General features: G+C 65.1%; 114 protein-coding genes, 1 tRNA gene and 1 pseudogene (2 of these 116 running past the window's edge). 50 read left to right on the forward strand and 66 right to left on the reverse strand.

Translation table 11 applies throughout. The annotated features are described in order from the left end of the window. The 9 genes from N6H05_RS10790 to N6H05_RS10830 all read right to left on the reverse strand — a co-directional run. Positions 1 to 157, reverse strand: partial view of a hypothetical protein gene (locus N6H05_RS10790; RefSeq protein WP_284113844.1) — the 5' end (the start) only. The gene continues 1,013 nt to the left of window position 1, outside the view; the window shows 157 of its 1,170 coding nt (coding positions 1-157); the start codon lies at positions 155 to 157; the stop codon falls past the left edge of the window. Then, complete coding sequence (locus tag N6H05_RS10795; protein ID WP_284113845.1) at positions 157 to 2,265, reverse strand: hypothetical protein; 2,109 nt, start codon at positions 2,263 to 2,265, stop codon at positions 157 to 159. The genes N6H05_RS10790 and N6H05_RS10795 overlap by 1 nt, the downstream gene beginning before the upstream one ends. Further along, positions 2,255 to 2,569: a hypothetical protein gene (locus tag N6H05_RS10800; RefSeq protein WP_284113847.1), complete on the reverse strand. Its 315-nt coding sequence runs from the start codon at positions 2,567 to 2,569 to the stop codon at positions 2,255 to 2,257. The genes N6H05_RS10795 and N6H05_RS10800 overlap by 11 nt, the downstream gene beginning before the upstream one ends. Positions 2,570 to 2,587: 18 nt before the next feature. Further along, positions 2,588 to 3,115, reverse strand: a complete 528-nt coding sequence (locus N6H05_RS10805; RefSeq protein WP_284114207.1) for an HK97 family phage prohead protease — start codon at positions 3,113 to 3,115, stop codon at positions 2,588 to 2,590. Beyond that, positions 3,115 to 4,419, reverse strand: coding sequence for a phage portal protein (locus N6H05_RS10810; protein ID WP_284113848.1), 1,305 nt, complete (start codon positions 4,417 to 4,419; stop codon positions 3,115 to 3,117). Before N6H05_RS10810 ends, N6H05_RS10805 begins: the two co-directional genes overlap by 1 nt. Further along, the gene (locus tag N6H05_RS10815; protein ID WP_284113849.1) at positions 4,416 to 5,996 is read right to left on the reverse strand and encodes a terminase large subunit; all 1,581 of its coding nucleotides are present in this window, start codon (positions 5,994 to 5,996) and stop codon (positions 4,416 to 4,418) included. Before N6H05_RS10815 ends, N6H05_RS10810 begins: the two co-directional genes overlap by 4 nt. Next, entirely contained in the window at positions 5,993 to 6,463 is a 471-nt protein-coding gene (locus N6H05_RS10820; RefSeq protein WP_214863560.1) for a phage terminase small subunit, hendrixvirinae-type, read from the reverse strand. The genes N6H05_RS10815 and N6H05_RS10820 overlap by 4 nt, the downstream gene beginning before the upstream one ends. A gap of 99 nt (positions 6,464 to 6,562) precedes the next feature. Continuing rightward, positions 6,563 to 6,898 carry an HNH endonuclease gene (locus N6H05_RS10825; protein WP_284113850.1) on the reverse strand — a complete coding sequence of 112 codons (336 nt, stop codon included), beginning with the start codon at positions 6,896 to 6,898 and terminating at the stop codon, positions 6,563 to 6,565. A 4-nt stretch (positions 6,899 to 6,902) separates the two neighbouring features. Then, positions 6,903 to 7,058, reverse strand: a complete 156-nt coding sequence (locus tag N6H05_RS10830; RefSeq protein ID WP_284113851.1) for a hypothetical protein — start codon at positions 7,056 to 7,058, stop codon at positions 6,903 to 6,905. A gap of 229 nt (positions 7,059 to 7,287) precedes the next feature. Between N6H05_RS10830 and N6H05_RS10835 the strand changes: the two genes are divergently transcribed. Together N6H05_RS10835 and N6H05_RS10840 are read left to right on the forward strand one after the other, a co-directional pair. Further along, positions 7,288 to 8,262, forward strand: coding sequence for a GAF domain-containing protein (locus N6H05_RS10835; protein WP_284113852.1), 975 nt, complete (start codon positions 7,288 to 7,290; stop codon positions 8,260 to 8,262). Between the two features lie 33 nt (positions 8,263 to 8,295). Next, the gene (locus tag N6H05_RS10840; RefSeq protein ID WP_284113853.1) at positions 8,296 to 8,490 is read left to right on the forward strand and encodes a hypothetical protein; all 195 of its coding nucleotides are present in this window, start codon (positions 8,296 to 8,298) and stop codon (positions 8,488 to 8,490) included. On the opposite strand, the gene N6H05_RS10845 is transcribed toward N6H05_RS10840, so the two are convergent. Together N6H05_RS10845 and N6H05_RS10850 are read right to left on the reverse strand one after the other, a co-directional pair. Continuing rightward, a complete protein-coding gene (locus tag N6H05_RS10845; RefSeq protein WP_284113854.1) occupies positions 8,483 to 9,091 on the reverse strand; it encodes a hypothetical protein in 609 nt (202 codons plus the stop codon). The two genes, N6H05_RS10840 and N6H05_RS10845, sit on opposite strands and share 8 nt — an antisense overlap. Before the next feature lie 28 nt (positions 9,092 to 9,119). After that, entirely contained in the window at positions 9,120 to 9,563 is a 444-nt protein-coding gene (locus tag N6H05_RS10850; protein ID WP_284113855.1) for a DnaB-like helicase C-terminal domain-containing protein, read from the reverse strand. Between the two features lie 133 nt (positions 9,564 to 9,696). On the opposite strand from N6H05_RS10850, the gene N6H05_RS10855 reads away from it, so the two are divergent. From N6H05_RS10855 to N6H05_RS10875, 5 genes are all read left to right on the forward strand, one after another. Further along, complete coding sequence (locus tag N6H05_RS10855) at positions 9,697 to 9,900, forward strand: hypothetical protein (protein ID WP_284113856.1); 204 nt, start codon at positions 9,697 to 9,699, stop codon at positions 9,898 to 9,900. Beyond that, entirely contained in the window at positions 9,897 to 10,109 is a 213-nt protein-coding gene (locus N6H05_RS10860) for a hypothetical protein (protein ID WP_284113857.1), read from the forward strand. The genes N6H05_RS10855 and N6H05_RS10860 overlap by 4 nt, the downstream gene beginning before the upstream one ends. Further along, entirely contained in the window at positions 10,106 to 10,396 is a 291-nt protein-coding gene (locus tag N6H05_RS10865; RefSeq protein WP_284113859.1) for a hypothetical protein, read from the forward strand. The genes N6H05_RS10860 and N6H05_RS10865 overlap by 4 nt, the downstream gene beginning before the upstream one ends. Further along, positions 10,393 to 10,833 carry a hypothetical protein gene (locus N6H05_RS10870; RefSeq protein ID WP_284113860.1) on the forward strand — a complete coding sequence of 147 codons (441 nt, stop codon included), beginning with the start codon at positions 10,393 to 10,395 and terminating at the stop codon, positions 10,831 to 10,833. Before N6H05_RS10865 ends, N6H05_RS10870 begins: the two co-directional genes overlap by 4 nt. Positions 10,834 to 11,087: 254 nt before the next feature. Beyond that, positions 11,088 to 12,407: a site-specific integrase gene (locus N6H05_RS10875; RefSeq protein ID WP_284113861.1), complete on the forward strand. Its 1,320-nt coding sequence runs from the start codon at positions 11,088 to 11,090 to the stop codon at positions 12,405 to 12,407. Between the two features lie 39 nt (positions 12,408 to 12,446). Here the strand turns inward: N6H05_RS10875 and N6H05_RS10880 are convergent. Further along, positions 12,447 to 12,521: transfer RNA gene (locus tag N6H05_RS10880), tRNA-Val, on the reverse strand. Between the two features lie 143 nt (positions 12,522 to 12,664). Between N6H05_RS10880 and N6H05_RS10885 the strand changes: the two genes are divergently transcribed. Beyond that, positions 12,665 to 14,011: a dicarboxylate/amino acid:cation symporter gene (locus tag N6H05_RS10885; protein WP_284113862.1), complete on the forward strand. Its 1,347-nt coding sequence runs from the start codon at positions 12,665 to 12,667 to the stop codon at positions 14,009 to 14,011. Here N6H05_RS10885 and cpdR read toward each other — a convergent pair. Next, positions 14,004 to 14,381 (reverse strand): cell cycle two-component system response regulator CpdR, encoded by a 378-nt coding sequence (gene cpdR, locus N6H05_RS10890; RefSeq protein ID WP_004208143.1) that lies wholly within the window; start codon positions 14,379 to 14,381, stop codon positions 14,004 to 14,006. The genes N6H05_RS10885 and cpdR overlap by 8 nt on opposite strands. 140 nt (positions 14,382 to 14,521) lie before the next feature. Here cpdR and N6H05_RS10895 point away from each other — a divergent pair, with 140 nt between their 5' ends. Then, the gene (locus tag N6H05_RS10895; protein ID WP_502958968.1) at positions 14,522 to 15,412 is read left to right on the forward strand and encodes an N-formylglutamate amidohydrolase; all 891 of its coding nucleotides are present in this window, start codon (positions 14,522 to 14,524) and stop codon (positions 15,410 to 15,412) included. Positions 15,413 to 15,414: 2 nt separating this feature from the next. Here the strand turns inward: N6H05_RS10895 and N6H05_RS10900 are convergent, their stop codons facing one another. Next, positions 15,415 to 17,268: an acyltransferase family protein gene (locus tag N6H05_RS10900; RefSeq protein WP_284113864.1), complete on the reverse strand. Its 1,854-nt coding sequence runs from the start codon at positions 17,266 to 17,268 to the stop codon at positions 15,415 to 15,417. A 139-nt stretch (positions 17,269 to 17,407) separates the two neighbouring features. Here N6H05_RS10900 and N6H05_RS10905 point away from each other — a divergent pair, with 139 nt between their 5' ends. Beyond that, positions 17,408 to 18,736: a cytochrome P450 gene (locus N6H05_RS10905; protein WP_284113865.1), complete on the forward strand. Its 1,329-nt coding sequence runs from the start codon at positions 17,408 to 17,410 to the stop codon at positions 18,734 to 18,736. 65 nt (positions 18,737 to 18,801) lie between these two features. Here N6H05_RS10905 and N6H05_RS10910 read toward each other — a convergent pair whose 3' ends face one another. Together N6H05_RS10910 and N6H05_RS10915 are read right to left on the reverse strand one after the other, a co-directional pair. Further along, complete coding sequence (locus N6H05_RS10910) at positions 18,802 to 20,172, reverse strand: class II 3-deoxy-7-phosphoheptulonate synthase (protein ID WP_004208138.1); 1,371 nt, start codon at positions 20,170 to 20,172, stop codon at positions 18,802 to 18,804. A 127-nt stretch (positions 20,173 to 20,299) separates the two neighbouring features. Next, a complete protein-coding gene (locus N6H05_RS10915) occupies positions 20,300 to 20,665 on the reverse strand; it encodes a Rap1a/Tai family immunity protein (RefSeq protein WP_004208137.1) in 366 nt (121 codons plus the stop codon). Between the two features lie 153 nt (positions 20,666 to 20,818). Here N6H05_RS10915 and N6H05_RS10920 point away from each other — a divergent pair, with 153 nt between their 5' ends. Further along, positions 20,819 to 21,832, forward strand: coding sequence for a 2-hydroxyacid dehydrogenase (locus tag N6H05_RS10920; RefSeq protein WP_284113866.1), 1,014 nt, complete (start codon positions 20,819 to 20,821; stop codon positions 21,830 to 21,832). Here the strand turns inward: N6H05_RS10920 and N6H05_RS10925 are convergent. Beyond that, positions 21,813 to 24,701, reverse strand: coding sequence for a CHAT domain-containing protein (locus N6H05_RS10925; protein ID WP_284113867.1), 2,889 nt, complete (start codon positions 24,699 to 24,701; stop codon positions 21,813 to 21,815). The genes N6H05_RS10920 and N6H05_RS10925 overlap by 20 nt on opposite strands. A 63-nt stretch (positions 24,702 to 24,764) precedes the next feature. Further along, positions 24,765 to 26,267, reverse strand: a complete 1,503-nt coding sequence (gene cysS, locus N6H05_RS10930) for a cysteine--tRNA ligase (RefSeq protein WP_502958969.1) — start codon at positions 26,265 to 26,267, stop codon at positions 24,765 to 24,767. A 97-nt stretch (positions 26,268 to 26,364) separates the two neighbouring features. Here cysS and N6H05_RS10935 point away from each other — a divergent pair, with 97 nt between their 5' ends. The 3 genes from N6H05_RS10935 to N6H05_RS10945 all read left to right on the forward strand — a co-directional run bounded on the left by N6H05_RS10935 (position 26,365) and on the right by N6H05_RS10945 (position 28,354). Further along, positions 26,365 to 27,126 carry a MerR family transcriptional regulator gene (locus N6H05_RS10935; protein ID WP_284113868.1) on the forward strand — a complete coding sequence of 254 codons (762 nt, stop codon included), beginning with the start codon at positions 26,365 to 26,367 and terminating at the stop codon, positions 27,124 to 27,126. Positions 27,127 to 27,377: 251 nt separating this feature from the next. After that, positions 27,378 to 28,070 (forward strand): Bax inhibitor-1/YccA family protein, encoded by a 693-nt coding sequence (locus tag N6H05_RS10940; RefSeq protein ID WP_284114209.1) that lies wholly within the window; start codon positions 27,378 to 27,380, stop codon positions 28,068 to 28,070. A gap of 2 nt (positions 28,071 to 28,072) precedes the next feature. Beyond that, a complete protein-coding gene (locus N6H05_RS10945; RefSeq protein WP_284113869.1) occupies positions 28,073 to 28,354 on the forward strand; it encodes a TFIIB-type zinc ribbon-containing protein in 282 nt (93 codons plus the stop codon). Between the two features lie 78 nt (positions 28,355 to 28,432). Here the strand turns inward: N6H05_RS10945 and N6H05_RS10950 are convergent, their stop codons facing one another. From N6H05_RS10950 to N6H05_RS10960, 3 genes are read right to left on the reverse strand one after another with little or no spacing between them, the layout of a single operon-like run. Then, entirely contained in the window at positions 28,433 to 28,828 is a 396-nt protein-coding gene (locus N6H05_RS10950) for a hypothetical protein (protein ID WP_284113870.1), read from the reverse strand. A gap of 17 nt (positions 28,829 to 28,845) precedes the next feature. Next, a complete protein-coding gene (polA, locus tag N6H05_RS10955) occupies positions 28,846 to 31,644 on the reverse strand; it encodes a DNA polymerase I (protein WP_284113872.1) in 2,799 nt (932 codons plus the stop codon). Between the two features lie 47 nt (positions 31,645 to 31,691). Then, positions 31,692 to 32,783 carry an FUSC family protein gene (locus N6H05_RS10960; protein WP_284113873.1) on the reverse strand — a complete coding sequence of 364 codons (1,092 nt, stop codon included), beginning with the start codon at positions 32,781 to 32,783 and terminating at the stop codon, positions 31,692 to 31,694. A gap of 105 nt (positions 32,784 to 32,888) precedes the next feature. Here N6H05_RS10960 and N6H05_RS10965 point away from each other — a divergent pair, with 105 nt between their 5' ends. Next, entirely contained in the window at positions 32,889 to 33,692 is an 804-nt protein-coding gene (locus N6H05_RS10965) for a transporter (RefSeq protein ID WP_284114210.1), read from the forward strand. A gap of 2 nt (positions 33,693 to 33,694) precedes the next feature. Here the strand turns inward: N6H05_RS10965 and N6H05_RS10970 are convergent, their stop codons facing one another. Then, a complete protein-coding gene (locus N6H05_RS10970) occupies positions 33,695 to 34,843 on the reverse strand; it encodes a serine hydrolase (protein WP_284113875.1) in 1,149 nt (382 codons plus the stop codon). A gap of 155 nt (positions 34,844 to 34,998) precedes the next feature. Between N6H05_RS10970 and N6H05_RS10975 the strand changes: the two genes are divergently transcribed. Then, on the forward strand, positions 34,999 to 35,841 hold the full coding sequence (locus tag N6H05_RS10975) for an alpha/beta fold hydrolase (RefSeq protein WP_169860107.1): 843 nt from the start codon (positions 34,999 to 35,001) through the stop codon (positions 35,839 to 35,841). Between the two features lie 115 nt (positions 35,842 to 35,956). Here the strand turns inward: N6H05_RS10975 and nadB are convergent, their stop codons facing one another. From nadB to N6H05_RS11015, 8 genes are all read right to left on the reverse strand, one after another. Next, positions 35,957 to 37,576, reverse strand: coding sequence for an L-aspartate oxidase (gene nadB / locus N6H05_RS10980; RefSeq protein ID WP_284113876.1), 1,620 nt, complete (start codon positions 37,574 to 37,576; stop codon positions 35,957 to 35,959). Between the two features lie 134 nt (positions 37,577 to 37,710). Then, positions 37,711 to 38,640, reverse strand: coding sequence for an ABC transporter ATP-binding protein (locus N6H05_RS10985; protein WP_125997914.1), 930 nt, complete (start codon positions 38,638 to 38,640; stop codon positions 37,711 to 37,713). Between the two features lie 359 nt (positions 38,641 to 38,999). After that, on the reverse strand, positions 39,000 to 39,194 hold the full coding sequence (locus tag N6H05_RS10990; RefSeq protein WP_004210651.1) for a hypothetical protein: 195 nt from the start codon (positions 39,192 to 39,194) through the stop codon (positions 39,000 to 39,002). Between the two features lie 31 nt (positions 39,195 to 39,225). Beyond that, positions 39,226 to 40,164, reverse strand: coding sequence for a right-handed parallel beta-helix repeat-containing protein (locus N6H05_RS10995; protein ID WP_284114211.1), 939 nt, complete (start codon positions 40,162 to 40,164; stop codon positions 39,226 to 39,228). Between the two features lie 258 nt (positions 40,165 to 40,422). After that, positions 40,423 to 40,734: a terminase small subunit gene (locus N6H05_RS11000; protein WP_284113877.1), complete on the reverse strand. Its 312-nt coding sequence runs from the start codon at positions 40,732 to 40,734 to the stop codon at positions 40,423 to 40,425. A gap of 340 nt (positions 40,735 to 41,074) precedes the next feature. Continuing rightward, a complete protein-coding gene (locus tag N6H05_RS11005) occupies positions 41,075 to 41,413 on the reverse strand; it encodes a hypothetical protein (RefSeq protein WP_284113878.1) in 339 nt (112 codons plus the stop codon). After that, entirely contained in the window at positions 41,410 to 42,603 is a 1,194-nt protein-coding gene (locus N6H05_RS11010) for an aromatic ring-hydroxylating oxygenase subunit alpha (RefSeq protein WP_284113879.1), read from the reverse strand. Before N6H05_RS11010 ends, N6H05_RS11005 begins: the two co-directional genes overlap by 4 nt. Positions 42,604 to 42,711: 108 nt before the next feature. Beyond that, positions 42,712 to 43,302 (reverse strand): TetR/AcrR family transcriptional regulator, encoded by a 591-nt coding sequence (locus N6H05_RS11015; RefSeq protein ID WP_284113880.1) that lies wholly within the window; start codon positions 43,300 to 43,302, stop codon positions 42,712 to 42,714. Positions 43,303 to 43,401: 99 nt separating this feature from the next. On the opposite strand from N6H05_RS11015, the gene def reads away from it, so the two are divergent. Further along, a complete protein-coding gene (gene def, locus N6H05_RS11020) occupies positions 43,402 to 43,932 on the forward strand; it encodes a peptide deformylase (protein ID WP_004210855.1) in 531 nt (176 codons plus the stop codon). Between the two features lie 112 nt (positions 43,933 to 44,044). Further along, complete coding sequence (locus tag N6H05_RS11025; RefSeq protein WP_284113881.1) at positions 44,045 to 44,335, forward strand: DUF4214 domain-containing protein; 291 nt, start codon at positions 44,045 to 44,047, stop codon at positions 44,333 to 44,335. Between the two features lie 43 nt (positions 44,336 to 44,378). Here the strand turns inward: N6H05_RS11025 and phoB are convergent, their stop codons facing one another. The 7 genes from phoB to N6H05_RS11060 all read right to left on the reverse strand — a co-directional run bounded on the left by phoB (position 44,379) and on the right by N6H05_RS11060 (position 51,792). Then, on the reverse strand, positions 44,379 to 45,077 hold the full coding sequence (gene phoB / locus N6H05_RS11030) for a phosphate regulon transcriptional regulator PhoB (RefSeq protein WP_004210860.1): 699 nt from the start codon (positions 45,075 to 45,077) through the stop codon (positions 44,379 to 44,381). A gap of 3 nt (positions 45,078 to 45,080) precedes the next feature. Next, complete coding sequence (gene phoU / locus N6H05_RS11035; RefSeq protein WP_004210862.1) at positions 45,081 to 45,776, reverse strand: phosphate signaling complex protein PhoU; 696 nt, start codon at positions 45,774 to 45,776, stop codon at positions 45,081 to 45,083. Positions 45,777 to 45,884: 108 nt separating this feature from the next. Then, positions 45,885 to 46,673: a phosphate ABC transporter ATP-binding protein PstB gene (gene pstB / locus N6H05_RS11040; protein WP_004210863.1), complete on the reverse strand. Its 789-nt coding sequence runs from the start codon at positions 46,671 to 46,673 to the stop codon at positions 45,885 to 45,887. A gap of 8 nt (positions 46,674 to 46,681) precedes the next feature. Continuing rightward, positions 46,682 to 47,938, reverse strand: coding sequence for a phosphate ABC transporter permease PstA (gene pstA, locus N6H05_RS11045; RefSeq protein ID WP_284113883.1), 1,257 nt, complete (start codon positions 47,936 to 47,938; stop codon positions 46,682 to 46,684). After that, positions 47,938 to 49,332 carry a phosphate ABC transporter permease subunit PstC gene (pstC, locus tag N6H05_RS11050; RefSeq protein ID WP_004210867.1) on the reverse strand — a complete coding sequence of 465 codons (1,395 nt, stop codon included), beginning with the start codon at positions 49,330 to 49,332 and terminating at the stop codon, positions 47,938 to 47,940. The genes pstA and pstC overlap by 1 nt, the downstream gene beginning before the upstream one ends. A 7-nt stretch (positions 49,333 to 49,339) precedes the next feature. After that, positions 49,340 to 50,395 (reverse strand): substrate-binding domain-containing protein, encoded by a 1,056-nt coding sequence (locus N6H05_RS11055; RefSeq protein ID WP_284113884.1) that lies wholly within the window; start codon positions 50,393 to 50,395, stop codon positions 49,340 to 49,342. 143 nt (positions 50,396 to 50,538) lie between these two features. Further along, positions 50,539 to 51,792, reverse strand: coding sequence for an ATP-binding protein (locus N6H05_RS11060; protein ID WP_284113885.1), 1,254 nt, complete (start codon positions 51,790 to 51,792; stop codon positions 50,539 to 50,541). Positions 51,793 to 51,891: 99 nt separating this feature from the next. Here N6H05_RS11060 and N6H05_RS11065 point away from each other — a divergent pair, with 99 nt between their 5' ends. From N6H05_RS11065 to N6H05_RS11085, 5 genes are all read left to right on the forward strand, one after another. Then, positions 51,892 to 52,332 (forward strand): hypothetical protein, encoded by a 441-nt coding sequence (locus N6H05_RS11065; protein WP_284113886.1) that lies wholly within the window; start codon positions 51,892 to 51,894, stop codon positions 52,330 to 52,332. Between the two features lie 97 nt (positions 52,333 to 52,429). Next, the gene (locus N6H05_RS11070; RefSeq protein ID WP_284113887.1) at positions 52,430 to 53,608 is read left to right on the forward strand and encodes a glycosyltransferase; all 1,179 of its coding nucleotides are present in this window, start codon (positions 52,430 to 52,432) and stop codon (positions 53,606 to 53,608) included. A gap of 66 nt (positions 53,609 to 53,674) precedes the next feature. After that, positions 53,675 to 53,959, forward strand: coding sequence for an HPr-rel-A system PqqD family peptide chaperone (locus N6H05_RS11075; protein WP_284113888.1), 285 nt, complete (start codon positions 53,675 to 53,677; stop codon positions 53,957 to 53,959). Next, complete coding sequence (locus tag N6H05_RS11080; RefSeq protein WP_284113889.1) at positions 53,956 to 54,819, forward strand: HprK-related kinase A; 864 nt, start codon at positions 53,956 to 53,958, stop codon at positions 54,817 to 54,819. Before N6H05_RS11075 ends, N6H05_RS11080 begins: the two co-directional genes overlap by 4 nt. Then, positions 54,816 to 55,805, forward strand: a complete 990-nt coding sequence (locus N6H05_RS11085) for a nucleotidyltransferase domain-containing protein (RefSeq protein ID WP_284113890.1) — start codon at positions 54,816 to 54,818, stop codon at positions 55,803 to 55,805. Before N6H05_RS11080 ends, N6H05_RS11085 begins: the two co-directional genes overlap by 4 nt. A 1-nt stretch (position 55,806) precedes the next feature. Here the strand turns inward: N6H05_RS11085 and N6H05_RS11090 are convergent, their stop codons facing one another. Next, positions 55,807 to 56,400, reverse strand: coding sequence for a TetR/AcrR family transcriptional regulator (locus N6H05_RS11090; protein WP_284113891.1), 594 nt, complete (start codon positions 56,398 to 56,400; stop codon positions 55,807 to 55,809). Between the two features lie 72 nt (positions 56,401 to 56,472). On the opposite strand from N6H05_RS11090, the gene bdcA reads away from it, so the two are divergent. From bdcA to N6H05_RS11105, 3 genes are all read left to right on the forward strand, one after another. Then, the gene (gene bdcA / locus N6H05_RS11095; RefSeq protein ID WP_037510644.1) at positions 56,473 to 57,186 is read left to right on the forward strand and encodes an SDR family oxidoreductase; all 714 of its coding nucleotides are present in this window, start codon (positions 56,473 to 56,475) and stop codon (positions 57,184 to 57,186) included. A gap of 98 nt (positions 57,187 to 57,284) precedes the next feature. Next, on the forward strand, positions 57,285 to 58,550 hold the full coding sequence (chrA, locus tag N6H05_RS11100) for a chromate efflux transporter (RefSeq protein ID WP_284113892.1): 1,266 nt from the start codon (positions 57,285 to 57,287) through the stop codon (positions 58,548 to 58,550). An 87-nt stretch (positions 58,551 to 58,637) separates the two neighbouring features. Continuing rightward, positions 58,638 to 59,618 (forward strand): phosphatase PAP2 family protein, encoded by a 981-nt coding sequence (locus N6H05_RS11105; protein ID WP_284113893.1) that lies wholly within the window; start codon positions 58,638 to 58,640, stop codon positions 59,616 to 59,618. A gap of 2 nt (positions 59,619 to 59,620) precedes the next feature. Here the strand turns inward: N6H05_RS11105 and N6H05_RS11110 are convergent, their stop codons facing one another. From N6H05_RS11110 to N6H05_RS11125, 4 genes are all read right to left on the reverse strand, one after another. Beyond that, the gene (locus tag N6H05_RS11110) at positions 59,621 to 61,000 is read right to left on the reverse strand and encodes an amidohydrolase (protein WP_284113894.1); all 1,380 of its coding nucleotides are present in this window, start codon (positions 60,998 to 61,000) and stop codon (positions 59,621 to 59,623) included. A gap of 82 nt (positions 61,001 to 61,082) precedes the next feature. Then, a complete protein-coding gene (locus N6H05_RS11115) occupies positions 61,083 to 61,379 on the reverse strand; it encodes a type II toxin-antitoxin system RelE/ParE family toxin (protein ID WP_284113895.1) in 297 nt (98 codons plus the stop codon). Next, positions 61,376 to 61,621 (reverse strand): type II toxin-antitoxin system ParD family antitoxin, encoded by a 246-nt coding sequence (locus N6H05_RS11120; RefSeq protein WP_037517932.1) that lies wholly within the window; start codon positions 61,619 to 61,621, stop codon positions 61,376 to 61,378. The genes N6H05_RS11115 and N6H05_RS11120 overlap by 4 nt, the downstream gene beginning before the upstream one ends. A 68-nt stretch (positions 61,622 to 61,689) precedes the next feature. Then, a complete protein-coding gene (locus tag N6H05_RS11125) occupies positions 61,690 to 63,204 on the reverse strand; it encodes a S10 family peptidase (protein ID WP_284113896.1) in 1,515 nt (504 codons plus the stop codon). Positions 63,205 to 63,353: 149 nt separating this feature from the next. Between N6H05_RS11125 and N6H05_RS11130 the strand changes: the two genes are divergently transcribed. After that, complete coding sequence (locus N6H05_RS11130) at positions 63,354 to 63,599, forward strand: hypothetical protein (RefSeq protein WP_010337356.1); 246 nt, start codon at positions 63,354 to 63,356, stop codon at positions 63,597 to 63,599. A 1-nt stretch (position 63,600) separates the two neighbouring features. Here the strand turns inward: N6H05_RS11130 and N6H05_RS11135 are convergent, their stop codons facing one another. The 9 genes from N6H05_RS11135 to N6H05_RS11175 all read right to left on the reverse strand — a co-directional run bounded on the left by N6H05_RS11135 (position 63,601) and on the right by N6H05_RS11175 (position 72,679). Further along, positions 63,601 to 63,777, reverse strand: coding sequence for a hypothetical protein (locus tag N6H05_RS11135; RefSeq protein WP_284113897.1), 177 nt, complete (start codon positions 63,775 to 63,777; stop codon positions 63,601 to 63,603). A gap of 1 nt (position 63,778) precedes the next feature. Further along, positions 63,779 to 65,101 (reverse strand): chloride channel protein, encoded by a 1,323-nt coding sequence (locus N6H05_RS11140; protein ID WP_284113898.1) that lies wholly within the window; start codon positions 65,099 to 65,101, stop codon positions 63,779 to 63,781. 170 nt (positions 65,102 to 65,271) lie between these two features. Further along, positions 65,272 to 65,742 (reverse strand): outer membrane beta-barrel protein, encoded by a 471-nt coding sequence (locus tag N6H05_RS11145; RefSeq protein ID WP_284113899.1) that lies wholly within the window; start codon positions 65,740 to 65,742, stop codon positions 65,272 to 65,274. Positions 65,743 to 65,833: 91 nt separating this feature from the next. Continuing rightward, positions 65,834 to 67,603, reverse strand: coding sequence for a tetratricopeptide repeat protein (locus tag N6H05_RS11150; RefSeq protein ID WP_284113900.1), 1,770 nt, complete (start codon positions 67,601 to 67,603; stop codon positions 65,834 to 65,836). Between the two features lie 78 nt (positions 67,604 to 67,681). Continuing rightward, positions 67,682 to 68,698 carry an adenosine deaminase gene (locus N6H05_RS11155; protein WP_284113901.1) on the reverse strand — a complete coding sequence of 339 codons (1,017 nt, stop codon included), beginning with the start codon at positions 68,696 to 68,698 and terminating at the stop codon, positions 67,682 to 67,684. A gap of 139 nt (positions 68,699 to 68,837) precedes the next feature. Beyond that, the gene (locus N6H05_RS11160) at positions 68,838 to 69,755 is read right to left on the reverse strand and encodes a TIGR03619 family F420-dependent LLM class oxidoreductase (RefSeq protein ID WP_284113903.1); all 918 of its coding nucleotides are present in this window, start codon (positions 69,753 to 69,755) and stop codon (positions 68,838 to 68,840) included. After that, positions 69,752 to 70,618, reverse strand: coding sequence for an SDR family NAD(P)-dependent oxidoreductase (locus N6H05_RS11165; RefSeq protein WP_284113904.1), 867 nt, complete (start codon positions 70,616 to 70,618; stop codon positions 69,752 to 69,754). Before N6H05_RS11165 ends, N6H05_RS11160 begins: the two co-directional genes overlap by 4 nt. 94 nt (positions 70,619 to 70,712) lie before the next feature. Next, positions 70,713 to 71,504, reverse strand: coding sequence for a 3-hydroxybutyrate dehydrogenase (locus tag N6H05_RS11170; protein ID WP_284113905.1), 792 nt, complete (start codon positions 71,502 to 71,504; stop codon positions 70,713 to 70,715). After that, complete coding sequence (locus tag N6H05_RS11175; protein ID WP_284113906.1) at positions 71,501 to 72,679, reverse strand: DUF3734 domain-containing protein; 1,179 nt, start codon at positions 72,677 to 72,679, stop codon at positions 71,501 to 71,503. The genes N6H05_RS11170 and N6H05_RS11175 overlap by 4 nt, the downstream gene beginning before the upstream one ends. Positions 72,680 to 72,831: 152 nt before the next feature. On the opposite strand from N6H05_RS11175, the gene ypfJ reads away from it, so the two are divergent. Beyond that, positions 72,832 to 73,725 (forward strand): KPN_02809 family neutral zinc metallopeptidase, encoded by an 894-nt coding sequence (gene ypfJ, locus N6H05_RS11180; protein WP_284113907.1) that lies wholly within the window; start codon positions 72,832 to 72,834, stop codon positions 73,723 to 73,725. Between the two features lie 6 nt (positions 73,726 to 73,731). Here the strand turns inward: ypfJ and N6H05_RS11185 are convergent, their stop codons facing one another. Together N6H05_RS11185 and N6H05_RS11190 are read right to left on the reverse strand one after the other, a co-directional pair. Then, entirely contained in the window at positions 73,732 to 74,043 is a 312-nt protein-coding gene (locus N6H05_RS11185) for a hypothetical protein (RefSeq protein WP_284113908.1), read from the reverse strand. Between the two features lie 85 nt (positions 74,044 to 74,128). Beyond that, the gene (locus N6H05_RS11190) at positions 74,129 to 74,320 is read right to left on the reverse strand and encodes a hypothetical protein (RefSeq protein ID WP_284114212.1); all 192 of its coding nucleotides are present in this window, start codon (positions 74,318 to 74,320) and stop codon (positions 74,129 to 74,131) included. An 86-nt stretch (positions 74,321 to 74,406) separates the two neighbouring features. Between N6H05_RS11190 and N6H05_RS11195 the strand changes: the two genes are divergently transcribed. From N6H05_RS11195 to N6H05_RS11240, 10 genes and pseudogenes are all read left to right on the forward strand, one after another. After that, positions 74,407 to 77,100: a bifunctional [glutamine synthetase] adenylyltransferase/[glutamine synthetase]-adenylyl-L-tyrosine phosphorylase gene (locus N6H05_RS11195; protein WP_284113909.1), complete on the forward strand. Its 2,694-nt coding sequence runs from the start codon at positions 74,407 to 74,409 to the stop codon at positions 77,098 to 77,100. Then, positions 77,093 to 77,554 carry a thioredoxin-dependent thiol peroxidase gene (bcp, locus tag N6H05_RS11200; protein ID WP_284113910.1) on the forward strand — a complete coding sequence of 154 codons (462 nt, stop codon included), beginning with the start codon at positions 77,093 to 77,095 and terminating at the stop codon, positions 77,552 to 77,554. Before N6H05_RS11195 ends, bcp begins: the two co-directional genes overlap by 8 nt. Beyond that, positions 77,551 to 78,360: a ferritin-like domain-containing protein gene (locus N6H05_RS11205; protein ID WP_284113911.1), complete on the forward strand. Its 810-nt coding sequence runs from the start codon at positions 77,551 to 77,553 to the stop codon at positions 78,358 to 78,360. The genes bcp and N6H05_RS11205 overlap by 4 nt, the downstream gene beginning before the upstream one ends. A 109-nt stretch (positions 78,361 to 78,469) precedes the next feature. Further along, complete coding sequence (locus tag N6H05_RS11210) at positions 78,470 to 79,198, forward strand: M23 family metallopeptidase (protein WP_004211009.1); 729 nt, start codon at positions 78,470 to 78,472, stop codon at positions 79,196 to 79,198. An 82-nt stretch (positions 79,199 to 79,280) separates the two neighbouring features. Further along, a complete protein-coding gene (erpA, locus tag N6H05_RS11215; RefSeq protein ID WP_004211010.1) occupies positions 79,281 to 79,607 on the forward strand; it encodes an iron-sulfur cluster insertion protein ErpA in 327 nt (108 codons plus the stop codon). Positions 79,608 to 79,678: 71 nt separating this feature from the next. Next, positions 79,679 to 80,455, forward strand: coding sequence for an exodeoxyribonuclease III (gene xth, locus N6H05_RS11220; protein ID WP_284113912.1), 777 nt, complete (start codon positions 79,679 to 79,681; stop codon positions 80,453 to 80,455). Between the two features lie 67 nt (positions 80,456 to 80,522). Further along, on the forward strand, positions 80,523 to 81,038 hold the full coding sequence (locus N6H05_RS11225; protein ID WP_284113913.1) for a DUF2239 family protein: 516 nt from the start codon (positions 80,523 to 80,525) through the stop codon (positions 81,036 to 81,038). A 30-nt stretch (positions 81,039 to 81,068) separates the two neighbouring features. Next, positions 81,069 to 81,380 (forward strand): YdeI/OmpD-associated family protein, encoded by a 312-nt coding sequence (locus tag N6H05_RS11230; RefSeq protein ID WP_284113914.1) that lies wholly within the window; start codon positions 81,069 to 81,071, stop codon positions 81,378 to 81,380. A gap of 182 nt (positions 81,381 to 81,562) precedes the next feature. Further along, a complete protein-coding gene (locus N6H05_RS11235; protein ID WP_284113915.1) occupies positions 81,563 to 81,814 on the forward strand; it encodes a hypothetical protein in 252 nt (83 codons plus the stop codon). Positions 81,815 to 82,511: 697 nt separating this feature from the next. Next, positions 82,512 to 83,293, forward strand: a pseudogene (locus tag N6H05_RS11240) (IS5 family transposase). Positions 83,294 to 83,885: 592 nt separating this feature from the next. Here the strand turns inward: N6H05_RS11240 and N6H05_RS11245 are convergent. Both N6H05_RS11245 and N6H05_RS11250 read right to left on the reverse strand, forming a co-directional pair. Then, positions 83,886 to 84,782, reverse strand: a complete 897-nt coding sequence (locus N6H05_RS11245) for a bestrophin family protein (RefSeq protein ID WP_284113916.1) — start codon at positions 84,780 to 84,782, stop codon at positions 83,886 to 83,888. A 23-nt stretch (positions 84,783 to 84,805) separates the two neighbouring features. Next, the gene (locus N6H05_RS11250) at positions 84,806 to 85,060 is read right to left on the reverse strand and encodes a hypothetical protein (RefSeq protein ID WP_004211015.1); all 255 of its coding nucleotides are present in this window, start codon (positions 85,058 to 85,060) and stop codon (positions 84,806 to 84,808) included. Between the two features lie 231 nt (positions 85,061 to 85,291). On the opposite strand from N6H05_RS11250, the gene N6H05_RS11255 reads away from it, so the two are divergent. The 3 genes from N6H05_RS11255 to N6H05_RS11265 all read left to right on the forward strand — a co-directional run bounded on the left by N6H05_RS11255 (position 85,292) and on the right by N6H05_RS11265 (position 89,564). Next, complete coding sequence (locus N6H05_RS11255; RefSeq protein ID WP_284113917.1) at positions 85,292 to 86,200, forward strand: LysR family transcriptional regulator; 909 nt, start codon at positions 85,292 to 85,294, stop codon at positions 86,198 to 86,200. 329 nt (positions 86,201 to 86,529) lie between these two features. Further along, complete coding sequence (locus N6H05_RS11260) at positions 86,530 to 88,752, forward strand: TonB-dependent receptor (RefSeq protein ID WP_284113919.1); 2,223 nt, start codon at positions 86,530 to 86,532, stop codon at positions 88,750 to 88,752. After that, entirely contained in the window at positions 88,749 to 89,564 is an 816-nt protein-coding gene (locus N6H05_RS11265) for a sialate O-acetylesterase (RefSeq protein ID WP_284113920.1), read from the forward strand. Before N6H05_RS11260 ends, N6H05_RS11265 begins: the two co-directional genes overlap by 4 nt. 15 nt (positions 89,565 to 89,579) lie before the next feature. On the opposite strand, the gene N6H05_RS11270 is transcribed toward N6H05_RS11265, so the two are convergent. Further along, positions 89,580 to 90,737 carry an N-acetyltransferase gene (locus tag N6H05_RS11270; RefSeq protein WP_284113921.1) on the reverse strand — a complete coding sequence of 386 codons (1,158 nt, stop codon included), beginning with the start codon at positions 90,735 to 90,737 and terminating at the stop codon, positions 89,580 to 89,582. Positions 90,738 to 91,038: 301 nt separating this feature from the next. On the opposite strand from N6H05_RS11270, the gene N6H05_RS11275 reads away from it, so the two are divergent. Together N6H05_RS11275 and N6H05_RS11280 are read left to right on the forward strand one after the other, a co-directional pair. Beyond that, a complete protein-coding gene (locus N6H05_RS11275; RefSeq protein WP_284113922.1) occupies positions 91,039 to 92,106 on the forward strand; it encodes a fatty acid desaturase family protein in 1,068 nt (355 codons plus the stop codon). Between the two features lie 250 nt (positions 92,107 to 92,356). Further along, positions 92,357 to 92,893 (forward strand): superoxide dismutase family protein, encoded by a 537-nt coding sequence (locus N6H05_RS11280; protein ID WP_048939630.1) that lies wholly within the window; start codon positions 92,357 to 92,359, stop codon positions 92,891 to 92,893. Positions 92,894 to 92,917: 24 nt separating this feature from the next. Here N6H05_RS11280 and thpR read toward each other — a convergent pair whose 3' ends face one another. The 3 genes from thpR to lptF all read right to left on the reverse strand — a co-directional run bounded on the left by thpR (position 92,918) and on the right by lptF (position 95,873). Next, positions 92,918 to 93,475, reverse strand: coding sequence for an RNA 2',3'-cyclic phosphodiesterase (gene thpR, locus N6H05_RS11285; protein WP_284113924.1), 558 nt, complete (start codon positions 93,473 to 93,475; stop codon positions 92,918 to 92,920). Positions 93,476 to 93,556: 81 nt separating this feature from the next. Further along, positions 93,557 to 94,657: an LPS export ABC transporter permease LptG gene (gene lptG / locus N6H05_RS11290; protein ID WP_284113925.1), complete on the reverse strand. Its 1,101-nt coding sequence runs from the start codon at positions 94,655 to 94,657 to the stop codon at positions 93,557 to 93,559. A gap of 4 nt (positions 94,658 to 94,661) precedes the next feature. Continuing rightward, on the reverse strand, positions 94,662 to 95,873 hold the full coding sequence (lptF, locus tag N6H05_RS11295; protein WP_284113926.1) for an LPS export ABC transporter permease LptF: 1,212 nt from the start codon (positions 95,871 to 95,873) through the stop codon (positions 94,662 to 94,664). Positions 95,874 to 96,010: 137 nt separating this feature from the next. On the opposite strand from lptF, the gene N6H05_RS11300 reads away from it, so the two are divergent. Together N6H05_RS11300 and N6H05_RS11305 are read left to right on the forward strand one after the other, a co-directional pair. Next, on the forward strand, positions 96,011 to 96,505 hold the full coding sequence (locus tag N6H05_RS11300; RefSeq protein WP_284113927.1) for a DUF2141 domain-containing protein: 495 nt from the start codon (positions 96,011 to 96,013) through the stop codon (positions 96,503 to 96,505). A 7-nt stretch (positions 96,506 to 96,512) separates the two neighbouring features. Beyond that, complete coding sequence (locus N6H05_RS11305) at positions 96,513 to 97,478, forward strand: acylglycerol kinase family protein (RefSeq protein WP_010337966.1); 966 nt, start codon at positions 96,513 to 96,515, stop codon at positions 97,476 to 97,478. A gap of 223 nt (positions 97,479 to 97,701) precedes the next feature. Here the strand turns inward: N6H05_RS11305 and N6H05_RS11310 are convergent, their stop codons facing one another. From N6H05_RS11310 to N6H05_RS11325, 4 genes are read right to left on the reverse strand one after another with little or no spacing between them, the layout of a single operon-like run. Then, entirely contained in the window at positions 97,702 to 99,225 is a 1,524-nt protein-coding gene (locus tag N6H05_RS11310; protein ID WP_284113928.1) for a Ppx/GppA family phosphatase, read from the reverse strand. Positions 99,226 to 99,232: 7 nt separating this feature from the next. Beyond that, entirely contained in the window at positions 99,233 to 101,371 is a 2,139-nt protein-coding gene (locus N6H05_RS11315) for an RNA degradosome polyphosphate kinase (RefSeq protein WP_284113929.1), read from the reverse strand. A gap of 3 nt (positions 101,372 to 101,374) precedes the next feature. After that, positions 101,375 to 102,007: an HdaA/DnaA family protein gene (locus N6H05_RS11320; protein ID WP_284113930.1), complete on the reverse strand. Its 633-nt coding sequence runs from the start codon at positions 102,005 to 102,007 to the stop codon at positions 101,375 to 101,377. Next, positions 102,004 to 103,284 (reverse strand): heavy-metal-associated domain-containing protein, encoded by a 1,281-nt coding sequence (locus N6H05_RS11325; RefSeq protein WP_284113931.1) that lies wholly within the window; start codon positions 103,282 to 103,284, stop codon positions 102,004 to 102,006. Before N6H05_RS11325 ends, N6H05_RS11320 begins: the two co-directional genes overlap by 4 nt. 91 nt (positions 103,285 to 103,375) lie before the next feature. On the opposite strand from N6H05_RS11325, the gene purM reads away from it, so the two are divergent. Beyond that, positions 103,376 to 104,470 (forward strand): phosphoribosylformylglycinamidine cyclo-ligase, encoded by a 1,095-nt coding sequence (purM, locus tag N6H05_RS11330; RefSeq protein WP_284113932.1) that lies wholly within the window; start codon positions 103,376 to 103,378, stop codon positions 104,468 to 104,470. 25 nt (positions 104,471 to 104,495) lie between these two features. Then, positions 104,496 to 105,446, forward strand: a complete 951-nt coding sequence (purN, locus tag N6H05_RS11335; protein WP_284113933.1) for a phosphoribosylglycinamide formyltransferase — start codon at positions 104,496 to 104,498, stop codon at positions 105,444 to 105,446. 45 nt (positions 105,447 to 105,491) lie between these two features. On the opposite strand, the gene N6H05_RS11340 is transcribed toward purN, so the two are convergent. Next, positions 105,492 to 106,511 (reverse strand): LLM class flavin-dependent oxidoreductase, encoded by a 1,020-nt coding sequence (locus N6H05_RS11340; protein ID WP_284113934.1) that lies wholly within the window; start codon positions 106,509 to 106,511, stop codon positions 105,492 to 105,494. Between the two features lie 139 nt (positions 106,512 to 106,650). After that, the gene (locus N6H05_RS11345; protein WP_029547626.1) at positions 106,651 to 107,331 is read right to left on the reverse strand and encodes a YiaD family glycine zipper/OmpA-like lipoprotein; all 681 of its coding nucleotides are present in this window, start codon (positions 107,329 to 107,331) and stop codon (positions 106,651 to 106,653) included. A 147-nt stretch (positions 107,332 to 107,478) separates the two neighbouring features. Here N6H05_RS11345 and N6H05_RS11350 point away from each other — a divergent pair, with 147 nt between their 5' ends. Together N6H05_RS11350 and N6H05_RS11355 are read left to right on the forward strand one after the other, a co-directional pair. Continuing rightward, entirely contained in the window at positions 107,479 to 108,795 is a 1,317-nt protein-coding gene (locus N6H05_RS11350; RefSeq protein ID WP_284113935.1) for a hemolysin family protein, read from the forward strand. 2 nt (positions 108,796 to 108,797) lie between these two features. Then, positions 108,798 to 109,604 (forward strand): kinase, encoded by an 807-nt coding sequence (locus N6H05_RS11355; RefSeq protein WP_284113936.1) that lies wholly within the window; start codon positions 108,798 to 108,800, stop codon positions 109,602 to 109,604. A 31-nt stretch (positions 109,605 to 109,635) separates the two neighbouring features. Here N6H05_RS11355 and N6H05_RS11360 read toward each other — a convergent pair whose 3' ends face one another. Next, a complete protein-coding gene (locus N6H05_RS11360) occupies positions 109,636 to 110,241 on the reverse strand; it encodes a c-type cytochrome (protein WP_284113937.1) in 606 nt (201 codons plus the stop codon). A gap of 172 nt (positions 110,242 to 110,413) precedes the next feature. On the opposite strand from N6H05_RS11360, the gene N6H05_RS11365 reads away from it, so the two are divergent. Beyond that, positions 110,414 to 110,903, forward strand: the 5' portion of a protein-coding gene (locus N6H05_RS11365; RefSeq protein WP_004211109.1) for a prephenate dehydratase. The gene runs 401 nt beyond the window's last position; only the first 490 of its 891 coding nucleotides appear in the window; its start codon is at positions 110,414 to 110,416; its stop codon lies beyond the right edge, outside the window.

A 110,903-nucleotide genomic window follows, 5' to 3' on the forward strand; every position in this document is an offset into this window, starting at 1 on the left:
CCGCATGAAGGGCGTCTCGCGCGCGGCCCCAGAAGACCAGACGCAAGTCGAGCGCGACGACATCCTCGTCATCCAGCACAGCCGGGTCGATGCCGAGCAGGCCGACGCTGCCCTGGTTGACGAAGGGCAATTGGGTCAAAATCGTGTCGGTCATCATTATCTCCGGTAGGGGATGAGGCGGACCTCGTGACAGGCCCAGTCGTAAAGGGTGACGCCGGTCAGCCCGTCGGTGAGCAGCGGCGTGGTGCTGCGGAAGCCGGAACGCGGCCCACCGGTCGCGCCGCTGCCGTTGGTGGGCGACCAGCCGGCGATAACGACGCGCGGCTCTCGCCCGGTTGGTGCGCCCGAAAGGGTGATGCTGACTGTATCAGCCCGCGACACATAGCTGCCGTCTGGCTCGGGGATGCGGCTTGGCACCGACACGACGCTGATGGCGCTGATCGAGACGGAGGGAACAGGGTTGGCGACTTCCGCGCCGTCGAAGAATGCGATGCCGCGCCCGGTCTCAAGATTGGTTGCGGCGACGATCGTGTCGCTTTCGTCCTTCGTCAGCAGCCGATTGAACTGGAGCCGGACCACCGATGACGACCCCATATAGGCCCGCTCCAGCCGCAGCGGCTCGCGCGGGACGCCCCAGACCGCATGCGCGATATAATAGCCGCTGCGCAGCCCGTTCATCCGCCAGCCCAGCGCCTTGACATGACCTTTGTCGGCGGATTCCGGCCCGTCATAATAGGAGCCATCGCACAGCCATCCGTCAGGCGCGTCGAGCTGCGCCAGCGCGACGTCGCTCGGCATCCGGAAGTCCTGATACATCCGGTTCACCTGCCCACAGAAGAAGCGGACATCGATGTCCGGCCCCAGAATTTCGGCGACGTCCTTGCGCGCGTCGGCCGCATATTGCTCCAGATACTGCTGATATTTGGCCTTGGTGGTCCCGATCTTCGTGTCTTCATGCCCGTGGTTGGAATGGAAGATCACCCGGTACGGCCGCCAGCCCTTGCTGGCGGCGATGGCGCGCGCCCGATCGAGATAATAGGTCCAGTCCATGTAGCGCTTCGATCCGCGCTTCATCCCGCCGTCCGGGTTGGTCTGAGAGCCGTAATAGGCCGTGCCGCCCTCCGCCGCGATGAAGAACAGGCAGCGCGGCTTACGCCCTACGGCCGCCTGCGTCAGCGACATGATGCTGTCGGCAATGCCGGAAAGGGGCGTCTCCCAGCTGCTGGCCGTCGCCTGCTCGCGCAGGTCTACGAAATCATTGACCGGCGCGCCGTCCGGGTTGGTCCCGACGTCAAACATCAGCGCCCAGCCGGGATGCTGCGCGGCCGTCGTTATCGTCGCGTCGCCGGCATCCTTGCTCTGGCCCCAGTCCCACGACTGGCCAACTTTGATGATGATGGTCAGCAGATTGTCATCATCTTCCACGAACCAGCCGGACAGCCGGTTCCAGTAGCCCGATGGCGGCCCGTACAGGATAGTGCCTGATCCACCGCCGTCGCTGGGCCGGGCCATGACACCGCCATCAGCCTGGTAGAGCGCCCCGTCCGTATCGCGATGGACCGTGACGAGATTGCCGGTCAGGTCGACCGTGATGCTGGCGCCATTGCCGACCTTGCAGATACGGCCCGACCGCACCCATTGACCGCCCACCTGATCGAGGCGCAGGCCGCGCGCGTTGAGCCCCGAAACATTCGTCTTGGCCAGTTCGGTGTCGAGCAGATTGCGCTCTTCGCCATTGTCCCGGCGCAGCGTCTGGAACACGCCGCCCTGATCGATGACGCCGGTCCCTATGTTACCGATCTTGCAGCGCCGCCGGCCCCATAGCGCCTTGTCCGCATCCAGCGCGGCGACCTTGTCGACCGACCCGGCCAGACTGGCCGCTGCGGCCTGCGCATCATTCTTGGCGGCGGCGGCCAGGCCCGCCTGCGCCGCCGCCTCGGTCGCCTTGGTGGTGGCCACGCCAGCCTGCGCTGTGGCGGCCGATACCTGCGCGCTCAGCAGCGTTTCCAGCGCGGCCGGGTCGGCGCTGCCGGCGGCGATGGCCTGCATGCGTGCCAGGCACGGGACAAAGATGGTCTGGCCCGACACGTTGATGACCGGGTAATAGCCCAGCGCGCCGGACTTGCCGCCCTCGGCGTTGAAGCTGTTCGGATCGTCCAGCGTGCCGGCCAGCAGCATCGTTTGGGCATTGGCCCAGCCCTCATAGGTGGTGAACAGCGCGCTATTGCGCTCCAGCAGCGCCGCGAGCTGGTCCTCAGCCGCCATTGCTGGCGCCCTCCGTATCCGCCACGGCAGCCAGACCGCGCAGGCGCGCCAGCTCCAGCTTCGCCAGCGTCGCCATGTCGTTGCGCATCTTCGCCCAGGACGCGACCCGCTTGCGCGTGGCTTCATCCAGCGGCGCTGCCGCATTGGTGATGCCGGCCATTAGCGCATCGACCTCCGGGCTGGCCAGCAGGGCCACGAAATCTTCGGCCGACCCCACTGTGGCGACCGCGATCTGGCGCTGGAGGGCGTCAAACTGCGCGCGCAATTCTTCGACGCCGGGGGTGCCGGCGTTTTCATTGGCCATAGCCATTCTCCGATTAGATTAGGGTTGCTCGACTGCGATGATGCCGGTGCGCTGGACTTCGTCGGGGAAGGTCATTCCAGTGCCGGTGAAGGTCACCAAGGACACCTCGACCAGATCCAGCTTGATAAGGGTGCGGATGCCGGTTTTCTCGTCATAGGACGATTCGCGAACCCAATAGCCGATCGACAATCCCGACACGGCGCCGGCCTTGAGCAGGGCGTGCGCCTCTTTTGCCTTGGGCACGTCATCGATGAGCAGGCGGCCCGACACCTTCAGGCCATGCTCGTCTTCGGAAAGGGCCTCGTAGATGCCGATGGGAGCCGACGTCTGGTGCTGCCAAAGCACGGGGACCGGCCGGCCCTTCGCCTGGATCTCTTTCAGACTGTTGGTGAATGCGCCGGCTGCGACGATCTCGCCATAGCTGTCGGTCACACCGAAGACCGAACCATATCCCTCAAAGGTGCCATCTTCTTTGACGGCATCGGCCTTGATCGACAGGCTGAAGTCGCGAACCTTCAGCTGCCCATGCTTGTGGTGCAACAGCATCACGCGTCTTCCTTCTGCTTCATCGAGGGCAACCCCTCCGGGAAAAGCCAGTCCACGATTGAGCGCCGGGCAGCTTCGCCGCCGGTGCTGGTGATCTCGCCCAGCTGCCCGGCCGGGATCATGTTCGACTGAATGGTCAGGTCATCGCCGCCTGGCAGAGGCGGCAGATTTTCGAGGCGGCGCACTTCGTTGCGCGTCATGATGCCGTTCTGCACCATCTGGGCATAGAAGGTGGCGCGACCTGCACTGTCGGCGCGCAGAAGGCCCTCGATATTGATTTCGACGGTGGTGGTCAGGCGCTCGGCAGGCGTAAGCAACTGCTTCATGATCGCCATTTCGAGGCGTTTCAGGCGCTCGCGGAGGCCGAACATCAGCCAGCCCAGCGTCTGATTCTCGATGCTGCTGCCCAGAGTGGTATTGCCCGCGGTGTGCCCGACCAGATGGGGAGGGACACCGAACCAGCGACAGCCATCTTCGACCGAGAACTGCCGGCTCTCGATCATCTGGGCGTCGTCCGCCTTCATTTCGATAGCCTGCCAGGTCAGACCGGCTTCGAGGACGAGGGGCTTGCCATTATTGTCGCCGGCAAACGGCTCGACCACATATTTGTAGATGTCCGCGCGCTGGTCGGGTTTCAGCGTCTGATTATTCTGGGTCGTCAGCACGCCGGAAGGGCGAAGCCCATTGCGATAAATCTGAGCCGCCGCTTCATCGGTGGCCATAGCCAGACCGAAGGAGTGGCGGCCGAAGTCCAAAGTCGAAAGACCGCCCAGGGGAGACCCGCCGAACCCGCGGACATGGAACATTTCGTCCTGTCCGACCTCATCCATCCCACCATTGTCGGGATACCGGTATCGAATCTCGCCGCCGGCGACGCGCCGGACCTGCATGACCTCCGGGCGCAATGGCGTCAGCGCGATGATCTTTCCGCCGCGACCGCGGGTGATGCGCGCGAAGGCATTCCCCCACAATTCGAGGCTGACGCACATGAACTGCCAAAAATCGAGCGCAGTTTGATCTGCATTCGGGCTGTCGTGCAGCAGCCCATAGAGGGGATGGGTCTTCAGAACCTTGCGCGATCCGTTTGCGCCGTCCTGGTAGACCATGAAGGGTAACGAAGAGATCGTGCCGGAAATCAGGCGGATGCAGGCCCAGACCGTCGACAGTGTCAGGGCATTGGTCGCCGTGACGGTCTTCCCCGAGTAGGACGGCTGGCCGAACACGCCTTTCCATGCGGAGGGATTCAGCAGCGACAGCGCCGTGCGGAGACCGCGCCACATTTTGCGGCCGAAGGACAGCTTCACGCTGCGTTCGCCTTCATGGCGGCGAGATAGTCATCCATGCTCCCGCCCTCATTGGTGTCGAGCGCGCCAACGCCGCGGGCCATCACTGCTGCGACCATGCCGTCGATCCTTCCCGTGCTCTTGGCCTTGTCGAGCTTGCGATTTCCGGCCGGATCTTTGTTCACGACGGCATTGGCCGCGCACATCGTCAGCACCGGATTGCCCCCATGCCGGACGCGTTCATTCAAGAAATCGATCTCGATCAGGTCCATGGCGGGCGCCATGCTGACGTAGCCCTGCCCGAAAGGCTCAAACGGCAGCGAAATGCCGGCCTTTTGCATCTGTGCTTCGAGCGTCTTGAAGCGGTGGCGGTCATAACCGATCTTGATGACGGGAACGCCCTCGCAGATCCTCGCCAGATCGTGCGCCACGTATTCATAATCGACCGCAACGCCGGGCGTGGTGAAGATATAGCCCTCGTCCGCCCAGACATCATATGGCGCGCGATCGCGCTTCACATGATCGCGGAGCGTGGCCTCCGGTTTCCAGAACCAAGCGCGAAAATGCCAGACGCCTTGCCACAAAGCTGCCAATACGAACGCGCAAAGGTCGGTCGTCTCAGCAAGGTCGAGGCCGCCATAGACCTCGCCCTTCTCGAACGCCTCATCGTCTGTGTTATCGTTGCAGGCGCCCCAGACGCTGGGCGAAATAAAGGGCGAGAAGCGGTTAACCCGCTGGTTCAGATACAGATTGCGGAAACCATTCTCCGCAGAAGGCATGCGCGCCGCACGTTCCGCCGCGGCCAGCAGCTCGACCTTGGATCGGAACGTGCCCAGCGCCGGGTTTGCCGCCTGATGGGCCGCCGGGTCGAGGACGTCGGCCTTAGGCTCGGCAGCATATAGCCGCACGACAATTTTCGGGTCTCGACTGCGCAGCGCATCGTCGATCTTGATGCTGAGCATGTCGGCATCGGTCGGCGCTTGCGTCGAAATGATGAGCCGGAGGGCGTCGTCATATGCGCCGGACGCTGTCTCGATCGCTTCGACGAAGTCATCGAGCGGGCCGCGCACCTGGCCCAGCTCGTCGAGGATCGCCAGCACCGGCGAAAGACCGTGCGCGGTGCCTGCCTCCGCCGACAGAGCCTCATAGGTGACGTTCAGTGCCAAGCCGATCAGCGTTTTCGCGGACGGGATCACGCGCACCAGCGCCTTCAGCTTCGGGTTCAGCTTGACCATTTTCCAGGCCAGATTGAACACGAGGGCCGCCTGTTTGCGCGACCGGGCACCAGATACGATCTGACTGTTGAGCCGGGCCTCCGGGCCGACCAGATGGACGAGAAGCAAGCAGGCGATCAGCGCTGTCTTGCCATTCTTGCGCGCCATGCTGAGGATACCCTCAGTCGTGCCCGCCGGATTATCGTAGACCGACCAGATGAATTCCTTCTGGAACATATCCAGCCGGATCGGCTGCCCCACCAGTTTACCTTCTGGGACGAGGCAATATTTTTCGACAAACGCGATGGCCCGGTCGCCGCGGGTCTTCGGTTTATGGTCTCCCTCGAACGTCGGCGGCGGTATCGCGCCGCGCGGCTGGCTCACTGGATAGTGCTCGGCCTCGCCAGCAAGCCATCGTCATCCTCGGCAAGCGGGTTATGGCCGGCCTCGATCTCTTTGGCCTGGTCGCGGCGCCGGTTCACGTCCCGCTGCTCGCCATGCTTGGACCGGCTGTCGAGCCCGAGCGCGCGGCGCAGAGTGACGATGCGCCGGGCGAGCTTGTCGCTCAGTTCGATCGTCTGCATCAACGCCGAAATCTGGACATGTCCTCCGCGATCGACAGTGTGGCCCGCCAGCCGCTCGGCGTCTGCCATTGCCCGAGCCAGATTCGCCGCGATGGCGAGATCGGCCTCGGTCCATTCGGATTTCGCCCGCTCAGCAATGATCGCATCCCAAAAGGGAGCGTCGCCGCGGCGCAATTTTAGGTGCTTGGGCGGTGACAAATCGCGGGTGGACGATGCCATCACGGACAGCGCCCCCTCCGCGCTGTCGATGCGCTGGCGTCGGGTCATCGGCTGGCCTCCCGGCCCATAACAAAAACTGTATTAGCAAACGATTTGGTGGCGGGGTCGGTGTCCGGTGGCGGTCGGCCCTGATTTTTGACCCACCCCCTACCCCCGGGGGCGGTTCCACGGGTGGTCGGGGTCGGTCGGCATGCCGGTCGCGTCGCAGGCGCCCAGGCGGGCCTGATGCTTGTGCCCGAACTGCTCCGCCGTCCTGATCTCGTGGCACGGGCCGCACAGGCACCGGATGTTGCCGTCATCGTCGCTGCCGCCCTTGGCGAGCGGCACAATGTGGTCGGGCACCGTCGACGCGGTGACGATGCCCTTGTCGGCGCAGTCCCGGCAGAGCGGTTCATTCTGCAGCCGGCGGCGGCGCTGCGCCTGACCTGCTCGACCGCGCAGGCGCTCCGTGCGCGTGCGCTGCGGCGCGGGGCGGCTGGGCATCTGCTCAGCGCAGCTCCGTCACCAGAGCGTGAACAGCCAGCCATTCGGCGCCGCGATCTTCGTCAATTATGTTCAGCTTGACCATGGCGTAGGCGACGACGAGGCCGGGCCAAAAGAACCAGCGCTTGCGCAGATGAATGGTGGCAACGACCTGTGGCATGTCGCCTCCTGGATGGCGATGGTGGTAGGGCTCGAACCTACAGCCTCTGGTTTTGGAGACCAGCGCTCTACCGAATTGAGCTACACCGACAGATACGAAAACACCCGCTCGGTCGTCTGACCTGCGGGCGCAATTCCTATGGCGTGATATGTGCCATACTTGGCACCCCCGAGCAACTCTTCCTTGACTATTTTCGGTCAACCTCATCAATTACTTTCCTGGGGGGAACATGGAAGACGAGATCGTTCAGCTTTATGATCGCGTGACTGCGGCGGCCAGCGCGCGGGCAAGAGTGATACGGACAGCATCACGCTATGTTAAAGGCGTTCTTGTAACGGTCGGAGCATTTGTCGCTGGTGTCGCGCAATTCGCGACTTGGAAGGCTGGCACTGATCCTGACCCGGCCCAGATCATAGGTATAGCAGCTTGCATTGTTGTGCTGATCGGCGGCATCTTTGTCATGGTGACAGAGGAAGACGCAACGAAAGCGTTGGACGTTGCGCAGGAAGCGACGAAGAAAGCGCTCGTGGCTTCGCAGCAATACGAATCCTATTATGAGCTGGAAGAGGATTTTGAGCGGCTCATAGAATTGTACCAAGCTGCGCGCATCATGACGACGGCTGTGGAAAAATCGACCGATGTCGCGGTTGGCGGCGAAGCGAAGATCGCTTTGGATATGATGGAACTTGCCGGGCGTTCGTTATCGATCGCGGCAGGCTTCCAACAAAATGATCGGTGGACGATATGCATCTACCAATACATCGAAAACGGCGACGGCGGCCTGCTCAAATGCGTAGCTCAACGGCGCGCAATTGAATGCAACATCGAAACCGCTCGCACATGGCCGACCGGCAGCGGTGCGGCCGGCATGGCGTACACGCGCGGTAAGGAAGTGATAATTCCTGATATGCAGGCACCCGAAATGCGGCCTATCCTTAATACGGATGGGCAGGACAGGCCGAGTGATGATGATCGATACAAATCAATGGTTGTGATGCCGATCACTGTGCGTGGACGGAAAAATGCCTGGGGCGTCGTCACTGCAACCAATGATCGAACAGAACATTTTAGCTATGCGGAACAGAGCGGTATCAAACCGGAAGAGCCGATCCGATTGTTGACCGAGTTTATGTCGCTTGCCATCTCCTTGCGCGACGCACATATGCGCCGCACGGCGAATCAGCTTCCGGCAGTGAAAGCGTGATCGTCACGCGTCATTCAGGTGGAGACCCGTACCATGACTGATATGACCAATTCCGTTTACCAACCGATCGTCGAGATTCAGATGGACCAGGACATCGAGGAACTGATCGAGAAGCAGGTTCGCGGTTATGCGACCGACTGCGATCGACTGGAATTCCAGGAACTGATCGCGCGTCGGTCGAGGCTAATGCGACATAGCGGCGTGAAGCGCAAGGTGAGCGCTAGCTGATCCCTGTCCGGATGTAGGGCAAGGCCCGCTCGGTGAGGCGAGACAGCGCTTGAAGGAACTCATCGCGCACAATACCGGGATGTTTGCCGGACTTGGGCACGATTTTCACCTTGTCCTCGCCTTTCACGATCCAGTGCTGCTCCCGGCTGCCCCACCGATCCATAGCGACCTGCGCATAGCTCTTATCCTCCAGCGCGATGGCGCGCAGGGTATGCACGGCCGCGCCAATGCCATGCTCCAGAAAGCGATGATCAGATGAAGAGATGAGGGCGGCGAGCATCGGCCCGTCACCCTTGCCACCAGCGTCACGATTGAGGACGGACCGAACCGGCGAACGCTGCGCCGCCTCGAACCGGTTGCGATAGAAGCGCAGGCAACGCAGATCGTCCGCGCTGATCCCGGTCGCCTCGCGACGCGCCAGTTCCTCGAAATAGGGCTCGCGCCGGTAGGCCTTGCCGATCCGGACTGCCACCTTGCCAGGCTCGATGTCGACGATGTCTCCCAGCTCATAATTCGCGCGCCGGTGCTGCTCGGGCGTGGGCCCGACAATCTCCCTGTGCAACCGTTCCTGCTTCTTCGCCGCCGATTTCCGCCGTGCCATTCCAATTTGCTCCCGTTCTCTTCTTGTTCTAGCCCTGTTGGACGTCCGATGCGAGCGGCTGGGCGAGAATGCTACCCAGCTGGCGCGCCTCGGCGTCCTGCTCGATCTGGCCACTGTCGCGCAGGTCGCTGGGCTTTGGCCTGTGATCCTCCCGCGTCTCCACGCCTCGGCTGAGCTGGGCCAGCGCAAGGATGGCGAGATCTTCGTCCTTGGCGAGCGTCTTGAGACCCTTGCTGACCTCGGAGGCATGCTCATAGGGCGACATACCGGCACGACTGGGCGCCATGAGCTGCAGATAGTCTATGATGACCAGTTCGAGCTTCTGCCCTTTGGCCGCCAGCCGTCGCTTATGCCGGCGCACCCGGCGCCCGAGCATTGCCAAGGTCAAGCCGCCCTTGTCTGAAATCTCCAGCGGCAAATCATGCAGGCGCTGCGCCGCGCCCCGTATGGCGGCCAGATCACTCCCCTTCACGTCCCCGTTCAGAACGTTTTCGTAATCGCACGGTCCCCGCAAAGATCAACCGGGAGCGCCGCGCCCGTGCGGGAGGGTTTCGCAGGGTGGCCGGCATTCTGGAGCGCCGTGCTTTGCGGCTTGGAGGCGGGCGATGATCGTTGAAATCCCCGTCTACCACCATCCCGACGGTTCGCGGACGATCGGCCAGCCCGATCCCCGTCACGGCGTCAGGCTGGGCAGGATCGCGATGGCATTGAATGGGCGCAAATCTACGCCGGTTGCCTCCTGCGACTGCCTGTCCTGCCAGACCGGGCGGCCGGATTACCCCTGCCTTCTGGAGGATGCCCAGCCATGACCGAGAGCGAAAAGTTGATCGACATCACCGAAGCGATCGTGATCGAGTTGGTGACCGTCTACGGTTTCCCTGTGATTGCCGCCATCCTCGGATCTGCGGCGGGCATCGCCGTCCTTAATGGTCGCGAGCCATACCTCCGCGAAATTCTCGTCATGCTCGACGCCACTATTGACCAGATGGTGGCCCACCGGAAGGAATCCGCATCGTGATGACCCCGCACGAACATGACGTCGCGATCGAAGTGGCGAAGGCCCAAGCGGCCGGTTCGATCCCCGCCATCGCTCAGTCGCTCCTCGATCTGGTCGACGATCTGCGCAAGCGGGCGGACGATCAGGAAGCCGAATTGAAGCGCCTGTATCTGATCGAGGAAGAGGCTCGGTGCGTCTTCCAGTATCATCGCTCCGGCCGGTTTGGCACTGCCGATTTCAACGAGGCGTGGGACGCTGACGACATGATCGAGAAGCTGGAAAGTCTCGGGAAGGCGCTGAAGCAATGAACATCTTCTCCCGCCTCGATGCCTGGCTGGGCAAGACGCTGTTCCACCCGCCGATCATCCTTGCCTGCCAGCTCACCCGGCAGACGCAATATGCGATGCACCGGGCGCTTTGGTTCTTCGCCGCTTGTCATGCGACCGTCTACATCGAGCACGACGAGTGGCTCTGGGTCGCATTCATGTGGTTCTTCGTTGTGATCACACTGCTCAGCGCGACGCTGTTTGCAGATTGGCCGGCCACCTCCCTTAGGGCATTCCGACTGTTCTGGTTCTTCCTTCTGATTGGCCAGACGTCCCTGACCTTGCTCGGCGGCGATCTACTGGCTCCGGCCATCCGTTCGGTCATCATCCTGTTTGCTGAGTATGCCGCGACCATCAAGACAATCCCGCCGCGCAAGACGCGCGAGCGCCGGGCGAGCGCTGAGGAGGCGCGGACATGATGGCGACCGAGGCAACCCGGGGCACCCATTTAACCATGAACGGCGCTTGCGATAAGCCGGCCGATGGGGGAACCCATGGCGGTTGAGCGAAACCACAACGAGTCGGTGATCGATCTCGACCGGAAAGTATCGCGCGCGCTCCAGTGCGGGCGGGGCATCACTCTTTCCCCGTCCCAGCTGGACGTTCTCGCCGAGATTGGTCTTGTTGGCCGCCTGGCAGAAGAGAAAGCGCGCATCCTCAAGGAGCAGGCCAAATGGCGGCAGAAAAAGGTGGCATCTATCAGCGGGGCGAGTTCTGGCTCGACCTCGACCGCGGGGCCGGTGGAAAGCCCAACTCAAGCAGCTGGTATATCTTCTGGTATGACCCCGGAAGAGGCAGGCAGCGCCGCAAGAGCACGGGCACGTCAGACGTTCGGATAGCCTGCGACGCACTCGACGCCCATTATCTTGCGGTCCATCGGCCGACTTCGCGTGAGCAGGATGTCTACACCGTCGCGGAAGCCATGACCGATTACTGGTTAGAGCATGGGAGCAAGCAGACCAGCGCGGAGGCTATCAAATCCCGGCTGAAGCTGATGAACCGCTTTATGGACATTGAGGCCGATGCGGGGCGCCTGATCGACCCTTTCATTCCTGATGACCTTGATGAGCGTTTTCTCGAACGCTTCCGCCAGTGGGCAAAGGCAGAGCCGATTGTCGCGCGCAAGAAGGACGAGAAGGGTAATTGGGTCGATGGCAAGGCTCGCGTTCGCAGCGCGTCGACGGTCGAAGAAAGCATCATCCAGTTGAAGGCGGCGCTCAACCATGCCTTTAACGCCAGGCGGACGCGCTATGTCCCGCCGCTGAAGCATAAGACGCGCGATCAGGTGACGCCGCAGCGTACCTATCGCCTGTCGATCGATGCAATCGCCGAGCTGCTGGATTATTCGATCAACGGGGCAGGGGTCTATGGTGGTCATGCCGATCGACTGATCCCGCTGCGCCGCTATCTGATCGGCGCGATCACGACACTCGCGCGGCCGGACGCCGTCCTCGATATGGGCGTCGCGAGAGAGCGGGGCCAGTGGATGCAGAACGAGCGGCGCTTTGCCCTCAACCCTGAGGGCCGGCTGCAGACAAAGAAGGTGCGCCCTGTCGTGCCCGTTGTGGATCTGCTGCACTCCTGGTTGAGCGCGTCCGACGAGTGGCTCGTGTGCGGCCAGCGCGTCCGCTTCCATGAGAAGCAGCATGTCAACGTGATCGAGCAGTACCGCGTCGCCAGCGTGAAGAAGGGGTGGCTCGGTGCCCGCGAGAAGTTGGGCATACCTGACGGCTGGGGACCGAAGCTGATCCGCCACAGCATGGCGACCATCCTTGCAAACCGGCGCGTCGATCTGATCGAACTGGAAATCGCGCTCGGTCACCGACCGCTGGGCAAGACGTCCAGCCGCTACGCTATATTCGACCCCGACTATCTCAGCACCATCAGGGACGGGCTTGACGACGTGGTCGCGGAGCTAACCCGGAAGGTCGGGCCTGCACTTCACCCGAAACTCACCCGAGAGCATGACAATGTTACTGTGCTGAGGGCATAGAAAAAGCCCGGCAAGTCGTTGACCTACCGGGCTTTTCCATGGTGGGCGTGGCAAGGATTGAACTTGCGACCCCTGCGATGTCAACACAGTGCTCTACCACTGAGCTACACGCCCGCCGTGGAGGGGGCCAATAACGGGGGTCGGTGACTCGCGCAAGCGCTAAATGACACTTTTTTGTAGAAACTTTTCCAACCCGCTGGACAGGGGTTGGGGAGGCCATATGCTGCGGTGCAAATAAGGGGGGACGCAAAAACATCATGTTGCCTACGCCATCGACGCCGACGGAACCGGTTCGGCCGCTCCCCTTCTATCGCCATCTCTATTTCCAGGTGCTGGTGGCGATCGCGCTGGGCGTGCTGCTCGGCCATTATTTCCCGGCGACGGGCGAGGCGATGAAGCCGCTGGGCGATGCCTTCATCGCGCTGGTGCGGATGATCATCGCGCCGGTCATCTTCCTGACGATCGTCACCGGCATTGCCGGCATGAAGGAACTGGGGGCGATCGGCCGGGTCGCGGCCAAGGCCTTTGCCTATTTCCTGACCTTCTCCACCCTGGCGCTGATCGTCGGTCTCATCATCGCCAATGTCGTGCAGCCCGGCGCCGGGCTCAACATCGATCCGGCGAGTCTGGATGCCAGCAAGATCGCCGATTATGCGCAGCAGGCGCATGACCGCACGCTGGTCGCTTTCCTGCTGAACGTCATCCCCGCGACCCTGGTGTCGGCGGTGGCCGATGGGCATAATATCCTGCAGGTGCTGTTCGTCGCGATCCTGTTCGGCATCGCGCTCAGCATGATCGGGGAAAAGGCGGAGCCGCTGATGACGGTGCTGGAATCGGCCAGCCTGGCGATCTTCAAGCTGGTGTCCTTCCTGATGAAGGCGGCGCCCTTCGGCGCGTTCGGGGCGATGGCTTTCACCGTCGCCAAATATGGTGTGGGGACACTTGCCAACCTCGCCGGGCTGGTTGCAACCTTCTACCTCACTTCGATCCTGTTCGTACTGATGGTGCTGGGCACCGTCGCCTGGTTTGCCGGTTTCAACATCCTGCACCTGATCCGCTATCTGCGCGCCGAACTGCTGCTGGTGCTGGGCACATCCTCATCGGAAGCGGCGCTGCCCAGCCTGATCGAGAAAATGGAGCAGGCCGGGTGCCGCAAGTCGGTGGTCGGGCTGGTCGTGCCGACCGGCTACAGCTTCAACCTCGACGGCACCAATATCTATATGACGCTGGCGGCGCTGTTCATCGCGCAGGCGACCAATGTGCATCTGAGCCTGGAAGAGCAGATATTGCTGCTGTTGGTGGCGATGCTGTCGTCCAAGGGCGCGGCGGGCGTTACCGGCGCGGGCTTCATCACCCTGGCCGCCACCCTGTCGATCGTGCCGTCGGTGCCGGTCGCGGGCATGACCCTGATCCTGGGCGTCGATCGCTTCATGAGCGAATGCCGCAGCCTCACCAACTTCGTCGGCAATGCGGTGGCGACGGTGGTGGTGTCGGTCTGGGAAAAGGGCCTGGATCGCGAGCGCTTCGCGGCGGCCATGGCGGGCAAGCCGCTGCCGCCGCTGGGGCAGGGCGCGGACGAGGTCGCGGCCGAAGCGCTCAGCTAAGGCCGGTCAGCGTCTCGCTGCCGAACATCCGTTCGACTTCCAGCACCAGGTCGCGCAGGTGGAAGGGCTTTGACAATACCTTTGCCTGCGGCACCGCCTTGCCGGCCTTCAGCGTCACGGCGGCAAAGCCGGTGATGAACATGATCCGGGTCTGGGGCGCGACATTGGCGGTGTGCTGCGCCAGTTCGATGCCGTCCATTTCGGGCATGACGATGTCGGTCAATAGCAGGTCGAACCGATCCGATTCGATATGCGGCACAGCCTGGGTGCCGGTGGCCACGGCAACAACCTCATAACCCGACTTTTCCAGCGCCCGCGCCAGATAGGCGCGCATGCTGTCATCATCTTCCGCCAGCAGGATTCGAACCATTGACCCCAAATATCCCGTAAGCCGTCTTCTGCGGCGCCCTTGTCTTGCCCACAGACTGGCAAGCTGTTCGGATATATGCGACAAGGATTAAAGATTATCCAGCCGTCCGGCTTGTTACGCGGCAGATGAAAGGAGCGGCGTTGGATCATTTTGGTACGTGCCCGCCGACCGAATCTGCGGCGGCCTATGATCTTCATGGTCCGGCCCTTCCCAATGGTCCCCTGATTGTGTCGGTGCCCCATGCCGGGCGCGACTATCCGCCCGAGTTGCTGGCGCTGGCACGGGTGCGGCCGGAGGTGCTGCGCCGGTTGGAGGATCGCTGGGCTGACCTGTTGGCACAACCGCTGATCGCCAGAGGCTATAACGTGCTGGTCGCGCGCGCGCCCCGCGCGATGATCGACCTCAACCGGCATGAGCGGGAACTGGACCCCGCCATGGTGACGGGCTTGCCGCGCGAGTTGCCGTTACAGAGCAGCGCGAAGCTGCGGGGAGGGCTTGGCCTCATTCCCCGTCGGCTGCCGGGGGCGCAGGAAATATGGCAACGGCCGCTGCCGTGGTCTGAGGCGCAGTGGCGGATCGAAACGCTGCATCGCCCCTATCATGCCCGACTAGCGCAGATGATGACGGCGGCGCGTGAACGGCATGGCCATGCCATCCTGATCGACCTGCATTCCATGCCCCCGTTGCCGCCACCCGCTGCCGGGCAGGCCGCGCCGGGGCTGGTGCTGGGGGATCGCTTTGGTCGCAGCGCCGCGACGCGACTGATGACGCTGGCCGCCGATGTCGCCGCCGGGCATGGCGTGCTGACCTCGCAGAACCATCCCTATGCCGGCGATCATCTGATCGAGCGGCATGGCCGGCCGGAGCGCGACTTCCATGCTTTGCAGCTGGAAATCGACCGCGCGCTCTATCTCGACGTCACGCTTGATCGACCGGGACCGGGACTGGCCCGAATACAGGGCGTGGTAGCGGCCATTGCAGAGGCGCTGGCGAACGAACTGCCGCGCAGCTACGCGATGGCGGCGGAGTAGCGCTATTGGTTCATCACCAGCCGGGCGCCGGCGACGCTCAGATGGTGGGAATCGAAATAGAGCGGCTTGCCGTCATGGATGATGGCGCAGCGGCGGGCATCGCATAGTCGCGCGATCGGATCGATCAGCATCACGCCCCGTGCCTGCCAGAGCGCGAAGAGGGCGCGCAGATTGCGGGTGCGGGCCTCGATCGTGGCGCGGTCTACGCCCTGCGCCTGCCCAAGATTGCCGGCGCGGGCGAGATGGGCCAGATGGCGCGGCACGTCGAAGGGCTGGGGCGGAACCGGGCCGATCAGGATGACCTGCCGTCCTTCGGCGCGGAGCGCGCGGATGGTGGCATCCAGTTTCGCGACGAAGGCGGGATCGTCAAATTCGCCATTGGCCCAGAAGGCGGCGAGATAGACGCGGCGAATGGCCGGATCGGCACGGATCGCGGCAAAGGCGGCCTGGTTGGCACGAGCGCAGCGGGCATCCTTGGGCGCGTCATAGCCCAGCACCGGCGGGCAACTGGAGGTGGTGCGCTCGATCAGGGCGCGGCCTTCTGCCCTGGCCCTGATCGACAGGGCATAGGCCATTTCGACGCCATGGCTGTCGCCCCAGAGCAGGGCGTCGGGCCGGACCTTGGCGGCGAGAACGCAGGGCTGGACACCGCGGGCGAACGTGTCGTGGCAGGCCTTGCGCGCGGGGCTGATGTCGGTGCGGCCGGCGGCGAGTTGCAGCACCTGGGGTGCAAAGCGCTGCGGCCAGCCGCCCATCGCCAGCAGCGCCAGCGACAGGAGGCAGAGCAGCGCCATGGCGCCGCCGGTGAACTGGAAGATGCGCCGGGCGGGGATGCGGCGGGCATCGCGGAAGGGGCGCTCGACGAAGCGCCAGGAGAGGGTGGCGGCGACGAAGGAGGCGGCCACGACGGCGATTGCCGTCCAGCCGGTCAGGGCCGCATCGGTCGCATATTCGGTGAAGACGATCAGTGGCCAGTGCCACAGATAGAGCGAGTAGGAGATGAGGCCCACGCCGACGAACGGGGGAAGGCTGAGCAGGCGTCCGACGCTGGTGCCCGGCGCACTGTGCAGCAGCAGCGCCGCGCCCAGCACCGGGGGCAGGGCGGTGATGCCGGGGAAGACGGTCTCGCGCGTGTAGAAGATGACAGCGAAGGCGACAGACAGAAGGCCGCTCCACGCAAGCGCCTCCCGCAGCCAGCGCGGGCGTGGGGCGGGTATGGCGCCGAGCGCCAGCAACGCGCCGGCGAACAATTCCCAGGCGCGGGTGGGCAGCAGGTAGAAGGTGAAGCCGCTGGTGTCGCGCTGGAGCGTAATCGCCAGTGCCAGCGAAAGCGCGGCGATCGCGCCGACGATCAGGCTGCGCCAGCGGGCGGCAAAGCGCGCGACCAGCATCAGCAGGATTGGAAAGCCGATGTAGAATTGCTCCTCCACCGCCAGCGACCAGGTGTGGAGCAGGGGCTTTACGTCGGCGCCGCCGGCGAAATAGCCGGTATCGGTGAAGAACCAGAGGTTTGAGGCGAACAGCGTGGCGGCGAGCGCGGACTTCGGCACGCCCTCGATATCGCCAGGTAGATAGAGCCAGCAGGCCGCCGCCAGCACGGCCAGGATCATCAGGCTGAGCGCCGGCATGATCCGGCGGAAGCGGCGTTCGTAGAAATGGACGAGCGAGAAGCGCTGTTCATCGACCTCGCGCGCGATGATGCCGGTGATGAGGAAGCCGGAGATCACGAAGAAGATGTCGACGCCGACATAGCCGCCGGAAAAGCCGGGCACATGGGCATGGAAGAACAGCACCGGCAGGATGGCGATGGCACGCAGCCCGTCAATGTCGCGGCGATAGCGACCCGCCCCGATCATGCTGCTTTCCTGTGGTGCCGACCCATGCATGGCGCTGTCCTAGCGCGAAAGCCCTGCGATTTGCTTTACCATTTTGCCGTCGTTGACAGCGGCATTGCGGGTGATATGATCCAATGTATATCATAAATGGGTGAGGATCATGCGCGACTACGCCACGGCGGACTTTTACAAGGATGTGGATCTGGTCGATGATCCCCATGCCTATTTCGACTTTCTGCGCGCCCAGGGGCCGGTGACGCGGCTGCCCCATCGCAATGTGGTGGCGGTGACGGGCTATGAGGAAACCATCCAGGTGATGCTCGATACCGAGCATTTTTCCAGCATAAACGCCGTGACTGGTCCGCTGACGGACTTGCCCTTCACGCCGCAGGGCGACGATATCGCGGCGGAACTGGAGGCGGCGCGGCCCAAGATCGCCTTTGCCGACCAGATCGTGACGGAAAGCGGCACCCGCCATGCCAAGCTGCGATCGGTGATCGGCAGCCTGTTCACCCCCAGCCGGTTGAAGGCGCTGGAGCCATCCCTCTATGCGACCGCCGACAGCCTGATCGACGAGTTTGCCGCCGATGGTAAGGTCGACCTGGTGCGCCAATATGGCGGCCCCTATGCGACGCTGGTGATCGCCGACCTGCTGGGCATCCCGGCCAAGGGGCGCGCGGCCTTCCGCGTGCTGCTGGAGGGGGCGGTGCCGGCCCAGATCGACGGGTCGCCCGAGGATCTGAAGCACAATCCGCTGGTCGGCCTTGGCAAGCATATGTTCCGCTACATCGCCTGGCGCCGCTTCCTGAACCATCCGGCGGTGTTGCCGGTGCGTCGGCTGCTGGGCGCGGACACGGAAAGGAAGGACATATTGACGACGCTGGCGCTGGCGAAGTTCCCGGATGGGACGAGCCCGACCCTGGTCGACCTGACGGCGATGGCGGCCTTCCTGTTCGGGGCGGGGCAGGACACGACCAACCGGCTGCTGGCCAACGCCTTCCGCATCATCGCCATCCGGCCGGATATCCAGGCGCAGTTGCGCGCCGACCCCAAGCGCATCCCCAATTTCCTGGAGGAGGTGCTGCGCTATGACGGGTCGGTGAAGAGCGGCGGGCGTATCTGCACGCGGACGACGGAGCTGGGCGGGGTCGAGATCAAGGCGGGGACGACGATCCTGATGTCGCACATGGCCGCCAATCGCGATCCGCGCCGTTTCGACAATCCGGCGCAGTTCGACATGGATCGGCCGCGCGCCAAGGAGCATCTGGCCTTTGGCCGGGGTGCCCATACCTGCATCGGCGCGCCGCTGGCCCGGCGCGAGGTGGCGGTCAGCATCGAACGGCTATTGGCGCGGATGGGCAATATCCGCCTGTCCCCGGCCCATCATGGGGCGGGTGAGGCGCTGCGCTTCGATTATGAGCCCACCTATATATTGCGGGCGCTGCGGCACCTGCATCTGGAATTCGACCCGATCGCGGATCCCGGCTGAACAGGGGGCAGAAGCCGGCTGGGCCGGCCCCTCCTTGCGATTCGGAGGGGCCGGTTCCTTTTTCGTCAGGCCGCGGCGCGGCGTTCCTTCAGTTCCTCGTTCAGCATTTCTGCCAGCAGGAAAGCCAGTTCCAGGCTCTGCGCCGCGTTGAGGCGAGGATCGCAATGGGTGTGATAGCGATCGGCCAGACCTTCGTCGGTGATCGCGATCGCACCGCCGGTGCATTCGGTGACATTCTGGCCGGTCATTTCGGCATGGATGCCGCCACCGAACGTCCCTTCGGCGCGATGCACGGCAAAGAAGCCGCGCACTTCGGCCAGGATGCGGTCGAACGGCCGCGTCTTGTAGCCATTGGCCGCCTTGATGACATTGCCGTGCATCGGGTCGCAGGACCAGACCACCGAATGCCCCTCGCGCTTCACCGCGCGCACCAGCTTGGGCAGGCCGGCCTCGATCTTGTCATGGCCATAGCGGGTGATGAGCGTGATGCGACCGGCTTCCCGCTTCGGGTTCAACAGGTCGAGCAGGCGCAGCAGTTCGTCGGGCTCCAGCGTGGGGCCGCACTTCATGCCGATGGGATTGCCGATGCCGCGCAGATATTCGACATGCGACGACCCTTCGAAGCGGGTGCGGTCGCCGATCCACAACATGTGCGCCGAGGTGTCATACCAGTCGCCGGTCAGGCTGTCCTGACGGGTCAGCGCCTGTTCGAACGGCAGCAGCAGCGCTTCATGGCTGGTGTAGAAGCTGGTGCCGCCAAGCTGGGGCACGCTGTCCGCGTCCAGGCCACAGGCGCGCATGAAGTCGAGCGCCTGGCCGATCTGGTCGGCCATCGCCTCGAACTTCGCGGCCCAAGGGCTGCGGCCCATGAAATCGAGCATCCAGCCATGCACCCGGTCGAGGCTGGCATAGCCGCCGGTCGAGAAGGCACGCACCAGGTTCAGCGTCGCCGCCGACTGGTTATAGGCGCGGATCATCCGCTGCGGATCGGGCTCGCGCGCTTCGGGCGTGAAGGCGATGTCGTTGACATTGTCGCCGCGATAGCTGGGCAGTTCCACGCCACCGATCGTCTCGGTATCGGCCGAGCGGGGCTTTGCGAACTGGCCCGCCATGCGGCCGACCTTCACCACCGGCAGCTTCGAGGCAAAGGTCAGGACGACCGCCATCTGCAGCAGCACGCGGAACGTGTCGCGGATATTGTTCGGATGGAACTCGGCAAAGCTTTCGGCGCAGTCGCCGCCCTGCAGCAGGAAGGCTTCGCCGTTCGCGACGCGGCCAAGATCGGCCTTCAGATTCCGTGCCTCGCCCGCAAAGACGAGGGGCGGAAACTGGCCAAGCTGGGCCTCTACCGAGGCAAGCGCCTCCTGGTCCCGATAAAAGGGCATCTGGATGCCCTTATGCTCCCGCCAGCTTTCCGGCGTCCACTTCGCCGCCACGTCGAGTCTCCTTCACGTCAAAAAAATAGGGGCCGCATCTACGCGCAACCGCCCGGCAGGGCAAGTTTATAGCGGTTGTGGCGCCTCTTCGCGCAAGGATACTATCGATCAGACTGATCGAGCGGCTTTATTTCTGGCAAGGATAGCGATCGTTGAGGGCGATGCTGACCAGCGCCGAGGCGGCAGCGCCGCGCTGGTCGGGGTAGCGCTCCAGATAGGCAACGACGGTGTTTTTCACATCCTCGGCCGCCATCCGCTTGGGCCAGCAGACGGTGCGGGCGCGGCCCAGGAACATTTCCTTGCGGATGCCGTCGGTCGCCCCGGCGATGTATGCGGTGCAGGCGAGCTTATATTCCGGCGCCTTGTTGCGGCATTTGGCGAGCAGGCTGGTGCCGGTCTCGAACATGTAGATGCCGCCTTCGTCCGATGCGGGCGGTGGCGGGGGAACCTTGCTCGATGACGCGGCGGCGATCGCCAGCAGAAGCGCAAACATGGGGGCGGGGCACTCATATCGGATCGTTGAGGATGCGACGCAAAGTGCCGTCTTTGCGATAGCCTGTCCAACCGGACTGGCCGACATGTAAAACGGACTGGCTCAGTATAGGCCGCGGCTTGACGATGACGGGCGGGCGGGCACTATGGCGCCATGCGCATCGCGATCTTCGGCACCAAGGGTTATGACCGGCATTTCCTGTCGGCCGCCAATCAGGGACATGAACTGCATTTCCTGGAACCTAGGCTGGACGCGGACACCGCGAGCCTGGGCGAAGGGTTCGAGGCGGTTTGCGTGTTCGTCAACGACCGGCTGGACGCGGCCGTGCTGGCCAAGCTGGCGGCGGGCGGCACGCGGCTGATCGCGCTGCGCTGTGCCGGCTATAATAATGTCGATCTGGTCGCGGCGGCGGACCTGGGGCTGACGGTGGTGCGGGTGCCGGCCTATTCGCCCCATGCGGTTGCCGAGTTCACTATTGCTCTGTTGATGGCACTCGACCGGCGCATCCATCGCGCCTGGGCACGGGTGCGGGAAAATAATTTCGCGCTCGACGGGCTGATCGGCCGCAACCTCCACGGCAGGGTAGCGGGCGTGATCGGCACCGGACGGATCGGCGCGCTGGTCGCCCGCACGCTGAAGCTGGGCTTTGGCTGCGAGGTGCTGGCGAGCGATGTGGTCCAGGATCCCGAACTGCTGGCGATGGGCGTGCGCTACGTGTCGCCACGCGAGTTGCTGGAACAGGTCGACATCGTCTCGCTCCATTGTCCGCTCACCCCCGATACCCGCCATATCATCAATGCCGACGCGATCGGCCGGGCGCGCGATGGACTGGTGATCGTCAACACCAGCCGCGGCGCGCTGATCGATACGCAGGCGCTGGTGGCGGGACTCAAGTCGCGCAAGATCGGCGGCGTCGCGCTCGACGTCTATGAGCAGGAGGCGGACCTGTTCTTCGAGGATCTGTCCAACGAGATCATCGAGGATGATCTGTTCCAGCGGCTGCTGACCTTCCCCAATGTGCTGGTCACCGGGCATCAGGCCTTCCTGACCGAAGAGGCGCTGGCCAGCATTGCCGAGACGACGATGGCCAATATCAGCGATTTCGCCGCCGGTCGTCCGCTCGCCAACCGGGTCGATCCGCAAGCGGCTATTGCCCCACGAGGATGAAGGGCGCCCAGACATAGGGCTGCACCGCGTCCGGCTTGCCGGACCGGATCAGCTTCAGCATCGCCCGTTGCAACGCCACCCCGCGATAGGCGCCACGCCGGTTGGCCTTGACCGTCTCGACCGTGATGAAGGTGCCGGCATCGTCGCGCACAGGCCAGTGCGACACCAGCAGGGCGCCGGCGCCGGCATAACGAAACGCCTGGGCCAGGCCGGAATAGGTCGGCGCCTGGGCGCCGCCGCCGGCGGCGGTGTTGCAGGCGGACAGGATCACCCAGTCGGCGCCGATCCGCATCTGCGCCACTTCCGATGCCGTCAGTATCCCGTCATTGCCGGAATCCGTATCGGGGGGCGACAGCAGCAGGGCCGGTTCGTCCAGTCCCTCCATCTGGCCGCCGACCAGCCCATGGGCGGCGAACAGCATGACCGAATAGGGGCGCAGGTCGCTGGTGCGCAGGATCGCCTCGCTGGCGTTCGCGCCGATGAGCAGCCGGGCATGATCAGGGCCGAAATAGCGCGCGACCGATCGCAATTCCTCGGCCGATCCGGGCAGGGGCGGCAATTGCGCCAGCGTGGCTGCGCCGCCGCCGCGTTGCTTGAGGGCGATGGCCTGCGTCTCCTGCGAAAAGGGCAAGGGCGCGCCGATGCCCAGCATCCGGTCATCCTGTGCCGCCAGCTTTTGCGGCACGACCGGGCGGAAGCCGCTGTCGATCCGCAGCGCATAGCGCCGGATCAGCCAGGGTGTGTTCCGGTCGATATGCTGCACCGGCTTTTGCGGCAGCATGGCAAAGGGCAGGGCGGCGAACGCGCCGGTCGGCACGACCCGCAGGCGCTGCGCCTTGCCCAGCGCGGCCTGGACATCGGGCGTGAAGATCTGGGTGTAGAGGATATGAGCGCCCTCCTGGTCGAAGCCGGTAGCGCTCAGCGATGTGCGCAATCGCGCGATCCGGCCGACCAGATCGGCGCGCGTCTCCTGCGCCCGGATGATGGCGGTCCGTTCGCGGCTGACGGCCAGGATATAGACGCCGTCAAAGGCCGGCGTCACCGCCAGCAGCGCCTCGTCCGCCGCCAGATTGGCTTGCAGCGATGTCAGGTCGGGCAGGGCGCCGCCGCGCGCCTCCAGCCATCGGGGGAAATCATGGGCGATGGCGGTGCGGTCGGCATTGACCTCTTTTGCCAATGTCGCGCGACTGGCGCGTGCGGCGGCGACGCCTTCGTCACGGGCGAGCGCCTGCAGCAACAGGCTGTCGGCGGACTGTAGCGCGCGGGTCCGGTCCTGCAGCGCGCGGACCCGGCTGCCCAGCGCCGGGTCGTCCACCATCCGCTGCGCGACCAGATGATTGGCCTGGACGATGCCCGACCCGGCAAGCAGGGCCATCGCGTCCATCGCCAGACCCGCGTCGCGCGCCTGCGTCGCGATCGCCAGCACGCTGTCCAGCGCGGCGCGCTGGTCCTCGGTCAGGGCGCCGTCCTCCTGCAGGCTGAGGCTGGTGCGCAGCAGCGCGATCAGTCGGCAGGCCGCATCGACGCTATCGCCGCCATTGGCCCAGGCGGACAGCATGCCGGCATTGGCGATGGCGAAGCCGGGCAGATTGTCGAGTTGGCGGGTCTCCCGGTCGAAATCGGCAGCGGCAGCGCGCGCCTCGTCCATCCGGCCGGCCTGGACCAGCGCCGGGATCAGAAAGGGATAGACGCGCTGCCCCATGTCGCGATCCTCGGCGCTGCCGGTGCGGCCACGCGCCAGCGCGGTCTGTAGCCGGCTGATCGCCGCGTCCCTGTGGCCCTGGGCGAAGGCGGCGACGCCGGCAAAGGCCAGCGCGCGTGCGGACTGCGGGCTGGTGTCACCTTCGATGTCACGAAAGCCGCGCTCGGCCTCCAGGAACAGCGGTTCGGCCTCGTCATAGCGTTCCAGCGGCAGCAGCAGATTGCCGAGATTCTGCAGCGCGAAGTCAAAGGCGAGACTCTTCGTGCCGCTGGTCTCGCGCTTGATCGCGATCGATCGTTCCAGATAGGCGAGGCTTTCGTTGCGCCGCCCGGTGCGCGAGAGCAGCAGGCCCAGCGCTTCGAGCGCGCGGGCATAATTGGGGTGCTTGCGATCGACATGGTCGGTTGCGGTATCCACCGCCAGTCGGGCATAGATTTCCGCCTCGGCATCGCGATCCGCGCGCGAGAGCATCTGCGCATACATATAATAGGCACCGACCGCGTCCGCGCTGTTCTGGCCGCTGGCGGCGACCCGCGCCTCCATGCTGCGGCGCTGCGCCTCGACCGCCTCGCTGTTGCGGCCGAGGCGGGACAGCGCCTGGGCATGGGCAAAGGCGATGTTGGACTTCAGCATCATCGCCGATTCATCCAGCGCCTTGGGATCGGTGCGGGCGAAATAGCCGTCAATATAGCGGCTCGCTTCAGCCAGCGTCTCGACCCCGGCGCCGATCTGGTTCAGCGTGACCTGGACATAGCCTTTTATCGACAGGCCCTGCATCCAGTAGATCGGATAGGCGTCGCGGAAGGGCGACAGCAGGGCAAGGCCGCGGTCCGCATGAGCGAGCGCGTCGGGGTTGCGGCCATCGATCTGGTCCATCGACGACAGGTTGATGAGCGCCACGCCGGCCAGCGGATGGGCCTGACCCTGCACCTTGCTGTGGGATGCCGCGGTTTCGAGCGCTGTCCAGGCGTCGCGCGTCTTCTGCGACATGGACAGGGCATAATCGTCGCTCTCGAACAGCGCGTCGGCCTTGTCCTCCAGCGCGTAGAGCCGGGCAAAGCGCGGATCATCAGTGCGGAAGGCGGGCTGCGGGGCGGCGGCAGCGGGCAGCAGCGCGGGGCCGGCCAAGGCCAGCAGCAACGCGCCCGCGCGCGCGGAAAACAGCATGATGCGCCCCACTTTTCTCGACCCGATACCGTCTTGGGTCGAACCCAGGACGGCGTCAAGCCATCAGGCCAGCGTGAGGCGCCAGTCCCAGCGCAGCGGATCGCCGTCCATCACCTCGACCCCGCGCGCGATCAGCGCGTCGCGAATCTCGTCCGACAGGGCGAAATCCTTCTCGGCGCGGGCGGCAGTGCGGCGTTCCAGTTCGGCCTCGATCTCCTCGGGCGTGATCTGTGCATCCTTGGGCTGCACCCGCAACTCGGCGCGGGTCAGGTCCAGCAGGCGCAGGCCCAGCGCCTGGTCGAACGCGGCGATGAGGCAGAGCTTCTCGCCGACCGGCACCTTTTTCATGCTGATCGCTTCCTCCAGCAGCGGCAGCGCGCGCGGCGTCATCAGGTCGTCGGCGATCGCGGCGTCGAACTGTTCCAGCAGCGGCACCAGCTTGGGGTAGAGATTGGCACGCAGATAATCGAGCGTCACCGACTGCCAGGTGATGCCCTCGGCCCGGCTTTTCAGCCCCTCGACGCCCATGACCAGCCGCTTGAGGCGGGTCAGCGCGGCGGCCAGATTATCGGCGCTGAACTCCAGTTCGCTGCGATAATGGGCGCCCAGGCACAGCAGGCGATAGGCGATCGGATGCACGCCGGCGTCGACCAGCGAGAAGAGGGTGGTGAAACCGCCCTTCGACTTCGACATCTTGCCCTGTCGGTCGACCAGGAAATTATTGTGCATCCACCAGCGCGCGCCGGTGAAGTCGGGCTGCGTGTCGGTGCAGCCGCAATAAGCCTGATTCTGCGCGATCTCGTTGGGATGATGGATCTCGCGATGGTCGATGCCGCCGGTATGGATGTCGAACGGCTGGCCGAGGCGGGCCTGGCTCATGACCGAGCATTCCAGGTGCCAGCCCGGCGCGCCCTTGCCCCAGGGGCTGTCCCATTCCATCTGGCGCTGCTCGCCCGGCGGCGACTTGCGCCAGATGGCGAAGTCGCTCGGGTTGCGCTTGCCCGCCACCGGGTCGATGCGGGCGTGGGCGGCATCGTCGCGACCGCCGGCCAGCGCGCCATAATTGGGCACGGTCGAGCTGTCGAAATAGAGGCCGCTCTCCAGTTCGTAGCAATGGGCGTCGGCGATCTTCTGCGCAAATTCGATCATCTGCGGCACATAGTCGGTCGCGACCGTCCATTCGCTGGGCGCCATGATGTTGAGGTCGGCGATATTGGCCTTGAACGCCTGCGTATAATGGGCCGCAATGTCCCAGATGCTCTTGGCGCTGGCGCGGGCGGCCGCCTCCATCTTGTCGTCGCCGGCATCGGCGTCCGACGTCAGATGGCCGACATCGGTGATGTTGATGATCTGGGTAACGTCCAGCCCCTTCCACAGCAGGGTGCGGCGCAGCGTGTCGACGAACACATAGGCGCGCAGATTGCCGATATGGGCATAATTATAGACGGTCGGGCCGCAGCTATAGACGCGCGCATGGTTGGGCTCGATCGGCGCGAACGGCTCGATCGACCGGGTCAGGCTGTTGAACAGGCGCAGGGGCGCATCGCTATGCTGGTCTTGGCTCATGGCGCCAGCCATGTCGCGAGACGGCGCGATCGTCAACGGGTCGGACACCGCAAAAAAGCGCTTGAACTTGACCTTGGGTCAAGCGGTAGCAAGGGGCATGACCGATATATTGGATATTGCCGCCGTCGCCCGCGCCACCGGCCTCACCAGCCGGGCGCTGCGTTTCTATGAGGCGCGCGGGCTGGTCGCACCGCTGCGCACCGCGTCCGGGCGGCGGTTGTTCGGCCCGGCCGAGCTGGCGCGGTTGCATGAATTGCTGGCGCTCAAGCGGGCGGGGCTGAGCCTCGCCCAGATCAAGACCCTGTTCGACGGCCGGCCGATCGACCTTGGTGCGCTGCTGCGCGCGCAGATCGTAGCGATCGACGCGCAGGCGCAGGAACTGGCGCAGGCGCGCAGCCATCTGGAAACCGCCTTGTCCCGCATCGACCGTGGCGAGCCGCTCGATGCCGCGACCCTTTGCTCGCTGATCCGCAGTGGAGAAAGCATGACCATGCAAGAAGAATGGAAGGCGGTCAGTGGCCGCTATATCAGCGCCCAGGCCGAGGCCGACTTTGCCGAGACGATGCCCAGGATGCCGGCCGATTTCGATCAGGCGGCCTATAGCGCGCAATGGGCTGACCTCACCGCCCGGATAGAGGCGGCGCTGCCGCTCGACCCGGCAAGTGCGGCGGCAGGGGCCTTTTATGACGAATGGCAGGCGCTGCTCGCGCCCTTCACCGCCATCGCCACGCCGGCGATGATGGAGGGGGTGACACGCATGTACGATCATGTCGACGAGTGGAAGGAGGAGCGGCAGCCGCCCTTCGCCTCGGAAGTGTGGGACTTCATCCGCAGCGTCGGGGCGGCGCGGCAAATGTAATAAATTGTTGCTCGGTTGGTGGCGCCTTGCGCGATCGTCCGGGCGACCCGATATTGGCTGTGCGGACCGGGCCCCTCTGGCGACATGGATCTCTTCCCCCTTGATCCAGGTCGCGATGTCGGACCGCATCGGGTGCGCCCGGTGCAGGTTTTGTGGCAATTCCCCCCTCTTTTTGCCGCAGGAGACCGCACCGGGCTCACTCGAACCATCTTTTTTATGGAGTGAGTGAAGCCGTGAACAATCCCGTACGCATGCCGGGCTATGGTGCCAGCCAGACGGCGCAGACCGATGCTGGCCTGCGCGCGCACATGCTCGGCGTTTTCCGCAACATGGGCATCGGCCTGGTCATCACCGGCCTGGTCGCCGCCCTGGTCGGCAATAGCCCGGTGCTGGCCGCTGCCATCTTCGGCACGCCGCTGAAGTGGGTCGCGATCTTCGCGCCGCTGGCCTTTGTCTTCTTCTTCAGCTTCCGCATCGACAAGATGACGACGGCTGGCGCGCGCACCGCCTTCTACGCCTTCGCGGCGGTGATGGGCGTGTCGCTGGGCAGCGTCTTCCTGGTCTTTACCGGCGGCAGCATCGCCCAGGCCTTCTTCTCGGCGGCGGTGATGTTCCTCGCCATGGCGCTCTGGGGCTATACCACCCAGCGTGACCTGACCAAGATGGGCAGCTTCCTGATGATGGGCCTGATCGGCATCGTCGTCGCCAGCCTGATCAACATCTTCATCGGCTCGTCGGCGATGGCGATGGTCATCTCGATCATCGGCGTGGTGGTCTTCACCGGCCTCACCGCCTGGGACGTGCAGCGCATCAAGTCGGAATATTTCTACTATGCCGGCCATGAGGTGGCGCAGAAGATGCAGGTGATGGGCGCGCTGTCGCTCTACCTGAACTTCGTCAACCTGTTCCAGATGCTGCTGAGCCTGACCGGCGAGCGCGAATAAGCATGCGGGATCAGGCCACCGTGTCGGCCATGCTCTGCCCGGTCTGCCATGTGGGGCTTCACATGAGCGACCGGCAGGGGGTGGAGATCGACTATTGCCCGCAATGTCGCGGCGTTTGGCTGGACCGGGGCGAACTCGACAAGATCATCGAGCGCTCGGTTCTGCCGGCCCCGGCGCCCGCCGCGCCGCAGATGAGCTACCGCCCGGACCGCGAATATCGTCAGGACGGGCGGGGCTATCCCAAGAAACGCAGGAAGAGCTTTCTGGAAGAGCTGTTCGATTGAGAAAAAGGCCGGTCCCGATGGGGGCGGCCTTTTTTTATGAAAAATAACGTTGCAAGCCGTCTATCCAGATCGATGATCTCATTTGTCCGCCAGACCAGATAGTTCGATCATGCGCTCGTTGTAATGTTTCGTATATTCATATGATCCCAACTGAAAGCAGCGCCGATCCGATCCGTAGACATCGGATGTGCCCTCAATCGCACGTATTCCGTTTCTCCTGACGAGTTCGCCGTATGTGCGATCGAAGTCCAATTGCCCAATTCTGTGCGTGGAAACGAGAAGAGTGATCCCGTTTATGCCCAGAAACCGCCTGTCGCCGGTCTTGGCCGCCAAATCAGCCTCACGATGTGGATCTGCCCCAGCCTTAACATCCTCAAGCTCGCAACCCAAAGCTTTGATGGAATCGGTATATACCTGCTTCGCAGCGTCTGATGGATCGCCCGAATTTTTCGAACAGGCGGTCATCATAAGCATTGCGAGGGCGGTGTATCTCAATGCGCCGCGCCCCAACTCGGGCCGGTGCCGATTTCCACGCCCAGCGGTACGGACAGGCTGACCATCGGTTCGGCGGCGTTTTCCATGACCTGGCGGATCACCTTGCTGGCGGCCTCGACATCGGCTTCGGGCAGTTCGAACACCAGTTCGTCATGTACCTGCAGCAACATGCGCACGCGCGGCAGGCCGGCGGCTTCGAGTGCCGGGCCCATGCGGGCCATCGCCCGCTTGATGATGTCGGCGCTGGTGCCCTGGATCGGTGCGTTGATCGCGGCGCGCTCGGCGCCCTGCCGTTCGTGCTGGACCGGTGCCTTGATGCGCGGGAACCAGGTCTTGCGGCCGAACAGGGTTTCGGTGAAGCCGTTGGCCCGCGCCTTTTCCAGCGTCTCGTTGATATAGACGCTGATGCCGGGGAAGCGCTCATAATAGCGGCTGATCATGTCCTGCGCCTCGTCGGCGCTGATTTCCAGCCGGCCGGCCAGGCCCCAGCGCGAAATGCCGTAGAGGATCGCGAAGTTGATCGTCTTGGCGCGGCCGCGCGTGTCGCGATTGACCTCGCCGAACAATTCCATAGCCGTTCGGCTATGAATATCCTCGCCCTGTTCGAACGCGTCCTTGAGCGCGGGCACGTCGGCCATGTGTGCGGCCAGGCGCAGCTCGATCTGGCTATAGTCCGCCGCCAGGATGACATTGCCGGGTTCGGCGACGAAGGCATGGCGGATCTGCCGGCCGATCTCGGTGCGGATCGGGATATTCTGCAGGTTGGGATCGGTCGAAGACAGGCGGCCGGTCTGGGCGCCGGTCAGCGAATAGCTGGTATGGACCCGGCCGGTGTCGCGGTTGATCTGCTGCTGCAGCGCGTCGGTATAGGTCGATTTGAGCTTGGAAAGCTGGCGCCATTCCAGCACCAGTCCGCAAATGGCCGAGCCTTCGGCCTTGAGCTTCTCCAGCACGGTGACGTCGGTGGAATAGGTGCCGCTCTTGCCCTTCTTGCCGCCTTTGAGGCCCATCTCGTCGAACAGCACGACGCCGAGCTGCTGCGGCGATCCGATGGTGAAGGGATGGCCGGCGAGTTCGTGGATTTCGGCTTCCAGGCCGGCGATCGACTGCGAGAAGCTGCCCGAGAGACGGGACAGCGCTTCGCGGTCGACCTTGATCCCCTGCCGCTCCATGCCGGCCACCACCGGGATCAGCGGCCGATCGACCAACTGATAGACCCGCGTCGCGCCCTCGGCCGGCAGGCGGCCCGACAGCTTGTGCCACAGGCGCCAGGTGACTTCGGCATCCTCGGCGGCGTAGGCGGTGGCCTTGTCGAGCGGCACATGGGCGAAGCTGATCGCCTTCTTGCCGGTGCCGGTCACTTCCTTGAAGCTGATGCATGTGTGATTGAGGTGGACGCTCGCCGCCTCGTCCATGCCATGGCCGCCCAGCGACTTGCCGGCGTCGAGGTCGAAGCTCATCACCATCGAATCGTCGATCGGCGTCACCTCCAGCCCGACGCGAGCGAGGACGTTGAGGTCATATTTGATATTATGGCCGACCTTGAGCACCGCATCGTCGGCGAGCAGGGGCTTGAGCAACCGGATGGCGTCGTCGAGCGCGATCTGCTGCGGCACTTCGCCGAACATGTCGTCAGCGGAGCGATGGGCGAGCGGGATATAGCAGGCGCGGCCCGGCCCGGTGGACAGGCTGATGCCGACCAGGCCCGATTCCATGCTGTCGAGCGCATCGGTCTCGGTATCGACCGCGACCACGCCGAGCGCGCGGGCTTCGTCGATCCAGATCTGCAGCGCCTCGACCGTGGTGACGGTTTCATAGAGGGCGCAGTCGATCGGCGGATGCTCGACCTCGACCACCGGGGGCGGCGGTGGCGCGTCGGCGCTGCCGGTCGCAGCGGCCGTGCTGGCGACCGCAACCGTAGCGGCCGGCGCGCCCAGGCGGTTGAGCAGGGTCTTGAAGCCATGATGCGACAGGAAGGCCTGCAGCGGCTCCTTGGGAATGCCCTTCAAGGTCAGGTCGTCCAGCGGCTCGGGCAGGTCCATGCTGTCATGCAGCGCGACCAGCCGGCGCGACAGCCGTGCCATGTCGGCATGGGCGATGAGGTTTTCCTGCATCTTCGACTTCTTCATCGAAGGGGCCGCATCCAGCGCCGCTTCCAGCGTGCCATATTCGGTGATCAGCTTGGCCGCGGTCTTGGGGCCGATGCCCGGCACGCCCGGCACATTGTCGACGCTGTCGCCCATCAGCGCCAGCACGTCGCCCAATTGCTCGGGCAGCACGCCGAACTTGCCCATGACATAGTCGGCGCCGCGCCGCTCATTCTTCATCGTGTCGTACATGTCGACGCCGGGCTGGATCAGCTGCATCAGATCCTTGTCGGAACTGACGATGGTGACATGCCAACCGGCGCGCACGGCGGCCTGGGTGTAGCTGGCAATGATGTCGTCCGCCTCGAACCCGGCTTCCTCGATGCAGGGGAGGGAGAAGGCACGGGTGGCGTCGCGGATCATCGGGAACTGGGGGACCAGATCCTCGGGCGCGGGCGGCCGGTTCGCCTTATACTGATCATACATGTCGTTGCGGAAGGTGTGGCTGCCCTTGTCTAGCACAACGGCCAGATGGGTCGGTCCCTCCGCCTTGCCCAGCTCCTCGGCCAGCTTCCACAGCATGGTGGTATAGCCATAGACGGCGCCGACCGGCTGGCCGTGCTGGTTGGTGAGCGGCGGAAGCTGGTGATAGGCGCGGAAGATATAGCCGCTGCCGTCGACCAGATAGAGATGATTCTGCTGAGACATGGGGCAGGGGATAGCGGGGATTGGCGCGCCGCTCCAGTGCCCGACGCTTATACCCCGCCGCTCTCGCCGCTGGTCGGGATTGTCGTTTCGTCGGCGCGCCGGCCGCTCAGCAAATGGCCGACCAGTAGTACCGGCATCAGCACGGCCATGCCGATGAAGATCGCCATCAGCCGCTCGACGCCCGGTTCCAGCACCAGCTGGTCATAGCGGTCGGGCACCAGCATCACCAGCACCGCCAGGGTGAACTGGGTGCCGACATAGCGATGGGTCGGGTCGCCATTTTCCAGATGTCGGCCCAGCATCACGCCGATCGCGGTGGCGCCGAGCAGCAGCGTCATATTGTCGGCGCCCGCGACCAGGAAGAAGGCGGCGAACAAGGCGCCGCCGATGCAGCCGATCATGCGTTGCAGGATGCGCTGGCTGACCGGGGCGAGGCCACTCGACCCGATGCCGGTGACCGGCAGCAGCATGACCGCCATGATCATGATCGCCCCCTGCGCCAGCGCGGGCACAGGAATCCAGGCGTTGAGCGCGACCAGTAGCGCCAGCGCCACGCCGGCCTGCAGCGCATGGCGCAGCGAATCCCCGTGCCAACCCGCACCGGTCGCGGCGGGCGTGCGCTTGGCTGGCCAGCGGCGGCGCAGGGTCAGGGTGGAGGCGAGGCTGACGATCAGGCTGGCGGCGATGCCGGCCAGCGTTTCCAGCACGCGGGTCTGGACGAATTCGGGCAGGGCGATCGCGGGATGCTCGATCTTGTCGAGCACGACCATCGCATAGGTCAGGCCGAAGAAGAGCCAGGCATAGGAGCGGCGCGAGGTGATCGCGGCATAGAGGCTGATCGTTCCCATCAGCGCCAGCGCTGCTGCGGCAGCGGGCCAGTAGCCGACGATGAAGGGCGCGCTGCCGAGTGCGATCAGGCCGCCCGCGACCGTACCGACGATCCGCAGCACGCCGCGCGCCAGCGTCTCGGCGGCATGGCCGCGCATCACCATATAGCCGGCAAAGGCGGCCCAGGAAACATGGGTGGCGCCGAGCAGATGGGCGAGCAGGATCGCGCCCAGCACCGACAGCGCGCATTCCAGTTCATCGATGGTGCGCGGCGTCACCCGGTCGAGCAGCGAGGAAAAGGGGCGCGGCATAGGAACTTAGTGCCGCAGCGGGACAGTAAAGGCCAGTGCGGGATATTTGCTGCTTCCTATCCGTTTCGTTGCGCTGGAAACAGATTGGGAAGGGGAGGGCATGTGATGCGGGCATGGGGCGCGGCGATGCTGCTGGCGATGGCGGCGCAGTGTGGCGTAGCCTGGGCGCAGGACGCGCGGGAATTCTGCGCCGACCGGCCGGGGCTTGATACCCCGCCCTGCACCATGGCGCCGGGCAAGGTGCAGGTCGAACTGGGGCTGGGCGACTGGACCCGCGAGCAGGATGGCGAGAGCCGTGTCGACACTGTGAACTTCGGTGACGCGCTGCTGCGCATCGGCCTGACCGACAGCATGGAAGCGCAACTGGGCTGGACCGCCTTTGGCCATGTGCGCACGCGCGATCGGGTAACCGGCGCGGTCAAGACGGACAATGGCATCGGCGACATGCGCGTCGCGCTGCGGCAGAATTTGCGCCATCCGGATGGTGCGGGCTTTTCGATCGCGGTCATGCCCTATGCCAGCCTGCCGACCGGCGGCGATGCGATCGGCGAGGGCGACTGGGGCGCCGGGATGCTGGTGCCGATCAGCTATGATCTGGGGCAGGGTTTCAGCCTGTTGGCGACGCCGGAAGTGGACGCGGCGGTCGATGAGGATGGCGATGGCCGGCATCTGGCCTATGGCAGCGTCGCGGGACTGGGCTTCGATATCAGCGACAGCCTGTCCGGATCGATCGAAGCGTCGCTGATGCGCGACGATGATCCTGATGGTCATGCCACCCAGGCGCTGGCCGGGCTGTCGCTGGGCTGGCAGGCGGGCGACGACATGCAGTTCGATGCCGGCGCCAATCTGGGCCTCAACCATGACAGCCCCGACGCCGAACTCTATGTCGGCGTCGTGCGGCGTTTCTAACCTCAGCGCTTCTCGTGATTGGCGACCACGGCCTTCGCGACGGCCTGCATCAGCTGCCAGCGTTCCGGGATCGACACCGTCGTGCTGCCGATCATCACCGCCACGGCATAGCTGGTGCCGTCCGGCGCGGTCATGATCCCGACATCGTTGAAGCCGGTCGATCGTGGCGGCAGATCCTGTCCGGTGCCGGTTTTGTGCAGATAGGTCCAGCTATGGGGAACACCGCCCTTGATCCGCTGTGGCCCGGTCTTGGCTTCTTCCATGATCCCCATCAGGAGGCGCGCGGAGGCTGAGGACAGCATGTCGCCTTCCTTGAGCTTGGCCAGCGCCTGCACGATCGACGCCGGCGCGGCGCCATCGGGCGGGCTGGCGAGATAATTGTCGAGCGCCTTCTGCCGGACCGACATGGGGAGCGCGGCGCGGGCGGCGTAGAAATTGCGGCCGATCGAATAATCCTGCCGCCAGTCGAGGCCGGCGGTGGTCGATTGCAGCAGGCGTTCGCCCGGACCAAAGCGGATATTGGCGATGTGGCGGCGTGCCAGATAGCCGCGCACCGCGTCCGGCCCGCCGACGGCGCGCAGCAGCGTGTCGTTGGCGGTATTGTCGCTCTGCGTCATCGCGCGGCGCATCAGGTCGGAATAGGTTGTGGTCCAGCCGGTCGCACCCACCATCGCCGCGCTCGGCTGGTGGAACAGGGTCAGATCTTTCTTCGTGATGGTGGTCGAATCCGCCAGGCGGATCTTGCCGCGATCGACCGCGTCGAGGAAGGTCATCGATACCCACAGTTTCGACACGCTTTGCTGCGGGAACAGGGCATTGCCATTATAGGCGACGGTCCAGTCCGAATTGACCCGGCGCACCGCGATGCCGACCTTGCCCCGGAAGCTCTGGCCCAGATTCTGGATCACGCTGACAAGCGCGGGCGAGGGCTGCTCGCGCTGGTCGATATCCTTGTAGGGGGCGGGGGGATTGGCGACCTGCTTGATCGGCCAGGTGTTGGTCGTGGGCTGCACGGTCTGGCGCGGCGGATTATTCGGTCGCGCGCTACTGGCCTGGGCACCCGGCTGGGGTGGCGCGCCGACGCAGGCGGACAAGGCAACCACCGCAAGCACAAGGCGCGACGAAACGCGCCTGCTATCTTTCGAACTCATCACTAACCCCGCACTTCAAGTCGTTACAAGGCGCGGTGACCCGTATTGCAGGCAAGGACGATGCGACGAATGATTCCGGATTTGCGGTGTAAGGAGTCTGAACGGCGGAACGGCGCTCAGTTGCGGTTCAGCGGCGGGACGGCAATAGGGAGCGGATGACGGATGGACTGATGGATCGACGCGGCCTGCTCTGCGGCGCGGGCGCACTGGCGGCAGGGTGGGCGATGCCGGCACTGGCGGCGGATTTTGCCTCGCGCCGGATCATGGTGACGGTGCGCGGCAGCGGCCGGGACGTGCTGCTGATTCCCGGCCTTGCCAGTGGTCCGGGCATCTGGAACGGCGTGACGGGGCAGATGCCCGGCTATCGCTGGCATCTGGTCCATGTCCGCGGCTTTGCTGGCCTTGCTGCCGACGCCAATGGCAGCGGGCCGGTGGTGCAGCCGGTGGCGGACGAGATTGCCCGCTATATCGCTGCCGCCGGATTGCGGCGGCCGGCGGTGGTCGGGCACAGCATGGGCGGCACGCTGGCGATGATGCAGGGCCTCAAAGGCCTCGCCAGCCGGGTGATGGTGGTCGACATGCTGCCCGCCGGCGCGGCGATGGTCGGCGGCACCGCCAATGGCATGGGCTATCTGGCCGACCAGCTCAGCCAATATTTCACCGGCACGGCGGCCGGGCGCCGCTACCTCGCCCAGATCGTCGCGCAGGCGCCGGGGGCGGAGGGCAGCAATCCGGAGGTGATCGCCACCGCGCTGCGCGACCTGGCCAATACCGATCTTGGCCCGCAACTCGGCCGGATCGGGGTGCCGATGTCGGTGGTCTATGCCGTCGGCGCGGACCAGGCCCAGTCGGTCGAGATCACCCGCCGCTTCCGGGCCGCCTATGCGGCCAAGAAGGACGCGAAGCTGATGCCGATCGGGCCGAGCGGCCATGTCGTGATGGCCGACCAGCCGACCCGGTTCAACGCGGCGCTGGGCAATTTCCTCAAGGGCGTTTGACCTCGATCAAAGCGCCGGTCTGGATCGGCGCTAATTTGGTCGGCGAGACGACGCCCCTGGCGTTTGCTCCTCCTCCCTTCAAAGGCGCGGCTGCCCGGCCGCGCCTCTTTTTTGGTCAGGGCGCCAGGACCGTGTCGACCGCTTGCGCCAGCGTCTCGGGATAGTCGAGCGTGTAGTGGAGGCCCCGGCTTTCCTTGCGATGGAGCGCCGAGCGGACCACCAGCCGGGCGACTTCCAGCAGGTTGCGCAGTTCGATCAGGTCCGGCGTGACCCGGAAATTGCCGTAATATTCATCGACTTCCTTCGACAGCAGGTCGATGCGATGCTGGGCGCGCTCCAGCCGCTTGGTGGTGCGGACGATGCCGACATAGTCCCACATGAAGCGGCGGATTTCCTTCCAGTTGTGCTGGACGATGACTTCCTCGTCGCTGTTGGTGACGCGGCTTTCGTCCCACGGCCGGATCGGCGGCGGGGCGGGCAGTTCGTCCCAATGGGCGCGGATATGCTTGGCCGCAGCCTCGCCGAAGACGAAACATTCGAGCAGCGAGTTGGAGGCGAGGCGATTGGCGCCGTGCAGGCCGCTTTCGGTCACTTCGCCGGCGGCATAGAGGCCGGGCAGGTCGGTGCGGCCATCCAGGTCGATGATGACGCCGCCGCAGGTATAATGCTGCGCCGGGACGACCGGGATTGGTTCCTTGGTGATGTCGATGTCGAGATCGAGCAGCCGGGCATAGATGGTCGGGAAATGCTGCTTCACGAACTCGGGCGGCTTGTGGCTGATGTCGAGATGGACATAGTCGAGACCGAGGCGCTTGATCTCATGGTCGATAGCGCGGGCAACCACGTCGCGCGGCGCCAGTTCGGCGCGGGCGTCGAAGCGGGGCATGAAGCGCTCGCCACCGCCGGGCACGCCGGGCGGGAGCTTCAGGTGGCCGCCTTCGCCGCGCACCGCCTCGGTAATCAGGAAATTCTTGACCTCCAGATTATAGAGGCAGGTGGGGTGGAACTGGTTCATCTCCATATTCGACACGCGGCAGCCCGCGCGCCAGGCCATGGCGATGCCGTCGCCGGTCGCGCCACGCGGCGCGGTGGAGAAGAGATAGGTGCGGCCTGCGCCGCCGGTGCAGAGGATGGTCGCGCGGCCAAGGATGGCGTCGACATGGCCGGTCTGCTTGTTGAAGGCATAGACGCCCCAGACATGGCCGTCGCCCGAATAGCGCTCGCCATGGCGCGAGGTGATGAGGTCGACCGCGACCATATCCTCCACCAGGGTGATGTTGGGATTGGCGCGCGCGGCCTTGAGCAGCGCGACCTGCACGGCATGGCCGGTGGCGTCGTCGACATGAACGATGCGGCGATGGCTGTGGCCACCCTCGCGGGTCAGGTGCCAGCGTTCGCCGAACTCGTCGCCATCCCCCTCTTCATTGGGATTGAAGGGCACGCCCAGTGCCGCCAGCCGCTCGATCGCGGCGGGGGCTTCGGAGACGACAAACTCGACCGTGTCCTGATCGTTGAGGCCGGCGCCCGCGACCATCGTGTCATGGACATGGGCCGCGAAACTGTCACCCGCGTCGAGTACCGCGGCAATGCCGCCCTGCGCCCAGTTGGTCGACCCGCCATCCAGCGCCCCCTTGGCCAGCACCACCACCTTGCGGTCCTGCGCGAGGTTGATGGCGGCTGTCAGCCCGGCCGCGCCGGAACCGATGATGACGACGTCATGGGTGATGGTGGGCATGAACTGGCCTTCTATTTCCCAATATCCGTTCGCCCTGAGCGAAGTCGAAGGGCCAAGCCGAACGCAGTGAGGTTTTGCCTTCGCTACGCTCAGGCGTGGGCTTCGACAAGCTCAGCCCGAACGGAGACTTTTGGTCACGCCGCCGCCGTCAGGTTGAGGAAGACATCCTCCAGGTCGGGGTCGCGGGTTACCACGTCGACGATTGCGAGGCCGCCGGCCTGCACCGCGCTCAGCACCTGGCCCGCATTGGCGCGGTTCTTCATATAGGTTATGGTGAGGGTGCGCTCGTCGGTCAGTTCGACCTTCTCGAAGCTGGGGTCGCTGGGCGGCGTGGCGATGTCGCGGTCGACCGTCACCTGCACCACCTTTTCCTGCGCCATCGCGATCAGCTCGCGGGTCGGCTTGTCGGTGATGACCCGGCCATGGTTGATGATGCCGATGCGGTCGCACAGCTCCTCGGCCTCTTCGAGATAATGGGTGGTGAGGACGATCGTCACCCCCATGGCGTTGAGTTCCTTCACATAGGCCCAGAGCTGCTGGCGCAGTTGCACGTCGACGCCGGCGGTGGGTTCGTCCAGCACCAGGATCGGCGGCGAATGGACCATCGCCTTGGCCACCAGCAGCCGGCGCTTCATGCCGCCCGACAGGGTGCGGGCATAGGCATTGGCCTTGTCCTCCAGATGGACCGCGCGCAGCAGTTCCATCGAGCGGCGCCTGTCCTTGGGCACGCCATAATAGCCGGCCTGGTTCTCCAGCGTCTCGAACGGGGTGAAGAAGGGATCGAACACGATCTCCTGCGGCACGATGCCGATGCTGTTCTTGGCATTGCGCGGATTGGCGTCGATGTCGAAGCCCCAGATGCTCGCCGATCCGCTGGTCTTGTTGACGAGGCCGGCGAGGATGTTGATCGTGGTCGACTTGCCCGCGCCATTGGGGCCGAGCAGGCCATAGATCTGGCCGCGCGGGATGGTGAGGTTGATCCCGTCGAGCGCGCGCTTGCCGCCCTTATAGACCTTGGTCAGGTCGCGGATCTCGATGGCGGCTTGCGCAGGCTGGTCGGTCATGGCTGATCTCTATGGGGATCGAAGCGGGGGAAGGGAAGGGGGCGTTCCCCGATTGGCGACCTTGATTCACCTTTCAGGCCGCTTCGACCCGAAAGGATCAAGGTCTTGAACGAGGCGACAGTCGAAAGTTCACAGTGTCGTGCGTCGCGATTTCCGGGCGATTTTGGCAGAAACGCGCCGGTGAAGCGGCAGGGTGGCCACACCCAAGCGACAGCCAGCCGGCATTTACCGACCGATCGCCCCCCTGCGCTGGCGCAGATTACGCTCGATATTGGCACGCGGCTCGAACCGATCAGCAAGCGGCGGACAGCTTCATGCCAGACCACCCAATGCCAGCGGGCCGGCATGTCGTAAGCGGGTCAGCTTTCGATCAGGTCGAGATAGGCGACGACATCATTGTCGGTGGCAAGGAACAGGCCGTCCTGCACCTCCTGCGGCTGTTGCTCGGCGACGCGCAGGGCTTCGCTCAGGGGGCCATACAGGATCGTCATCGCCGCGCCGTCGTCGCCCAGATGATAGAGGCGGACGGTCGCGCTGTCATAGGTGGTGCGCATCGCTCTTCCCTAACAGATCAGCGCGGCAAAGTCAGCGCCGGTCCTTGATCTTCATGCTGGGGGCAAGCTGGTTCTGGCCGATCCGGACGACATCGTCGGTGAAATTGGCGACGAAGGTCGAGCCGCGCGCCAGGCCCGGCACGAAGCCGGCCTTGTTCCCTTCGATCACCAGGGCGCTGCTGTCATTCTCGCGCCCTTCCGGTGCGACGGTGATGAAGGCCGACCAATTATCCTTGTCCTTGCCCTGCACCATGTCGTTGCCGACGATCTGGCCGCTGGCCCCATTGCTGAGGTCGATCATGTAATTGGTGAGATGGCCGCCGCTGTCGTCGAAACTATTGTCGCGGATATCGACCTGTGCCGCGCGGCTCTTGAGATAATGGCCGCCATCGCCCTGGTCGAAGCGCGAACGGGTGACGGTGAGGCGCGCAACCCGGCCGATATAGATGCCATGGGCGCAGTCGAGATCGCGGTCGCAACGACCCAGATGGCGGAAGGTCGACTTGTCGATCATGACCGTGGCGCCGCGATCCTCATTGCTCAATATGCCCTGCTCGCTGTTGCGGAACAGGCTGTTGCTGACGGACAAATTGCCCTTTTCCAGGCGGATGCCCGACCCATTGCCGTCGGGGACACGCAGATTCTGGAAGATCAGACCATCGACCATGGTCGCGCGGCCACGCAGCACCAAAGCCGCTTTCCCTTCGCAGATCGTCCCGTCGAAGATCGCGCTGCCCGGCGTTGCCGCCTTTATCGTCACCTCGCCGCCATTCTGCACCGCGCACTGGCGATAAGTGCCCGGCGCGACGATGACCGTGCCCTTGCCATCGCCGATCGCGCTGATCGCATCGGCGAGCGAGGCAAAGCCCCGTCCATTTTCGGCAAGGGTGAACGGGGCCGGCGCGCTCTGGGCAAAGGCCGACGCGGTGATAGCTGCGGACACCAGCAGCAGGGTCGAGAGGATGCGCATGGCCGGGACGATAGGCCGATATCGGGCCAAGGCCAAGGCGCCTGCGCAACCCGATCGCGCCTGCCCCGCTATGGGACAAAAAGGATGGAGAGAGGTCCGGATCAGGGTCATCATCGGGTCATCCTGGCGAAGTTCATACCGTTCATACGGCGCAAAAGCGGACGAAAATGGCGCTCATGCGCCTGTGACGCGCCGCTCATGCGCCAGTCGGGTCAGGCCGGCGCGCCTCCAGGGTCACAGTCGCGCGCCTGTGACGCATCAGCGACGCGACTGGGTGGTCACGGCCCGCGCCGCCGGATCGGTGAAGGGATCGGCCAGACTCTGGGCATGGAGGGCAAGCGCGCGCGCCCAGGTCCGATCGAACGGCGTGCCGACCAGTCGCTTGCGGAGGCGATGCGCGCTGGCGGGCGACATGCCGGCCGCCCGTGCGGCCTGTGTCACATTGCCGGTCGCCAGCAGACTGGTGAGAAAGAGCCTCTGCCGTTCCGGCGTCCAGCGGACAGGCTCGACAGGAAGGCTGTGGGGCGGGATCGCGCCGGGCGCGGGCGGATTGGGGCCGTACTGTTCCATCGACAAGGATAGATCAGACGAAATCCTATTTTGGAAGGGGAAAGAGGCACGTGCCCTTGATGGGGCAGTCGAGCGGAGGGGCGGCGGAAGCGGCTCCTGCTTTCGGATGTTTCGAACCTCGTTCCGCTACCGCTCCGCAATGCCTCATTCGACCGCCAGCCTCTGAAACGGGGGCCAGCACTCGGCTTCTACCTCGCCCCGTTGCCTTCTCCATCGTGGCACAGTGTCACGATGGCGTCCTACCGGCAGCCTGAAAGGATGATGCCGGACCATTCCCATCGGTGTCATGAGACCATATGCCCCAGATGTCTGTAATCGGCCGCGATCGGGCTTGCCTCTTTCAGGCGCCGGCCGGGCTGCGGGTGATGCGCATATGGTGGCGTTGACGGGCGTGGGCGGGTTCCTGGTCGCCCAATATCTCTTCGGTCAGCGAAACATGGGCAAGGGTCAGCATCATGTCCATCAGCCGCTGCTCGGCCGGCGGCAGGGCGTCGATCGGGGAGCGGTCGAGATGGGTGAGGGCGGCGTCGAGCAGGGGCGCGGCCGCCGCGAAGAAGGCGGCGCGGTCGGCCGGGTCGGCATCGCCGCGCCGGGCGGCACGGGCGATCGATCCGTCGATCGCCCAGCGATCGGCAAAGGGGGCGAGTGCCTCGAAACCAGTGGGAAGGAGCGTGGTCATGCCATTGCCTCCGCCCGCGAGACGGGCGGGGGCGTAGCGCTGGCCCGTTCTGCTCTATAGGCCTGCACCCGTTCGTCGACGGCGTTGAAGAGGTGGCGGCAAAGCGCCTCCTGCGCCTGGAAATGGATATGTTTGAGCGCGCCGCTGTTGAGGCCGCGCTGCCCCGCCTCGATCACGTCGCGATCCTCGGCATGGATATCGCGGGCGCTGGCCATCGCATATTCGCGGGCATAGCGGCGGCTGGCGCAGTCATCCTTCCCCTTCCAGTAGAGGCGGATGACCCCGCGCGAGCGGCGGGCGTCGATCGGCCAGACGGTGTGGGAGAAGGGCTGGGCCGGCGATCCGAGGATGAAGAAATTGGGAAAGAGCGCGAGATAGTCCCGGCTGTGCGGGCCGGCGGTGCCGTCGGCCATGGCGAAGCGGGCGGCGCGGCCGAAGGATTGCGCCTGCACCGGCTTGGGCGCGGGATCGGGATTGGTCCAGATCGTCTGGGTGCGGTGGGGGCCATGAAAGCCCATCTTCACCGGATAGCCGAACGGATTATCCTCGCCCACCGCCGGTGCCCCGGAGCGGGGATGGATGAAGCGGAGATGGTAATTTTCCTGGAAATTGTCGTAGGTCAGCTTCCAGTTGGCGTCGATCTCATAGACATATTCGGAGAAGGTGGTGGCCTGCGCCGCGGGGAAGCCGTCGAGCATGGTCGCATAGGGGCCAAGATCGTCGCGCAGGCCTTTGTCCGGCGTGCCGAGATGGACGAAGATCAGCCCGCCGCAGATGTCGAGCGCGACGCGGGGCAGGGCGCAGTCGGCCTTGTCGACGAAGAAACGATCGAAATCGGGGGCGGCGAGCAGCGCCCCATCGGTGCCGAACGACCAGCGATGATAGGGGCAGGAGAAGGTGCCGCACCTGCCGCTTTCCTCCTCGACCAACTGGGTACCGCGATGGGTGCAGACATTGTGGAAGGCGCGAATCTCGCCATCGCGGCCGCGCACGATCAGCAGCGACACATTGAGTGCCTCGATCTCGCGGCGGATGAAGCTGCCGCTGTCGGGCAGTTCGCAGACATGGCCGAGTTGAAGCCAGGAGCGGCGGAACACCGCTTCCCGTTCCAGGTCGAACCAGGCCGGATCATGATAGGGGGCGGCGGGGATCGGCGCGGTGCCGAGCCAGGCCAGACTGTCGTCGCTCATGCCCTGAAAGCCGGGCCGTTCGCCGTGCATCATCGCTCTCCGCTGTCTGTCTTTTCGACAGCATGAGCGGGTCAATCTGAATTTGCAACACTATTGTTGTAAATTGTATCAGTCGTCGGCGATACCGTCCCGGCGCAACACCCGCTGCTGTTCCTGGCGGAAGCGGGCGATGGTGGCTTCGGTGTCGAGATCGGGGGCGACGCGATGGCGAAAGACGCGCGGGCCGATCAGCGCGCTGGTGAGCAGCATCACGCAATAGACTTCAGCGTCGATCGGTTCGTCGGGGAAGGCGACGGCAAGGCTGGTGCCGATGCCCGATACCAGGGCGTCCCAATGCGGATAGCTGGCGCGGATGTCGCCGGGCGCGATGAAATCCTCGATCCACAGGGACATGATGGCGGGATTGTCGAGCACGAAGCGGGTGACATAATCGATCCGCGCCTGGCGCGGCAGTTCCGGGCGGAAGGCGGCGACGATCTGCTGCGAGGACCAGAGTTTCACCGCCGCGACCAGGGCGTCACGATCGGTGAAATGATAATAGATGGTGGTGCGGTTGACCCCGGCGGCGCGGGCGAGGGCGGACAGGGACAGCGCATCGATGCCGCGATCGGCGATCAGCCCGACCGCCAGCTCGATCAGCATCTGGTGGGTATCCTCGAAGGATTTGTAGCGGCGCTGCTGTGCGGTTTCGTCGGTCACGCCCCTTCGCCTAGACCCCGCCGGGCGGGGCGGCAAGCGGCGCGTGGGGCGGCGCCCGTGTCGCTTGAAATTTTCCCCCGTTCCGCCTATGTTTTGGCCATGGCCATTCTTCCGATCCTTGAGGCGCCCGATCCGCGCCTGCGTACCATCTCGACTCCCGTAGAGGCGATCGACGACGATCTGCAGCGTCTGATCGACGACATGTTCGAAACCATGTATGACGCGCCGGGCATCGGCCTGGCCGCGATCCAGGTGGGCGTGCCCAAGCGCATCCTGGTGATGGATTTGCAGGAACCGGAATCGGATGAGGAAGGCGCGCCGCCGGTCAAGAAGCCGATGGTGTTCATCAATCCGGAAATCCTGAAGGAATCGGACGAGCAGTCGGTCTATAACGAAGGCTGCCTGTCGGTGCCCGACCAGTTTGCCGAGGTGGAGCGCCCGGCGGTGATCCGCGCCAGCTGGATGGACCGCGACGGCCGCATCCATGAAGAACAGCTGGAAGGGCTGCTCGCCACCTGTCTGCAGCATGAGATGGACCATCTCGAAGGCGTGCTGTTCATCGACCATCTGTCGCGCCTGAAGCGCGACATGCTGCTCAAGAAGCTGAACAAGGCCCGCCGCGCGGCCTGAGTCTGATGGCGATCGGCATAGGCTTCTCCTGAGGGAGGAAGTCTATGCCGAGTCGCTCGTCAAAGAAGAAGCCGTCTGCCCTGTTGCTGCCTGAACGTCGCTTGACCAGATCATGGAAGCTGACGGCGACATTTTCGTGCGCTGGGCCTACATAACGATGCTTGGCCGGCCGGCCGATGCGGAAGGGCTGGCCTTCTATCTCCGCAGGATGACCGAAGGGAAAAGCAAGGTCAGCGTCCTGAAGCAATTGAGCCGCTCGGCAGAAGGTCGGAGGCATGGTGTGCGTCTGGCCGGTCTCGATGGCGCAATTCGACGCGCTATGCTGGCGCGCGCGCCGATTATCGGCCTGGTTTTTCAGCGTATGCAACGCAATGGCATGAACCAGGCTTCTCAGGCGAGATAGAGCCGCGGCAGCCTGATCTGGTGATCACACTGCCGCGCGCCTTTCAGTTCAAGCCGTCGGTGTCCAGCGCATAGCCGGCCGAGCGGACGGTGCGGATGATATCGTGGCGACCGTCGACATTGATCGCCTTGCGCAGGCGACGGATATGGACGTCGACGGTGCGCAGTTCGATGTCGCTGTCCTGGCCCCAGACGCTGTCGAGCAGACGTTCGCGCGAGAAGACCCAGCCGGGATGCTCCAGGAAATGCTTCAGGAGGCGGAATTCGGTGGGGCCGAGCGGGATGACCTGGCCGCCACGGCGAACCTTGTGGCCGACCGTGTCCATCTCGACATCGGCGAAGGTCAACGTCTCGCCGGCCAGGGCCGGGCGAACGCGGCGCAGCACTGCGCCGACGCGGGCGACCAGCTCGCGGGGCGAGAAGGGCTTGGTGACATAGTCGTCGGCGCCGGTTTCCAGGCCGCGGACGCGATCCTCTTCCTCGCCGCGCGCGGTCAGCATGATGATCGGCACATTGGCGGTGCCGTTCATGCGGCGCAGGCGACGGCAGACCTCGATCCCCGACAGGCTTTCGACCATCCAGTCGAGCAGCACGATGTCGGGCGTGTTTTCCTGCGCCATCAGCAGCGCTTCTTCGCCGTCAACGGTATGGGCGACCTCGAAATCCTCACGCTTGAAATGCCAGATGAGCAGTTCGGCGAGCGCCGCGTCATCCTCCACCAACAGCATCTTCGCCCGCGCCATGCCTCAATTCTCCTGCTGCTGGGTGCCGCCGCGTTCGCGTTCGGGCAGGGTCTGGCCCGTTGCGGCATAATAGACCATCTCCGCGACATTGGTCGCATGGTCGCCGATGCGTTCGATATTCTTGGCGATGAACAGCAGGTGCGCGCACTCGCTGATCGTCTTGGGATTTTCGACCATATAGGTCACCAGCGTGCGGAATACGCTGTCGTAGAAATCGTCGACCACCTGGTCGCGCTCCACCACCGCCAGCGCCAGTTCGGCGTCGCGCGCGGCGAAGGCGTTGAGCACGTCATGCACCATCTCGGCCGCGACCTGGCCCATCGAGGGCAGCAGCGACACCGGTTCCAGCTTATGCTGATTGGCGGCGATCAGCGGCACGCGCTTGGCGATATTCTTGGCATAGTCGCCGATCCGTTCGACCACGCTGACGATCTTCAGTGCGGCGATCACGTCGCGCAGATCGTTGGCCATCGGCGCGCGCAGGGCGATGATCTGCACCACCAGCTTTTCGACTTCCGCTTCCAGCGCGTCGATGCGCTTGTCGTCGGCGACGACTTCGGCGGCGAGACGCTGGTCCTGACGCTGGAGCGCCAGCATCGCATTCTCGATCGCCGCTTCGGCGCGACCGCCCATTTCGGCGATCAGGCCACGCAGCCGGTCGATTTCCTCGTCAAATGCCTTGATCGTATGTTCAGCCATGTTTCTTCTCTCCGCAGGCATCGATCCTGCAGGGATCGATGCCGGAATCTCAAGTGACGCGCTTTCCAAGCCGCCAGATGCAAGCATCTGGCTCGAAAGCGCGCGGGCTTAGCCGTAGCGCCCGGTGATATAGTCCTTGGTCCGCTCCTGGCGCGGGTTGGTGAAGATGTCGCTCGTCACGCCATATTCGACCAGTTCGCCCAGGTGGAAGAAGGCGGTGCGCTGCGACACGCGCGCGGCCTGCTGCATGTTGTGGGTGACGATGACGATGCCATAGCGGCCGCGCAGTTCGTGGATCAGTTCCTCGATCTTGGCGGTGGCGATCGGGTCGAGCGCCGAACAGGGTTCGTCCATCAGGATGACTTCGGGTTCGACCGCGATGGCGCGGCCGATGCACAGACGCTGCTGCTGACCACCTGACAGGGCGGTGCCGCTGTCGTTGAGGCGATCCTTGACCTCGTCCCACAGGCCGGCGCGACGCAGCGACTTTTCGACGATCACGTCCATGTCCGCCTTGCCCGCGGCGAGGCCGTGGATGCGGGGGCCATAGGCGATATTTTCATAGATCGACTTGGGGAAGGGATTGGGCTTCTGGAACACCATGCCGACCCGCGCGCGCAGCTGCACCACGTCCATCGAGGGGGCGTAGATATCTTCGCCGTCGAGCGTGATCGTGCCTTCGACCCGCGCCGAGGCGACGGTGTCGTTCATGCGGTTGAGGGTTCGCAGGAAGGTCGACTTGCCGCAGCCCGACGGGCCGATGAAGGCGGTGACATGGTCCATGTCGACATCGATCGACACGCCCTTGATGGCCTGTTTCTCGCCATAGAAGACCTTGACGTCACGGGCCGTCATCTTCGGATTGGCCACGGCCAGGCTTTGCTGTTCTTCGGTCATGGGTGTGATTACCACCGTTTTTCAAACTTGTTGCGCAGGTAGATGGCGAGGCCGTTCATAGCGAGCAGGAAGACCAGCAGGACGATGATGGCGGCCGAGGTCTTTTCGACAAAGCCCTTGGAGACTTCGTCGGACCAGAGGAAAATCTGCACCGGCAGCACGGTGGCCGGATCGACAATGCCGCCGGGCGGCGTGGCGATGAAGGCACGCATGCCGATCATCAGCAGCGGTGCGGTTTCGCCGAGCGCGCGGGCCATGCCGATGATCGTGCCGGTGAGGATGCCGGGCAGGGCCAGCGGCAGCACATGCTGGAACACGACCTGGACCGGCGAGGCGCCGATGCCGAGCGCGGCGTCGCGGATGCTGGGCGGCACCGACTTGATCGCGTTGCGGCCGGCGATGACGATGACCGGCATGGTCATCAGCGCCAGGGTCATGCCGCCGACCAGCGCGGCCGAACGGGGCAGGTGCAGAAGATTGAGGAAGATCGACAGGCCGAGCAGGCCGAAGATGATCGAGGGCACTGCCGCCAGATTGTTGATCGACACTTCGATGATGTCGGTCCACCAGCTCTTGCGGGCATATTCCTCCAGATAGAGCGCCGTGGCGACGCCGATCGGGAAGCTGAGCACCAGCGTCACCAACATGGTCAGCAGCGACCCCTTGAACGCGCCCCAGATGCCGACCTGTGTCGGATCGGTGCCGTCGCTGGCGGTCAGGAAGCCCCAGTTGATGCCGGTCGAAATGCTGCCTTCGCTACGCAGCCAACCATAATTGGCTTCCATCTCGGGCGTGCCCTTGCTCTTGGCGGCAAGATCGAGCGCGGTGGACGCTGGAATATGGATCGTTTCGATGCGACCCAGAATCTTGGGATCGGCCTTGATCGCGTCACGGATGCTGGTCCAGGCGCTGGGCGAGATCATCGCGTCGGCATCCTTGCCCAATGCCTTCTGCGCGACGGTGCTGGTCACCATCGGCAGATTGGCGTTGGCCAGCGCTTCATCGGTGATGTTGGCCGGATCGAGCAGCAGCGGCGAGGCCGGGAAATCGACCTTGAGGGCGATTTCCGTGCGGGTGAAGCCGCGCATGCCATTGCCGACCATGGTGAAGAGCAGGAAGGCGAGGAAGGCGGCGCTGAGCAGCACGGCGGCCATGCCGGCGGCCTTGAAGCGGCGCTCGGCGGCATAGCGCCGGGCAATGCGCTTGCGCATGGCGTCCGACTTCCAGTCGGTGGGGAGGCGCTCCGAAGAGTTGGCAGCACTCATTATTCGTAAGCCTCGCGATATTTCTTCACGACCCGCAGGGCCACGATGTTGAGCAGCAGGGTGACGATGAACAGGACCAGACCGAGCGCGAAGGCGGCAAGCGTCTTGGCGCTGTCAAACTCCTGGTCGCCGGTCAGCAACTGGACGATCTGGGTCGTCACCGTGGTCACGCTGGCAAAGGGGTTGAGGGTGAGGTTGGCAGCCAGACCGGCGGCCATCACCACGATCATCGTCTCGCCGATGGCGCGGCTGACGGCGAGCAGCACGCCGCCGACGACGCCGGGCAGGGCGGCCGGGATCAGCACGCGGCTGATCGTCTCGCTGGTGGTGGCGCCCATCGCCAGGCTGCCGTCGCGCATAGACTGCGGCACGGCGGCGATGCTGTCATCGGCCATGGAGGAGACGAACGGGATGATCATCACGCCCATGACGAGGCCGGCGGCCAGCGCGCTTTCCGAAGAGGCGCCATGGATGCCGATCATCACCGCAAAGTCGCGCAGGGCCGGCGCAATGGTGAGCGCGGCGAAATAGCCATAGACGACCGTGGGCACACCCGCGAGCATCTCCAGCGTGGGCTTCATCCACTTGCGCACCGTCGGGCTGGCATATTGGGTGAGGTAGATGGCGCTCATCAGTCCGAGCGGGATGGCGACGATCATGGCGATGATCGCGCCGATGAAGATCGTGCCCCAGAAGAGCGGTACCGCGCCGAACGCATCCTCATTGCCATAGCCCATGGCGGCGGATTGCGGGCTCCATTTGGTGCCGAACAGGAAATCGATCGGGTTCACCATGGAGAAGAAGCGGAAGCTTTCCCACAAGAGCGAGGCGACGATGCCGAGCGTGGTGATGATCGCGATCAGCGAGGCGATCAGCAGCGTTGCCATGACCAGTCGCTCGACCCGCGTGCGGGCACGGAAGTCCGGACGGACGCGGGTGAAGGCATAGGCGCCGCCGGCAAAGGCGAGCACCAGCGCCAGCACCGCGCCGGCAATGCCATAATGGCTGAGCGCGGTGCGATAGGGTTCGACCAGCGCGTTGGCGGCCGGGTTGAAGGCGCCGGCCTGCGCGCCGGTGGCGATCGCCCGAGCCTCGCCGAGGATGGCGGAGCGCGAGAAGCCGTCCATCGGCAGGCTCTGCGCCGCCGGGTCGGCCAGGACCGACTGGGTGACGAGGCCGGGCGAGACATTGGCCCAGACCGCCAGGAAGATGCCGGCGGGGATCAGCGTCCACAGCGCGACATACCAGCCATGATAGCCGGGCAGGCTGTGTACCGCGTCGCGGCGACCGCTGGCGCGCGCCACGCCGGCAAGGCGTAGCGCACGGGCGCGGGCGCTGACCCAGGCGATCGCGCCCAGGCCCGCCAGCAGCAGGAGGATTGCAGGACCGGTCATGATGCCCTTACTTCAGCTGCGAACCGTCGAGGACAGTCAGCGACTTGACGACTTCGGCGCTCTTCTTGCGCACGTCTTCCGGCGCCGCGACCATGCCGCGCTTGGTCAGCGCGCCGTCGGGGTTCCAGTTGGCGGCGAAGGTGTCGAGGAAGCCCTGCAGGCCACGGATCGCCTGCATATGCGCCTTCTTCACATAGATGTAGAGCGGGCGGGCGCCGGGATATTGGCCGGTCGAAACGGTCTCGTAGCTGGCTTCGATGCCGTTGATCGGCACATCCTTCAGCGTGTCCTTATTCTCTTCCAGGAAGCTGTAGCCAAAGACGCCGACGGCGTTCGGGTTGGCGCCCAGCTTCTGGACGATCAGATTGTCATTCTCGCCCGAGTCCACATATTTGCCGTCCTCGCGGATGCGGGTGCAGGTGGCCTTGAACTCGTCCTCGCTCTTCTTCTTGAGTTCTTCCATTGCCGGGTCGGTCTCGCAACCCTTGGTCAGGATCAGTTCGGCGAGCGAATCGCGGGTGCCGCTGGTCGAGGGCGGGCCGAATACCGAGATGGCGATCGCGGGCAGGCTCGGGTCGACATCCTTCCAGGTCTGGGCCTTGTTCGGGCCCTTGCCATAGGGATTGGCGGCCAGCGCCTCATAGACGATCTTGGGGGTGAGCTTCAGGCCGGGGCCTTGCTTCGATTCGGCGAAGGCGAGGCCGTCGACGCCGACCTGGATCTCGACGATGTCCTTCACGCCATTGCTCTGGCACTGTTCGAACTCGGCCTTCTTCATGCGGCGCGAGGCATCGGCAATGTCGGGATGCTGGGCGCCGACGCCGGCGCAGAACAGCTTCATGCCACCGCCGGTGCCGGTCGATTCGATGATCGGCGACTTCATGCCGGGATTGCCCTGCACGAACAGTTCGGCGACCGCGGTGGCGAAGGGATAGACGGTGGAGGAGCCGACCGCGCGGATCTGGTCACGGGTCGCGCTGGCGCCGCCGCCCGACTGGTCGCCGCAGCCGGCAAGCGAAAGAGCGGCCACAGCGGTCGCGGCGAAAAGGGCGAATTGCTTCACGGAAACCTCCAACTAACAGGCCGCGATTCGCAATGTCGCGCCCCTCAAGGAGGCGCCTAGCCGCGGACCATCGCGCCTTTGTGACAGTCAGATTGCATTTTCATGACATAGGACCCGGATTGCGTCCCCGGAGTGAAATTTTCTTACGCCTTGGCGCGGGGGACGGCCCCATCCACGGAGGCGCCGGGCAGCAAGATGCTGACATTGGTGCCCTTTCCAAGAACGCTGGAAATATCCAGCCGGCCACGATGTCGTTCGACAATATGTTTGACGATGGCCAGGCCCAGGCCGGTGCCGCCCATCGCCCGGCTGCGTCCCGAATCGACGCGATAGAAGCGTTCGGTCAGGCGGGGGAGGTGATCGGGACCGATGCCCTCGCCCTCGTCCGCGACCGACAGGCGTACCATGCCGCTTGGCCCTTCACCCAGGGTGACATGGATCGGCGTACCGGGGCGGCCATATTTGACCGAATTGCCGACGAGATTGTGGATGAGCTGCGACAGCTGGGCGCGGTCGCCCTGGATCGCGGGCAGACCGGGGGTGATCTCCATTTCCACCTCGCGGCCGCGATCGCCATTGCTGGTGCGGAACACGCCGACCACTTCGGCGGTCAGTTCCGACAGGTCGACCGCGGCTTCGGGCAGGCGATATTTCTCCGCCTCGATCCGGCTCAATGAGATGAGATCATCGATCAGCCGCTGCATCCGGCGCGCTTCGCCGTCCATGATCTTGAGGAAGCGCTTGCGGGTTTCGATGTCCTTGCCCAGTTCCGGGTCGGCCAGCGTCTCGATGAAGCCCAATATGCCGGCCAGCGGGGTGCGCAGTTCATGGCTGGCATTGGCGACGAAATCGACGCGCATCCGCTCGGCCGCATAGGTGCCGCTATGGTCGACCAGATGGACGAGGCGGCGCATGTCGCCGACTGCGCCCACCGAAGCGATGCGCATCTGCCAGCGCTGTTCGCGGGTGCCCAGGCCCACCAGTTCGATCATGACCGGTTCGGCCAGTGGTGCAACGCTGGCCAGCCGTTCGGCGGCGGCGGGGTGGCGGATGGCGATGCGCGCATCCTCCCCCTCGATATGGCTGCCGAGCAGGCGTTTGGCGGCCTGGTTGGCATGGACGATCCGGCCCCGCTCGACCAGCATCAGCGGATCGGAAATGGCTTCCAGCAGGCCGGGAAAATCGGGATGGGCGAACAGGTCGGGCGCATCGAGCGCGATCGTCGGCATGTCGCGGCCGACGGGCACGCCCTCCGCCGTGATGACCAGCACGATCAGGCCCGCCAGCACCGGCAGGGCGATGGCGAGCGGCGATCCGCCGAGAATCAGGGCACCGCCCGTGCCGAGTAAAAGCACGGCCAGCGAGGCCGTAATCTGAGAAATAGTCAGTCGATTCATGGTTACCGTGCTGGATTTTGCGCGCATTTGCTGCGATGGCTAGAGAGAATAGCGCCCATTATTTACGCTTTGGCAAGCGCGATAGCGGAACATTGTGACATGAGCGAGCTGATCCCCGGACAGGAAAGCGTGGAGCCTGAAAAGGCGACGAACGATGCCGTCGTGCCCGATCTGGCGGTTCCTTCGCGGCGCCAGTTGCTGATGGGCGGGGCTGTCGCGGCGTCGGCGATCGTGTCGATCAGGCCGGCGCTGGCGAATACGGCCGCTTCGGTCCTCAACTGCACCATTCCCGTGCCTGATCCGTCGCGTTCGGGCAATTATATCGCGCCCAACGGCCAGATGGTGCCGGCCGGCACCCCCGGCGCCTTTCCCGCGACGGGGCGCAATTATACCGGTGAGCAGGTCAAGCAGGCGCTGCGTGGACGGCCGCTGCCCGGCACCAGCTATGAACAGAATCAGGCCTATCTGAACTATATTCGTCGGTTGCAGTCGGGACAGAGCGGCTTCACCTGTTTCGCATCGCTGCAAATGCCACGCTAAGCCCCAAAGCTGCGTCGAACTGAAAGAACCGATTACGGGTCGCCCGCGTTGACGGCGTCGAAGCATCGACAGTTCCGTCGAGCGCAAGGGCGACACCATGTTCCATGCACGCCAGGTGGCGGCACATTCTCCATTCGCGGTCGTCTATCTCTATCGCCCCGGTGACGGGGGGCTGGACCGGGTCGCGATCCAGCTTGCCAATCATCTCCATCGGCGCGGCCTGCGGGTCGAATTGTGGCTGGCGCATCTGGACGGGCCGCTGGCCGGGATGATCGACCCGGCCCTGACGGTTCGCCGTGTCTGTGCGCCGCGCTGGGTTCGGCGGCTGTCGATGATCGCGCAATTCCTGCCGCTGGCCGCGATGGTGCGGCGCCATCGGCCCGATGTCGTCTATTCGGCCGGCAACCAGAGCAACATGCTGGTCGCGGCTGCAACGGTGGGCACGCAGACCCGTGCGGTCGGCCGCATTTCCAACCCGATCGTCCGGCCGGGGCAGCAGGGCCTGTCCGCGTGGGCGCGCAAGACCCGGTTTCGCGCGATTGCCAGGGCTTGCAGCATGACCATCGTCATGGGCGAGACCGATCGGCAGTTGCTGGCGGAGGAAGGGCCGCTTGGCGGTCGCGACGTTCGGCTGATGCCGCGTCCCACCGTCACCCGGCTGATGGAGCAGGCCTGCAACGATCGCGGTGTCGTCTGTTGCCCGCAGCGCCCGGCACAATTGCTGATGGTCGGGCGGCTGGCGCCGCAGAAGGACCAGGCGACCGCGCTCGCCGCGCTGGCGCAATTGCGGGATCGCGATTGGCGGCTGCGCATCGTCGGGCAGGGGCCGCTGCGCGCGCAGCTGGAGGCGCAATGCGTGCGGCTGGGCCTGTCGGACCAGGTCGAGTTTCTGGGCTTCGTCGATTGCCCGCACCGCATGGCCAGCCTGTTTGCCGAGGCGGACCTGCTGTTGCAGCCGTCCTGCTGGGAAGGATTGGCCGGCACGATGATCGAGGCGCTGGGCTGTGGCGCGGGCGTGGTGGCGACCGATTGCACCCGCAATATCCATCCGCTGCTGGCTGCCGCCGGCCAGCATCCGCCGGTGCCGGTCGGCCATGTCGATGGCTTTGCCCGCGCGATCGAATGGGCGCTGGCCCATCCGGCTCCGCCCGAGCAGCTGGCGCAGGCAGTGCGCGAACATGGGCTCGACCGGGCGCTCGACACCTATATGCGCGCGCTGATGACGGTCGGCGCGCGGGAGCTTCCGGTCGGCGTTGCGCTGCAGGCCTTTCCCTGATGCGTTAGGCACTTGGCTACCCTTTTGGCTTTAGGGCAAGAGGGGAACCATGGAGGTGCCGGACGCGTGGTCAGGGAAGAAGTTTATCGTCGCGAAGGGGCGGAGGCGATCATCGTCCGGCCGCTGGATGATATCGTCCTGCTCTATCATCGCCCGTCGTGCCAGACCCATATGGTGATCAGCCCGGTGCCCGAGATATTGGACGCCATGGCCGACGGCCTGCCGGTGAGCGCGACGATGCTGCGCGATCGGCTGGCCCTGCTCTACGATCTGGGCGAGGGCGATGTGGTGGGCGAGATTGGCCAGCATCTCGCCTATCTCGACCGGATCGGGCTGGTGCGCCAGGCATGAGGCACAGCCTGACCCTGCGCATCGGCCCGGCGACCTTTCGCATCGGTTCTGCCTGGGCGCAGCCGATCGACCAGTTGAAGCGCCTCTATGCCGATTACCCCGATGTCGATGGCGCGATCGCCGATTTTACCGTGCGATTGCAGCCGACCAGCGCTGTCCGGCGCTGGGTGCGGCCGTCCATCTTCATCACCGGCGACCATGGCCTGGCCGACGCGGCGCCGATGAGCCTGGCCCATGGGCTGCTGGCAGCGGAAATGGGGATGAACCTGCAGATGGCGCTGGGCTGGCGCCGACATCTGCTGCTCCACGCGTCGAGCGTCGAGAAGGACGGGCGGGTGCTGGTGATGACCGGCGAGTCCGGATCGGGCAAGTCGACGCTGGCGGCGCAACTGGGCGAGCGCGGCTGGCGGCTGATGGGGGATGAGTTTGCGCTGCTGGATCTCGACAGCGGGACGATATTGCCCTTTCCCCGGCTGGTGTCGCTCAAGAACAAGGCGATCGAGGTGATCGCGGGCGAGGTGCCGGCGGCGCGCATGGGGCCGCTGCTGGGTGCGACGGCCAAGGGCGACATTCGCCATATGGTGCCGCGCGCCGATGCCGTGGCGCGGATGGGCGAGGGCGGGATGCCGGCGCTGCTGCTGTTCCCCCGCTTCGGTTCGGGACCGGCGGAGCGGCCGGTGGGGCAGGGCGAGGTGTTCATGCGCCTGACCCAGGCATCGACCAATTATGTGGCGCTGGGCGAACCGGCCTTTGCTGCGCTGACGCGCTTCGTGGCGCAGGTGCCGGCGCGGGCGATCGACTTCCCCTCGGGCGAGGCGGCGATCGCCATGGTCGACCGGCTGTGGAGCGAAATCGCATGAGCGCGATGCTGCTGGTCGCGGCCTTGCGCGATCCGGCAACGGTGGCGGGGCTGGATGCGGCCGGCTGGAACAGCCTGATCGCGATGGCGCGGGCGGAGCGGCTGATCGGCACGCTCGCCTTCCGGCTGGAGGGGCGGGCCGTGCCCGACGCGGTGCGGCCGATCCTGACGGATGCCAAGGCCGATGCGGCGCGCGAGGCGCGGCAGGCGATATGGGAGGCGGACCGGGCGCGCGCGGCGCTGGCGCCGATCGGCCTGCCGGTGATCCTGCTCAAAGGCACGGCCTATGCGGCGGCTGGCCTGCCGGCGGGGCAGGGGCGCTTCATCGGCGATCTCGACATATTGGTGCCGCGCGACCGGATCGACGCGGCGGCCGATGCGCTGATCGCGGCCGGCTGGGAATGGGTCAAGGAAGACCCCTATGACGATGCCTATTATCGGCAGTGGATGCATGAGCTGCCGCCGATGATCCACGCCGAGCGGGACCGGATGATCGACGTGCACCATACCGTGCTGCCGCTGACCGCGCGGCCGACGCCGGATGCGGCCGCGATGATGGCGGATGCGGTTTTGATAACCGATGGATTATATATGCTGTGCGCGGAGGATCGTGTCTGTCATGCGGTGGCCCATCTGCTGGCGGACGGCGATTTGCAGGGCGGCCTGCGCAACCTGTGGGATATTCACACACTGCTGGCCGATGTCGATCCCCAGGCGTTAGAAGCGCGGGCGGCGCGGCACGGGATACTTCCCCATGTGCGGCAGGCGCAGCGGCTGGCGGCGGCGATCTATGGCGCGGGCGGGCGGCTGACCCTGTGGGACCGGCTGGTGCGGGCGCGGTTGCTGGCGCGCAATGGTTGGGGGCAGGAGACGCGCAAAGCACTGGTCTTCGCCTTCTTCGTGCGGTCCCATTGGCTGCGCATGCCGCCGCTGATGCTGGCGCGCCATCTGCTCACCAAATGGCGCAAGGGACATCGGCCGCAATAGGTCAGGGTTTGGCCAGAACTGTGTCCAGCGCGAGGCCAGCCATGTCGGCGATGGCGAGCAGTCGCTCGACCGCCTTGCCGTCGCGGGCATCGGACGACAGGCCGGACATGACCGCCACCATATAATCGGCGACCGGCAGCGCCTGCTCGGGATGGTCGGGGGCCAGATAGTCCCGGACCCGATCGACGCTCCTGTCCTTCCAGCAGCGCGCCTGTGCGGCGGCCGTCATGTCCGCGCCGCGTGCGGCCTCCAGCACCATGCAGCCCGGCGCGGCCGGATTGGCGGCATAGATGCGCGCGGCGGTGCGCAGCAATTCGGTAAGTGCGGCGGCCGGCGGCGTGCCGGGCACAAGGATATCGTCCACCGGCAGGGCATCGCGGGCGTAGCGCGCCAGCACCCGGTCGAACAGGGCCGCCTTGTCACCGAAAGCGGCATAGAGGCTGGGCGGATTGATCCCCATCGCCTGCGCCAGCGCGGCGACGCCGACACCATCATAGCCATGTTGATGAAACAGCGCCTGCGCCGCAGAAAGGGCGGCGTCCTCGTCGAAGGAACGCGGGCGGCCCCGGCTCTTGGTTTTTTCTTTAATGGTCATTACAAAAATCCTTGACGGGCGCGATCGATGATTTATATAGCGACCATTACAAATTTAGCAAGGAATTGTCCCATGACCGATTTCACTGCCAAGAAAGTCCTCGTCCTCGGCGGCAGCCGGGGTATCGGTGCCGCGATCGTGCGGCGTTTCGCCGGTGACGGCGCGGATGTCGCCTTCACCTATGCTGGGTCGCAGGATGCCGCCACCGCGCTTGCCGCCGATGTCGGCGCGCGTGCCATCCGCTCCGACGCCGCCGATCGCCAGGCGGTGATCGACGTGGTGGCGGGCGAGGGCGCGCTCGATGTGCTGGTCGTCAATGCCGGCACGCTGGTGCTGGGCGACCCGCTGACGCTGGACGCCGATGCGGTCGACCGGATGATCGATATCAATGTCCGTGCGCCCTATCATGCGGCGGTCGAGGCGGCGCGGCAGATGAACGATGGCGGACGGATCATCGTCATCGGTTCGGTCAATGGCGATCGCATGCCGTTCGAGGGTGGCGCGGCCTATGCGCTGACCAAGTCGGCGCTGCAGGGCATGGCCCGTGGCCTGGCCCGCGACTTCGGCGCGCGCGGCATCACCGTCAACATCATCCAGCCCGGTCCGACCAATACCGACATGAACCCGGCCGATGGCCCGATGAGCGCCACCATGCACGGCTTCATGGCGATCAAGCGCCATGCCACGGGCGAGGAAATCGCCGGGCTGGCCGCCTATCTGGCGGGGCCGGAGGCGGGCATCATCACCGGCGCCATGCACACGATCGACGGCGGCTTCGGCGCCTGATCGGGAGTTCAGGATGGGGCGGCTGAACGGCCGCTCCATCCTGTTGCGCGATCTCTTTTCTTCGCGGCGCGCGATGCTATGATGAGCGCCAACGGGCCATGCGGGCGCCCGTTCAGGCGATGATCGTCCAAGTTCCGCTCCATGCGCCGCGCCTGCGGCAGGAGCCGATGACGATGACGACACTGGATGATGGTCCGCCGCCGATCCGCCTTTTCCCGCTATTCCTCAAATTCCTGCGCTTTGGCTGCCTGGCCTTTGGCGGCCCGGTCGCGCAGATCGCGATGTTGCGCCAGACCCTGGTCGAGGAGGAACGCTGGCTGTCCGGGCCGCGCTTCAACCGCTTGCTGGCGGTAATGCAGATATTGCCCGGCCCCGAAGCCCATGAACTATGCGTCCATATGGGGATGATGGCGCGCGGGCGGATCGGCGGGCTGCTGGCGGGGCTGGGCTTCATGCTGCCCGGTCTGCTGCTGATGCTGGTCACCGCCTGGCTCTATCGCGACTGGATTGCCGGTGCGGGCTGGGCGCTGCCGGTGCTGTTCGGCATTCAGCTGGTGGTGCTGGCGATCATCGCGCGCGCGGTGCAGCGGATCGGCGGCCATGTGCTGGAGGACCGCCTGCTCTGGGCGCTGGCGATCGGCGCCTTTGCCGCGACTTTGCTGGGCACGCCCTTCTGGATTCCGCTGCTGGCGGCGGGGCTGGTCTATGGCTTTCGGGCGCGGCCCATATTGATCGGCATTGTGCTGCTCGTTGCGGCGGCGCTGGCGTGGGCGCTGCATCAAGGGGCGGTGACGGTCGCGCCGACCCCGGTGGTCAGGGCGGCGGCGCGGCCCGACATGCTGCTGTTGTTCATCGCCGGGCTGAAGGGCGGACTGCTGACCTTTGGCGGCGCCTATACCGCCATTCCCTATGTGCGCGGCGATACGGTCGGGCGCGGCTGGCTGTCGGATGGGCTGTTCCTCGACGGGGTGGCGCTGGCCGGGATATTGCCGGCGCCGCTGGTGATCTTCGCGACCTTTGCCGGCTATATGGCCGGCGGCCTGGGCGGCGCGCTGGCGATCACGGCGGGCATGTTCCTGCCGGCCTTCGCCTTCTCCCTGATCTTCTATGAGCGGCTGGAGGCGCTGGTCGAAAATCCGGCGCTTCACCATCTGCTGGCAGGGGTGGCGGCGGCCGTGGTCGGGGTGATCGCGGCGACGCTGGTGCAACTGGGCTGGGCGGCGGCGATGCGGGCGGACCGGCTCTGGGCCGCCGGCCTGATCCTGCTGCTCGGCGCGCTCTGTGCCTGGCGGATCAAGGGACGGTGGAGCATGGCGGCGATCATCGCGCTGGGCGGTGGCGCGGGCTGGCTGTTGCGCCCCTGACAGGGGGGCCATGCAACGGTTCATCGCAGCTTAAGCACGGGAGGCGGAAGGGCGGCCTTTCCGCCTTTCTTCCCGGACATATGCGTGATGCCGTCGATCGAAACCTCCTGGCCCCTGGCTGAGCCTGTTGCCGCGCAGACGGCGCGCCAGATCCCGGTCATCACACGCCCGCTGGCGATCCGGCGGCATTTTCTGGCGGCGCTGGGTGTGAGCATGCTGCTGCTCGCCCTGCTGCTGGACATGGCTGACCTGCGCATCGACTTCTGGCAGCCGAGCAGCATCGCCTATGGCGTGGCGGCGGCGCTGTTGCTGGTGTTGCGCTTTGGCCTGCCGCGCAGCGGCTGGCGCCATGCCGGGACGGTGGCGCCATTTGCCACCTATGTCGGCCTGTTCACGCTGATCTCGGTCATGGGCGCGGCGGCCAGCTATCCCGTCGCGGCGCTGACGCATGGCTATGCCGACGCCGCGTTGCAGCGCATTGACGAAGCGCTGGGGTTCGACTGGCTCCATTGGTATCGGCTGACGGCATCGCACCGGACACTCCAATTCCTGGAAACGGCGGCCTATCGCAGTATCTATGTGACGCCGGCCCTGCTGCTATGGTGCATGGCGCGGGCGGGCGAACAGGAACGGGCCTGGCGCTTCATCGCCACCTTCTGGCTGGCGGCGGTCATCACCCTGATCCTGTTCAGCCTGATGCCGGCGGTCGGGCCATTCTCCTATCTGTGGCACGAACCGATCCGCTACATGCCCGAAAGCGAGCTGTGGCAGCAGGGGTTGATCCCGGCGCTGCGGACGCATGCGGTCCATGCCATCGACCTGGGCCAATTGCGCGGCATCGTGTCGGCGCCCAGCTTCCATACCGCGGCGGCGGTGCTGTATATCGCGGCGGGATGGCGGATCGCGGCGCTGCGCTGGCCGATCGTCGCGCTGAACGCGGCGATGCTGCTGTCCACGCCGGTGGAGGGCACCCATTATCTGATCGACATGATCCTGGGGCTGGGCGTGGCGCTGACCGCGCTGGCGCTGATGGACATCCATCGGCGCCGCTGCGCGGTCAGCGTATAAGCTCAATCCTTCTTCAGGATATCCATGGCGAGGACGGTCATCGCTTCGCTGGCGGTGGCGATCACCTTGTCGGCCTCCGGCGCCCAGAACGGGCTGTGCAGCGAGGGCAGGGCGATCTGGCCGGCCTCGGCCGCTGCCATCTTGTCCGCCGGCACGCCGCCGACCCAGAAGATGAAGCTGTTGATCGACTTGTCGGCGCGGTAGAAGCGGCCGAAATCCTCGCCGCCCATCACCGCCGGGGTCTTGACCACGCGGCCCTCGGCGAAATGGCCCTTGAGCAGCGCGCCCATCTGTTCGGCAAATTCGGGCGGGTTGTAGGTCGACGGCGTGAACTCGTCCTTGACGCTGACGACCGGCATCTTGTCGTCGGGCACGCCCGCCGCAATCGCCTCGCCACGGGCGATCCGCTCGATCCCCTTGATCAGCTTGGCGCGGGTCTCGTCCGAATAGCTGCGCACGGTCAACAGCAGCAGCGCCTGATCGGGAATGATATTGTGCTTGGCTCCGGCCTGGAAGCTGCCGACGGTGACGACGGCGGGATCCTGCGGATCCTGTTCGCGGCTGACCAGGGTCTGCAGCGAGGTGACGATGCGCGAACCCAGCACGATCGGGTCGCGGGTCGTCTGCGGATAGGCGCCATGGCCGCCCAGCCCCTTCACCACGATATCGACGCTGTCGACATTGGCGAGGGCATAGCCCGGCGTATAGCCGACGATGCCGGCCTGGAGATTGGCGGCGTCATGGAAGGCGATGGCATGGGTCGGGCGCGGGAAGCGGGTGTAGAGCCCATCCTCCAGCATATCGCGGGCGCCCTTGCCCACTTCCTCGGCCGGCTGGAGGATCATCACCAGCGTGCCCTTCCACTTGTCCTTCTGGCTGGACAGCAGCTTGGCGGTCTCGATGAAGGCGGTCATGTGGGTGTCATGGCCGCAGGCATGCATCACGCCGGTCTCGACCCCCTCGGGCGTCTTGGTGCGCACCTTTGACGCGAAGTCGAGGCCGGTCTGCTCGACCACGGGCAGGCCATCCATGTCGGCGCGGATGAGGAGGACGGGGCCGGAGCCATTCTTCATAACCGCGACGACGCCGGTGCCGCCTACCTTTTCGGTCACGTCGAACTTCATCGCTTTCAGGCGCTTGGCCAGCTTGGCGGCGGTGTTCACCTCCTGCAGCGAAAGTTCGGGATTGGCGTGCAGGTCGCGATAGAGGGTCATCAGCCCCTCCATGTCCCTAGCGATCAGGCCGGGCAGTTCGCTCTGCGGCGTGGGGGTGGGCTGGACCATGGACGGCTGGGCCGGCGGGGGCGCGGCGACCGGAGTTTGGGCGGCGGCGATGGACGAAAAGCTGACAGCGGCCAGAAAGGCCGTGAGCGCGTGGCGCATATGATTGAATCTCCCTTGCTGGGCAGGAGCATAAGGGGATTTTACGGGCGTTAAAGGGGATTGTTACGGCTTTGCGCGGAACTTAGTCCGGGTCGAGCAGGGGGAGGTAATCGCTGGCACCATGACGGACATGCAGCACAATGACGCGATCAGGTTCGATCCGATAGAAGATCAGATAGCGGCCATGGACGCGCCGCCTTATGCCCAGATCGGCATAGCGTTCGACCAAAGGAAAGGCCTCCGGGAATGAAGCGAGGCCAAGGCATTTGTCGCGCAGTTCGCGCAGGAAAGTCAGGGCGCGGAGCGGATTATCCCGTGCGATATGATCGGCGATCGCCACCAGGTCATATTCCGCCTCCGCGGACAGTTCGACCTTCATGGAACGGCGCGATATTTCGCCTCAAGGCGATCAAACACCGAAGCGGCGTCGCTGGTGCGGCCGGCATCCGCATCGGCCAGTCCCCGGCCGATAGAGGCATCCAGCGCGGCGAGCTTCGTCTCGCGCTCTTGGATTAAGCGCACGCCTTCGCGCAACACCTCGCTCTTGCTGTTGTAGCGGCCGGTTTCGACCAAGCCGGCCACGAAGGCTTCCAGTTGCTTGCCCAGATCCGCGCTAATCATCCGATATCCTTTCGGAGTGGCAATCTAGGCGCTTTATCAACTGTTATCAATCGTGGCCGGCGCCATGGTCAGCGCGCGTTGATGAACGCCCTTATGTCCGCGCTCAGCTTGCGCAGGTCGTCGGGGCGGACATACATCATGTGGCCGGCATCATAATAATGATACTGGATCCGCGCGGGGTCGAAGCCGGTGCGGCTCATCGCATATTCGGCACCGAAGAAGGGCGTGGCAAAATCATACCAGCCCTGGCCGACGAACACCTTGAGCCCGCTATTCTCTCGCAAGGCCTTGCTGAGATAGGGGGCGACGCTGGCGTAAACTTCGCTGTCGCGACCGCGCTGGCCCTGCAGCTTCCAGTCCCAGCCGCTGACCCCGCCGATCGTCACATATTGACGCTCGGTCTTGTACTTCAGCTCGTCGCGGGCGTAGCTGTTCATCGCGGCGGTATAGGCGCCGTCGATCGCGTAGAAGCTGGGATCATTGTCCGGCTCTTCGCCGGCCGCATCATAATCCTTGCCGGTGTAGCGGGTGTCGAGGCGGCCGATGGAGACACCCCGATCGCGCAGCAATTCCTTGTAGAAACGGCCGGGCGAAATGCGCAGTTCGGCATGGTCGACAAAGGCTTCCGACAGGCCAGTGAGGCGGGACAGTTCGGTGCGGATGCTCGCGCGTTCCTGGTCCGACAACTGATTGCCCTTCAGCAGCGCGGCGGCATAGGGACCGATCGCGAAGGCGCGCGCCTGCTGCGCAGCCTCGGCCACGGTCGCGGGCGGATTGCCCATCTTCTTGTGATACCAGGCGGTCGTCGCCATCGAGGGGAGGTTGAGGATATAGGGCATTTCATTGCCCTGCACCTCGGCCGAGGCACCGAAGTCGAGGATCGACGAGATCAGGATGATGCCGTTGACCGAGACGTCGTTGTAGCTGCCCTCCAACTCGTTGATGAGGGCGACCGAACGGGTGGTGCCGTAGCTTTCGCCGCCGATATATTTGGGCGAGGACCAGCGGCCATTTTCGCCGAGCCACAGGCGGATATAGTCGGCGATCGACTTGGCGTCGGCGGAGACGCCCCAATAATCCTTGGGATCCTTCTTGCCGATGGCGTGGGAGAAGCCGGTGCCGACCGGATCGATGAAGACGAGGTCGGTGACGTCGAGCAGCGATTCCGCATTGTCGACCAGCGGATAGGGCGGCGCGCCGTCATCCTGCGCATCGGGCAGGACCACGCGCTTGGGACCGAAGGCGCCCATGTGCAGCCAGAGCGAGCCCGAGCCGGGGCCGCCATTATAGAGGAAGGTGATCGGCCGGGTCTTGTCGCCGCCATCCTTGACATAGGAGGTTGCGTAGATCGCCGCGAGCGGCTTGCCGTCCTTGTCCTTGATGTAGGTTTCGCCGGTGGTCGCGGTGTAGCTGATCGCCTTGCCGCCGAACACGCCCTTATGATGGGTGACCGAGACATTGGGGGCGGGCACGCCAGCTTCGGCGGCCGGCGCTTCGTCCTTCTTCCTGCCTTCGTCCTGGGCCTGGACGGCCAAGGGCATGATGGCCAGCGCGAGCGCGGCCAGCGAAATCGTCAAACGCATTAAGGATGCTCCCCTTTCTTTTGTAGCGGCTGCGCTAGCCCAGAGCGGGCTGCACTGGAAGGGGGAACGGGCGAGGGAGCCGCGATGGCGGGGCGACTGGCAGCACGCTTTTCCTTGATTTCCCGTCCGGCCGATGGTCTGGAAGGGCGATGATTATCTCGACCATCCCCTGGGACCAGCCTGCCACCATGATCGACCTGGACGGTAAGGCGCCGCTGATCGCGACGGTGCGCGATTGCGTCATCCATTATGGCCTGTTCAAGCCCTTCGCCAAGGAACAGGCGCGGGTGCTGTTGACCCAGCCGGTGCATCGCGAGGGGCAGAAGACCCGGACCTGGCTGCTCAATCCCGATGAAATCCAGCAACTGGCGGACAAGCTGCGCGCCGAGGGCTGAGTTAACGGCGGCGGCCGGCCTGGAGCAGGGCGTAGAAGGTCACCGCCGAAAAGCCGATCGCGCTCACGAGGCCGATGGCGGCGCCGATCCAGGCGCCGTCCATGCCGGCCAGAAGCTGGCCGGCGAGAAAGCCTATAATCGGCAATATCATCAGCAACAGGCAGCCGAGCGCCGCCATGTCAGCGGTTCGCTTCGGCGGCCTTGGCCCGCTCCAGGAAGTTGCGGGACAGGCCGTGATAGAGGCGCTCGCGACAGAATATCTGCGCCGATGCGTCGGCGACCAGCGCGGCGCCGAGCAATGGCAGCATGAAGCCGCGGCTGCCGGTGGTTTCCGAAATGATGATGACGGCGGTCAATGGCGCGCGCACCACGCCGGTAAAATAGGCGACCATGCCCAGCAGCACGACGGCGCTCGCCGGTTCGCCGGGGAAAATCCAGCGCAGCAGATTGCCGAAGCCGGCGCCGGTGGCGAGCGAGGGGGCGAAGATGCCGCCTGGAATGCCCGAGACGCTGGTGGCGAGGGTGCTGAGGAATTTGGCGGGGGCAAACCAGAGCGGCTGGTCGCCGCCCGCGATCATGGTGCGGGCCGGGGCATAGCTGGTGCCCCAGGTGAGGCCGGTGGCTACGCCGATCGCCGCCACCAGCAGGCCGCAGCCACCGGCGAACAGCACCGGATGGGCCCGCATCCAGTCGGTCATGCGATTGCGCGCGGTGGCGGCATCGAGCGCCAGCCGCGCGAACAGGCCGCCGGACATGCCGCCCAGCAGCCCGGCCAGTAGCGCGATCGGCACTGCCGATTGCAGCGGTAGATGGGCTGCGACCGCGCCGAAATAGACATAGTCGCCGGCCACGCCGAGGCTGACCATGCCCGAGATGATGACCGCGGTGATGACCAGCAGGGTCATGCGCTGCTCATAGGCGGAGGCCAGTTCCTCGATCGCGAAGGCAATGCCGGCGAGCGGCGTGTTGAAGGCGGCGGCGACGCCGGCCGCGCCGCCCGCGACCATGACGGACGCGCGCAGCGGCACGTTCAGCAAAGCGTGGACGCGGGCAAGGATGGCGGCGGAAATCTGGACGGTGGGGCCTTCGCGGCCGACCGAAGCGCCGACCAGCAGGCCGGCGATGGTCAGCACGACCTTCAGCAGCGCCATGCGCAGGTCAACCAGGCAGCGGCCGACCTTTTCCGGCAATTGGGTAGCGGCGATCACCTGCGGGATGCCCGATCCGCCGGCAAAGGGCGCGACGCTGCGGGTGATCCAGGCGAGGGCGGCAAAGCCGAGCGGGGTCAGCAGCAGCGGCAGCCAGCGATTGGCGGTGGCCAGGCGATGGAAAGCCTCGGTCGCTTCGTCTGCGGCCCAGGCGAAGGCGAGCGCGGCGAGGCCGACCAGCACGGCGCCGCCGATCAGGGCGAGACGACGGCGGAACAGCAAGGATGTCGGCCCGCTATGGCGCAGCAGCGCGCGGGCGCGGCGGCGGTTCCAGCGCTGGCCGGGGCGGCTCATGAAGGACGTTGCGCGCCGGGGCGCGATTGACGCAGGACGCGGAAAGGGGGCGGCGCGGATGCCATGGCGCGAATATCGATCCCGGTGGGCTGGACGCGCCCTCCCTACCAGCAAAATGGGCGATGGCCAGTATTTTCCGGGCTATTTCTGCGGATAAAACCGGGCTGTGCTCAGAACATCACGCCGATGCCGAGAATGCCGACATTGGCATCGGGTTCGCCATTGCCGATCAGCAGCCTTTTATACTCGATCTTGAGATAGAGTTTTTCAGTCAGATTATGTTCCCAGCCGGTGCCGATGCCGATGGCGTCGCTGCATTCGCGACAATCCTTCGACTGCCAGTTCGCGCCGATGAACAGCTTGTTCTCGCGCACCAGTTCGACGCCGATACGGCCGCCAATGCCCCAGGCGACCCGCGTGTCGCGCACCAGTAGCTTTTCCGCGACCGCCTCGACACCGACGAAGAAGCGTTCGTCCAGATCGACGTCATAGCCGCCGGCGATGCCGCTGATTGCATCGGTGCCTTCGCCGTTCCAACTAAGGCCGCCGGTCAGTTCGACATAGGCTTCGTCGGCGCGCGCTGGACTGCTGGCCAGGGCCAGGGCCAGGGCGGTGGCGAGCAATAGAGCGGGCTTGCGCATGCGGGATACTCCACGGCCGTCGATCCGATGACCTTCGAGGTGCATCCTACGGGACCATGGCGTCAATCGGGGTTTGTGCGGGGGGCGCCCCTCAGAGCCGGTCCATCCGCAGCCAGTCGGGATCGCCGGACCAGGCGCTGGTCAAGGCCTTGCGGGCGGCGGCGGCCTCTGCCTCATGCCCCTGGGCTGCCTCCGCGCGGGCGAGGCCGTAAAGCGCCCAGCCATTATTGGGAGCCTGGATCAGGGCCTGGCGGAAGGCGGCGCTGGCATCGTCGGGGCGGCCGACGAGAAAGAGGGCGGCGCCGAGCGACTGATGCACCGGATAATACCAGTAGGCCGGTTCCTGATAGGGTATCTTGCCCTCCAGCGCGATCGCGGCGCGATAATGATCGGCGGCCTGCGCATAGCGGCGCTGGGCGGTGGCGAGACGGCCGCGCGCGACCGCGGTGGCGAGCGCGATCAGGTCAGGGGCGGGGACGCCCTGCGCGATCATCGGGGCCAGTGCATCGGAGCGGGCGAGCACGCTCATCGCTGCGACCTCCGCATCGAAGCCGCGCTGGTCGCGCTGCTGGGCGAAGGCGACGGCGCGGGCATAATGGCGCATCGCGATGGCATAGGGCAGGCGCGGATCGGGCGCGGGCAGGGCGAGGATGTCGGCGGGCGCGGCGAACTGCGCCATGGCCAGATAGGGGGCGGCGTCGATTGCCTGGATCCAGGCGATGGCGGCCGAGGTTGCGGGATCGAGGATGGTGCGCAGGCGCCGCGCCTCCCGCATCGCGCCGTCCATGTCGCCCGCCATCTGCGCGGAGGCGACGATGAAATGGACATTGTGCGGATAATAGCCGTAGCGCACCAGGCTGTGGTCGTCGGTGGCGCGGATGAAGGCTTCGTCGGCGCGGGCGGCAGCGATGTTGACGCGGATCGAGTCGCGATAGCGGCCCACGACCTGATAGATGTGGCTTGGCATATGGACGAGATGGGCGGCGCTGGGCGCGCCATCAGCGGAGAGGCGATCGGCGGCAGCTTCGGCGCGTTTTGCATCGCTTGCTTCGAGCAGATGGATCATCAGATGCGCCGCCTGGACATGGGCGGGATTGCGGGCCTGCACCGTTTCGACCAGGCGGATGGCCGCGCCGGCGCGCCCGATCGGGGTCTTGCGGTCGGCCTCCCAATAATTCCACGGGCTGGTGTCCATCGCCGCCTCGGCGGCCAGCAGGGCGACATCGTCATCGGCCGGGAAGCGCGCGGCAAGTGCCAGCATCGCATCGGCATAGGCGGCGTCGAGCGCTGCGCGGTCGGCATCGGGATCACGGGCATAGCGTAGCGCCGCTGCCTCGATCAGACCGCGCTCCATCGGTGACGCTTGATCGTGCAGTATTATCGCCCGGTCCATCGCGGCGAGCGCGGCGCCCCGGTCGCCGGCATCCATCGGTGCATTGATATTGGGGCCGAGCGCCACCGCCTCGCCCCACCAGCAGAGCGCGCAGGCCGGATCGAGCCGCTGTGCCATCCGGAAGGAGCGGACCGCGCCGGCATGGTTGAAGCCGTACATGAGCAGCAGGCCCTGGCTGAAATAGCGGCGCGCCTGCGGATTGGCGGTGGTCAGCGGAAAGCGCGAATGGGTGAGATCGTCGAACAACGGGATCGGCGGGGCATGAGCGATCGGCTGGGCGGCGGCGGCCGCGATCAGCAATTCGCGGGCGAGGGCGGAGCCGACCCGCGGGCCGCTGCACAGGCTGCGGGCGAGGCGGACGGGATCAAGCGCGGCAAGCGTCGCGGGCGAGAAGGCGGGTTCGATCGATACGGAGGCGAGCGACAGGCCGATGCCCAGCGCGGTCGCTGCCCTTATCCAGTCAGCCATGCGTCCGGCCCTTCCCCAAAAGCCCGCCATCTGTGAGACAGGCTATATCATCGGGGAAGGGGCCGGTAAATCAGGGCCTCAATGCGCCTGTTCGAGATAGGCGTCGATGGTCGCCAGATGGGTGTCCTTGGCCTGCTGCGGCAGGAAGGAACCGGTGATGCTGTTGCGCGCGAGCAGGGCGATCTGCTCGCGGGTCAGGTTGCGTGCGGCGGTGACGGCGCGATAATTGTCGTTGAGATAGCCGCCGAAATAGGCCGGATCGTCGGAATTGACCGTCGCGCGCAGGCCCATCTCCAGCATCCGGTCGAGCGGATGGCTGGCGATATCGTCGATCACGCATAATTTGAGGTTGGAGAGCGGGCAGACGGTCAGCACCATCTGCTCGTCCACCAGTCGGTCGACCAGGGCATCTTCCTCCAGCGCGCGATTGCCGTGGTCGATCCGGTCGACCTTGAGCAGGTCGAGCGCTTCCCAGACATAGGCGGGCGGGCCTTCCTCGCCGGCATGGGCGCACAGCTTGAGGCCGGCGTCGGCCGCAGCCGCGAAGACGCGGGCGAATTTCTCGGGCGGGTGGCCGACTTCCGACGAGTCCAGTCCTACCGCCTTGATCTGCGGCAGCCAGGGGGTAGCGGCGCGCAGCGTGTCGAACGCCTCTTCCTCGCTCAGATGGCGCAGGAAGCTCATGATCAGGTCGCTGGTGATGCCATGGCGTGCCTGCGCCTCGCGCATGGCCGACAGCAGTCCCTCGATCACATGGGCGAAGGGCACGCCGCGCGATGTGTGCGCCTGCGGATCGAACATGATTTCGGCATGGATGATATTGTCCTGCGCCGCGCGATCGAAATAGGCGGCGGCGAGATCGCGGAAATCCTGCGGCGTGCGCAGCACATTGGTGCCGGCATAATAGATATTCAGGAAATCCTGGAGATTGCCGAAGTCATAAGCCTGGCGGATCTCGTCGATCGAGCCGTAAGGCAAGGTCACTTCGTTCCGCCGGGCCAGCGCGAACATCAGTTCGGGCTCCAGCGTCCCTTCGATATGGAGGTGCAACTCTGCCTTGGGCAGTCCGGTGATGAATTGGTCGACGTTGGTCATGGGGCCTCTATACAGGATCGGCCACCATGGCACAGCTACGGGCCGCGTGAAACGGCCGGTGTCGTGCCGATCGATCCATGCACCATGGCGGGACTGCATGACACAGTCGAAACGGAATTTGAAAGTGCCGGCAACGCCATTAGAGCAGCTTGGCAATCACCTCTTCGCCGATGCGGGCGGCATTATCGCACCATTCGGAACGGGTCTTGCCCTTGACCGTGACGCCGCAGGCGGTGACGCCCAACTGCGCATAGGTTGCGATGCGGTCGACGATCTGCTGGTTGGACAGATCCTCGCCCGGCTTGTTGACGCCGCCCAGGATCACCTCGGGCAGCTTCGTGCGGCCGACCTGCGCGGCATAGTCGTTCATATAGGCGATGCCGGCCTGAAGATCGGCTTCATTCTCCATCGCGGCGGTGCGGGTGGTGGCGCTGTTGACGCCGCCGCCGGCGGTAAAGAAGGGGTTCCAGCCGTCGGCGAGATCGACCACGCGGCGGATGGCGCGTTTCGCATTGCCGCCGACATAGAGGGGCAGGCCGGGCTTTTGCGGTGATCCGGGGACGATGCGGTTGCCGAAGGCCTGATAGCCGGTGCCTTCGAAGGCGAATTCTTCGCCCGACGTGGCGGTACGGATGGCGCGCAGATATTCGTCCATCAGTTCGTTGCGCTGGTCGAAGTCCACGCCGAGCGCGCGATATTCGCCCTTGAGATAGCCCGCACCCGCGCTGAGCGTCACCCGGCCGCCGGCAAAGGCGTCGAGCGTGGTGATGTCGCGCGCGACGATGAAGGGGTTACGATAGGGCAGGACGAGGATGCCGGTCTGCAGCCGCAGGGTCGTGGTGTGGGCGGCGAGCAGGGCGAGCATGACGAAGGGCGACTGGGCGTGGTGCCCGCCCGTGTCGAGCCAGCGGCCGGTGGGCACGGGATGGTCGGTGACGAGGCCGGCGTGGAAGCCCGCCTGCTCCACCGTGCGGCCGATTTCCGCGACCGCCGCCATCGTACCGAACTCGTCCGGGAGGTCGGCATGGTCGAAGGGCAGGGGGACGTTGATCTTCATGCGTCGGATACTCCATGCGGTTCGACCAGCACCCATTGGCCGGCGGCATTGCGGACCCAGCCGGACGAGGCCCAGCTGCCGCCATCGACCGGCAATATGGTCCCGGTGATGTAGCTGCTCATCGGCGAGGCGAGGAACAGGGCGGCCTGGCCGCATTCGCGGTCGACGCCGGGCCGTTGCAGCGGAATGCGGCGGGCGGTGGCGTCGGCCATGGCGGGCGGCACCGGGAACCAGGTGGCTTCGTCTACCGGGCCGGGGGGATTGCCGCGTGTGCCGGGCGTGGTGGTGAAATCGGGCGCGATCGCGTTCACGCGGATGCCGTGGTCGGCCAGCTCCAGCGCCATGCTGCGGGTGAAGTTGTTCATCCCCGCCTTGCAGGCGGCATAGACGGCGTAGCCGGGTGCGGCGCGCGATCCTTCGATGCTGGAGACGTTGATGATGGCGCCGCCGCGCCCGCCCGCGATAATGTGCGGCACGGCGGCCGAGGTGGCGGCGAGCATCGAGACGAGGTTGAGGTCGATATGGCGACGCCAGCTATTCTGGCTCTGGTCGAGAAAGGCCTTCCGGCTGACGCCGCCGGCATTGTTGACGAGGATGTCGATCCGGCCAAAGCGGGCCTGGGCCGCATCGACCATCGCCGCGACCTGATCGGGCTGGGCCATGTCGGTCGGGAGGGCGAGGCAGGCGCGGCCATGCTCCGCGACCCGTGCCGCGACTTCGGTTCCGCGTTCGGGGAAGATGTCGGCAATGATGATATCTGCGCCGGCCTCTGCCAGCGCGAGCGCAATGGCGCGACCTATGCCCGCGCCGCCGCCGGTGACGATGGCGACCTGATCGGTGATGCGGCATTGGTCTGGCGCCATGGCGCGATCCTCTTCCCCTTTTGACCGTCAGTTCGCGGCCAAGGGGGAAGGGGAGTCAATCGCGTGCCCGGTCATATCGACCGGGCGATGGCGCTTATTGCGCGGTCCAGCCGCCGTCGATCGAGAGATTGGCGCCGGTGATCTGGGCGGCGGCGTCGCTGCACAGGTAGAGGGCCGTGGCGGCGACCTGTTCGGCGGTAACGAACTGCTTGGTCGGCTGGCCGGCGAGCAGCACGTCGTTCATCACCTGCTCGCGGGTCATGTTCCGCGCCTTCATCGTGTCGGGAATCTGGTTTTCCACGAGTGGGGTCCAGACATAGCCGGGCGAGATGCAGTTGGCGGTGATGCCGAAGGTGGCGACTTCCAGCGCGACCGTCTTGGTGAAGCCGTTGAGGCCGTGCTTGGCGGTTACATATGCGCTCTTGAAGGGCGAGGCGACCAGCGAATGGGCCGAGGCGGTCTGGATGATCCGGCCCCACTTCTTTTCCTTCATGTAAGGAATGGCAAGGCGCGTGGTGTGGAAGGCGGCGTTGAGATTCAGCGCGATGATGAGATCCCATTTGTCGAGCGGGAATTCCTCGACCGGGGCGACATGCTGCATGCCGGCATTGTTGATGAGGATGTCGATGCCGCCGAAGGCAGTGGCTGCTTCCTGCATCATCGCCTCGATCTGGTCGACCTTGGTCAGGTCATGGCCGCTGTAGAGCGCCTTGGCGCCCGAGAGGGCTTCAAGGCCGAGCCGTTCCTGCTCGATTCCGTCCGCGTCGCCAAAGCCGTTGATCACGACATTGGCGCCTTCGCCGGCCAGCGCCTTGGCATAGGCCAGGCCGATGCCCGAGGTGGAACCGGTGATCAGGGCGGTCTTGCCAGCGAGGGACTTGCTCATGCCATTTTCTCCTTGAGATGATCCGGCGCGTCGAGATCGAAGGTCGCGCTCTTTCCGTCGAGAATGTTGCGGGCGATGAGGTCGCCCTTGTGCATCACTTCTTCCACCGCCTCGCGACCCTGGCTCCAATGGTCAAGCATGGTCGCGCGGGAAAATTCGAAATCCTTCGCGCCGCTTTCCCAGGCGCGGGTGCGGTAGATGAGGTGGACGATATTGACCGAGCCGCCATCGAGCATGTCGCGCAGCTTCTGCGCCTCCGGCCCGTCCTGTAGTTCGGGCGGCAACTTGTCGAGCAGCGCCTTGATCGCGCCATGTTCGCGGCGCAGGCGCAGATACTGGTCGGTCACCTGGCGGGTGCGGCTGCTATACTGAATGTCCTTCATGCGCGAATAGACATCGGTCATCTGCCGCGGCATCGGCCCTTCGGCCGGGAAGAGATCGACCTGGAACACCAGCATGTCGTCGGTCTGGTGGTTGAGCACATGGGCGAGCGGGGTGTTGGAAACGATGCCGCCATCCCAATACCAGCGCCCATCGATCTCGACCGGAGGCAGGCCGGGCGGCAGCGCGCCCGAGGCCATGATATGGCGTGCGTCGATGCGGGTATTGCCGCCTGGGCCGCGCGTGTCCCAATAGGCGAAATTGCCGCTTTCGACATCGACCGCGCCGATGGACAGGCGGACCGGGCCGTCATTGAGCAGATCCCAGTCGACGCAGGCGTCGAGCGTGTCCTTGAGCGGCGCGCTGTCATAGAAGCTGATCGCGCCGGCCGATCCTTCGGGCATCAGCGGCGCGGGCCACAGGCGCGGGCGGAACATGCCCGGCACGCCCAGGGTCGCGACCGTGCCGGCGGCCATCAGATGGGCGGCTTCGCGGATATGGTCTATTTCCGGCAGGATCATGTTGGGCATGCCGCCCGAGACGGTGAGCCAGAATTTCTTGAGCTGGCTGAGCCGACGGTGCGGCGGGTTGCCGGCGATGATGGCGGCATTGACCGCACCGATCGAGATGCCCGCGACCCAGCTGACATCGACCCCGAGCTCATCGAGCCGCTGATAGACGCCGGCCTGGAAGGAGCCGAGCGCGCCGCCCCCCTGCAACAGCAATGCGACTTCGCGGGGGAGGGGGAGGGGCGTGGTGGCGCGGCGGCGCAGTCGGGATTCGGTGTCGGCCATGTCGCACTGCAATATAGGTTTTGGTCCGGCCATTCCAACTTAATGTCTCGTAACAAACTCGTTCCTGTCGATGGAACGTGCATCGCCGGCGGATGGTTTGCAGCCAGCCGGTTATGCAGTAGGCACGGGAACAGGATGCGAGGGAGGCCAGGGTGCGGCTCGACGACGAACAGGAAAGCAGCAATTTCGAGGTGCAGGACGGACGCGGCGGCGGCTTTGGCGGCGGCGGCGGGATGGGCGGTCTGGGATTGCTGCTGCCGCTGATCGGCAGTCGCTTCGGCTGTGGCGGCATCGTCGTGGTGCTGATCATCCTGGCGGTGATGGGCGTCAATCCGCTGAGCCTGCTGGGCGGCGGTGGCGGCGTGCAGCAGCAGGCGCCGCAGAGCGCGCCAACAGGCAGCCAGGATGCGAGCAAGCTGACCGAGATCCAGCATTGGTCGTTGAAGGTGCTGGGATCGACCGAGCGGGTCTGGGGCCAGATATTCAAGGAAGCCGGCCAGACCTATCAGCCGACCATCCTGTCCTTCTATGCGCAGAGCGGCACGTCGGGCTGTGGCGCGGCACAGAGCGCGATGGGGCCATTTTACTGCCCGAACGACCAGAAGGTCTATCTCGACACCGATTTCTTCACCGAATTGCGCGACCGCTTCGGCGCGCCGGGCGATTTCGCGCAGGCCTATGTGATCGCGCATGAGGTAGGCCATCATGTCCAGGATCTGGAAGGCACGCTGGGTCAGGTGAACCAGCAGCAGCGCCGCGTCAGCGAGGCGCAGGGCAATGCGTTGCAGGTGAAGGTGGAGCTGCAGGCGGACTGCTATGCTGGCGTCTGGGCCAAGCGCACCGGGCTGATGGAAGCGGGCGACCTGGAAGAGGGGATGAAGGCGGCGCAATCGATCGGCGACGATACACTGCAGAAATCGGCCGGGCGCCGGCCGGTGCCCGAAAGCTTCACCCACGGCACCAGTGAGCAGCGCATGAGCTGGCTGCGAAAGGGGCTGGACAGTGGCGATCCGGCCCAGTGCGATACGTTCAAGGGGACGCTGTAGGCGCGATCAATGTTCGGCGTTGGGGGAGCCTGGCGGGGGCGAGCCCGCCGACCCCGGACTGACGGACGCGGCCGTGTCCAGCGGCGGCATGATGCTCGGCTGGCCGGCATCGGCCATGGGCTCCCCCGAGGACGGGGCGGCAAAGTCCTGCGGCGCACTGGGGGCGACGGGTGGAGGTGGCGGCGCAACCGGCGTGGCGACCGGCTGTGCTTCGCTAGACTGGGGAAGCGGCTGGTGATGCGGTGCGAAATTCTGCAGCGCCAGGACGATCATCGGTGCGACCACCAGCGTGCCGCCGGCAAAGACCTTATACATCATCGACTGACCCGCATTCCTGCCTAGAAAATGGAAAGAGATTCGGGCCTTAACGGCAAGACATGAAAAAATGTCTGCGCTTTATTGGTTAATGCTGATCAAGCTTCGCCAACAGCGCCAGCATGTCGTCCGGCAGAGTGTCGCGCTGCGCGGAGAAGCTGGACCGCAGCGCCTTGCCCACGCCCTCATAGGGCAGGGGCAGGGCGACGTTGACGACTCGGGCACCGCCGCCGTCCTGTCCCGGTGCCGATCGGCCAAGAGGTTTGCGCTGCATTTCCATGAGAGACAGAACGGCCATGTAAGCCAAAAGTTTCTGGATTTCGTCGCATTCGGACGCGATATCGCCGTCAACAAGGAGACGGAAGCGTGACGGACTGGATCGACCTGGAAGCGCGGATACGCGCGCATTCGCCATTTCTGGCGCGGCAAATGGACCGCTATCCGGCCGTCGTCGCGCTGCTGGCTGCGGGCGATTTCGACGCGGCGATGGCGGCGGCGCAGGTGCAGGGCCTGCCAGAGGATGGGGTGGCCAAATCGCTGCGGCGGCGGCGCGGGGCAATCGCGCTAGTGACGGCGGCGGCGGACCTGGCCGGGGCCTGGGACATGGACCGGGTGACGCGCACCCTGTCCGACTTTGCCGACCAGGCGCTGGCGGAGGCGCTGGCGGCAACCTTTGCCGAACGCTATCCCGATGCCCTGCCGCAGGGCTTCGTCGTGCTGGCGCTGGGCAAGCACGGCAGCCGGGAACTCAATTATTCGTCCGATATCGACCCGATCCTGCTCTATGACCCCACCACCCTGCCACATGGCGAGCGGGAGGATGTGGCGGACGCGGCGGTACGGATCGGCCGGCGGGTCAGCGAGATACTGAACGCGCGCGATGGCGACGGCTATGTCTTCCGCGTCGACCTGCGGCTGCGGCCGTCGCCCGAAGCCACGCCGATCGCGCTGCCGGTGGAGGCGGCAATCGGCTATTATGAATCGACCGCGATGGGCTGGGAACAGGCGGCCTTCATCCGCGCCCGGCCGGCGGCGGGTGACATGGCGCTGGGCGATTATTTCCTGCGCCAGATCCGCCCCTTCGTGTGGCGACGCAGCCTGGACTTCGGCGCGATCGATGCGATCACCGATATCAGCCGGCGCATCCGCGACCATTATGCGCAGGGGCAGGCATTCGGGCCGGGCTATGACCTGAAGCGCGGGCGCGGCGGCATTCGCGAGGTGGAGTTTTTCGCCCAGGTTCATCAGCTGATCCATGGCGGGCGCGACCCGTCATTGCGGTCGGGCCATACGCGCACGGCGCTGCGCGCCTTGGCGGCGGCGGGCGTGATCGAGGCGGAGGTAGCCGCGCGGCTGGACGAGGCTTATGTCCTGTTCCGCACGATCGAGCATCGACTGCAGATGGTCGAGGATCGCCAGACCCATGAATTGCCCAAGAATCCGGACTCGCTGGACAATGTCGCGCGCTTGCACGGCCTGGCGGACGGGGCGGCGCTGCTGGACCTGTTGCGGCCCCATGTCGAATGGGTTGGCGCCAATTATGACCGGCTGACCGCCGCGCCCGACGATGGCAGCCTGTCGCATGACGAGGACAGACTGAAGGCGCAGCTCAAGGAGATGGGCTTTGCCGATGCCGACTGGGCGGCGGCGCGGCTGCTCCATTGGCGCGACGGCACGATCCGCTCGCTGCGCAGCGGGGCGTCGCGCGAGGCGCTGGAGCGGCTGTTGCCGGTGCTGATGCCCGCGATCGCCGCCGCGCCCGATCCGGGGCGGGCGCTCAACCGGCTGGACGACATGATCGGCCGGCTGCCGAGCGCGATCAATTTCTTCAAGCTGCTGGGCGCGCGACCGGGGCTGGTCGAACTGCTGGCCGAGATATTGAGCCATGCGCCCGCGCTGGCCGATGTGCTGAGCCGCCGGGTCGAACTGCTCGAAGGGCTCATCGACGCGTCGGCCTTCGATCCCGTGCCGCCGGTCGATGTCCTGGCGCAGCAATTTTCCGCGCTGGAGGCGGGCGAGGATTATCAGGCGCTGCTCGACCGGGTGCGGCAGCGGGTGAATGATCGCCGCTTTGCGCTGGGCGTGCAGATCGTGCGCGGTGGCGATCCGCTGGAGGCCGGGCGCGGCTATGGCCGGGTGGCGGAGGCGGCGATCGAGGCGCTGGCGGGCGCCACCGTGGCCGAGTTCGAGAGCGCGCATGGCAAGGTGCCGGGCGGCGAGATGGTGATCCTGGCGCTGGGGCGGATGGGTGGCGGGGTGCTGACCCATGCGTCGGACCTGGACCTGGTCTATCTCTTCACCGGCGATTTCCTGGCGGAATCGGACGGGGCGCGGCCACTGGGCGCGACCCAATATTTCAACCGCCTGGGCCAGCGGATCACCAATGCGCTGTCGGTGTCGACGGCGGCGGGGCCGCTTTATGAGGTGGATACGCGGCTGCGGCCGTCGGGCGCGCAGGGGCTGCTGGCGGTCAGCCTCGACAGTTTCGCTAAATATCAGCGCGAGGAGGCCTGGACCTGGGAGCATCTGGCGCTCACGCGGGCGCGGCCGGTATTCGGATCGGCGCAGGCGCGTAGCGCGCTGGAGGCGATCCTGACCGAGACGCTGCAGCGTCCGCGCGATTTCGACGAACTGGCACGGCAGGCGGTGAAGATGCGCGGCGACATTGCCCGGCACAAGCCGCCGGCAAGCGAGTTGGACGTCAAGCTGGTGCCCGGCGGGCTGGTCGACATCGAGTTCCTGATCCACATCAGCCAGTTCCATTATCGCCTGGGTTTCGACCCGGATCTGGGCGAGGCGCTGGCCGAGCTGGTGGCGGCCGGCCATCTGCCCGCCGAGCTGATCCCGGCGCAGGAGCTGATCACCCGCTTCCTGATCGTGTCGCGGCTGGTATCGCCCAAGTCGACCGAGCCGCCGGAGGCGACCCGGCCGCTGGTGGCGCGGGCCTGTGGCGCGGCCGATTGGGACGCGCTGCTTGAAAGCTATGCCAAGGCCCGGCAAAGCGTCGGCGACGCATGGCGCGCGCTGGCCGCGCCCTATCAGGAGGATCAAGATGCTTGAACAGGGAGCGATGCTGCCCGAGGTGGCGCTGAAAGATGCGGATGGCGTGGACTTCAGTTTGGCGCGCTATCGCGGCAAGCCGGTGGTGGTCTATTTCTATCCCAAGGCGGACACGCCCGGCTGCACCAGCGAGGCGAAGGACTTCACCGAACTGGCGAACGAATTCGCGGCGCTCGGCGTGGCGGTGGTCGGCGTGTCGAAGGACAAGCCGGCAAAGCTCAAGAAGTTCGGCGACAAATATGGGCTGGCGGTGACGCTGGCGTCGGACGAGCCAGGCACGGCCTGTGAGGCGTTCGGCACCTGGGTCGAAAAGTCGCTCTATGGCCGCCAATATATGGGGATCGCGCGGGCGACCTTCCTGGCGGACGGCGACGGCAAGGTCGAGCGGGTCTGGCCCAAGGTGAAGGTCAAGGGCCATGCCGCCGAGGTGCTGGAGGCGGCGAAGGCGCTTTGACCTTGCCACCTGCCATCGATTCCGTGGGCGCGGGGTGCGCCCATGTGCTGACCATTGCCGACCCGACCGCCAAGCTGATGGCGGCGCGGGCGGTGGCGCGTCGCTGGCGGCTGGGACGGCTGGCGCATCGGTTCGACACAGTGATGCCCGACCGGCCGGCCCGGCCCGATGCACCCGAACTGCTGCCGCCGGGGCAAATGCCCAAGCGCAGCAAGATGGGTACGGATCGCGGGCGGATCGCGATGCTGCACGCACTGGCCCATATCGAGTTTGTCGCGATCGACCTGGCGTTCGACCTGATCGGGCGGTTCGGCGGCGAATTTCCGGCGGGCTTCACCGACGAATGGATGCGGGTCGGCGCGGACGAGGCGATGCATTTCGCGCTGCTCGACCGGCGGCTGCGGCAGTTGGGCAGCCATTATGGCGCGCTGCCGGCGCATGACGGGCTGTGGCAGGCGGCGAGCGAGACGGCGGGCGATGCGCTGGCCCGGCTGGCGGTGGTGCCAATGGTGCTGGAGGCCCGCGCGCTGGATATCACACCGTCCACGATCGCGCGGTTCGAAGGGGTGGGCGACCATATATCCGCGAAGATGTTGCAGCGGATTATGACGGATGAGATTCGCCATGTGTCGGCGGGGACGACATGGTTCAACCAGGCGACGAACCGATTGGGGCTAGACCCCGTCAAACATTACCAAATCCTTGTGAAACGCCATTTTCGGGGGAGCGTTAAGCCACCGTTCAACGACTCGGCGCGTCGGCAGGCCGGTTTGACGCGGGATTTCTACGACGCGCTTGCAAGCTGAGCGGCGATTTGCAGTCTGCATCCAGCGGGGGCGATCCAGGTCGCCATTTTATTGAACATGGGGAACCCACGAGAGGCAAAAGCCTTCGCGGGCATAAGTCGGGGTCGGCATGTTGATTCTTCGTACTGTGAATGCGCTGGGTGCGCGTTGGTTCCAATCGGCCAGCAAGACGGCCAAGATTTTCGGGATGGTCGGCATGGTAGGCGTGATGTGCGCCGCAGCCCCGGCTAACGCCAAGGATGAAGATGATCCTTATGGCGATGCATCGGAAATCAACACCAGCGCGCTCGGCCCGGCCGATGTCGGCTTCTCGAACATCTTCTCCAGCCTGCAGCGCATGGACGGCAACGCCAAGACGGCAGCCTATATCCCCTCGGGCCGCCCGGTCGAAAAGCTGTCGCTGACCTCGAACTTCGGCGTGCGTTCCGACCCGTTCAACCGCAGCGCCCGCATGCACAAGGGCATCGATATTCCGGGGCCCATCGGCACCCCGATCCACGCGACCGCCGACGGCATCATCAGCCGCGCCGGCTGGGCCAGCGGTTATGGCAACCTGGTCCAGATCTCGCACGGCAACGGCATGGAAACCCGCTACGGCCATATGTCGAAGCTGCTGGTTGCGCCCAACAGCTATGTTCATCGCGGCCAGGTGATCGGCCTGATGGGGTCGACCGGCCGTTCGACCGGCAGCCACCTCCATTATGAAGTCCGCGTCGATGGCGCGGCGATCAACCCGATCCCGTTCGTCGCCGGTCCCGATTATCTGATCGCGATGAACACCAAGCCGCCGGTCGCCATGGGCGGCCCGACCAAGGCGGACGAAAAGGCCGTCGACTGATCGGCCGCTTTTGATCACGACTTTTCCAAAGCCCCGGCGCCCATGGGTTGCCGGGGCTTTTGCTTGATCCTATCTAGGCGCCATGGCCGATATTGACCTCACCCCCTCCGCTGCCGCGCGCGTCGCGGCGATCGCCGCCAAGCAGGGCAAGCCCGCCATATTGCGGCTGGCCGTGGAAGGCGGCGGCTGTTCGGGCTTCCAATATCGCTTTGGCCTGGCCGAGCAGGTGGAGGCCGAGGATCTGGCGGTGGAGCGCGATGGCGTGACGCTGGTGGTGGACGATGTCAGCCTGGACCTGGTGCGCGGCTCTGCGGTCGATTTCGTGTCGGACCTGGGCGGCGCGGCGTTCAAGGTGACCAATCCCAACGCGACCGCCGGTTGCGGCTGCGGCACCAGCTTCTCGGTCTGATCGGCGCATTGGCTTGTAGACGCAGCCCACTTCTCTAAAGGGAAGTGGACAGCGAAAGAGACAGGTCCATTATGCGTATCGCCACCTTCAACATCAACGGCATCAAGGCGCGGCTGCCGCGCCTGCTGGAATGGCTGGACGAGACCCGGCCCGACATCGCCTGCCTGCAGGAAATCAAGACGTCCGACGAGACCTTTCCGGTCAAGGATATCGAGGATGCCGGCTATGGCGTGATCTGGCACGGGCAGAAGGGCTTCAACGGCGTGGCCATCCTGGCGCGCGGCGACCAGCCGGTGGAGGCGCGCCGGGGCCTGGAGGGCGAGCCCGAGGACGAGCAGAGCCGCTATCTGGAAGCCGATGTGAAGGGGGTGCGGGTCGCCAGCATCTACCTGCCCAACGGCAATCCCCAGCCGGGGCCGAAATTCGATTACAAGCTGCGCTGGATGAAGCGGCTGCGGGAACGGGCGGCGGAAATCTGGGCGGAGGAAGTGCCCGCCATCCTGGCCGGCGACTATAATGTCATCCCGCGCGACGTGGATATCTATTCGCCCAAGGCGATGGCGGACGATGCGCTGATGCAGCCCGAAAGCCGGGAGGCCTATCGCCGGCTGCTGGGCGATGGCTGGACCGATTCGATCCTGACCCGCCATCCGGCCGGGGGCGTGTGGACCTATTGGGACTATCAGGCCGGCGCCTGGCCGCGCGACGCGGGCTTCCGCATCGATCATCTGCTGCTGAGCCCGGCAGCGGCCGATCGGCTGGTCGATGCCCAGGTCGACAAGGCGTTTCGCGGCCGGGAAAAGGCGAGCGATCATGCGCCGACCTGGGTCGAGCTGCGCGATATCTGAATTTAATCCGGATATTATTGACTCTATTATATCCGGGTAATAAATCCTGTGTCGAAGGAGATTCGGCATGGACCGCACATTGACGGCCTTTTCGGGCGACTATTGGATCGCGACCGGCGACGAGGATGAGGTGCGCGCGGCGCTGCGGGTCATGGGGGATGACGCGCAGAATATCCTGCTGTTCGACGATCGCACCGGGCGACAGGTGGATATCGACCTGCAGGTCGATGCGGCGCCGCGGGGGCGGGGGCGACCCAAGATGGGGGTGCAGGCGCGCGAGATCACCCTGCTGCCGCGCCATTGGGACTGGCTGGCGGCGCAGCCGCGCGGCGCCTCCGCCACGTTGCGGCAACTGGTGGAGGATGCGGTGAAGGCGAGCGCGGACAAGCCTTCGCCGCGTGCGGCGATGGATGCGGCCTATCATTTCCTGACCGCGATGGCGGGCGACCGGCCCGGCTATGAAGCGGCGATCCGTGCGCTTTATGCCGGGGACAGGGCGGCGTTCGAGGCGGCGGCGGAAGGCTGGCCCGGCGCGATCCGGGCGCATGGTCTGGCGCTGGCGGAGCCGGCCTTTTCCGCCTAGCCTGCGCATCGCAATGATCGGAGAGGCTGGATGACGGACGATTTCCTCCAGGGCACGGTGCATGAGGCGGCCGATGACATGCAGGCGGCGATCCGGGCCGACGCCGGCATCTTCGCACTGTGGCAGGGGCTGACGCCGCTTGGCCGCAACGAGATCATCTGCTGGGTCGAGGATGCCAGGCAGGCCGCGACCCGCGCGCGGCGCATTGCACGCACTGTCGAGGAATTGCAGGAAGGCAAGAAGCGGCCCTGCTGCTGGGCCGGCTGCATCCACCGCACCGACAAGGCGCCGAGCCGCTGGCAGCAGGCGGTGCTGATCGAGGGGAAGGGGAAACGGCGCTAGGTCGGCGTGGACAGATTCAACGCACGCCGAAGGGCGGGGAGGGTGGATTTCAGTCAGTCAGCTTTTGGGGAGAGGGCCTGCAATAGCTGACGCTGCACGGAAAAAGGTGTTATCCAGCAATCGCCCAATTGCGGACCTGCCTTCAGGTGATAGAACATCCTTGGGAGATAAGGGGAAGCCAATTGTTGAAGCGTCGAAAACCGAAGGTCAGCCTTGAGGACGCAATGTCGCTCGCAAAAAGCTACCTTTCCAGACAAGACCTAAAAGGCTGGCGTTTTGAAGTTGCGGAGGCGCAACGCCACCCTACTGACGCCGCAAACTGGTCAGTAATTGTTGATCGGTTTTCGCCGGAGGGTGGACTGGTTGATGGCCCACAAATTCTGATCGTCAACGGCGAGACCGGCGATGTTCGCACCTTCGAAGAATTCTATTAGCGGCAAATGAACGATCGCTTCCAACCAAAGTTCTCCTTCGACCTTCGGCTTGCTGTCTAATTGAATGACCAGTATCGGGCTACGGACGGCAATGGTCGATTGACCAGAAATGGTCGTTAGCTGCGCGTCTCAACAACATGCAGCGTAAAATCCTCGCCTGATATTTCTCGGCGGCATGTCCACGTCCTTTCCGCACCAGGTACAGGTTCTGGCCGCATTCGCATGAGATCACCGAACGCCGGTTTGAGGTTCGGAAAAGCCTCCGCAATCGGTGTGAGCAGAAACCCCGAATAATTGCTATGTTTATGCTGGGACACTTTGGTCGTGCCCTTGTATGACATGACGTAGGTGTAGAGGGGCACTGCGTTATCCTTTCGAGCCGCGCTTTATCCCCGTAATCTGCCCTGTGAATGGCTGCAACTAGGGGCGACGAAGTTGCTCATCGACGGCAAGAAATGGTCGATATTGGCTGCGTGTATAAAGTTCAGCGCCTCTTGAGCGTTTTGATGCGAGCGAGACTATCGGAAAAGCGAAGAACAGCGAGGGTAGCACCAAAGTAAGCGATAGCGCCGCCCATTGCCAGTCGCTTGGTTATGGCAGGCCAGCCAATTTCTGTCGGTAGGCCTAGGCGGCGTTGACAAAAGGGATTCCCAATCGGTGCGTGTTCTGATTCAAGGCTGCTCTTTGGGGAGCGGTCATGGATCGAGGGGATTTGTCGGACGCGGAGTGGGAGTTGATCGGGCCGCTACTCCCGTCCGAGCGTGGGAGGCATGCCCGACCGGCCGGCGATAACCGGCGCTTTCTCAATGGCATGCTGCATGTGCTGCGGGTCGGTTGCCCGTGGCGCGACATGCACGAGCGCTATGGCAAGTGGAACTCGGTCTATGTCCGGTTCCGGCGCTGGGCGGAGCAAGGCGTCTGGGACGCCATGCTGCAAACGTTGGTCGATCTGGGCCTCACCGACGACTGGCAGCACATGATCGACAGCACCACGGTTCGCGGCCACGTCTCGGCAGCGGGCGGAAAAGGGGGGCTTGTGCGCAGGCTTTTGGTCGATCACGCGGCGGCTTTACGAGCAAGATCCACGCCCGCTGTGACAATCAGGGCCTCCCTGTCGGCTTCATCCTTACCGGCGGCGAGGCATCGGACTATACGGCGGCCGACGATCTGATGAACCTGCCGCTGCCCAAGCCCAGGGCGCTGCTCGCCGACAAAGGCTATGATGGCGACAGGTTCCGGGAGAACCTGCTCATGCGAGGCATCCTGCCCGTCATCCCGCCGCGCTCCAACCGCAAGGTGCCGGCCCATCCCGACTACCGGCGCTACAAGGATCGCAATCGTGTCGAGCGCATGTTCGCCAAACTCAAGCAGCAGCGCCGCATCGCCACCCGCTACGACAAGACCGTCCTGTCGTTCGAGAGCTTCATCAACCTCGCTGCCGCGCGACTATGGCTGAAAGCTTTTGTCAACACCGCCTAGAGCCACGAACCCGAATAAGACAAATAGCATGAGGCCAAACCAAACCGGAATGGCGACCAAGGCTGCTCTGCGCACTGTCATTCTGACATTTCCAAGGTTCTATGATTGGCTAGCGGATTACATAATTCTTACCGGCATAGGGAATGTCCGCAAGTGGCATTCATAAAGTTGCTGGCGAACGGCAAGAAATGGCCGTTAGCCGCTAAAATCCGACATCGTCATTGCGAGCGTAGCGAAGCAATCCACCGGCGCGAGATGGATTGCTTCGCTACGCTCGCAATGACGGGAGATGGTCGCTTCCAGACCATCCTCCCCTAGAAGAGGAGGTGGCTGGCCGAAGGCCAGACGGAGGGGTGTCCTCCTCTCGATAGAGCGGCACCCCTCCACCACTTCGTGGTCCCCCTCCCCTTGCAGGGGAGGATTTTACCTCCGCAAGTGGTCGAAACCCGTTGATCCCTGTCGGCGTCATCCTGGCGAAAGACTTTCCTGGACACGCGAAGGATCCGGGATTCGTTCTGTGCTACGAGGGCGCGCTGAATGGATCCCGCATCGAATGCGGGATGACGGCAGGATTGGTGGGCGATCTTTGGCTTTACCAGAGTACGCCGTCGACCGGCTGGACCGGCGGAGGCCCTTCGCGGCCGAGCGTGTCGCACATGTCCGCCTCGATCGTGGTGGTGATGCTGTCGAGCGGCAGGTCGTGGACGTCGTTACCGAACGGATCGACCAGGTCGTCGCCGATCTGCAGCACGGCGAGATACATGAAGCCCGCGACCGCCGATCCCACCGGGGTGGCGATGCCCAATGTCTCGACCAGGCCGATCGGCAGCAAGATGCAGAAGAGCCGGGTGAAGAATTTGGGGAAGCTGCGATACTGGGCGGGCAGCGGGGTGTTCTTGATCCGCTCCATGCCGCCCTGCGCGTTCGACATGTCGACCAGCAGGCGTTCGATCTGGGTCTGCTGGATGCTGTCGATCCAGCCATCCGCGCGCGCCTGTTCGACCCGGCGCCCCGATCCGTCGAGCAGGCCGTTGGCGGGATTGCGGCGGCCCAGTTCCGGAATCTCCTCCGGAATCTCCGGGCCGGCGAGCACGCGGCGCACATCGGGCGCGGGATCGATCCGGCGGAGCTGGCAGCGCAGCGCTTGGACATAGGCGATATGGCGTTCGACCAGGGTCTGGCGCAGGTTCGCCGTTTCGGCCCGGTCGGGGATGAAGTTCATCACCGCGCGTGCCCAGCTGCGCGAGACATTGACCATCGCCCCCCACAGGATGCGGCCTTCCCACCAGCGCTGATAGGCGGAGTTGACGCGGAAGCCGAGTACCAGGGCGAGCGCGGTGCCGAAGATGGTCAGCGGCAGGGCCGGCGCCTTGAACGGCGATATGAAGTAGAAGATGGTGACCGCCAGATCCCAGAAGAACAGCGCGATCAGCGCGCGCCATGCGGTCTGGAAACTCTGGCGGATACGTGGGGCACGTCCGACGATCATAGGGGGAGCGGTTCTCTACAGAGTCAGGCGATGTCCGTGCCGTCGGCTTCATCCAGTTTCAGCCAGGCATGGCGCAGCGCCATGCCGCCGATGATGCCAACGGCCTTCAGGATCGTCGCATAGATGGTGGGGGTGCTGTCGCTGATCGCCAGCCAGGCGCAGGCGAAGCAGAGCGCCATGGCGGCATAGATGGGCAGCGCCTCGATATCGTTCCAGGCAAGACGCTGATTGGTCTTGGGCGTGGGCGCGGCGCGCGTTGCGGCGAGCGTGCGGATCATGGCGGTCCTTTCCGAAATGGAGCCGACGGGCGGCCTTTGTTCGAAAAATGATGCGACGCACAAGCGACGGTCAACGTGGTCCACGCCATGCAAGCCAGCCTTGCGGTAGCGGTAACGCCAGCAAAATTCCGTCGCATTTCCGTGCCGTTCGGGAGACGTGGCAATGTTTTCACACGGAACTGCAACCTTGCGCCTATTGCAATGCAGCGTAACGCGCATAGCTTTTTGCGCATGGCCGATCGCTATGCTGAAATCCTGTCCTTCGTGAAAATTGCCGAATCGGGCAGCCTGTCCGAAGCGGCCAGACGACTGGACCTGTCGCTTGCCGCGACCAGTCGCCGCCTGTCGCAACTGGAGTCGCGGCTGGGGGTGATGCTGGTGCGCCGCAACAGCCGGCACATGACGCTGACGCAGGAAGGCCAGATATTCTACGAGAAGGCGGGGCAGGCGCTGTCCGACATCGATCAGGCGGAAAATGTCGTGATGCGCAACGCCACCGAGCCGGTCGGAGCATTGCGCGTGGTGACGACGCTGCATTCGGGTCGCAGCCGGTTGGCGCCGCTGTTCCAGCATTATGCCACGCTGCACCCGGAGGTGGCGGTGCATCTGGAGGCGGCGGGGCAGGCGGCCAATATCGTCGAGACCGGCCATGACATCGCCATCTGTTTCGATCCGCCGCCCGACAGCGGCCTGATCATGAAGCGGCTGGCCGACAATCCGCGCATGCTCTGCGCCTCGCCCGAATATCTCAGCCGGCGCGGCGTGCCGCGCACGATCGAGGATCTGGCCAGCCATGACCGGATCGTCATTGGCGGCGGGCAGGATATGTGGCGCGCGATCGACATGGACATGGGGCGGGACAACAGCCGGGCGAGCCGGGTGCTGAGCACCAATGATGGCGAACTGGCACGGCTATGGGCGCTCAATGGCGCCGGTATCGTCATCAAGTCGCTATGGGCGGTGTCGGACGATCTGGAAGAGGGGCGGTTGCAGACGGTGCTGCCCGCTGTCGCGCTGCCGGAATCGCCTATCGTTGCCCTCTATCTGCCGGCGCAGGGGGACAGCGCCAAGGTGCGCAGTTGCCTCGACTTCCTGGCGCGCCATCTGAAGCCGGCCGAGGCGACCCCGGCCGCCGCCTGATCCGATTTTGAAAATGCGCGATCGGCGCGATCGACTGTCTGCGGACCGTCGATCGCGCCGATGCTGATTCATGGCGGCCCGCGTCCGCCGGAGCGCAGCCATCCGCCATGGCCATCGACCTGTCAGGCCAATTTGTCTGACAAGTACCGTGTTCACCAATATTGGTTTGACCAATATGTTGCGCTGGCCTGATCTGTCGGTTACAGCCTTTTCGAAATCTGGAGTCGAGTCCCGCAATGTGGGCTTTGTGATGGATGCAGTCGGGCAAACCGGCGCATCGGCCGATGGCTCCTGGTGGCAGCTTTGGAACACAGGATCGGGAGAGGTTGATGAAGGGGCAGTCGAAAATGGCCGTCGTGATGGCGAGCCTGCTGGTAGGCGTCGCATCTGGGACGCTGGCGGGCGTGGCCCATGCGCAGGATATGTCGGCCGGCGACATCATCGTGACGGCGCAGAAGCGCGAACAGAATGTGCAGGATGTGCCCTTGTCGGTGCAGGTGCTGGGCGAGGCCCAGTTGCAGGCCAATGCGGTGCAGGATTTCAACGATCTGAGCCGCGTGTCGCCGTCGCTGAGCATCCGGCCGGCGGAAAATCCGGCGAGCGCCAATGTCGCGATCCGCGGTGTCGGCACCCTGGCCTTCAGCCCCGGCGTCGAGCCGAGCGTCGCGGTGATCCTGGACGATGTGGCGCTGGCCTTCCAGTCGCGCGCCTTCACCGATCTTTCCGATATCGAGCGGATCGAGGTGCTGCGCGGGCCGCAGACGACGCTTTATGGCAAGTCGGCCTCGGCCGGCCTGATCAATATCGTGTCCAAGGCGCCGACCAAGACGCTGACCGCGTCGGTGCGGGGCATGATCACCACCGATGACGAGCAACAGATCGGTGCGGTTCTTTCCGGGCCGCTGACCGACACGCTGGGTTTCCGCACCAGCGTCAACTATGATGATTTCAAGGGCAATTCGCGCAACCTGGCCGATGGCAAGACGCTGAATGGGCGCCGCTATTTCTCCACCCGCAACAAGCTGCGCTGGAACCCGACGGCCGAGTTGCAGGCCGATCTGGCGATCGATTATGCCGATGGGCGGACGACAGCGACGCGGCCCTTCATCGAACTGGGCGACAATGCGGTCCTGCGCGGCAATCCGGCCTTCACCCAGGATGTGTTCGCGCCGGGTATCACCGTCGGCAAGGACAATACGGACGTGTCGATCGATTTTCCGACCGGCAACACCTATAATGATTTCGCCCAGTCGCTGCGGCTGAGCTATGATACGGGCGGGCCGACGATCATGTCGATCACCGCGCATGACCGCTACAAGTCGCATGACTGGTTCGACAGCGACGATTCCGCGATCACCAGCTTCCAGAATTTCCAATATGGCCATTTCGACAGCGAGCAGTTCAGTCAGGAACTGCGGCTGATTTCGCCTGGCAAGGACCGGTTCCGCTATACGCTGGGTGCCTATTACAGCAATGTCGACATTGGCCGCGACTTCTATCGCGGGCCGCTCTTTTCCAACGCCAATTGGGATGCGACCAACGGCAGCGACCTGATCGCGGGCTTTGGCCAGCTGGAATATGATCCGCTGCCCGGCACGACGCTGATCGCCGGTGGCCGCTACAGCCGGGAGAAGATCGATTATGTGTTCACCGATCTGGCGGCCAGCCGGGTCTATGCGGGGCGCAGCAGCGACGGTTTCGGCACCTACAAGCTGGGCATCAAGCAGGATGTCGCACGCGACATGAACCTCTATCTCACCTATGCGACCGGGCATAAGGGGCAGGCCTATGATATCTCGTCGGGCTTCAACCAGGCGCGCGCCGATGCCGGCCCGGTGAACCCGGAAAAGTCCGACAGCCTGGAACTGGGCTTCCGGTCGCAGTTGCTGGATCGCAAGGTGACGCTGAACGTCACCGTCTTCAGTTCCAACTTTCGTGATTTCCAGACCCAGGCGGTGGAAAACCTGGCCGACGGGACGCAGAATTTCCGCCTGACCAATGTCGGCAAGGTGCGCATCCGGGGGCTGGAAATGGAAACCAGCATCCGTCCGGTGGCCGGGCTGACGATCAATGGGTCGCTCACCTATCTGGACGCCAAGTTCAGGGAATTTGCCGGCGCGGCCTGTTATGTGAACCAGACCGCGGCGCAGGGATGTGTCGGCACGCCGCCGCGCCAGGATCTGAGCGGCAAGGCGATGCTGATCTCGCCCAAGTGGAAGCTGGCGGGCAATATCGATTATGCCCAGCCGCTGGGGCAGGGGCCGCTGGAACTGGTCGCGCAGGGCGCCGTTACATGGCAGAGCAAGGTCGTGCCGCTGGACCAGAATCCGCGCACCATCCAGCCGGAATATGCGATGGTGAACATCGCGCTGGGCCTGCGCAGCGCCGACAAGTCCTGGCAGGTGATGGGCTTCATCAACAATCTGTTCGACCAGCATTATCGCTACCTGATCAACGATGTGTCGAACCGCTACGGGACGACGGCGATCCAGGGCTATGTGCCGCGTGATTTCCATCGTTATGGCGGCATCCGCCTGAGCTACAGCTATTGAACTGGCGGGTTGTCGGACTGGGCCTGATCGCGCTGATCGGCGCGGCTGGCTCGGCCGGCGGCGCGGCGCCCTTGCCCGACATCTATGTGCTGGCCGGCCAGTCCAACATGTCCGGGCGCGGCGCCCTGACGGACCTGACCGAGGCGGAAAGGGCGCCGGTGCCGGGCGTGATGATGCTCGGCAATGACGGCATCGTCCGGCCGGCGGTGGAACCGATCGACAGTGCGGAGGGGCAGCAGGACATGGTGTCGGCGGACCGGCTGGCGACGGTCGGGCCGGGCCTGTTCTTTGGCCGCGCGCTGATCGCGCGGCAGCGGCGGCCGATCCTCCTGATCCCCTGCGCCAAGGGTGGTAGCACGATCGCGCGCTGGCGACCCGGCGGGGACCGGACGACGCTCTATGGATCGTGCCTGGCGCGGGTGCAATCGGTTCGCGGACGGCTGGCCGGCATCCTCTGGTATCAGGGCGAGAGCGACACGGAGAATATGGCGACGGCAACCGGCTATGGCGCTGCGCTGGCCGATCTGGTCGGGCATTTCCGGCGGGATCTGGGACGGGCAGAGCTGCCGTTCCTCTTTGCGCAGATCGCCGATCGGCCGGCGGCGCCGGTGTATGTCGCGCGCTATCCGGGATGGGCGATGGTGCAGACGGCGCAGCGCGACATCGCCCTGCGCTGCGCCTATATGGTGCCGACCGGCGGCCTTGAGCGGCAGGCGGACGAACTGCATCTGGTGACCGATGCCCAGCGCCGGCTGGGCATGGCGATGGCGCGGGCGATGATGGCCTTGCAGGCGGATGGATGCGGGCGCTGAGGCGCGCCCGCGACCTTATAGCGTCTTTTCGTAGACCTGATAGATCTTGTTGACCCTGGATTCGATGGCGTCGGCGATCGCGTTCATGCCCTGATTATCGTCCAGCACCCAGCCGATCTCGCCGCGCGTCGCACTGTAATGGGCCAGAGCGTTGCGACGGATATATTCGATCATCATGAAGGCGAGCTGGCTGGCCATGCGGGTCGATTGCAGCCGCTGGACCACGCCCATCAGCGGCACGCGCATCGTGCTGACCTGCGGCTTGCGCAGCCAGCGCAGCAGCTTGATCCAGCCGAACGGGAAGAGTGAACCGTTGAGCGGCTTCAACGCCTCGTTGAGGTCGGGCAGGGTCATCATGAAGGCGACGGGTTCGCCTTCCAGCTCCGCGATCATGATCAGATCCTCGAACACCAGCGGCTTGAGCTTCTTGCCGGTGAAGGCGACTTCGGCGTCGGTGATCGGCACGAAGCCCCAATTCTTGCCCCAGGCGTCGTTGAGGATGCCCAGGATGATCGCGGCTTCCTGATCGAATTTCGACTTGTCGACCTTGCGGATGGTGATGCGCGCGCTTTTTTCGCCCGAAGCGACGATGCGCTCGATTAGCGGCGGGAAATTCTTCGTGATGTCGAGTTCATAGGTCTTGAGCTGCTTGACCGGCTGATAGCCGGCGCCCTCGACCATCGGCTGATAGGCGGCGCTGTTATGACCCATCATCACCGTCGGCGGATGGTCATGGCCCTGGATCAGCAGGCCGGGCTCTTCCCAGATCGACAGCGAGATCGGGCCGAGCACGCGGGTCATCCCCTTGGCCTTGAGCCAGCCTTCGGCCGCGGCGATCAGGGCGGCGCCGGTTTCGGCATCTTCCGCCTCGAACAGGCCGAAATTACCGGTGCCCGGACCCATGCCCTGTTCGACCGGCTGGGCCAGCGCCAGCTTGTCGAAATGCGCGGAAATGCGGCCGACCACCTTGTTTCCGCGCCGGGCGAGGAAATATTGGGCCTCGGCATGGTCGAAGAAGGGATTCTTGCCCGGCGTCAGCAGGCCGTAGACTTCGGACTTGAGCGGCGGCACCCAATTGGGATCATTGGCGTAGAGCCGCCAGGGCAGGTCGACAAAGGCCTTGAGATCGGCCTTGGAGGAAACGGGGGTGATGAGGAGATCGGTTGATGCCACGGCGCAGGCCCTTGAAGAAATGTGTCGAGCAGTTCGGCGCTTGTTTGCGGAATGTCAATCTCGGGCCGGGGCAGGGGCGCTAAGAGTCGGTCTGGAAATGCGCCTCTGGCGCATCTGTACCGGCCTACATCCGCACCCGGCCACCCAGACATGGTAACCTGATGGGAGGTCGGGTGGGGGTGTGGGCCGGTGCGGCGCTTGAAAATGCGCTCTTTCGCGCATTTTCAAACAGCCCAAGCCGGGGTGAATATGTCACGTTGCTGCCACGATTGCAGCGCATTTGGAGTGTAGGGAAGGCAGCATGACTGTGCATGATCCCATATTGGCCGCCGCGTCGCGCACGCGGTCGGCTATACCCGACGATACGAAGATGCTGCGCGCTGCCGCGGATCTGACGCGCACCCTGTCGACCGCGAACCCGGCCATATACTGGCCGGACATGCTGGCGTCGGCGCTGATCGGCTATGGCGCGCTGGCCGGCGCGATTCTGGTCCAGAATGTGGCGATCGCGATCGGCTGCGCCCTGTTGTCAATGATGGCGCTCTATCGCGCGGCCAGCTTCATCCACGAGCTGACCCATATCCGCAAGGGCGCGCTGCCCGGCTTCCGCTTCGGCTGGAACCTGCTGGTCGGCATTCCGCTGATGATCCCGTCCTTCCTGTATGAAGGCGTGCATACCCAGCATCATGCCCGCACCCGTTATGGCACGGCGGAAGACCCGGAATATCTGCCGCTGGCGCTGATGAAGCCCTGGTCGCTGCCCTTGTTCATCGTGGTTGCCGCGCTGGCGCCGATCGGCCTGATCCTGCGCTTCGGCGTGCTGACGCCGCTCAGCCTGATCATCCCGCCGCTGCGGCGCAAGGTGGTGGCGGAATTTTCGGCGCTGTCGATCAATCCCGCCTATCGCCGCCGCGCGCCCGAGGGCGAGTTCGCCCGCATGTGGCATTGGCAGGAAGCGGGCGCCTGCCTGTTCGCGCTGGCGCTGGTCGGCAGCGTGTTTGCCTTCGGCTGGAAGCCTTTGCTCGTCTATATGGCGATCCATTCGGCGATGACCGTCATCAACCAGTTGCGCACTCTGGTCGCTCATCTGTGGGAGAATGAGGGCGAGGCGATGACCGTGACGGCGCAATATCTGGATTCGGTCAATGTGCCGCCGCCCGGCACGCTGCCCGAACTGTGGGCGCCGGTCGGCCTGCGCTATCATGCGTTGCACCACCTGCTGCCGAGCGTGCCCTATCATAATCTGGCGGCCGCCCATCGCCAGCTGATGGCGACGCTCGACATCGACTCGCCCTATCGCCAGGGCAATTATACCGGGATGTTCCCGCTGGTCGCCAAGATCGCCCGGAGCACGATGCACGCGCGCTGATCGCGGCGGATCGGGACAGGAAAAAGGTCGGTGGAAACGCCGGCCTTTTTTGTGGGTGACGGGGGCTGAGGCGGCGCGACATGGCGGATCTCGTCGCGATCATATGCGCTTCGCGCTTCCAGGCCTGCGCCCTATCTGTCTGCTTTTATTGCGAACGATGTGCAGATGATTCATGACAAATCGGATCGGATCGGCAACAAAGGCGGGTCTGTAGCGTTCGCGCAGTTGTTTCCGTGATCGGGAGTTTGCCATGAAGACCGCCGCCTTGTTCCTTGCCCTGCCTCTGCTCGCTGCCGTGACGGCCTGTGCCGCGACCAGCCAGAGCGCGCCCGCTGCGCCGACCGCCAAGGCCAAGCTGGCCGCTGGCGATGGCAGCGCGCGTGGTACTGCCGTCGTGACCCAGGCCGGCGACGGACTGCATGTGGTGGTGAAAGCTCAGGGTCTGACGCCGGGCATCCATGCGGTGCATATCCACACCACCGGCGTCTGCACCGGTCCGGACTTCACCAGCGCGGGTGGCCATTGGAACCCGACCAGCCACCAGCATGGCAAGGATAATCCGCAGGGCATGCATATGGGCGACATGCCCAACATGCAGGCCAAGCCGGATGGCAGCGGCGAGATCGAATATGTGGTGCCGGGCGGCACGATCAGCGACGGCGCAACGCCGCTGCTGGATGCCGACGGCGCGGCCATCGTGATCCACGCCCAGGCCGATGATTACAAGAGCGACCCGACCGGCAATGCCGGCGGCCGCGTCGCCTGTGGCGTGCTGAGCGTCGGCTGAGGCCTGATTGCCCCGGCGCCTGCGTCAATCGTCGCGGGTGCCGGCATTGCCGTCGGCACGATAGGTTTCGACCGCATGATAGCTGGAGCCGGCATGGCCGAGCCGGCTTTCATAGAGGCTGAATTGGTTCACCGTGAACGCGGGTGAGGCAAAGCTGGCATGCAACGCCAGGAAAGGCGCGATGTCGCCGCCGTGCCGGCTGAAGCGGGCGACGGTGATGTGCGGCAGATAGGCGCGGGTTTCGGGCGCAATGCCGGCCGATACGCAGGCGCGATCCACCTTGGCATGAAGATGGGCGAGCGGATCGCGTGGCTGCACCCCGGCCCATAATGTGTCGACCACGCCCCGCCGGTCGAAATAGCCGGCCCCGGCAAGCGCAATGTCGAACGGCGTGAAGCGGACGCCGGCAAGGGCATCGGCGATATCGCCCGCCTGATGGCGGTCTACCTCTCCGATGAAACGCAGGGTCAGGTGAAGCTGGCTGTCATCCTGCCAGCGCGCGCCGGGGACGCCGGCCATCTGGGCCAGAAGCTGGCTACGGATGGTGGCGGGCGGCCGGATGGCAATAAACAGGCGGTGCATGAAGGATAGATAGGGACGCAGAGGTGGCGCGAATAGGGGGCGATTGGGGTGTCCAGAGGCGATCGAGGATGGAATGCTGCGCTATTCCTCGGTTCTGAACAGCACCGTCTCGCCGAGCAGCAGGAAGAGGAGGAAGGGCGCCCAGGCGGCGAGGATCGGCGGGTAGGCACCGAGATTGCCCATGGCGAGCGAGAAATTGTCGGCGACGAAATAGGCGAAGCCCAGCGCCATGCCCATTACCGCGCGCAGGAAGAGCTGGCCCGAGCGGGCGAGGCCGAAGGCGGCGACCGAGCCCAGGATCGGCATCAGCACCGCCGAGAGCGGCCCGGACAGCTTGTGCCACAGACTGCCTTCCAGTTCGGCGGTCGGACGGCCAGCATCGTGCAAGTCGCCGATCGCCGCCTGCAACTCCCTGAAAGTCAGGGCATCGGGATCAACCTTGGCCAGGGTAAACTGGTCGGGTCGGATATCGCTGCCGAAGCGGACGGTGCCGACACTCTGGAGCGTGCCGCGGGCGACATCGAACTGGCGCGCGCCTTCCAGCACCCAGCCTTTGCTGGCAGCGTCATAATGGCCCTTGGGCGCGGTGATGATGGTGGTAAGGCTGTTGTTGATGCGATTGAAGATCTCGACCCCGCGCAATTGCACATTCTGGCCATGGCCGGCGACGATTTTGGCCGTGACCAGATTATTGCCGTCACGCACCCAGGGGTTTGTCTTGATGCCGCTGTCCGTCGGCACCGGGCCGAAGTCCACCGCCTGCCAAGCGCTGAGCATCGCGGTCGAGCGGGCGACGATCCGTTCGTTGAAGGCGTAGCTGAGCAGCGCGACGCCGAAGGCCGCCGCGACCAGAGGCGCGAGGATCTGTTGGGCGGAAAGACCCGCCGCCTTCATCGCGATGATCTCGCTATTCTGGTTGAGTGTCGCCAGCATGATGAGCGTGCCGAGCAGCACCGAGAAGGGCAGGAAACGGGCGACGATCTGGGGCGCGCGCAGGCCGACATAATGCCAGAGTTGCGCGTCGCCATTGCCCGGATAGGCAAGGATGTCGCCCGAATTGCCGAGCAGGTCGAGCATCTGGAGCACGACCACCAGCATAGCCAGCACGGCGAGCGTGCGGGTCAGGAACAGGCGCACCATGTACCAGCTGACCTGGCGCGAGGGGAAGAAATCGAACTGCATGGGGTCAGGCTGCTCCCTTGGCGGGCTCGCCACGTCGCGTCACGAAGCGCAGCAGGCGGCCGACCTGCTTGCCGAGCTTGGCAAAGGCGAATTCGAGCGCCGCGATCGGCTGGCCACCGGGGCGATGGGCGATGACATGATACATCCAGAAGATCAGGCCCGATGCCAGCAGGAACGGCCCCCATAGCGCGATGATCGGATCGATCTTGCCGAGCGAGCCGATGCTTTCGCCATATTGGTTGATCTTGTGATAGGTGACGATGAAGACGATCGAGAGGAATACGCCGAGCGCCGAGGTCGAGCGCTTGGGCGGGATCGCGAAGGCGAGCGCGGCCATCGGCAGCAACATCATCATCACCACTTCGACCATGCGGAAATGGAAGTTGGAACGGATTTCGTTGCGCAGCTTGATCGGCGTAGCGGGATCACGCCCCATCGAGAAGAGTTCGGGCAGGGTCTTTTCCCGATCGACGTCGCGGCCACGGAAATTCTCGATCTGCGGCAGGTCGATCGGCAGATCGTGGCTGGAGAAAGAGAGGACGCGCGGCGTCTTGTACTTGGGCGCGTCGTTCACCAGCACGCCGTCACGCAGGCGGAAGATGATGGTGTCGGGATCGTCAGTGGCGAGGAAGGCCCCCTGGGCAGCCGTGACCGCGACCGACTGTCCATCCTTGCCGACGGCGCGGACGAAGATGCCGCGCAGGTTGCGTCCTTCGTCCAGGCTGCGTTCGATCCGCATGGTCATGCGCTTGCCCAGGCTGGTGAACTCACCGACCTTGATTGAGGCGCCGAGCGCGCCCGAGCGCAATTCGAAGCGCAGCGCTTCATAGGCGTGGCGGGACAAGGGCTGGACCCAGCCGACAATGCCGAGGTTCAGCAGGGCAAGGGCGAAGGCGAACATGTAGGGGACGCGCAGCAGCCGGCCATAGGACAGGCCAACGGCGCGCATCACGTCGAGTTCGGACGATGTGGCGAGCTTGCGGAAGGCGAGCAGGATGCCGAGCATCAGCCCGATCGGAATGCCGAGCGAGAGATATTCGGGCAGCATGTTGGCGAGCATGCGCCACACGACGCTGACGGGGCCGCCCTCGGCCGCGACAAAATCGAACAGGCTCAACATCTTGTCGAGCACCAGCAGCATCGCGGCGATCACCAGGGTGCCAAGCAGCGGCAGCGCGATCAGGCGGGCGAGATATCGGTCGATGGCGGTCAGCATTTCTCTATGTCGTCGTCCCATCACCATGTTTTGGCCGCAAACCCCGCCCATATGCGAGTCAGCTAATAAAAGAGTCGCGGGGCGAACAGGGGCTCGCCGCTCGATCATGTCGGGCGGCTATAGCTTCCAGGAGTCTGATGGTCATGTTGAAAGTTGCAGTGGGTCTGATGCCGGTGGCGGTCCTGTTGGCCGCAACGCCTGCGCTGGCCCATGGTCAGGAAATCACGAACGATCTGTCCCGTTGCGCCGCATCGGCCAAGGGACCGGCGGTGCTGGTCGATGTGCGCGGCTTTGCCGAGGCGACGGGTCGCGTGCGCCTGCAGTCCTATCGCGCCACCAAGGCGAGCTGGCTGACCAAGGGTGAATGGCTCTATCGGATCGACAATGTCGTCCGTCCGTCCGACGGCGCGATGCGTTTCTGCATGCCGGTGCCCGAGGCGGGCAAATATGGCATCGCCGTGCGCCATGATCGGGACGGCAATGGCAAGACCGACATTTCGCGAGATGGCGGCGGCTTTTCCAACAATCCGTCGATCAACATCTTCAATCTGGGCAAGCCGTCGGTCGACAAGGCCGCCTTCTATGCTGGACCGGGCGTGACCCGGATCACCATCAACCTCAAATATATGTAAGGTCGTCATGGTCCGCGTCGCGCTCCTGTCCAATCCCAAGTCCACGGGCAACCGGCAGACCCTGCCGCGCGTGCGCAGTTTTTGTGCCAACAACCCGGACATCTTCCATTATGAGGTCGAGCATGTCGACCAGATCGGCCGCGCGCTGCAGACGATTGCGCGGGTCGATCCGGCCGTCATCGTCATCAATGGCGGCGACGGGACGGTGCAGGCGGCGCTGACCGAACTCTATCAGGGCGAGCATTTCTGCGGTCGGGTGCCCCCGATCGCGGTGCTGCCCAATGGCAAGACCAACCTGATTGCGCTGGACCTGGGCATCCATGGCGACCCGATCAAGGCGCTGGAGCGCATCGTCGAGATCGCCAAGTCGGGGCTGGGCGACCATGTCGTGCAGCGCGAACTGATCGCGCTGACCGACGGGCAGACGACCCGTCCGGTGCTGGGCATGTTCCTGGGCGGTGCGGGCCTGGCCGACTATATCCTCTATTGCCGGGACAAGATCTATCCGCTGGGCCTGTCCAACGGGTTCAGCCATTTCCTGACCGCGCTGGCCGTGCTGGCGTCGCTGGTCTTCGGCATTCGTGCCCGATTCCTGCCACAATCCAGCCACCCGGTCAGCATCTCGCTGATGCGCGAGGGGCAGTTGGCGGGCCGCTTTTCGGTGCTGATCGTGACCACGCTGGAGCGGCTGCTGCTGGGCGTCGATCCGGGTGACAGCCGCCGTGGCAACATGAAGCTGATGGCGGTCGACCAGAGCGTCTCGGCGCTGCTGCGCCTGGTGTGGGCCAGCGTCTTCCGCCGGATGGGCAAGCAGCAGATGCAGGGCATCCATCTGGAGCAGGGCGACACGATCCGCATCGAGGGCGCGCAGAGCAGCGTGATCCTGGACGGCGAAATCTTCCGCGCGTCGGAAGGCAAGCCGATCCTGCTGCGTTCGACCGAGCCGGTGCCCTTCCTGCGCCTGGCCGCCTGAGATCGCCTGAGCGGGGCTGGGCGGGTCGGGGACGACCGGAAACAGCCCTCACCATCATCGTCACCCTGAACTTGTTTCAGGGGCCATTCCCCCATAAGACCAATAGTTTGTCGGGCCCGATAGATGCTGAAACAAGTTCAGCATGACGTTGGAGGGGTGGCCGCTATCCATCCATCTCAGCCTTCGCCGGGCTGACGATATACCCACCGGGCCGTGATTGCCCTTATCCCTGTCCGCCGAGCAGCTGATATTTGAGGCCCATGGCCTGGGCGAGGTTGCGAAGGCGGCGTTCGACCGCTTCGCCATAGAGATCGGCATCCTCGTCGCGCAGGTGGAGGTCGATGCGGTCGCCATGCCGTTCCAGATGGGAAATGGCGAGCGGGCCTTCGACGCCGCCCGACAGGCGCTGGGCGAGGCGGATGGCAAGGCCCCAGAGCGCGGCGCGGCGCAGCGCGTCGGGGCTGGCCATGCGGTCAAGGTTGGGCAGCGTGCCGACATCGCCGCCGAAATGGGTGTGCAGCGCCTGGCCCAGCATCGCCCGCTCGGCAGCGGTGATGCCGACCCAATTGCTGTGCAGGGCGATTTCGACGCCGCGTTCGGCGCGGAAATCGGGATTGGCGCGCCAGCTGACATCGGCCAGCAGGCAAGCGGCGCGGCGGATACGGCGGGCATCCTTGTCATCGTCGGGGAAGAGCGGCGCGATCCAGCGGTCGATACGGTCGCCATGGCCGCGGAAGCGGGCCTGCGCCTCGCCCTCCGCCTCGGCGGCGACCAGCAGCGGGTCATGGGCACGGATGTCGTCGGGCAGATTTTCGTAGAGCAGCCCTTCGCGCAGGCCATAGGCCGACACGATCATCCGGCTGGACTTGAGCTGGCGCACGACCACCGACAGCAGCGCGGCAGCATCCGGCAGGGTCGGCACGCGCGATCCGGTCATGGCCGGGATCTGCTTCAGCCGGCCCTTGTCGACATGGGAGATGATGCGGGTGAGCTGTTCGGCACGGGCCGCGCTCATCTCATATTGATGCACCACCGGCAGCGGGAAATGGGTGAGTTGCATGTCGAAGCGGGCGAGCGAGCGCCAGGAGCCGCCGACGAGATAGAAGGGCAGGTCCGGTTCCGCCTGCCAGCCGGCCTTTTCCAGCATCTTGGCGACGCAGCGATCAAGCGCGCGCGGCCCCTTGGCCCGGATCTGCGGCAGGCGCAGCACGCCCAGCGGCAGCGAGATGGTCTGTTCGACCGCGCCCTTGCGCACGCGGGCCAGTTCCAGGCTGCCGCCGCCCAGGTCGCCGACAATGCCGTCGGCATCGGGAATGCCCGACAGCACGCCCATGGCGGCGCCGATCGCCTCCTGCGCGCCCGACAGCAGTTCGACGGTCAGGCCCATCGTCTTGGCACGGGTGATGAATTCGGCGCCATTGGTGGCATCGCGCACGGCGGCCGTCGCCACGCAGCGTATGTCGGTGACGCGCATGTCGCGGCACAGATGGGCGAAGCGGCCGATGGCGCGCAGGCCGCGTTCCATCGCCTCCGCTTCGATCGCACCGGTCTTGGCGAGCGAAGCACCCAGGCCCGCCATCACCTTTTCATTGAACAGGATGAAGGGGATGCGGCGCGGCCCGTCATAGACGACCAGGCGGACGCTGTTGGAGCCGATGTCGATGATCGCCGAGCGCGCCGTGGCGGGTTCGGGCGAGGTCGCCATGGTCTCCGCCATGGCGCGCACGCGGCTGAGCATCGAGTTCATCGCGCGATCAGGCCCGGCCACGCAGGCGCAGGGTCGGCACCGCGCCATGCTCCTGCGCTGCACCACGCCCGGACAGCGACGGGTTGGTCATGAAATAACGGTGCAGGTTGAATGGCCGGTCGCCCGGCTCCAGCCGGGTATAATGGCCGTCGCTGTCCAGCACCCAGCTCTGTTCGGTGTCGATCAGATTGGCGACCATCACCTGGTCCAGAATCTGGTCATGGACCGTCGGATTTTCGACCGGTGCGAGGAATTCGACGCGGCGGTCGAAGTTGCGCGGCATCCAGTCGGCCGAGCTGATATAGACCTTCGCGCCATTATTGGGCAGCGCCTTGCCATTGCCGAAGACGGTGATGCGGCTATGTTCCAGGAAGCGGCCGACGACCGACTTCACCCGGATATTTTCCGACATGCCCGGAACGCCGGGCCGCAGGCAGCAGATGCCGCGCACGATCAGGTCGATCTGCACCCCGGCATTGCTGGCGGCATAGAGCTTCTCGATGATCGCCGGGTCGACCAGGCTGTTCATCTTGGCCCAGATGGTGCCGGGGCGGCCGGCGCGGACATGGTCGATCTCCGCATCGATGCAGGCGCACAGCGTGTCGCGCAGGTCGCGCGGGCTCATGACCAGCTTTTCCAGCCGCTGCGGTTCGACATAGCCGGTGATGTAGTTGAACAACGCGGTGGCGTCCCGGCTATAGGCGGGGTCAGCGGTGAAGAAGCTGAGATCGGTATAGATGCGCGCGGTGATCGGGTGGTAATTACCGGTGCCGAAATGACAGTAGCTGCGGAACTGGTCGCCCTCGCGCCGGATCACCATCGACACCTTGGCATGGGTCTTCCAGTCGATGAAGCCATAGACGACCTGCACGCCCGCGCGTTCCAGCGCGTCGGCCCACATCAGATTCTGTTCTTCGTCGAAGCGCGCCTTGAGCTCGACCACCGCGGTCACCGACTTGCCGGCCTCGGCCGCGTCGATCAGGGCGCGGATGATCGCCGACTGCTTGCCCGCGCGGTAGAGAGTCTGCTTGATCGCGACCACGTCCGGGTCGGACGCGGCCTGTTTCAGGAAGGAGATGACGACGTCGAACGCCTCATAGGGGTGATGGACGACGATGTCCTTGGCGCGGATCGCGGCGAAACAGTCGCCGCCATATTCGCGGATGCGCTCGGGGAAGCGCGGCGCATAGGGTTCGAACTTGAGGTCCGGCCGGTCGGCGTCGACGATGCCGGACAGGTCGCCGATGCCGATGAAGCCCTCCACCTCGACCACGATCGCTTCATGGCCCTGGAGCATGTCCTGGAGCATTTCCTCGACCGGTTCGGGGATGCGTTCCTCTATCTCCATGCGGATCACCCGGCCGCGGCGGCGGCGCTTGATGGCGCTGCGGAAATAGCGGACCAGATCCTCCGCCTCTTCCTCGATCTCGATGTCGCTGTCGCGGATGATGCGGAACACGCCGCTGTTGCGGACGCGATAGCCGGGGAAGAGATCGGCCGAGAAGCGACGGATCACCGCCTCCAGCGCCATGTAGCGCATCGGTTCGCCCGGAATGCGCACGAAGCGGGCGAGCGAGGAGGGGATCATCACCAGTTCGCGGATCGGCTGCTTGTCCGACAGACGCTCCAGATCGAAGACGATCGACAGGCCCTGGTTGGGGATGAAGGGGAAGGGATGTGCCGGGTCGAGCGCCTGGGGGGTCAGGATCGGGAAGATCTGGGTCAGGAAATGTTCGCGCAGCCACCCCGCGCAGCCGGCATCCATTTCCGCGGATGGACCGATCACCTCGATCCCGACCTGCACCAGCTCGCCATGCAGCGCGCCCCAGACCTTCTGCTGGGCGCGCATCAGGCTGGCCGTGGTCTCGGTGATCGCGCCGAGCTGCTGCGCCGGGGTCAGGCCGTCGGCCGACCGCAGATCGACATCCTGCAACTGCTGGCCCTTGAGCCCGGCAACCCGGACGGAGAAGAATTCGTCGAGATTAGCGCCCGAAATCGACAGGAAGCGGAGCCGTTCGAGCAAGGGATGCGCCCGGTTCATCGCCTCTTCCAGCACCCGCTGGTTGAAGGCCAGCCAGGACAGCTCACGGTTGAAATAGCGCTCGCCCGCGGGCGAAAGGCTGGCGATGGGATCGGCTTCGGCCACGGATTACTCGCGCTGGTCGTTGGTGGGATCGGGCGGGACTATAGGCAAGATTCCTGCAGATTGCAGGGCCTCTTTCGCCAGTGCGACCGAAATCTTACGTCCAGATGACAGCGACGCCTCATCCAGCAGCGCCGTCACCGCCGCAATCGCGCCATAGCTGCGCTCGATCCGCCGAAGCAGCCAGGGCGCAAGGTCGGGTGCGAAGCTGGCGCCCGACGCGCCCAGCCGCCGCTCGATCAGCGCCAGCGCCAGCGCCTCGTCCGGTTCCTCGATCGCGACATGGGGCGATCCGGCCAGCCGCGATCGCAGGTCGGGCAGCGCCACCGTCCAGCGCAGCGGCGAGGTGCGGCCGATCATCAGCAGCGGCCGATGCTCGGTCTGCGCCTCGTTCCAGGCGTGGAACAGCATATGCTCGTCCTGCCCCTCGGCATCGTCGATCACGCTGCCGCCGCTCATCGCCACGAACTGGCGGCCCAGCGCCGAACGGCCCGAGAGGGGCGGGCCGGTCAATATCGTTACCGACACGGGCCAGTCGCGCCAGCGTTCCAGATGGGCGACGGCCAGTTGATTGGCCCCGCTCACCAGAAACTCCTCGCCCTGGCCCTGCCATTCGAAGGGCAGGCTGATCTGGCTCATGGCTGTCCTGCGGGCGCCTGTCGGCGCGTGATGCGCATGGTGTTGCCGGAAGCGGCGACGCTGTAGCCGCGCGCCTGCAATCCGGTGCGCAGCGCGTCGGCCGTGCCTTCGAAGCTGACCTGCATCACCGACGTGCCGCCCAGCGCCAGGCTGCTGGTCGCAGCGGAGCGCACGCCCGGAATGGCCCGCACCGCCGATTCGCCTGCGCTCGCCGATCCGACGTCCGGTGTGTCGAACTGGATCGCGAAGCTGGCGACGCTAGTGGCGGTCGGCACCGGTGCGTCGATCGCCTCGATCGGTGTTTCGGCTGCATTCTCGATCGCCAGCGCATTGGGGTCGACCGGTTCCTCGATCACCAGCGACGGGTCGGGGCGCAGGCGACCGTCATTGAGCGCGCGAATATAGAGTTCGTCGACCCTGCGGGCGCCTTCGTCCAGCATCTGCGGGATACCGCTGTCGTTCGAGGCGCGCAGCGCGAAGCTGCCGATCAGGCTGTTGTCGGGGCCATAACGGGCGGTGAAATTGGCCGTCACCGGGCCGCCGGGCCATTGCCGGTCGAGCCGCACCATCGGGATCACCACATCGGCCGCGCCATATTGGTCGAGCAGCACGCGCCACCACAGGCGGCCGCGCCGCCCGGTCTGGCCTGCGTTGAGCAATACCGGGTCGGCGACCGAGCCCGCGACGCGGACATAGTCGATCGCGCTGTCACCGGTGCGATAACGCGCCCAGGCCTTCTGCCATTCATTGACCCGTTCATAGGATACGGCGGAGCCGCCATCCCACATCACTGGGATCACCAGCAGCGGCGGCGAGCGCATGACGTTGCCGGAAACGCCCAGAAGCTGGCCGGTGCGCGCACGGTCGAACAGGATGCCGAGCGTCGCGACATAGCGACCGGGGCCGGCCTGTTCATATTCGACCTCGATGCCCGAGATCATGGCTTCGAGCTGCGAATCGGACAGGCTGGGCACGCCGGCGGCGCCATGGGTGCGGGTCCACAGCATCTTCCACGCCTGGCGCTGGGCCAGCCGCCAGCCGGCATAGCGGGCCGCATCGGCGCTGCTGGCCTGGACGTCGACCTTCACGCCGCGCACCTCATAATCGCCGCCGCTGGCGATCGGCGGGACGCCGCGTTCACCCTCCATCTGGGCGAACAGCGCGGCGCCGACCAGGCCGATTCCCACCGCGCCGGCGATCTGCGCCGGGCGGGAAAGGGCGTGGAGAGCAAGCGCTGGCGGGAACGACAGGCGACGAAGAGTCTTGGCAAGGATCACGGGCGTCCTTTTGGCGAGTTTAGCCCCGCATGCCAAGCGTGAACCCATGCAGCCTTCCGTTTTCGACGCTATTGCTCTAGGGCGCTGGCCCATGAGCGACAACGAATCCTACAGCTACGCCAAGGCTGGCGTCGACATCGCCGCGGGCAACGCCCTTGTCCGTGCCATCGCCCCCCTGGCCAAGGCCACCCGACGCCCCGGCGCGGATGCCGAACTGGGCGGTTTCGGTGGCTTTTTCGACCTCAAGGCGGCGGGCTATGACGACCCGTTGCTGGTCGCGGCCAATGATGGTGTAGGCACCAAGCTGAAGCTGGCGATCGACCATGACCGCCATGATGGCGTGGGTATCGACCTCGTTGCCATGTGCGCCAACGACCTGATCGTGCAGGGTGCCGAGCCGCTCTTCTTCCTTGACTATTATGCCACCGGCAAGCTGGAGTCGGGCGTCGCCGAGCGCGTCATCGCCGGCATCGCCGAGGGTTGCCGCCAAGCCGGCTGCGCCCTGATCGGTGGTGAGACCGCCGAAATGCCCGGCATGTACAGCGATGGCGACTATGATCTGGCCGGCTTCTGCGTCGGTGCGGTGGAACGTTCCAAGGCGCTGACCGGCAACAAGGTGAAGGCCGGCGACGTCCTGATCGGCCTCGCCTCTTCCGGCGTTCACTCCAACGGTTTCTCGCTGGTCCGCCGCCTCGCCGCCGACAAGGGCTGGAAGCTCGATCGCCCGGCGCTGTTCGACAATGAAGTGCTGCTGATCGACGCGCTGATGGCGCCGACCAAAATCTACGTGAAGAGCCTGTTGCCGCTGGTCCGCGCCGGCATGATCAATGCGCTCGCCCACATTACCGGCGGCGGCCTGCTGGAAAATATCCCGCGTGTCCTGCCCGAGGGCACCCATGCCACGGTCGATGCCGACGCCTGGGAACAGCCACGCCTGATGGCCTTCCTCCAGGCGCAGGGCAATATCGAGCCGGAAGAAATGGCACGCACCTTCAACTGCGGCATCGGCATGATCCTGGCGGTGGACGAGGCGCATGTCGCCGGCGTGACCCAGGCGCTGGAGGATGCGGGCGAAACCGTGTTCCGCGTCGGCACTGTCAGCGAAGGCGACAAGGGCTGCACCGTCAAGGGCAGCGCCGAAACCTGGAGCGCGAAGGCCGACTGGTCGGCCACGCATCTGGGCTGACAAGCACCACGACCGGAGTGGGATAATGACCAAGGCAAAGATCGGCGTCCTGATTTCCGGCCGTGGCTCGAACATGGCGGCTTTGCTCTATGCGGCGAAGGCGCAGGACTGTCCGTTCGAGATCGTGCTGGTCGCCGCCAACGACCCGGAAGCCCCCGGCCTGGCGCTCGCCGCGGCCGAGGGCATCGCCACCTTCGGCCAGAGCCACAAGGGCATGAAGCGCGCGGAGTTCGACGCGGTGATCGACGCGGAGCTGCGTAAGGCCGGCATCCAATATGTCGCGCTCGCCGGCTATATGCGCCTTCTGTCGCCCGAGTTCGTGTCCGGCTGGGAAGAACGGATGCTCAACATCCATCCCAGCCTGCTACCCAAATATAAGGGCCTCGATACCCATCAGCGCGCGATCGACGCGGGCGACAGTCATGCTGGCTGCTCGGTCCATATCGTCACGGCCGAACTCGACGATGGCCCGGTGCTGGGCCAGACCCCGGTGGCGATCCTGCCCGGCGACACGGCCGACAGTCTGGCCGGGCGCATCCTGATCGCCGAGCATCAGCTCTATTCGCGCACGCTGGCCGATTTCGTCACCCGTGAGCGTCAGCCCGACTGGCTGCTGAACAAGGTGCGCGAAGCGGCGCTGGCCCTGCCGCAGGCGGACGAGATCGTTTCGCATGGCATGCCCTGCTTCGGCGTCGTCAAGGGCAAGAAATTCGCCTATTTCACCCGCGACCATCATGGCGACGGCATCATCGCCGTGCTGGTGAAGACCACCGCGCCGGAGGAACAGGCGACGCTGATGGAAGCCGACCCGGAACGCTATTATCGCCCCGCCTATTTCGGCAATGACTGGGTCGGCATCCGCCTCGACCTGGGCGACACGGACTGGGAGCATATCGCGGAACGGCTGCGCGCCAGCTGGCGCCAGATCGCGCCGAAGAAGCTGCTTGGCCTGATGGATATCGCCGACCAGTTCTGATTGCGCGCGCTGCGAAGGACAGTGCGCGCAATCAGCGGGGATGCGTTAGCGCCAGCCCAGGGCGGGGGCGATGTGCTTCAAGATAGAATCGATCACATGGACATTATAGGCAACGCCCAGTTGGTTCGGCACGGTCAGTAGCAGCGTGTCCGCTTCGGCGATCGCCTCGTCGGCCCGGAGCTGTTCGATCAACTGTTCCGGCTCGGCCGAATAGGAGCGGCCGAAGACGGCGCGCATGTTGTCGATCACGCCGACATGGTCGCTGCTGTCGCCCCGGCCGAAATAGTCGTGATCCTCCTGATTCATCAGCGCGAAGATCGAGCGGGATACGGAGACGCGCGGTTCGCGTGCGTGGCCGGCCGCTTTCCAGGCTTCCTTATAGGCGCGGATCTGTTGGGCTTGCTGGACGTGGAAGGGCTCCCCGCTCTCATCGGCCTTCAGGGTCGAGCTTTGCAGGTTCATGCCCATCTGGGCCGCCCAGACCGCGGTAGCGTTCGAGGCCGATCCCCACCAGATGCGGTCGCGCAGCCCGTCCGAATGGGGTTCCAGCCGCAACAGGCCGGGCGGATTGGGGAACATCGGGTTGGGGTTGGGCTGGGCAAAGCCTTCGCCGTTCAGCAGCCGCAGGAAGACTTCGGCATGGCGGCGCCCCATGTCGGCATCGCTCTGTCCTTCGGCCGGGGCATAGCCGAAATGGCGCCAGCCATCGATCACCTGTTCGGGCGATCCCCGGCTGATGCCCAGTTGCAGGCGTCCGCCGCTGATCAGATCGGCCGCGCCCGCATCTTCGATCATGTAGAGCGGATTTTCGTAGCGCATGTCGATGACGCCGGTGCCGATCTCGATCCGGCTGGTCTTGGCGCCGATCGCGGCGAGCAGGGGGAAGGGCGAGCCGAGCTGGCGCGCGAAATGATGGACCCGGAAATAGGCGCCGTCCGCGCCCAGTTCCTCGGCCGCGACCGCCAGATCGATCGATTGGAGCAGCACGTCGCTGGCCGAACGGGTGGCGGAATAGGGGGCCTGCGACCAATGGCCGAAGGAAAGGAAACCGATCTTCTTCATCATAGCCCTTCCAGTTTGAACTTTGGGCTATGAGCTGGGCCTTGGCGATCCCGCCTGCAACCGCCTGATTGGAATTGGATAGTTTCCAATCTGATGTCTGGCTGTCAGGGGGCCGGGCCACCCCAGGCGGCCCGGCGCTCGATCAGCTACGCACGTCGGATTCGGTGACGGGCGAGATCTTGATTTCGACGCGGCGGTTGGCGGCCTTGCCTTCCTCGGTCGCGTTCGACGCGATCGGCTGGGTTTCGCCAAAGCCGCGGGTGGCGATGCGCGCCGACTGGACGCCATGGCTGGTCAGGTAACCGGCGACCGACTGGGCGCGGCGTTCCGACAGCGTCTGGTTATAGGCGTCCGACCCGTCGCTGTCGGTGTGACCATATACGTCGATATAGGTCTTGGGATATTGCGACAGGATAGACGAGACCTCGTCCAGCGTGGGGCGGAACTGCGGCTGGACGCTGGCGTCGTTGAAGGCGAAGGTGATGCCCGAGGGCATGCGTAGCAGCAGGTCGTCGCCCTGGCGGATCACGTCGACGCCGCTGCCGGCGGTCTGCTGGCGCAGCTTGCGTTCCTGTTCGTCCATATAGGAGCCGATGCCGGCGCCCGCGATCGCGCCGATGCCGGCGCCCAGGATCTTTTCGGTGCGGTCATGCCGGCCGCCGACCAGATCGCCCAGCAGATAGCCGCCGAGCGCGCCGCCGATGCCGCCGATCGCCGCCTTCGACATGCGCTTCTGCCCGGTTTCCGGGTCGGTGGTGCAGGCCGTGGTGGTCAGCATCGCGGCAAGGCCGGCGGCCATCATGATCCGGTGCGAAATCCTCATTCTTCTATTCCCTTGTCCTTGGCATCCGCGTGGATGGATGCGTCCCTAATTACCCAGACGATGGATTGTTCCACAAGTGAACTGAACGGATGATGATGGGATGGTTGTGAAAACGAAAGAATAAAGGTTATAGGGGAGGGGACCACCATGGCCACGATCCCCCCTCCCGCTCCGACGCCCTTCCCTTGGGTAGACCTCATCATCATCCTCGCGCTGGTCGCGCTGAACGGCGTCTTCGCGATGTCGGAGCTGGCCATCGTGTCCGCGCGCAAGCCACGGCTGCAGGCGATGGAGAAGGCCGGCAAGCGCGGCGCCAAGTCGGCGTTGCAGCTGGCGGCGGACCCCGGCAAGTTCCTGTCGACGGTGCAGATCGGCATCACCCTGATCGGCATCATTTCGGGCGCCTATTCCGGCGCCAGCCTTGGCGGGCCGACCGGCGAGCGGCTCGCGGCGCTGGGCCTGTCGCCCAATATGGCGGAAAATCTGGGCTTTGCGCTGGTCATCGGCCTCACCACCTATGCCTCGCTGATCATCGGCGAACTGGTGCCCAAGCAGTTCGCGCTGCGCCAGCCCGAGCCGATCGCCGTGCTGGTGGCGACGCCGATGTTGTATCTGGCCAAACTGACCGCGCCGGTGGTGTGGGTGCTCGACAAGTCGAGCAGCCTGATCTTCAAGCTGCTGGGGCTGGACCGCGAATCCGAACATCATGTCACGGTCGAGGAACTGCACCTGATCGTCGCCGAGGCGAGCCGGTCGGGCATCATTGAGGAAAGCGAGCGGGCGATCATCTCCGGCGTGGTGCGGCTGGCCGACCGGCCGGTGCGCGAGGTGATGACCCAGCGCATGGATGTCGACTGGATCGACATCAACGCCGACGAGGACACAGTACGCCTGCGGCTGCTGGAAACGCCGCATACCCGCCTGCCGGTGGGGCGCGGATCGGTGGAGGACATTATCGGCATCGTTCAGGCGCGCGACATCATGACCGCGCTGTTCCGGGGCGAGGCGCTGAATATCGAGGCGCTGCTGCGCAAGGCGGAGGTCGTGCCCGACCAGGTCGACGCGATGGATGCGCTGGAGGTGCTGCGCAAGTCCGATGTGCCGATGGTGATGGTGCATGACGAATATGGGCATTTCGAGGGGATCGTGACCCCGGCCGACCTGCTGTCGGCGATCGCCGGCCATTTCGCGTCCGACCGCGACGTCTATGACGAGCCCGATCTGGTCGAGCGCGAGGATGGCAGCCTGCTGGTGTCGGGGCAGATGCCGATCGACCAGCTGGCCGAGAAGATCGACATCAACCTGTCCGAGGACCGCGATTATGCGACGGTCGCGGGCCATGTGCTGTGGCTGCTCAAGCGCCTGCCCGAAGTCGGCGACTATGCCGAGGATCAGGGCTGGCGTTTCGAGATTGTCGACATGGACGGGCGCAAGATCGACAAGCTGCTGGTCGCGCAGCTCTGACCATGGCGGCGTCGGCGCTCGATGCGGTCGATCGCCTGGCGCTGTGCCTGCTGGAAGAAAAGGGCGGCCTGGCCGTGCTGGGCCTGTGTGGGGCGCAGGGCAGCGGCAAGAGCACATTGGCGCAGGCGCTGCTGGCGCGCATGGGCGCGCGGGGCGTGGCGAGCGCGATCCTGTCGATCGATGATCTGTATCTGACGAAGGCCGAGCGGCAGGCGCTTGCCGGGAGCGTGCATCCGCTGCTGCGGACGCGGGGCGTGCCGGGGACGCATGATGTCGCGATGGGCTTGCGGGTGCTGGATGCGCTGGCGGCGGGGCGGGCAGTGCGCTTGCCGCGGTTCGACAAGGCGGTGGACGATCGCTTGCCTGAAAACGCGTGGCCGGAGGCAGGGGCGGGGCTGCGGTTGTTGATCCTGGAGGGCTGGTGCGTGGGCGCGCGGGCGCAGGAGGCAGGCGCACTGGACGCTCCGGTCAATGCGCTGGAGCGGGACGAGGATGGCGACGGGCGCTGGCGGCGTTTCGTCAATGCGGCGCTGGCGGGGGACTATCAGACGCTGTTCGGGCGGATCGACGCGCTGGCGCTGCTGGCGGCGCCGGGCTTCGACGTGGTCCAGGGCTGGCGGACGCAGCAGGAGGCCGAATTGCGCGCGGCCGGCGGCGGCAGTGGGGTGATGAACGATGCGCAGGTCGCCCGCTTCATCCAGCATTATGAGCGGCTGACCCGGCATATCTTGGACGAGATGCCGGCGCGGGCCGATCTGGTCGTGGCACTGGATGCCCAGCGCGGCGTGACGGCGGTTCGCGGCCGATAGCTCAAGCCACCGGCTGCGCCCTTCCAGAAATTTACTGCGCCGCGTTCTCGGCCGGGGCCTCGGTCGCGTTGGCGGCATTGTCGCCGTCTTCGGCCGGCGCCGCATTGTCGGCGGCGGCGGGCAGGGGGAGGTTGGACCCCTGCGTGTTGAGCCAGGCGATCAGGTTGGCGCGATCGGCCGGGTTGGAGAGGCCGGCAAAGGTCATCTTGGTGCCGGGGGCAAATTCACGCGGGCTTTTCAGCCAATGGTCGAGATTCTCGAAGCTCCATTCGCCGCCCTTGCTCTTGAGCGCTTCGGAGAAGGCGAAACCGCCCTTGCCCTGGCCGATCGCCTCGCCGACGGTGGCGTAGAGATTGGGGCCGATGCCGTTGGCGCCGCCCTGGTTGACGGTGTGACAGGCGGCGCACTTGGCGAACACCTTTTCGCCCGCCGCGACATCCGCGCTGGCGAGCAGCGTGTTGAGGCCGGGGCCGCTGTCGCCGCCGCCTTCGCCTTCAACTTCGATGCCTTCGATGGCGTAGCCCATCTTTTCGGGCCGTTCGTCGTGGAAATATTTGGAACTGACGATCGCGCCACCCAGCGCGATGATGCCTGCAAACAACGCCCACCCTGCAACGGTGTTGAAACGATCGCCCATCCGCAGAATTCCCTCGCATCTTTGTTATGGAGGCTGTCTTGCGCTCCCCCACTTAGGGCCTTGCCATAATGGGGCTTCCGCGATGGCGCAACCCGCCGTGGCGCTTTTCACGCCCCGCCGCCCCGCCGATGCTTGCGCGCGCTGCCCCAACTGCCTAAGCGCGCAGGCACGCATGGAAAATTACCCCGCCCCCGCTCGCGCGCTGGTCGCCGACATGTCGCAAAAGGCCGCTGCCGATCCGGCGCGCGCCGTCGCCTATCAGGGCGCGCCCGGTGCCAATTCGCACCTGGCCGCGCTTGGCTACGCCCCCGATTGCGTGCCGCTGCCCAGCTTTGCGTTCGAGGATGCGATCGACGCGGTGCGGAACGGTCTTGCCGCCCGGGCGATCATTCCGATCGAGAACAGCCTGCACGGCCGCGTCGCCGACATGCATTTCCTGCTGCCCGAATCCGGGCTGCACATCGTCGACGAATATTTCCTGCGCATCCGCCACTGCCTGATGGCGCCCGACACGGTGCCGGTGAAGAGCGCGATCAGCCATCCGCAGGCGCTGGGCCAGTGCCGCCATTATCTGCGCGAGCGCGGCATCCAGCCGGTCGCCTATGCCGACACCGCCGGCGCCGCTGCGCTGGTGGCGGAGACGCGGGCGCCGGGCGAGGGGG

It is taken from the genome of Sphingobium sp. WTD-1 (assembly GCF_030128825.1).
In the GTDB taxonomy this organism is placed as follows: Bacteria; Pseudomonadota; Alphaproteobacteria; order Sphingomonadales; family Sphingomonadaceae; genus Sphingobium.

Coding starts and splice junctions, on each gene's coding strand:
- N6H05_RS11350 (WP_284113935.1), top strand. CDS start 107,479: ATGGCCACGATCCCCCCTCCCGCTCCGACGCCCTTCCCTTGGGTAGAC.
- N6H05_RS11005 (WP_284113878.1), bottom strand. CDS start 41,413: ATGACCACGCTCCTTCCCACTGGTTTCGAGGCACTCGCCCCCTTTGCC.
- phoU (WP_004210862.1), bottom strand. CDS start 45,776: ATGGCTGAACATACGATCAAGGCATTTGACGAGGAAATCGACCGGCTG.
- N6H05_RS11170 (WP_284113905.1), bottom strand. CDS start 71,504: ATGAGCAAGTCCCTCGCTGGCAAGACCGCCCTGATCACCGGTTCCACC.
- N6H05_RS10935 (WP_284113868.1), top strand. CDS start 26,365: ATGACCGATATATTGGATATTGCCGCCGTCGCCCGCGCCACCGGCCTC.
- N6H05_RS10975 (WP_169860107.1), top strand. CDS start 34,999: ATGACGGATGGACTGATGGATCGACGCGGCCTGCTCTGCGGCGCGGGC.
- N6H05_RS10905 (WP_284113865.1), top strand. CDS start 17,408: ATGCGCGACTACGCCACGGCGGACTTTTACAAGGATGTGGATCTGGTC.
- N6H05_RS10830 (WP_284113851.1), bottom strand. CDS start 7,058: ATGCCACAGGTCGTTGCCACCATTCATCTGCGCAAGCGCTGGTTCTTT.
- N6H05_RS11130 (WP_010337356.1), top strand. CDS start 63,354: ATGATTATCTCGACCATCCCCTGGGACCAGCCTGCCACCATGATCGAC.
- N6H05_RS10995 (WP_284114211.1), bottom strand. CDS start 40,164: ATGCGCATCCTCTCGACCCTGCTGCTGGTGTCCGCAGCTATCACCGCG.
- lptG (WP_284113925.1), bottom strand. CDS start 94,657: ATGCAGTTCGATTTCTTCCCCTCGCGCCAGGTCAGCTGGTACATGGTG.
- N6H05_RS11135 (WP_284113897.1), bottom strand. CDS start 63,777: ATGGCGGCGCTCGGCTGCCTGTTGCTGATGATATTGCCGATTATAGGC.
- cysS (WP_502958969.1), bottom strand. CDS start 26,267: ATGAGCCAAGACCAGCATAGCGATGCGCCCCTGCGCCTGTTCAACAGC.
- N6H05_RS11210 (WP_004211009.1), top strand. CDS start 78,470: ATGTTGATTCTTCGTACTGTGAATGCGCTGGGTGCGCGTTGGTTCCAA.
- N6H05_RS10915 (WP_004208137.1), bottom strand. CDS start 20,665: ATGTTTGCGCTTCTGCTGGCGATCGCCGCCGCGTCATCGAGCAAGGTT.
- N6H05_RS11225 (WP_284113913.1), top strand. CDS start 80,523: ATGGACCGCACATTGACGGCCTTTTCGGGCGACTATTGGATCGCGACC.
- N6H05_RS11110 (WP_284113894.1), bottom strand. CDS start 61,000: ATGCGCCACGCGCTCACGGCCTTTCTGGCCGCTGTCAGCTTTTCGTCC.
- cpdR (WP_004208143.1), bottom strand. CDS start 14,381: ATGGTTCGAATCCTGCTGGCGGAAGATGATGACAGCATGCGCGCCTAT.
- N6H05_RS11310 (WP_284113928.1), bottom strand. CDS start 99,225: ATGAACTCGATGCTCAGCCGCGTGCGCGCCATGGCGGAGACCATGGCG.
- N6H05_RS11080 (WP_284113889.1), top strand. CDS start 53,956: ATGAGGCACAGCCTGACCCTGCGCATCGGCCCGGCGACCTTTCGCATC.
- N6H05_RS11090 (WP_284113891.1), bottom strand. CDS start 56,400: ATGACCATTAAAGAAAAAACCAAGAGCCGGGGCCGCCCGCGTTCCTTC.
- N6H05_RS11060 (WP_284113885.1), bottom strand. CDS start 51,792: ATGAATCGACTGACTATTTCTCAGATTACGGCCTCGCTGGCCGTGCTT.
- bcp (WP_284113910.1), top strand. CDS start 77,093: ATGCTTGAACAGGGAGCGATGCTGCCCGAGGTGGCGCTGAAAGATGCG.
- N6H05_RS11140 (WP_284113898.1), bottom strand. CDS start 65,101: ATGAGCCGCCCCGGCCAGCGCTGGAACCGCCGCCGCGCCCGCGCGCTG.
- N6H05_RS10985 (WP_125997914.1), bottom strand. CDS start 38,640: ATGACCGACCAGCCTGCGCAAGCCGCCATCGAGATCCGCGACCTGACC.
- N6H05_RS11155 (WP_284113901.1), bottom strand. CDS start 68,698: ATGACCAACGTCGACCAATTCATCACCGGACTGCCCAAGGCAGAGTTG.
- N6H05_RS10920 (WP_284113866.1), top strand. CDS start 20,819: ATGCGCATCGCGATCTTCGGCACCAAGGGTTATGACCGGCATTTCCTG.
- N6H05_RS10855 (WP_284113856.1), top strand. CDS start 9,697: ATGATCGTTGAAATCCCCGTCTACCACCATCCCGACGGTTCGCGGACG.
- N6H05_RS10800 (WP_284113847.1), bottom strand. CDS start 2,569: ATGGCCAATGAAAACGCCGGCACCCCCGGCGTCGAAGAATTGCGCGCG.
- N6H05_RS11085 (WP_284113890.1), top strand. CDS start 54,816: ATGAGCGCGATGCTGCTGGTCGCGGCCTTGCGCGATCCGGCAACGGTG.
- lptF (WP_284113926.1), bottom strand. CDS start 95,873: ATGCTGACCGCCATCGACCGATATCTCGCCCGCCTGATCGCGCTGCCG.
- N6H05_RS10825 (WP_284113850.1), bottom strand. CDS start 6,898: ATGCCCAGCCGCCCCGCGCCGCAGCGCACGCGCACGGAGCGCCTGCGC.
- N6H05_RS10840 (WP_284113853.1), top strand. CDS start 8,296: ATGACTGATATGACCAATTCCGTTTACCAACCGATCGTCGAGATTCAG.
- N6H05_RS11280 (WP_048939630.1), top strand. CDS start 92,357: ATGAAGACCGCCGCCTTGTTCCTTGCCCTGCCTCTGCTCGCTGCCGTG.
- N6H05_RS11275 (WP_284113922.1), top strand. CDS start 91,039: ATGACTGTGCATGATCCCATATTGGCCGCCGCGTCGCGCACGCGGTCG.
- N6H05_RS11255 (WP_284113917.1), top strand. CDS start 85,292: ATGGCCGATCGCTATGCTGAAATCCTGTCCTTCGTGAAAATTGCCGAA.
- N6H05_RS11065 (WP_284113886.1), top strand. CDS start 51,892: ATGAGCGAGCTGATCCCCGGACAGGAAAGCGTGGAGCCTGAAAAGGCG.
- pstA (WP_284113883.1), bottom strand. CDS start 47,938: ATGAGTGCTGCCAACTCTTCGGAGCGCCTCCCCACCGACTGGAAGTCG.
- N6H05_RS10900 (WP_284113864.1), bottom strand. CDS start 17,268: ATGATCGGGGCGGGTCGCTATCGCCGCGACATTGACGGGCTGCGTGCC.
- N6H05_RS11250 (WP_004211015.1), bottom strand. CDS start 85,060: ATGATCCGCACGCTCGCCGCAACGCGCGCCGCGCCCACGCCCAAGACC.
- N6H05_RS10925 (WP_284113867.1), bottom strand. CDS start 24,701: ATGCTGTTTTCCGCGCGCGCGGGCGCGTTGCTGCTGGCCTTGGCCGGC.
- bdcA (WP_037510644.1), top strand. CDS start 56,473: ATGACCGATTTCACTGCCAAGAAAGTCCTCGTCCTCGGCGGCAGCCGG.
- xth (WP_284113912.1), top strand. CDS start 79,679: ATGCGTATCGCCACCTTCAACATCAACGGCATCAAGGCGCGGCTGCCG.
- N6H05_RS10940 (WP_284114209.1), top strand. CDS start 27,378: ATGCCGGGCTATGGTGCCAGCCAGACGGCGCAGACCGATGCTGGCCTG.
- N6H05_RS11230 (WP_284113914.1), top strand. CDS start 81,069: ATGACGGACGATTTCCTCCAGGGCACGGTGCATGAGGCGGCCGATGAC.
- N6H05_RS11070 (WP_284113887.1), top strand. CDS start 52,430: ATGTTCCATGCACGCCAGGTGGCGGCACATTCTCCATTCGCGGTCGTC.
- N6H05_RS11190 (WP_284114212.1), bottom strand. CDS start 74,320: ATGGAAATGCAGCGCAAACCTCTTGGCCGATCGGCACCGGGACAGGAC.
- N6H05_RS10875 (WP_284113861.1), top strand. CDS start 11,088: ATGGCGGCAGAAAAAGGTGGCATCTATCAGCGGGGCGAGTTCTGGCTC.
- chrA (WP_284113892.1), top strand. CDS start 57,285: ATGCGGGCGCCCGTTCAGGCGATGATCGTCCAAGTTCCGCTCCATGCG.
- N6H05_RS11305 (WP_010337966.1), top strand. CDS start 96,513: ATGGTCCGCGTCGCGCTCCTGTCCAATCCCAAGTCCACGGGCAACCGG.
- purN (WP_284113933.1), top strand. CDS start 104,496: ATGACCAAGGCAAAGATCGGCGTCCTGATTTCCGGCCGTGGCTCGAAC.
- N6H05_RS11105 (WP_284113893.1), top strand. CDS start 58,638: ATGCCGTCGATCGAAACCTCCTGGCCCCTGGCTGAGCCTGTTGCCGCG.
- nadB (WP_284113876.1), bottom strand. CDS start 37,576: ATGCCCACCATCACCCATGACGTCGTCATCATCGGTTCCGGCGCGGCC.
- def (WP_004210855.1), top strand. CDS start 43,402: ATGGCCATTCTTCCGATCCTTGAGGCGCCCGATCCGCGCCTGCGTACC.
- N6H05_RS11300 (WP_284113927.1), top strand. CDS start 96,011: ATGGTCATGTTGAAAGTTGCAGTGGGTCTGATGCCGGTGGCGGTCCTG.
- N6H05_RS11360 (WP_284113937.1), bottom strand. CDS start 110,241: ATGGGCGATCGTTTCAACACCGTTGCAGGGTGGGCGTTGTTTGCAGGC.
- N6H05_RS11340 (WP_284113934.1), bottom strand. CDS start 106,511: ATGATGAAGAAGATCGGTTTCCTTTCCTTCGGCCATTGGTCGCAGGCC.
- N6H05_RS11145 (WP_284113899.1), bottom strand. CDS start 65,742: ATGCGCAAGCCCGCTCTATTGCTCGCCACCGCCCTGGCCCTGGCCCTG.
- thpR (WP_284113924.1), bottom strand. CDS start 93,475: ATGCACCGCCTGTTTATTGCCATCCGGCCGCCCGCCACCATCCGTAGC.
- N6H05_RS10965 (WP_284114210.1), top strand. CDS start 32,889: ATGCGGGCATGGGGCGCGGCGATGCTGCTGGCGATGGCGGCGCAGTGT.
- N6H05_RS10805 (WP_284114207.1), bottom strand. CDS start 3,115: ATGCTGTTGCACCACAAGCATGGGCAGCTGAAGGTTCGCGACTTCAGC.
- N6H05_RS10885 (WP_284113862.1), top strand. CDS start 12,665: ATGTTGCCTACGCCATCGACGCCGACGGAACCGGTTCGGCCGCTCCCC.
- N6H05_RS10960 (WP_284113873.1), bottom strand. CDS start 32,783: ATGCCGCGCCCCTTTTCCTCGCTGCTCGACCGGGTGACGCCGCGCACC.
- N6H05_RS11010 (WP_284113879.1), bottom strand. CDS start 42,603: ATGAGCGACGACAGTCTGGCCTGGCTCGGCACCGCGCCGATCCCCGCC.
- N6H05_RS11185 (WP_284113908.1), bottom strand. CDS start 74,043: ATGATGTATAAGGTCTTTGCCGGCGGCACGCTGGTGGTCGCACCGATG.
- N6H05_RS11320 (WP_284113930.1), bottom strand. CDS start 102,007: ATGAGCCAGATCAGCCTGCCCTTCGAATGGCAGGGCCAGGGCGAGGAG.
- N6H05_RS10945 (WP_284113869.1), top strand. CDS start 28,073: ATGCGGGATCAGGCCACCGTGTCGGCCATGCTCTGCCCGGTCTGCCAT.
- N6H05_RS10950 (WP_284113870.1), bottom strand. CDS start 28,828: ATGCTTATGATGACCGCCTGTTCGAAAAATTCGGGCGATCCATCAGAC.
- N6H05_RS11115 (WP_284113895.1), bottom strand. CDS start 61,379: ATGAAGGTCGAACTGTCCGCGGAGGCGGAATATGACCTGGTGGCGATC.
- phoB (WP_004210860.1), bottom strand. CDS start 45,077: ATGGCGCGGGCGAAGATGCTGTTGGTGGAGGATGACGCGGCGCTCGCC.
- N6H05_RS11355 (WP_284113936.1), top strand. CDS start 108,798: ATGGCGGCGTCGGCGCTCGATGCGGTCGATCGCCTGGCGCTGTGCCTG.
- N6H05_RS11165 (WP_284113904.1), bottom strand. CDS start 70,618: ATGGCGCCAGACCAATGCCGCATCACCGATCAGGTCGCCATCGTCACC.
- N6H05_RS10990 (WP_004210651.1), bottom strand. CDS start 39,194: ATGCGCACCACCTATGACAGCGCGACCGTCCGCCTCTATCATCTGGGC.
- N6H05_RS10795 (WP_284113845.1), bottom strand. CDS start 2,265: ATGGCGGCTGAGGACCAGCTCGCGGCGCTGCTGGAGCGCAATAGCGCG.
- N6H05_RS10970 (WP_284113875.1), bottom strand. CDS start 34,843: ATGAGTTCGAAAGATAGCAGGCGCGTTTCGTCGCGCCTTGTGCTTGCG.
- N6H05_RS11345 (WP_029547626.1), bottom strand. CDS start 107,331: ATGAGGATTTCGCACCGGATCATGATGGCCGCCGGCCTTGCCGCGATG.
- N6H05_RS11025 (WP_284113881.1), top strand. CDS start 44,045: ATGGAAGCTGACGGCGACATTTTCGTGCGCTGGGCCTACATAACGATG.
- N6H05_RS11175 (WP_284113906.1), bottom strand. CDS start 72,679: ATGGCCGACACCGAATCCCGACTGCGCCGCCGCGCCACCACGCCCCTC.
- N6H05_RS11160 (WP_284113903.1), bottom strand. CDS start 69,755: ATGAAGATCAACGTCCCCCTGCCCTTCGACCATGCCGACCTCCCGGAC.
- pstC (WP_004210867.1), bottom strand. CDS start 49,332: ATGACCGGTCCTGCAATCCTCCTGCTGCTGGCGGGCCTGGGCGCGATC.
- N6H05_RS10845 (WP_284113854.1), bottom strand. CDS start 9,091: ATGGCACGGCGGAAATCGGCGGCGAAGAAGCAGGAACGGTTGCACAGG.
- N6H05_RS11150 (WP_284113900.1), bottom strand. CDS start 67,603: ATGGCTGACTGGATAAGGGCAGCGACCGCGCTGGGCATCGGCCTGTCG.
- N6H05_RS10860 (WP_284113857.1), top strand. CDS start 9,897: ATGACCGAGAGCGAAAAGTTGATCGACATCACCGAAGCGATCGTGATC.
- pstB (WP_004210863.1), bottom strand. CDS start 46,673: ATGACCGAAGAACAGCAAAGCCTGGCCGTGGCCAATCCGAAGATGACG.
- N6H05_RS11260 (WP_284113919.1), top strand. CDS start 86,530: ATGAAGGGGCAGTCGAAAATGGCCGTCGTGATGGCGAGCCTGCTGGTA.
- polA (WP_284113872.1), bottom strand. CDS start 31,644: ATGTCTCAGCAGAATCATCTCTATCTGGTCGACGGCAGCGGCTATATC.
- N6H05_RS10835 (WP_284113852.1), top strand. CDS start 7,288: ATGGAAGACGAGATCGTTCAGCTTTATGATCGCGTGACTGCGGCGGCC.
- purM (WP_284113932.1), top strand. CDS start 103,376: ATGAGCGACAACGAATCCTACAGCTACGCCAAGGCTGGCGTCGACATC.
- N6H05_RS11120 (WP_037517932.1), bottom strand. CDS start 61,621: ATGATTAGCGCGGATCTGGGCAAGCAACTGGAAGCCTTCGTGGCCGGC.
- N6H05_RS11000 (WP_284113877.1), bottom strand. CDS start 40,734: ATGGAACAGTACGGCCCCAATCCGCCCGCGCCCGGCGCGATCCCGCCC.
- N6H05_RS10820 (WP_214863560.1), bottom strand. CDS start 6,463: ATGACCCGACGCCAGCGCATCGACAGCGCGGAGGGGGCGCTGTCCGTG.
- N6H05_RS11245 (WP_284113916.1), bottom strand. CDS start 84,782: ATGATCGTCGGACGTGCCCCACGTATCCGCCAGAGTTTCCAGACCGCA.
- N6H05_RS11125 (WP_284113896.1), bottom strand. CDS start 63,204: ATGCGTTTGACGATTTCGCTGGCCGCGCTCGCGCTGGCCATCATGCCC.
- N6H05_RS10870 (WP_284113860.1), top strand. CDS start 10,393: ATGAACATCTTCTCCCGCCTCGATGCCTGGCTGGGCAAGACGCTGTTC.
- erpA (WP_004211010.1), top strand. CDS start 79,281: ATGGCCGATATTGACCTCACCCCCTCCGCTGCCGCGCGCGTCGCGGCG.